Source organism: Flavobacterium foetidum, from assembly GCF_004634245.1.
GTDB lineage: Bacteria > Bacteroidota > Bacteroidia > Flavobacteriales > Flavobacteriaceae > Flavobacterium > Flavobacterium foetidum.
Genome location: NZ_SJTF01000008.1, coordinates 115,343 through 230,685, shown reverse-complemented (window position 1 = coordinate 230,685; position 115,343 = coordinate 115,343). Strand labels below are relative to the sequence as shown.

The following is a 115,343-nucleotide window of genomic DNA, read 5'->3' as shown; positions in this document are numbered from 1 at the left end:
GTGTTCATTTCCATAAAGTAGAAGTTTCTGTGTTTGTCAACCAAGAACTCTACAGTTCCAGCTCCTTCATATTTAATGAACTCAGCAGCTTTAACAGCAGCCTCACCCATTCTAGCACGAAGTTCATCTGTCATAAACGGAGAAGGAGTTTCTTCCGTTAATTTTTGGTGACGACGTTGAACAGAGCAATCTCTTTCAGAAAGGTGGCAAGCTTTACCATAGGCATCTCCCACAACCTGAATTTCGATGTGACGTGGTTCTTCAATAAGTTTCTCCATGTACATACCGTCATTTCCAAATGCTGCAGCGGCTTCCTGACGTGCGCTTTCCCAAGCTTTTAAAAGCTCATCTTCTTTCCAGATAGCACGCATTCCTTTTCCACCACCACCGGCAGTAGCTTTCATCATTACTGGGTAACCAATTTCTTTAGCTACTTTTTGTGCATGTTCGTAAGATTCTAATAATCCGTCTGAACCTGGCACACAAGGAACTCCTGCCGCTTTCATTGTAGCTTTTGCAGAAGCTTTATCTCCCATACGGTCGATCATTTCAGGAGCCGCACCAATAAATTTGATTCCGTGCTCTTGACAAATTTTAGAGAATTTAGCATTTTCAGAAAGAAATCCATAACCTGGATGAATTGCATCTGCATTTGTAATTTCTGCAGCTGCAATGATATTTGACATTTTCAAATACGATAAGTTACTCGGAGGAGGACCAATACAAACCGCTTCGTCAGCAAATTTAACGTGTAAACTTTCTGCATCGGCTGTAGAGTAAACTGCAACAGTTTTGATTCCCATTTCCTTACATGTACGAATTACACGTAGTGCAATTTCTCCTCTATTCGCAATTAATATTTTTTTAAACATCTTATTTAAATTAAAAATTACAAATTCCAATCTCCAAATTCCAACTCATTGGATTTTGTGACTTTTCTATTGGAATTTTTAAAAATTATGATGGATCTACTAAGAATAAAGGTTGGTCAAATTCAACTGGAGACATATCGTCTACAAGAATTTTCACAATTTTACCAGAAACTTCAGATTCGATTTCGTTGAATAACTTCATTGCTTCGATTACACAAAGAACATCACCTTTAGATACAGTGCTTCCTACTTCTGTGAAAACTGGTTTGTCTGGAGATGGTTTTCTATAGAATGTTCCAATGATTGGAGATTTTATAGTAACATATTTAGAATCGTTAGCCGCTGGTGCCTCTGGAGTTACATTTACAACTGTTGGAGCTGTAACTTGTGGAGCTGTAGCTTGTGGTAAAGCAGCCTGAGCTGGTAATTGCTGTACATAAGTTGCCTCAGTTACATTTGTTTCTAAAGTTGTTCTGATTGTGATTTTTACATCATCCATTTCTAACTTCACTTCTGCAACGCCCGAATTTGCAACAAATTTGATTAGGTTTTGAATTTCTTTTAAATCCATAATGATTCGTTTTTAGTTTTAATTTATTTCTTATCGTAAGCCCATTTCAAGTAAATAGATCCCCAAGTGAATCCACCACCAAAAGCGGCAAAAATAACATTATCTCCTTTTTTGAACTTATCTTCAAAGTCAGCCAATACTAACGGAAGTGTTCCTGAAGTTGTATTACCGTATCTTTCGATATTTACTAATACTTTAGAATCTTCAAGTTCTAATCTTCCTGCAGTAGCATCAATAATACGTTTGTTGGCCTGATGCGGCACTAACCAATCTACATCTTGATTTGTCAAATTATTTCTTTGCAAAATCAATTCGCTTGCATCGGCCATATTGGTAACAGCATATTTGAAAACAGTTTTACCGTCTTGCATAATATTGTGCTGTCTGTTTCTAACTGTTTCTTCAGTTGGCGGAATCAAGGATCCTCCGGCAGGAATTTTAAGGAAGTCGCGTCCTACACCGTCACTTCTTAAATATTCGTCCTGCAATCCCAAACCTTCATAATTTGGTTCAAAAAGAACTGCTCCTGCTCCATCACCAAAAATAATACAAGTCGCTCTGTCTTTATAATCAACGATAGAAGACATTTTATCTGCCCCAATCAAAAGTACTTTTTTGTAACGTCCTGACTGTACATAAGCCGCAGCAGTCGACATACCATACAAGAAACTTGAACAAGCTGCCTGCAAATCGTATGCAAATGCATTTACCGCTCCAATTTCTGTTGCAACATACACTCCTGTAGAAGCCACCATCATATCTGGTGTTGCAGTTGCCATTATTACCATATCAATCTCAAGGGGATCAATATTAGCTTTTTGGATTAAATCCTGTGCTGCTTTTATGGCAAGGTACGATGTTCCTTTATCAGCATCTTTAAGAATTCTTCTTTCTTTAATACCTGTTCGAGTAGTAATCCACTCGTCATTGGTATCGACCATTGTTTCTAAAACTTTGTTGGAAAGCACAAAGTCTGGAACGTAGCCTCCGACAGCGGTAATTGCGGCTGTGATTGTATTCATTATATTCTATTATTTCCTTTCAAATTATGATTAATTTGAAAAATTTTTAAAAGACTCGAAAATTACAAAAAAAATCGAAGCGAATTTGACTGTATTTTCTTAAAAAACAAAAATTATAACCAACAAAAAAAACTCCCACGATGTGAGAGTTCTAGTATAATTTAGAAAAACGTATTAAGCAACCGCTTCAGATTTATCGATCACAACTTGCCCTCTGTAATACATTTTACCTTCGTGCCAGTAAGCTCTGTGGTATAAATGTGCCTCACCAGTAATAGGACATGTAGCAATCTGAGCTACAGTAGCCTTATAGTGTGTTCTTCTCTTGTCTCTTCTTGTTTTCGAGGTCTTTCTCTTAGGATGTGCCATTTTACTATATTATTTATCCGTTAATAGTTTCTTTAATTTTTCCCAACGCGGGTCAATATCTTCTTCTTTATTCTCTACTTTTTCTTCTTTGACTTTTAGTTCATTAAGTTTATTTAAAGCTTCTGTCTGAAGACTTCCGTCTTTAACACCTGGATGAACTCTTTTTAGTGGCACCGAAAGGACAATCATTTCGTAAATGTACTGCGCAACATCTACCTCAAACTCTCCATGCGGTAAAATCAGCAATTCTTCGTTGTCGTTATTGAATTCTTCTCCAAAACGAACAATCAGTTTCATTTTGCCCTTAATCGGAAGATCAAAATCTTCGCCAGTCAAATCACAAGGCACATTTACGGTACCTTTGTGCTTAAAATCCAGCTCCAGCATATTGCTTTTCTTATCTAACACTAAATTTACTTTGATATCTGAATTTTGAAATTCTTTATAATCAAAGTTGTCAAAGAACGCATTATTTATCTGATACTCAAAATGGTGTTTTCCTAGTTTTAATCCTACGAAAGGAATTAAAAATTCTTTTGTTTTGCTCATTTCAACATCAATTTGAACAATTCAATTCTAAAAATAGACATCTGAATTGGGGTGCAAAGATATAAAATAATTATAAATCTAATAATCTTATGCACCTTTTTTTGTTTATAACTGTTTTTCTTTTATTTTAAGAGGTTTTTGGCTAATCTCCTCATACTGATTACGCGAGCGAAAAATATCAATCGCTAGATATACTGCTTCTTTAAATGAATTGTAATCTGCCATATCCTTTCCGGCAATATCGTAGGCTGTGCCATGATCCGGAGAAGTCCTTACCTTATTTAATCCTGCTGTATAGTTCACTCCTTTGCCAAAAGACAAGGTTTTAAACGGAATCAGTCCTTGATCATGATACATTGCTACAATAGCATCATATTTTTCATATTGGCCGCTTCCAAAAAATCCGTCTGCCGGAAAAGGTCCAAAAGCCATTGTCCCTGAGTCGAATATCTTCTTTAAAGTCGGCTTCAAAACCAAATCGTCTTCTTTTCCAATCACACCGCCATCACCTGCATGCGGATTTAATCCTAAAACTGCAATTTTAGGTTTTACTATGCTAAAATCTTCAACCAAAGATTTTCTGATTGTTTCGATTTTTTTGACGATAAGTTCTTCTGTTAAGTGAGCCGAAACCTCATTTAGCGGAACATGATCCGTAATCAACCCTACACGAAGATTATCCTGCACCATCATCATTAATGCATCGCCTTCCAGCTCCTGATTCAAATAATCGGTATGGCCCGGAAACTTAAAATCGTCTGATTGTATGTTGTACTTATTGATTGGAGCCGTTACCAAAACATCCACATCGCCTTCTTTTAATGCTTTTGTAGCCGCTACAAATGATTTTATGGCGTATGTTCCAATCTTTTCGTCATTTTTTCCAAAATTAATATCTACTCCTTCTCTCCAAAGATTGTATACGTTTACTTTGCCCGGCAAAACCTGATCCAGCTTATCTACTCCATGAAACTGAACTGTCGATGTAAAGCTTTTTCTAACAAATGAAAGTATTTTAGCATTTGCAAAAATAACCGGTGTACACAATTCTAACATTCGGCTGTCTTCAAATGTTTTCAATATTACTTCGCTTCCAATACCGTTTAAATCTCCTACTGAAATTCCAACAATTATATTTTCTGCTTTTTTATTCATGAGCTCAGCTTATTTATTACTAATTTTGATCTGCAAATTTAGTAAAATAAAACCACAATGTTTACAGGAATTATAGAAACCCTCGGAAGGATTCACGAAATACAAAAAGAAAAAAACAATCTTCACCTTACAATTGAAGCTTCTATTACAAACGAATTAAAGGTTGACCAAAGCGTTTCGCATAACGGAATCTGCCTTACCGTTGTAGCCATAAAAGATTCTTTCTACACTGTTACGGCAATTGACGAAACGATTTTAAAAACCAACATTGGAGACTGGAAAGTTAACGATATTGTCAATTTGGAAAGAGGAATGAAACTTGGCGATCGTCTGGACGGACACATCGTACAAGGCCATGTTGACCAGACTGGAATCTGCACCAAAATTGAAGAAGCAAACGGAAGCTGGAATTATACTTTTGAATACGATAAAAGCCTAAATAACATTACAATCGAAAAAGGTTCCATTACGGTTAACGGCGTAAGTTTGACAGTGGTGAATTCTAAAACCAACGAATTCAGCGTTTCAATCATTCCATATACTTATGAAAACACCAACTTCAAGAATTTTAAAGTCGGCACAAAAATCAATTTAGAATTTGATGTAGTGGGGAAATATATTTCGAGACTTTATGCCATAAATAAATAATTGCAGACTTATGACAATAAAAAAAGCTTCAGATTAAACTGAAGCTTTTTTTATTTTATTTTTATAATGAAACCAACCTCCTAATGCAATACCGCTAAGCAATAGGGCAACAATATTCTCATCAATTGGTGTACCTTCACCAACGGGAACACTGGTTGTAGATCTAGCAGTTTGTGGTGGAGGCGGATGAGTTTCATCAGCTATAACTACTGAAATATTCAAAACTATTAATGCAATAGATAATAAAGGGGCTTTTATTTTTTTCATAAATTCAGGGCTGTTAATAATGCTATATTATTAATAATTTCCTTGTTAGAAACTTCTCACAATCGTTAGTTGCGCTAGAAAAATCTTTGACAAAAGTATAAGATTTTTGAACAATTACAACTTTTAAATCAAAAAAGCTTATCTAAATTGGCTTCTTAAACACCCAAATACATCGTTTTGCCCTTAGAAAACGATATAGTTGGCAAATAACCAAATTCAAGACTTTTTTCGCAGCATCAGAATTTACTGATTTTAAACTTTATAGATTCCAAAACTTTTGCTAAAACCATCAATATCTGTTTGCTCCACAAACATCGAAATCAAAAACAGCGATTACAAGCAAACATCTTCTAACAGTCTTTTTGAATTAATATATTTGCATTGCATTAACGCAAACATTTAGACCAAAAACGCTATCAAAACAGAAAAATGAAGAATAATTTTACAGTAGGAAGTTTATATGCAGGTGTCGGCGGAATATGTTTAGGTTTTGAAAATGCCGGTTTTAAGCTCGAGTGGGCAAATGAATTTGACAAAAACGCTTGTATCACCTACAAAAAAAACTTCAAACATACTTTAATCGAAGGCGATGTAATGCAGCTAGACGTAAAGACTCTGCAAAAAATCGATATTCTTACTGCAGGCTTTCCGTGCCAGCCTTTTTCTGTTGCGGGTTATCGAAAAGGATTTGAAGACAGCCGCGGCAATCATTTTTTTAAAATACTGGATTTCATTGACGAAATGCGCCCAAAAGTCGTCTTTCTTGAAAATGTAAAAAATCTAAAAGGTCACGACAACGGCAATACCATGAAAGTGATCGAAAAAGAAATCAAAAAAAGAAATTACACTTTTGACCATGCGGTTTTAAACACCAAAAACTTTGGAAATATCCCACACAATAGAGAACGTATTTTTATTGTTGCCTTTGACAAAGATTTTGTCCAGAACAACAATTTCGAATTTATTTTCCCCGAAAAGGAAACTTTGTCCAAAACTATCAATGATTTAATTTTAAAGGAAAAAGTTGAGGACAAATTCTATTACAAAGAAGACAAATATATGTTTGGCATGCTCAAAGAAGCCGTAACAAACAAAGACAGAATTTATCAGTTTAGACGACAATATGTCCGCGAAAACAAATCAAATGTTTGCCCTACACTTACTGCCAATATGGGAACCGGCGGCCATAACGTACCGATTATCACCACCCCATTCGGATTCAGGAAACTGACTCCCAGGGAATGTTTTCGATTTCAAGGTTTTCCAGACGATTACAAACTTCCAGAAATTTCAAATTCGCATTTATACAAACAAGCCGGAAATTCGGTAAGTATGCCTGTAATTCAAAGATTGGCTTCAGAAATACTGAAGAATCTTGAAACTGCAGCTTCTAAAAAGAAGAGGAAAGAAAAGTCTAAGCAATTAAATGTTTCAGATTCAATAAAACAATAGAAGCAACAGTATGATAAGAAAAAGACTTTCAAACAGTTTAAACAGCAAACTTATTCTTCCATTTGGCGCCCTACTTTTATTTTTTGCTTCTAGCTGCAATCATTCTGTTGAAGAAAACAAATACAATGGAAAGTGGATTTTACAAGACCAAAACTATAATGAAGACATTATTTTCAAAAACGGAAATTACACTAAAAACTATAGCAGCGATGACCTTAGAGTCAACTCAAGCGGAAAATTCTATCTCAATAAAAACGATAATAGAACAGGAATTACAATATCATTAATTCCCAACAAAATAATCAGTGAGAAGGACACCATTTTTCAAGAATGCGAAAACTTAGACATTATCGAGATTAACGATAGCATTATTGTGACTCAAAAACCAACCCAATGGATTAAAGGGACAAACGATAAATATGTTAGGATGAATGAAACACTCATTTATAAGAGGTTTTAAAACAGATTCCCATAAAAAAAGCCTCTACATTTCTGTAAAGGCTTTCGGTTCTTAAAGTGTGGTCCCACCTGGGCTCGAACCAGGGACCACCTGATTATGAGTCAGGTGCTCTAACCAACTGAGCTATAGGACCGGTTTAGAGGATGCAATATTACTACTATTTTTCATTCACTCCAAATATTTTAAGACATCATTTAAATTTAATTTGATTTAAATGCGTTGTTTCAAAAAACAGAATTGATTTTCAACATCTTATTTAAATAAAAAAAACAAAATTTTTTTATCGTATTTCCTGGCAAAGCTCTACTAAAACGCCATTTGTGTTCTTCGGATGCAGAAAAACAACCCATTTATTGTCGGCTCCTTTCTTTGGGACTTCATTAATCAACACAAAACCCTCACTTTTCAGTCGTGAAATCTCAGCTTCAATATCGTCAACATCAAAAGCGATGTGGTGAATTCCTTCTCCTTTTTTTTCCAAAAATTTCGCAATCGGACTTTCTGGATCTGTTGCCACCAAAAGCTCGATCTTATTATTGCCGGTTTGAAAAAAAGAAGTCAAAACGCCTTCGCTTTCTACTGCTTCCATTTTATACGACGGAACGCCAAGCATTTTCTCAAACAAAATATTGGCATCGTCTATGTTTTTAACCGCAATTCCGATATGCTCTATCTTATTTACCATTTTTTTATTGGTTTATGTACGTATTAAAATAACCACATTCTGCTATTACATCTTGATAATATTTGGTGTCTGAATAGTCTTTTCGCAAGGCTTTGAAAGAATTCCATGCAATAAAATTGATTTTATCATCCTGAATTTCCCAATAGCTGTTAATCCCGCTGTACTTTTTATTGTAATAATCGTTTCGCTCACATTTTGAAATCAAATACAGACATTTTGCTTTTTGCTCTTTGTTCGAAGCTGCTTCAAAAGCTTTTTGGTAATACATTTTCGATACCGAGTTATTCGTAATCATTTCTTTCATCGAATTTCTGAACGAATACGGACTGGATCCATAACCTACAATACTTATTTCGTAGAAAGTTCGTCCGTTTCCAAAATGAGAAATATTATAAAATGCGTTTCCTAACAACAGACTGTTCGTGTAAACATCTTCTTTCTTCGCTAGTTTATCCTGCATTTCTTTAATTGTAGTTAAGAAATCCATATAAGTATATTTTCTCTTTTGATACGCCACATGATCACAGTCATGGCAATCTTTAATGCTTCCGTTAAACGGATTTCCTAAAAACTTATAATATTGAACAGAATCGGCTTGTTTCATAAATTCGATTGCTTCTGGAATTTTATTCTTGAATGTAGCTTGAATGGCCTGAAAATTATTGATGTCTTTTAATTTCAAATTATAAATTCCTGCACCAATTTTCTCGATTTCAGTTTTATTCGATTTCTCCATAAAACTTTTCATGGCTAGTAAATCTTTTTCGTTATCGTAAAATGCATTTCCGCTATTCCAATAACTAAAAGGCGATTCACTAAACAGTTCGGTCATTACGGGATTTGATTTTGATTTGTACAAAGCAGCCAAATAGTTTTTACTCCATTGAGACGCATTTTGATAACGGAATTCATTTCCTTTATACGTTTTTGGCAATTCGAAATACAACCAGTTCAAATCGGCTAAAACTGTTTTCACATTGTTATCATCCAATTTATCGATTTTGCTCATGTTATTCACAAAACGAAGCAATCTAATTTGATAATGCGCCAACTCGGTTTTCGGAAGCGTTTTTTCTGCTTTGTTATAACTTTTATCTGCATTTGCATAATCGCCTTTTAACGTTTGCAAATATCCCAATGAAATATCCCATAAATACGGTCTTTGTGTATTTCCTGCTGCCGAAATTTTAGCAATTAGATCAAAAGCACTGTTCTCAATTTTGGCTTTATTTTCGGTTTTATTTTCTGCAATGGTCTGCGGTCTTCGCGGCTGGTCCTGACTTCCATCTTGCTGAAACGAATTATTGATTTTTTGTTCTAGCGAATTCACTAATCTTGTCGCTAAATAATTCAAATGCTCGCTTTTCGGATCAATTTCGTAAATCTTTCCAATGGCTTGTTTTTCATCTTTGTAATAACCGTGAATAGCCCAAAGTGCCGCTTTTTCATTATTGTTTTTAGCCATAGCCAAAGCTTTGGTCCAATCTGATTCGTTTTTCGGGCGGAAACTATACGCCGTTACCACACGCAATTCTGGACATTTATCAAAAACCTGCGCGTACTGATAATTCGAAACAGCGTATTTTTTCTGTTTAAAATTGATTCCGGCAACATAAGCCAAAGCACGATAATACAAAGTATTTTTGGCAACAGAACTTTCCGTTTTATTAAAAAAGTCGATTGCTTTTTGTTTCTCGTTGCTATAAAAACGAGCTTTCATGGTTAAGAACCAATACCTGTTTTTTAAGAAAGGATCAGAAAGCGTATTGTAAACATTTTCGATTGACTGAATCATTTTGGCGTCCTTAAATGTTTTCTCTACAACCGGATCGTAACTCCAATAATCCTGACCGATAGAAACAGTTTCTATTTTTTGCGCTAAATACAAAAACTCGACAAAGTTTTTAATCTTCTCGTCTTTCAGATTGATTTTTTTCCCCCATTTTAGAGAGCTTTTATTGTCTTTTTTAGTCTTGTAGAAAACATGAAGATCCGTAATTTCTTCTTTGTTCTTAATCACATTTTTATCATCCGAATAATAATAGCTCGGACGTTCGTCTCCGATCAAGAAATAATTCACCGTGGTGGTATCGGCTTTTCCCTTAAGATATTCTGCCCAGTCTGATTTTATGTTTTTATTGAAGCGTGAATTGTGCTGGGTATCAAAACCTATTCCGTAAAAAATTCCGCCCGAAAGGAAAAGTGGCGAATACGATTTATCTGCAAAAGTCTCGGGCGTAAAATTAGAGTTAAAGCCAAAGAAATCCCAATCATCTCCTCCAGCACATGCGTAGATGATTCCGTATATCGAAAGTAAGGCAATACTAAAACTTAGAAATAACTTGTTCAAAAATATTCTTTTCATAGTGGTTTAAATTGAATTCGTCTAAATCGTAAAATATAATTTCGTTTGGTTTTTGGGGCAGATTTTCATCCAGATCTTCTGCCATTTCTTGTAAATCTTTTGGTGTGATTGCTTCTATTTTCAAAAAATCGTTTTCTTGATAAAAAACGCCGTTTTTGTAATTTGATTTTCTAACTCTGAAGAAAATCGGACTTGTTTTTTCAAAATTTGAATCTTTCTCCAATTCGTTACTATTTATTTTAGAACGAAGTCCGATTACTTTGTTATCTCTGATATGAATTCCCCAGGAATAAATCGGCAGAGCCAAATCTAAATGAAGCGGATATTTTTTTAAACTGCCAAGGTATTTTTTCGCGACTTTTTGATCGTAGATAGAATTTAGCGAATCCGGTGCAATCGAACCCATATTATAATACATCAAAACGCCCAAATCTGCATTTGGAATTTTGGTCTTCTTAAAATATTTAACCTGATGAAGCCTGATGGTAACCGATATTTTTTGCTTCGAAAGTTTTTTAAAAATCTCAATAAACTTCAGGTAATTGTCTTTGCTTTTAAGAGACCAATCGCAATCAATCTGGATTTCGCTGCAGCTGATTCTATTTTTGCTGTTTATTTCAGAAATCAGATGAAAAGTCTTTGCGGCCAAATCCTCGACATTCAAATTGGCTTGCAGCATTACCTTGTTCTGTATAAAAACAACAGGAACAATCTGAAAAGACTGCATATTTTCCTGAAAGTGAATCGGACTTATCGGAATCGGATTTTGGGTTTCAGGATGAAGTCCGATATCAAAATAACGGATATAAAGTCTTTTGACATCGTTATCTTGTAAAATCTCCTTTTCGGTTTTAGAGAATTTCACATTTGTTTTCCAAAAATAAAATGCGATTGCAGGCTGCTCTTTCTTACCGCAGGAAACAAGTAACAAAAGCATCAAAAACAAAAAAAATCTATTAAACAAAATGTGGCATTTTATATTGAAAATCAAAAGTAAGAAATTATACCGCAGCAAAGCTTCAAAAAAAGCAAAAACAATGGCAAAACTTAGAGATATGAAATCCTAATAAATGGCCAAAAAATTTCGATTAAAGCAAATATAATTGTTATTTTGTGCAATCAAATTTAAAAACCGCTATGTTCAAAAGCAAACTTAAATATATTTCATTTTTATTAGTCTTATTGATGATGAGCTGCGCCAAACGAGGCAGCATTACGGGGGGACTAAAAGACACCCTTGCTCCTGTTCTGGTTTCCAGCAATCCGAAAAATTTCACTACCGATTTTAAAGGAAATGAAATCACCCTGACTTTTGACGAATACATAAAGCTTAAAAACACCAATAAGCAGCTTATTATTTCGCCTCCGCTGAAATACGAACCGCTTATTACCCCTTCGACTGTAAGTAAGTTTATTAAAATTCAGATTCGTGACACCTTACAGCCTAATACGACTTACAGCATGAATTTTGGGCAAAGCATTACCGACAACAACGAAGGAAATGCTTTAAATCAGTTCAAATATATTTTTTCGACCGGATCGCATATTGATTCGCTTACATTGAACGGAAGAATTAAAGATGCCTACGAAAAACATGTCGACAATTTTGTCTCGGTAATGCTTTATGAAGTAAATAACAAATACAATGATTCTGTTATTTACAAAGAATTCCCTCGTTACATTACCAACACTTTAGACAGTATGCGTACTTTTAAATTTGAGAATTTAAAAGCGGGCAAATACTTGCTGCTGGCCTTAAAAGACAAAGGGAGCAACAATAAATTTAATCCGAAAGAAGATAAAATCGGATTTCTAAAAAGCTATGTTACCGTTCCAACCGATACGGTTTACGAACTGGAATTATTTAAAGAAACACTGCCTCTAAAAGTTTTCAAACCGGTTCAGGCTTCTGGCAATCGTTTATTGCTGCCGTATGACGGAAAACAAAATTTCAAAAACAATCTGCCGAAAATTGTCTTAAAAAACAACAATGAAATTCTTGAAACCATCGTTACGCAGTTTCCAAAAAAAGATTCGCTTCAGATCTGGCACAAACCGATAAAAACGGATTCTTTGTCGATTGAAATCGAAAAAGAAAAATATAAAAAACAGTTTACTTTTAAGTTCAAAGACCAGAAAAAAGACACGCTAAACATTACGGCGGTACAGAATGGCGTAATCAACTTCAGAGAAAGATTTACTTTAGAAACTGCTACTCCACTAGTCAAATTTGATAAAAGCAAAATCAGGCTTGTAAATAAGGATTCGACAGCTGTAGATTTTACGACAGAATATGATTCCTTTGACCAGAAACTGTATATCGATTTCAAAAAAGAGCCTTTAGAAAAGTATAATTTCACTTTTCTTCCAGGCGCTCTAACCGACTTTTTTGAAAAATCAAATGATACTTTATCGTATAAATTAACGACTAAGGAATTATCAGATTACGGAAACTTGATTTTAAACCTAAAGAATGTCAAACGCTATCCGATAATCGTCGAGATTACTAATAAAAAAGGCGACGTAGTTCTGGCGAGTGCTTATTCAGAATCAAGCCCGACTGTTGAATTTAATCTTGTACAGCCGGATGTTTTTACGGTTCGTGTTATTTATGACGACAATAAGAACAAAATGTACGATACCGGAAGTTTCCTAGAACATCGTTATTCTGAAGAAGTATTTTACAATCAGGAAGAATTTGATGTTCGTGCCAATTGGGATCGAAATGAAACTATAGACCTCAGCATTCCGTTCAGCCCTGAAGTGGAAAAGAAAATAGACGACAAAAAGAAAAAAGACGCTGAGAGGAAACGAAAAGCCTTTTAAATACTGATTTCAAAATCGTCTTTATCACTCAGGAAATCGAGTTTTTTTCTGGTTTCGAGCATTAGATTTTTATCGAGTTCGACCACAAAAACGCCTTCGGTTTCCTGAGGTTCTAAAAGATAATTTCCTAAAAAATCGATTACTTGCGAATGGCCGATATGTTCATAATCGTGAGCATCGTTTCCAATTCTGTTTACACCAACGGCATAACTCAAATTTTCTATCGCGCGCGCTTGCAGCAAGGCATCCCATGCATTGGTGCGTACTTTTGGCCAGTTGGCCACATAAAGCAGTAAATCATAGTTTTCAACATTTCGGGCAAAAACCGGAAATCTCAAATCGTAGCAAACCTGAAGACAGATTTTCCAATCTAAATAGTCGACAATAACTTTTTTGTTTCCAGCTGTATAAAACTTATCTTCTCCAGCCAGCGAAAACAAATGCCTTTTATCATAAAACTGAATTTCGCCTGACGGAAAAACAAACAGCATTCGGTTATAAAATTGATTGTTTTCGGCAATAATTAAACTGCCAGTTACGGCAGCATTTTTTTGTTTTGCTTTTGACCTCAGCCAAACGATTGTCTCTCCTTCCATGGTTTCGGCTACTGCAACGGGATTCATTGTAAAACCCGTCGAAAACATTTCTGGAAGCACAATCAAATCGACTTTTTCCTCGATTGAATCAATTTTCAAATCAAAGTTTTCACGATTTTTTTGTGGATTTTCCCAAAAGAGATCAGATTGTACTAAGGCAACTTTCATAGTAAAAGCTATTTTTGTCCTCTTTTTAATTTTAAGGCTTAAAAAGATGTTTTACGGATCTATAAATTTAAATAAGCACCAAATGAGAAGCCGATGTTTTATATGGCTCTAATTTGTCATTTTCAGGTTCTAATTCGGTAATGATATAATCGATTTCAGCAAGGCCTGCGATTTTCATTTTAAGCACCGTGTTGAGCTTTTCGGAGATAGTCAAAACAGCTGTTTTTTTGGCAGCCTGAACCATCGCTTTTTTTACTTGAACGGTTTCCCAATCAGAATCAGAATAACCGCCGACCACGTCTAGCGCATTGGTACCCAAAACCAAAAGGTCGGCTTTGATGTTGGCCAGCTGCTGAAAAACTTCTCCACTCACGCACATCTGGCTGTACGAAGAAATACTGCCTCCAATCATTATGGTCTTGATATTCGGTTTGTCTAAAAGCTGTACTGCCGAAAAAGCCGTAATTGTAAAAACGGTAAGATTGAGGTCGTTCGGAATCAAACGGATAAATTCTCTTATGGTAGTTCCTCCATCTACAATCAAAACCATACCATCGTGCAGCAAACTCACTGCTTTCTGCGCAATAACTTGCTTTGACTCGACTGCATACGTTTGGTTTGAAGAAGAATAATGGTATCCTTTTGTCATTGCCCCGCCTTTTACTTTTATCAAAAGTGAATCGGCATCCAATTCGTTAATATCACGACGCACCGTATCTTCTGAGACACCCAACTTGGCAGACAAAGTCTCAAAACTCACACGCGAGTGAAGGTTGATTTCTTTTAAAATGTGATTTTTTCGTTCTTCTTTACTGTAATTTAAAACTTCATTTTCAGTACTCATGCCGATTGTTTTTTCTAATTACAAAAATAAACATTTCAGCAACAATTCATCGAAACTAAAAGCCGGATTAGCAATAAAAATCATTCAAAAATCCAACTTTAAAAGCTTTTATCTATCTTTAAAACACCATTTTACTAAAATTTAAAGTTTTTCTCTTATGAAAAAATTCCTTTTTTTACTTTTTGTTTTTTCTTTTTTAAGTGGAAATGCCCAAAATTCACAGCAGAACATTTCTATAATTCCCGCTCCAAACTTTTATAAATTGGCAGGAGATAGTATTCGCATAAATGGAAAAGTTCAGGTGAATTTTATAAATAAAAATTTCAGCGAAAAGGAATCCAACTCGGCAAAAATTTTAGAATTGGCATTAAATGCTCCCGCTTCTTCAAAGAAATCAAATCTGAAAATCGAATTTAATTCAGATGTAAATTTCAACTCCAAAGAAGGGTATAAAATTGAAATTACTTCAAACAAAATTTCAGTTTCAGGAAAAGAAGAAGGACTTTTTTACGCTGTCCAAACTTTATTACAGCTACTTCCCAACAAAATTTCAAACGAAATAAAACTGCCATGTGTAATTATCGAAGATCAACCTCGATATTCTTACCGAGGCTTGCATTTAGACGTCTGCCGTCATTTCTTTACAATTGATGTTATAAAAGATTTTATTAGACAAATGTCTAGTTATAAGTTAAACAACTTTCATTGGCACTTAACAGACGATCAAGGATGGAGAATTGAGATCAAAAAATATCCAAAATTGACGGAAGTGGGTTCTAAAAGAGCACAGACTTTAGTTGGAAATAAATTTGAAAGATCGCCTTTCTTTTTTGACGGAAATCCGTACGGAGGATTTTACACTCAGGAAGAAATTAAGGACGTCGTAAAATTTGCCGAAGCACATTATGTAAATGTAATTCCAGAAATTGAAATGCCGGGTCATGCTTCTGCAGCTGTAACGGCTTATCCAAATCTAGCTTGTTTTCCGGATCGAAATTACAAAGTGGTAGAATCCTGGGGAGTTTTTGAAGATGTTTTCTGCGCCGGAAAAGACGAAACCTTTACTTTTTTGGAAGATGTTTTAACAGAAGTGATGGCTCTATTCCCAAGTAAAAATATTCATATTGGCGGAGACGAATGTCCGAAAACGAGATGGAAAGTTTGTCCAAACTGTCAAAAACGAATCAAAGATTTAGGTTTAAAAGATGAGCATGAATTGCAGAGTTATTTCATCAAAAGAATTGAAAAATTTCTGAATGCTAACGGAAGACAGGTTTTTGGCTGGGATGAAATTCTTGAAGGCGGTCTTGCTCCAAATGCGGCTGTAATGTCATGGCGTGGAGAATCTGGCGGCATTCACGCAGCAAAATTAAAACACCCAGTTGTAATGACTCCTGAAAGCACCGTTTATTTTGATTATAATCAGGGATATTCGCCAAACGAACCGCTTACAGTTGGCAGATTAAGCACATTAGAAAAAGTGTATCATTACAATCCAACTCCTGTGGATAGCTTAACCGTTGAAGAACAAAAATATATTATAGGAGTTCAGGCCAACTTATGGTCAGAATATTTAACAAGTCCGGCAAAATTGAATTATATGCTTTATCCGAGATTTTTCGCTTTGGCTGAAATTGGCTGGACAGAAACTCCGAATAAAAATTACGGTCATTTTATCCAAAATCAATTATCCTATCATTTAGAAAAATTAGAAGCCGAAAAAAGAGTTTACAAAGTCCCAACGCCTTTTGGTGCAGATGAAACAGCCTTAATTGCATCGAAGTATATTTTAGATCTAAAGCCAACCATAAAAAACGGAAAAATCTTTTACACAATTGACGGCTATAATCCTGATGAAACAGCAAATTTGTATCAAAATCCTGTAACGATAAATATTCCGAAAGGAGAATATCGAATCATCAAAACCATTCAAATCAGCGAAAGCGGTAAAAGAAGTTCTATTAATAAAATCATTGTCCGTAATCCAGATTTAAAACCTGCTTTGGCAATTCAACCCAAGAAAAACGGATTAAAATTCGAATATTTCACAGGGACATTTAAACAGACACAAGATTTAGAACTTGCAAAAGCTGTTTCTTCTGGAATTTTAAAAGGCAAAATCAGCGTAGAAAAATGGAAAACGAAATTAGAGCGTTATATCGGTTTAAAACTGAACGGATATATCTTTATTCCAGAAACAGGAAATTATACTTTTTCAACGCTTTCAGACGACGGATCGAAGCTTTTTATAGACGATCAATTAATTGTAGACAATGATGGCATTCATTGGATGAATGAAGCTTATGGTGCAGTTAAACTGGAAAAAGGATTTCACAAACTCAACATTAGCTATTTTGACCTGACTGGTGGCACGATTTTAAGCTGTTTTATTCAGAAAGAAGGCCAGAAGAAAGAAGAAATAAATGCTTCACAGCTTTACTACGAATAGAAAACAAAAATCCAGCGGGACGGCTTATATTGTTGTAGAAAAAAATATGTCGCTCCTCCAGAGCTTTAAATCGTAAACGCTTATTTCTTTGCTATAAATATTGCGCTTCTCTGAAGCTTAAAAAAGACTGCACGAAAAGCATAGCTTTTTTGATAAATTATTTCATCAATATTGATCTGAAGCTAAAAGCCTCAGCGGGGTAAAATATTTATAGAATATCAATAAAACAAATCAAAAAAGCTTATTCCTTTGCTATAAATATTCTGTTTCTCAAAAGCTTATAAAAAAATAGCTGTCTCAAAAAGACAGCTATTTTTTATTTTATATAAAAGATAAATTAACCTTTTAAACTTGCTGCTAAATACTCACGGTTCATACGTGCGATATTTTCAAGAGAAATTCCTTTAGGGCATTCTACTTCACAAGCTCCAGTATTGGTACAGTTTCCAAAACCTTCTAAATCCATTTGGTGAACCATGTTCAATACACGATCAGTCGCTTCTACTTTACCTTGTGGCAATAATGCATATTGAGAAACTTTTGCGGCAACGAATAACATTGCTGAAGAGTTTTTACAAGTTGCAACACAAGCTCCACAACCAATACAAGCTGCAGCATCAAATGATTTGTCTGCATCATCTTTTGGAATCGGAATAGTATTCGCATCGATTGTATTTCCTGAAGTGTTTACAGAGATAAATCCTCCAGCGTGCTGGATTCTGTCAAAAGAACTTCTGTCAACCACTAAATCTTTAATTACCGGGAAAGCTTTTGCTCTAAATGGCTCGATAAAAATCGTGTCACCATCTTTAAACATACGCATGTGCAACTGACAAGTTGTAACCCCTCTGTCTGGTCCGTGCGCTTCACCGTTGATGAATAAAGAACACATTCCGCAGATTCCTTCACGACAATCGTGGTCAAATGCTACAGGCTCTTCTCCTTTGTTGATCAGATCTTCGTTAAGAACGTCTAACATTTCAAGGAAAGACATGTCTGGTTCGATTCCATCGATAGGATATTCTACAATCCCTCCTTTATCTTGGGCGTTTTTTTGACGCCATATTTTTAATGTAAGTTTCATATTTATGTTATGTGTTATAAGTTAAGAGTTAAACGTCATAGGGTTACTACTCCATTTTCGTCTTAGCTAAATAATTTATGTATCCATTTAATATTGCTTTGGTTCTTTCGAACCTTTCTCTAAATTGTTGCAACAAATCTTCTTCAATATAATTCTCATCTAAAGCAGTAATTACCTGATTTAAAGCTTCTGTTAAAGAACCTCTTGCAATTCTGCAGAATTGAATATTTTCTTGATAATGATATCTGCCAAACCCTTCGGCAATATTATCACTAACAGACCTTGAAGATCGTTTTAGCTGACTAGTTAAGGCATATTTTTCGTCAATTGGAAATTTCGGAAGAATATTTCGAGAGACAAAGATTCTCAATTCTCTTGCTGCTTTCCAGCACTCCAAATCTTCGAACGACTTTAAACTCATAACCCTTAACTCTTAACTAGTTTTATTTATAACTACGCTGTACTAATTTAATGTTTTCGTAATTAAGCGGTTCTTTGTGTAACACTGCATCACTTGGTTTTCCTTTGTATTCCCAAGCTGCAACGTATGCAAAGTTTTCATCGTCACGAAGTGCTTCTCCTTCTTCTGTTTGGTACTCCTCACGGAAGTGACCTCCACAAGATTCGTTACGGTGTAAAGCATCTTTTGCGAACAATTCTCCTAATTCTAAGAAATCGGCAACACGAGTCGCTTTTTCTAATTCCTGATTAAATTCGTAAGCGCTTCCAGGAACTTTTACATCTCTATAAAACTCTTCACGTAAAGCAGCAATTTCTTCGATAGCCTCAGTCAAACCTTTAGCGTTACGAGCCATACCTACCTTATTCCACATAATTTTACCAAGTTTTTTGTGGAAATAATCTACAGAATGTTTACCGTTGTTGTTTATGAATTTATTGATTTGATCTACAACTGCTTTCTCCGCTTCAACGAATTCTGGCAAGTCTGTAGAAATTGGTCCCATTTTAATATCTGGAGCTAAGTAATCACCGATAGTGTATGGCAATACGAAATATCCATCAGCTAAACCTTGCATTAAAGCAGAAGCTCCAAGTCTGTTTGCTCCGTGGTCAGAGAAGTTAGATTCTCCAATTGAGAAACATCCCGGAATTGTAGTCATTAAGTTATAATCAACCCAAGTTCCTCCCATTGTGTAGTGAACCGCTGGGTAAATCATCATTGGTGTTACATAAGGATCTTCGTCAACAATCTTCAAGTACATTTGGAATAAGTTTCCGTATTTACTTTTCACGATGTCAGTTCCTAATTTAGTAACTAAAGCTTTGTCATTTTCATTCAATCCTTTTACGTGAGCAGCTTCTTTTCCGTAACGTTCGATAGCAGCCGCAAAATCAAGATAAACAGCTTCTCCTGTTTTGTTAACTCCAAAACCAGCATCACATCTTTCTTTAGCCGCACGAGATGCAACGTCACGAGGAACTAAGTTACCAAAAGCTGGATATCTTCTTTCTAAGAAATAATCTCTTTCGTCTTCAGATAAATCAATTGCTTTTTTCTTTCCTTCACGGATTGCCTGAGCATCTTCTAATTTTTTAGGTACCCAAATACGACCGTCATTACGTAAAGATTCAGACATCAAAGTCAATTTAGACTGATGATCTCCAGAAACTGGAATACAGGTTGGGTGAATTTGAGTGTAACAAGGATTTGCGAAAAACGCTCCTTTTTTATGAATTTTCCAAGCTGCTGTAGCGTTACTTCCCATAGCATTTGTAGAAAGGAAAAATACGTTTCCGTATCCTCCAGAACCAATTACTACCGCGTGAGCAGAATGTCTTTCGATTTCTCCTGTGATTAAGTTACGAGCAATAATACCTCTCGCTTTTCCGTTCACGATTACAATGTCAAGCATTTCGTGACGGTTGTACATTTTGATTTTTCCACGACCAATCTGACGGTTCATTGCAGAATAAGCTCCTAACAATAATTGCTGTCCAGTTTGTCCTTGTGCGTAGAATGTACGAGATACCAAAGTTCCTCCAAAAGAACGGTTATCTAAAAGTCCGCCGTATTCGCGAGCCAATGGCACCCCTTGAGCCACACATTGGTCAATAATATTTGCAGAAACTTCAGCCAAACGGTGAACGTTTGCCTCACGTGCACGGTAGTCACCTCCTTTTACAGTATCGTAGAACAATCTGTAAACCGAGTCACCGTCACCTTTATAGTTTTTTGCCGCATTGATACCTCCCTGTGCCGCAATAGAGTGCGCACGACGTGGAGAATCTTGGAAGCAGAATGCTTTTACGTTATATCCTAACTCAGCCAAAGTAGCCGCAGCCGAACCTCCAGCCAAACCTGTACCCACTACGATAATATCTAGATTACGTTTGTTAGCCGGGTTTACTAAATTAATATGATCTTTATAATTTGTCCATTTGTCCGCTATAGGACCATTTGGAATTTTTGAATCTAATGCCATTATAATTGATATTAATTATTGTTTGAAATGATGAAATAAAGCGATAATTACAAAAGCTGCCGGAACAACAACTGCGAACCAGTATCCTACTTTTGCCAAAAATCTAGAGTATTTGTTGTGCATTCCCATTGATTGAAGAGAAGATGCAAACCCATGCCATAAGTGAAATCCTAAAAGGATAAAAGAAATACAGTACAATCCTGTACGAACTGGGCTGTGAAATTTGTGAACTAACTCACCATAATATCTTGTAGCATCTGGCGCTGTACCTGCTATATATTTATAGCTAACCTCAGGAAACCAGAAATCATAGAAGTGCAATCCTAAGAAAGCCAAAATAACCAATCCAGAAATAATCATATTTCTAGAACTCCAAGAAGCGTTTGCAGCTCCGTTGTATTTAGCGTATGCAATTGGTCGTGCCGCGCTGTTTTGTGCCGTAAGTACAAATCCCATTACGAAGTGGAAAATTACCCCGAAGGCCAAAACTGGTTGCATTACATACTGAATCAGCGGATTGTATCCCATAAAGTGAGAAGCTTCATTGAAAACGTCTTCACTAAGAACAGAAATAAAATTTAAGGAAACATGCAGCGCTAAAAACGTGATTAAGAATATTCCCGAAAGAGCCATAGCCACTTTCTTTAAGATGGAAGCATTCAATAGTGCAGATTGTGCCATAAGTGTTTAAGTAGTTTGTTTTAAAAAATTAGACAAAAATAATTCAATTACAAAAGAACTACAACCATTTCGCTGTTATTTATAATGATTTTAAAATAGCTTTGTTCTACGTATTTTTACGTACAAAATACGGGCTGCTAAAAAATAATTCATTATAGAAAAATTCAAAAACCTTCATTCTAGGCCTTAAAGCAAAATTGCGTTCTAAGTAGATCTCGAAAAAATTTATGATATTATTATTTTATTTTAAGTTTTGATTTATTTTCTTCAAAAGTGCTATACGACAGCAATTTTATCAAACTAAAAAATTGTCATTCCACAACATAGTTTTACCTTTAGCGGCTTAAAATTTAATAATGAAAACAGGAATTGACGCTATATCTTTCGACGTAGCCAACATACATTTACCCATAAAAACTTTGGCAATCGCCAGAAATATTGAACCCGAAAAACTAGAAAAAGGTCTTGGCTTATTAAAAATGACTTTTCCAGACGTTCACCAGGACGCGGTTGTTTTTGGAGCAAATGCTTTAACCAAGCTTATCATTGATCATAAAATTGACTTAAAAAAAATCAGCCGAATCTATGTTGGTACCGAAAGCGGTGTTGACAGTTCAAAACCAATTGCTTCTTATCTAATTAGTCTAATGGAGCAAAAATTTGGCGAAAATTCATTAGCAGAATGCGATGTTGTTGACTTTACATTTGCTTGTATCGGTGGAGTTGACGCCATGCAAAACTGTCTGGATTTTGTAAAATTGAACCCGACAAAAAAAGCAATTGTTGTTACTTCTGATTTTGCAAAATACGATTTGAATTCAGGTGGAGAATATACGCAAGGCGCTGGAGCTGTTGCGATGCTGATTACTGCAAACCCAAAAATTATTGCTTTTGATGATAATTGGGCAACAAGCACAAAAGGGGTTTTCGATTTCTTTAAACCGTACAGAACTATTTCTAAAGAAGAAATTACTCAAAACGCCAACAACGATTCTTGGTTTGACAATTTAGAAGCTGAAATCGAAATCCACAAAGATCAGCCAGTTTTTGACGGACAATATTCCAACCAATGTTATATGGATCGTACGCGGAATGCCTACTTTTCATTCAAAAAATTGAAAAATACAACCGAAACTTTATACAACACTTGGCATAGCATCGTAATGCACTTACCCTATTCTTTCCAAGGAAGAAGAATGTTGTCTGAAATTTACGCTTTAGACAGTGCCGAAAAAATTATTGCCGATGATATTGCGCCTGCAGATTATCAGACCAAAATTAAAGAAGTGGCAAAATCTGAGGATTACAGAAGTTTTGTTTCTGAGAAATTACAACCTGCGGAATTGGCTTCTTCTTTAATCGGAAACCTTTATACAGGTTCAATTTTCATGGGATTGCTATCGACTTTGGCTCATTTTTATGATACAAATAAAGAAGTTGCCGGAACTAAATTCGGTTTCTTAGCTTACGGAAGCGGATCTAAATCGAAAGTTTTTGAAGGAACGATTCAGCCAGAATGGAAATCGGCTTTAGAGAATGTAAAACTTTTTGAAAATTTAGCAGAAAGCGTAGAAATTGATTTTAATACTTACGAAAGCCTTCATAAAAAAGAACAAAAACAGAGCGTAAGAACGCCAAAAAACGAATGGGTTTTAGACCGAATCGAAAAGGAAATCCCTGTTTTGATTGGGGCAAGATATTATAAATGGGTGGATTAAAAAATTAAATTCCAATTTTTGAAATTCCAAATTCCAATAGAAAACCGAAGCGATTTGCTTCGGTTTTTTATTTATATCCACACAGTTTGTCATTTCGACGAAGGAGACCCGAGCGATAGCGAATAGGCGAAGCAAATCACACTAGAAACTCTACAAAGATTGGCGATTTTGCATGTCGAATTACTAGTGTGATTTCTCCTTCGTCGAAATGACAAGATTGAGTAGAAAGAATTCTCCAATTATCAAATTGACATATTTTCTAATTAAAAAGCCTTTAATTATTCTATAAACGAAACCATTGCATCTAAAGTCTCTTTCTGCTGTTGTTCTCTGCTGATTTCTGCTTTATCATCTCCTAACTGAAATCCGTAATAACCAAACTGGCAATGGTTTGCTCCTTCTATTCTTATAAATTTTGTTGTTTCAGGCAGTTTCGATTTGTTTTTCATAATAGAGCCTTCATCTGCAACTCCGTCTTTTGAACCGTAAATTTTCAAAACTGGAATTGAAATATTTGCAAGCGAAATATCTCTAGGATGCGAAGTGCCAATCAAGATCAATTTATCTATTAATTTAGGGTTTTCATATACAAATTGCGCTGCCATTTTTCCGCCTTGCGAATGTCCTGCCAGAACGTAGTTTTTAGAATCATCAGCAAAAAAATGCAGTTGTATAGGTTTATTATATCCTTTTGAAGCAAGCCTCCAAGGCATTTTAACCAAATAGACTTTTATGTTTTGATCAGCCAGCTTTCGGCAAAGAGGCACATAAGCCTTGGTTTCTACCATTGCTCCTGGATAAAAGATAAGAACATTGCTGTATTGTTTTTTAGGCGTAAACAAATAATAGTCTTCATCATCTTGTACTTTAACCTCATCATTACTTTGCAAAAAAGATTCGTCTACGCCATCTGATTGATACGAATAAAACAGCCAGATTGTAAACAACAATCCTGCTGAAATCCAGGTTGCTTTTAAAATTCTTTTCAGCTTTCCTTTTTTTGTTTCCATATCTAATTGATTCTGTTAAGTTAAGATTTCAAAAACCTAAATATTCAAATTTAGTATTTCTACAGATATTTCTGAAAATTAATTAATTGGATCTGTTATACTCCAATATTTGATCCCGATAGCTATCGGGATCAAATTCCAATAAAAAACCGAAGCAAATGCTTCGGCTTTTTTTGTTTTACTCACAAAGTTTTGTCATTTCGAGGTACGAGAAATCACACTAGTAATTCGACATGCAAAATCGCCAATCTTTGTCGAGTCACTAGTGTGATTTGCTTCGCCTATTCGCTATCGCTCGGGTCTCCTTCGGTCGAAATGACAAACCAGACCGATAATTCTTTGCTTACCTATAAATCGTGAACTTATTATGACTCAAAGTAAAACCCAGATTTTCATAAATCGACACATTTTCTATTCGTTTTTTATGTATGGTTACTTCGATGCTTTTTAAATTTGACATTTGATTTCACATCCTAATTTACAAATTACCATAAACAACAATATAATCAGCATAATTCAACTTGTCGTTGAGCCAGTTTTTTAGTTCTCCCAGAAAATTTTCTTCGTTTTCGTCTCTTGTTTGAACCTTATTTATTTCTTCGATAATCTGTCTACAAGTTTCTTTATCAAAATAATTATGTCCCAAAACATCAAACTCATTTTCCATTTGATTATTCCAAGGATTCTTCATCGGAAAAACGGCTTGAAATTCTTTTAGAACAATGTCAAAATCCTCAGTCTGAATAAAAACATCATTCCTTTTTTCTGTTTTGTAAAATTCTCCTTCTGCATTTTCCGGCCATAAAATAAAACCGATTTTCGAAACAGGATTATTCCCTGTTGTGATAACAACTGGCTTTTGATTGATTCTTTCAATCGTTTTTATTACATCGCCATTACAAATCTGATACTCTTTTCTTGCTGCTGCCGCTTTACAATCCGTTTTTTCACAAATCTGCCTAATGTTTTCATCGTGAAAATCTTGTTCAGAAAGCAGAATATCACCCTTATTTTTCTTTAAAAGCCGAATTGCTTCGCTTAAAGGAATTGCTATTTTGCTTCTTAATATTTTTATGCTTTCCGTATTCATTCGTTTCAAAAAACTTTGTTACTTCAAGATTACACAAATCTAAATTCAAAACCTATTCATTAGTCAGAAAAATTGTATTTTATAATTTGATAAAAAAAACATTAGCGTTCTTTGCAGTTAAAAAACTTTGCGTTGATTCTATGACTTCGCTCAGGAAGACAATACCAGATAAATACTTTGTGCCCTTGTGCCTTAGCGGCAAAAAACAACAAATAAGAAAACTTTAATAAATCAATTTCATGCTATTTCCGCAAAAAACGTAATTTTGAAATTCGAAGTTCAAAACACAAGTTATTATGAAATATCATCAAATAAACAGCGCTCTTTTTGTAAAAAACCGCAGAAAGTTCATGGCTGAAATGAAACCTAATTCTGTTGCAGTATTCAACTCAAACGACATTTATCCAATTAGTGCCGACAGCACTTTACCGTTTGCACAGCATAGAGACATTTTTTACCTGAGCGGAGTAGATCAGGAAGAAAGCGTTTTACTTTTGTTTCCAGATGCGCCTTATGAGCACCAAAGAGAAATGCTTTTCTTAAGAGAAACCAACGACCATATCGCAGTTTGGGAAGGCGAAAAACTGACCAAAGAACGTGCTTTTCAAGTTTCGGGAATCAGAACTGTTTATTGGTTGCAAGATTTTCATAAAGTTTTGAACGAAATGATGACGTACGCTGACACAATGTACATCAATACCAACGAACATTACCGTGCTTCTGTGGAAACAGAAACCCGCGAAGCTCGTTTTGTAAAATGGTGGAAAGAGCGTTATCCAGCTCACAATGTGGCAAAAAGCAACCCAATTTTACAAAGATTACGCTCGGTAAAAGAAAGCGAAGAAATCGATTTAATCCAGCATGCCTGTGATATTACAGAAAAAGGTTTCCGCAGATTATTAGGATTCGTAAAACCAAATGTTACCGAATATGAAGTTGAAGCCGAATTGGCGCACGAATTCATTCGTAACCGCTCTAAAGGTTTTGCTTATACGCCAATCATCGCTTCTGGAAATAATGCGAATGTTCTACATTATATCGAAAACAATCAGCAATGTAAAGAAGGAGATTTATTATTATTGGACGTTGCGGCAGAATATGCCAACTATTCTAGCGATATGACGAGAACAATTCCGGTTTCGGGACGTTTTACAGAACGCCAAAAAGCGGTTTACAATGCGGTTTTGAGAGTTAAAAACGAAGCTACAAAGATGCTTACGCCAGGAACACTTTGGAAACAATACCATATTGAAGTAGGCAAAATCATGACTTCTGAGTTATTAGGTTTAGGTTTATTAGACAAAGCCGATGTTCAGAACGAAAATCCGGAATGGCCAGCGTACAAAAAATATTTCATGCACGGAACATCTCACCACATGGGATTGGACACGCACGATTACGGATTGCTACACGAACCAATGAAACCCAACATGGTTTTTACGGTTGAACCGGGAATCTATATTCCAGCAGAAAAATTCGGAATTCGCTTAGAAGACAATGTCGTAGTTCAGGAAAAAGGAGCACCTTTTAACTTGATGAGAAATATTCCGGTTGAAGCTGAGGAGATTGAAAGTTTAATGAATGAATAAACCATTTATGTTTTTAAAGTCCAACAAGGTTGTAAACTAAGTTATAACCGCAAATTGCACAAATTTTCGCAAATTAATTTGTGTAATTTGCGTAATTTGTGGTTTTCAGAAACTGAAAGCTAAATGCACTAAATGTATAGGTTTAAACTATTTTTGAAATCAATAAAAAACAAAGGCTGTCCACTAATTTTTGGACAGCTTTTTTTATTCGAGTGTTTCTTTTTTAGGCCCCAGCGGGGCAAAATATTTATAGAAAGTCAATTATGCGGATACAAAAGAGCTCCAGCGGAGCAAAATATAGCATTGCTAAAAAATATGCCGCTCCTCTGGAGCTTTTATCGGTTTTAATAAATAAATTTTCTATAAATATCTGGCTTCTCCGAAGCCTAACCCTATTAAAAGCTGATGAATGAATAGACATAAAAAAAAGCCCTTAATAATTTTAAATCATTAAGGGCTTTTTAAATTTTATAAATCGTTATTTATCCGATTTTAGAAATCTGAACGTCTAATTCAAATTTGCCTGTTGCTTCATTTTCGTTGATCAAATCAAAAAGCTCTAAAGCTCTTCTGGCATTTTTCTCTTCTTCTCTTTGCTCAGCTACGTACCACATCATAAAATCTTCTGTAGCGTAGTCGTTTTCGGCTCTACATTTTGCAATTACTTTATTGATTGCTTGAGTAACTGCAATTTCGTTTTGCAAAGCAATTTCAAATACTTCTCTAAACGAAGCAAATTCTTGTTGCACTTCAGGAACCGATGGCGTAACTGCAATCCCTCCCATATCTGTAATGAATTTGAAAATTTTTAGAAAGTGCTCTCTTTCTTCTTCGGCTTGCTTGTATAAATACGATGCCGTATTGGCGTAACCATTTCTATCCAACCATGCTGCCATAGCTAAATATTTGTTAGAAGCATCACTTTCTAATTTTGCCTGTAAATTCAATATATTTTCTACGCCTTCAGTTAATGACGTGCTTGTTCTTAGTAAATCTTTCATAACCATTAATTTTTATACGTGTAAAATTACAAAAATTAAGGGAGACAACCGTAAATGCCTGAAAATTTGGATTTAATCTAAGTAAGAATCTAAATAAGTTCTACATTTACCATGCTGCAAAGCATAGAATGCAGACTCAGGGTAAATTTAGTTCCATTTAGTAAATCTCTTAGCTGCACTATTTCGCAGATGGTTAGATTTCGAGAGAAATTTCTTTTGGTAGTTTCGATCAACTGGGCATCCGACTGGTCAGATAAGTCGTAAAGCATGTTTAAAATGTCAACGCTATTGACCTTTCTTTGAAAAATCAAAAAATCCTGAATCTTATAACTTGACACAGTATCAACAAAATTGATTACTATACTATTGGTCAAATCACATTGATAACTGTATCCTTTTTCGGTTTCAAATAATACTTTGGTGGTCAAATCACTAACTAACATTCTGATAAAATATGATAACGGTGCAAAAATATATAATTTAAAGTAATTAAACACATAATTAAGACTAATTTAAAATAACAAAATTTGTTAATCTATTTAAAAATAGCCGAAGTATACTAAAAACTGTAACATTCTCAACCGCCGTGAGTCTAATTCTAAAAACAAATAACTAAGAAATTATGCAAGTGCACGAAATAGATTATCAGATTTTTGGAGAAGAAATGCAGTATGTGGAGATCGAATTGGACCCGAAAGAAATTGTAATTGCCGAAGCTGGCAGTTTTATGATGATGGAAAACAATATCCAGATGGAAACCATATTTGGAGATGGTTCTCAACAACAAGGTTCAGGTTTATTTGGCAAAATTTTAAGCGCAGGAAAAAGAGTCCTTACAGGCGAAAACTTATTTATGACGGCTTTTTTAAACCAAGGCAATACTAAACGCAAAGTTTCATTTGCCTCGCCTTATCCAGGAAAAATCCTTCCGATTGATTTAAAACAATTTCAAGGCAAATTTATCTGCCAGAAAAGCTCCTTTTTATGTGCTGCGAAAGGTGTTTCGGTCGGAATAGAATTTTCTCAGAAACTAGGACGCGGCTTATTTGGCGGTGAAGGCTTTATTATGCAGAAAATTGAAGGAGACGGTATGGCATTCGTACATTCTGGAGGAACAATGTCCAAAAAAGTATTAGGTCATGGCGAAGTCTTAAAAGTAGATACCGGATGTATTATTGGTTTTACCAAAGATGTAGATTATGATATCGAATTTATTGGTGGCATCAAGAATTCTATTTTTGGTGGTGAAGGATTATTTTACGCTACTTTAAAAGGCCCAGGAACGGTCTACATACAATCACTGCCTTTCTCTAGATTGGCTGAAAGAATTATTGCATCGGCACCTAGATCTGGCGGAAACAGTCGTGATGAAGGAAGTCTTCTTGGCGGATTGGGGAATCTTTTGGATGGCGATAATCGATTTTAAACACAAAAAACGGCTTTCATTCCTGAAAGCCGTTTTTCATTAAAAAAGTTAAAAGCAGACCATACGGCCTGCTCCTAACCTAACTAAATAACCACATTTAGCATTAATATCCGTTAGTTCCAAAATCCTTAGCATTTGAAATGGCATCCAAAAATGATCTCGGAATTGGTCTAACAATATGTTTTTCGTTGACGAAATTTGCACCAGCAATCGGATTGGTTTGATCTAAATACGTTTTATTTAATCTTCCAGTACGCTTGAGGTCAATCCATCTTGTATGCTCGCCAGACAACTCTCTTGCTCTTTCTTTCAAAATAAAATCAATATTCATTTGTCCGCTTGTCACTAGCATTTCATTTTCTCTTGAACTTATGGCGGCTCTTTTTCTTAAAGTGTTTACATAAACCAATGCTTTGGTTGGGTTATCACTTAAAATAGCCGCTTCTGCCGCAATCAGATAAACTTCCCCCAAACGAATGATCGGAATATCACCCAACCAGTACTGATTGCTTTGGCAATACAATGCCGCAGAAAATTTTCGCATGGCCGGAAAAATATTGATTAAATTCGGATCGTTCGGATACATTGCCGGATCTTTATATTTATTGGTTCCCGGCTCGAAAATATCACTAGGATCGGCAACCAAAACAGGCATTTTGCTTTTAACAGCTGGATCTATATTCCAATTAGGTGTAAAAACAGACAAACCTTCATCGTTATTCATATTGATTTGTTCCTCAATTTTTTGAGAATAAAAATTAACCGATGGCAACGCCTGAGCCAAAGTATTTTTAATCGTATAACCTAATACCGAAGGATCTTTTTTGTAAGCAGTAACCATTGTCTGCGTAATCGTTTTATTGGCTGCAGCATAAAACTTATAGGTAAATGTTTCTGCAAAACGAGTATCTGCCGGCGACGGTACTGGCGAAAACACCTCTGTCAATAAATATTTACTTGGTTTTAACATACGGCTATTGGCTCTTCCGTAGAGAATACTCGTTGCTCCAGCTCCCCACTCAGCTCCTCTTGTTGCCAAATCAGGAAGGTAATACTGTCTTGTTCTTCCTCTGTTGAAACCTTCAGGATTTAGTCCGCCTGGATCAATTCCCTGTGTAAACAAAAATTCTGTGTTTTTCTTGTTATTATTGCCGTCCCAAAGTTTACTGAAGCCTGATTTTGTATTGTCACTTAAATACAAAGCTGCATTATATTTTCCTGCGTTATTGATTAATTCTTCCGCAGTTTCCAAGGCTAGTTTAGAATACTCTGCAACATCTCCTAATCTCGTTCTCTGCAGATAAACCTTAGCCAACAAACCATAAGCGGCCTTCTTAGCTGCTCTTCCTTGTAATGTCTGTTGTACAGGAAGATGTGCGCAGGCAAATTTTAAATCTTCAATAATTAAATCGTAAAATTCTCTTTCAGAACTACGAACAGGTGCATTATCTGCTCCTTCAATAATAGACGATTTTGTTCTTAAAACCACGCCTCCAAATTGCTCTACTAATATGAAATTACTAAAAGCTCTTAGAAAATAGGCTTCAGCTAATTTTGAATTCATTTCCTCTGTAGAAGAATACCCTTTTACATCTTTTGCATAATAAATTGCCGTATTGCAAAGATTGATCGTTGTGTACGCTGTCCCCCAGATTACCTTAATGTTTCCATCGTCTGGATTTAACTGACTGGCATATTGCGCATAACCAATTCCGCTAGTACTTACATTTTCCCAAGAATCAGTTCCGGCTTCAGTCGGTGCTATATAATCTACTTTTCCGTGAAGGAAATATAGATTCTCATAACAGCTGTTAATTAATCCTTCAAACCCTGGCCTTTCACTATAGGATTTATCCAAAGAAACAGTGGTAAGATTTTTTTCGTCCAGACTACATGATTGTAAACCAACCATCAAGGACATTACAACAATTACTGATTTTATGTTTATATATTTTTTCATAATACTATAATGATAAATTAAGACCAAAAACAACCTGTTTAAATAATGGGAATGAATCTGAGCCTCCACTTTCTGGATCTACATCTTTCAATAAATGACTACGGCTAAAAACAAAAGGATTATAAGACGTTGCATAAAGTCTCAGCGAACTTATTCCTGTTCTTTTTAAGAAATCTTGCGGCATAGAATATCCAAGTGTAATATTCTTGATTTTTATATAAGAGGCATCTACAAGCTCTAATGAAGATTGAAACTGTGTATTAAAACTACCACCTGGTCTCGGGAAATCGTTTGTTGGATTGTCCTGTGTCCAGTAACTATACGTTTCTGGCTGTGCTTCTTTGTTCCAATAACCCAAAACCTGAGCACGCATCATACCGCCATATCTTCCGTTTACAAATACAGTACAATCAAAGTTCTTATACTTAAATGTATTTTGGAAACCAAAGAAATAATCTGGAACATTGTTTCCTACAATCATTCTGTCTTTTGTAGAATAAACGTGTACTCCATTATCTGATACTCCGTTGGCATCAACCTGTGGCACTGTCTGCAGTTTTATATCTCCTGGTTTAGCGCCATACAAAGCCGCTTCTGTCTCCTGTCCTAATTGCCAGATTCCGATTTTTTTATAATCGTAAAATACTCCTCCTGAAGCAGGCGTCTGACCGATGAAAAGTCCTTCTGAAATTAATTCGGCAACCGATAAATTTCCTAAATCTATATTGGTCAGCTTTTCTGTAGCGTGTGTATAGGTAAACGAAGTATTCCATTTGAAATTTTCTGTTTCAATATTTCTGGTATTGATAGAAAGTTCAAAACCTCTGTTTTCAGAAGATGCAATATTAGATGTCTTTTTATAAGGTGTTTTCGCATCGTAACCTCCTGAACTGGTTGGGAGACGACGATCCCATAAAATACCATCAGTATTTGTCCAATAATATTCGGCTACTACGTCAATTCTATTTTTCAATACAGATATATCTAAACCTAAGTTTGTATTTGTTGAGCGCTCCCAAGTTAAATCCGGATTTGAAATATGCTCAGTAGGAACATACATTGGTAAAGCTGTACCACCACCAAGAGAAAGACTGCTTGTTTTTGTAGAAGTACGGGTCAAACTAGAATACGGATCAATATTTGCCGATCCTGAAACACCATAACCTAATCTTAGTTTCAGATTATTCAACCAAGAACTTGTTCCCTGCATAAAACCTTCATCGCTAATGCGCCAAGCCAAGGATGCAGACGGGAAAGAAGACCATTTGTTTCCATCTGCTAATTGAGAAACCCCGTCCCAACGATTAGTTAACTGAAATAAGTACTTTCCTTTAAAACTATAATTAAAACGACCAGCAAATGACATTCTGTTAGACTGACTGTAAGCATTCATTCGGGTAGTTAGGTTTTTTACCGATCCCATATTATAAAACTGGAAATCATCGTAATCTATACCGTTACCTCCTAAATAAGCCCCTTCAGATCTGCTGTCTGCCCAAGAAGTAATTCCTGTTAAACCAAAATCATGATTTTTACCCAATTTAAAATTATAGTTCAAAATATTCTCCCAGATGTAACTATAAGCCAGCTCGTTATTATAAGTTGCTTCGCTTGCAGTTCTGCCTTCCGTTAGCAGATTGTACGAGTTTTTGTTCTGAAAAGTACCTGCTCTGCTTCCAGAAAATCGTGTTCCCAAATTAGATCTTAACTTCAAATTTTTAGCAAATTCAAACTCCATGTAGGGATTAAATTGTACATTATAACTTAATGACTCATTAGCAAAAGCCCCAGGATAATTGTTGGCCAAAATACTAATGTTGTTAGGATCTCCTTCTATTGGATAAAGATTTACCACTCCATTTTCATCAAATGGCACTCCTAGCGGATAAACACTGTAGGCTTTATTAATTCTACTGTTTGTTGTGCTGCTCTTACGATAGTTTAAAATCAATTGGAAACCAGTTTTAAATTTATCACTGAATTTAAGATCAACTCCTCCTCTTGAATTGTAACTGTTTACTTTATCATTTTGATAGATTCCTTCTTCTCCAACATATCCTAAAGAAAGATACCCCTGCACTTTTTCAGATCCGCCCCTCATAAAAAGATTATGGTTTTGCTGTGTTCCTACCTGTAAAGTTTCATCAATCCAGTTTACATATTGTCCTTTTTCAATTGCAGCAATTGCTGATGCATTTAATCCTAAATCTGTTAAACTAGTTGCTTGGTAACCATTGTCTAAATAAAATCGGTCGCGTTTGTAGCTCAACCATTTATCACCTGTAAGCGGCGCCGGAAAAGAAGAGAAACCATTTAATCCGAAATAGCTGTTAACGTCGATTTGTGTTTTTCCTGCTTTTGCTTTTTTAGTGGTAACAATAATAACTCCATTCGCTCCAGAAGAACCATATATTGCAGTAGAGGAAGCATCTTTTAAAACATCAATAGACTCAATATCATTTGGATTTAAATTGTTAATGCTTGACGGAATTCCATCCACAATATACAATGGATCTTGGCTCGCTGTCAAAGATCTGTTTCCTCTCAATAAAACTTTTGGAGAAGATCCGGCTTTTCCGGATCCTCGTTGAATATCCAAACCAGAAACCCTTCCCTGAAGCGCTTCCATTGGACTCAGAACAGGACTCAGAACAATATCCGATGATTTCACTGTTGCTACCGCACCTGTCAAATCCTTTTTCTTGACCGCGCCATAACCCACAATTACCACTTCATTTAATGCAGAATTCTGTTCGTTTAAAACTACATTCAAAGAGATATTTTGCCCTACTGTTACATCTTTGCTCTCAAATCCGATAAAGGAAAAAACCAAAATGCTATTAGGACCGCTTACGCGAATTGTAAACTTTCCGTCCAAATCAGTTGACACCCCATTATTAGTTCCCTTTTCAATAACATTTGCTCCTGGTATCGGCATATTTCTGGAGTCTGTTACTACTCCCGTAATTTCGACACCTTGTGCAACTACAACTTTCTGAACAGTATTTTTTTCTAACAGGTTTGCCTTTTGTTTCTTTTTAACCAATAGAATTTGGCGGTCATTTATACTGTAAGAAATATCAGTGTTTTTAAACACTTCATCTAATATTTCGGTTATTGCCTGTTTTTTAGCATTAATGGTCACCTTTCTGCTCAGGTCAATTACGCTACTTTCAAAAAGAAAGCGGTATTCCGAAATAGATTCCACTTTATTAAACAGCTTTTCAATTGGAGCATTGTTTATGTTTAAGGTCAACTTTGTATTCTGCGAATAAACGCCTGCTTGAATCCTCATCAAAGAAAGCATCAGTAATAATGTCGTCAATTTCATTCTTAGACTAATTTTAGGCAAATAAGGACTAAGCCAATTCCTCGTAATTATTTTTTTCATAATTTTGGATTGATTTTAAATGATTTAATTTCGATACGTCGTTTGAAACACTTAAATCGGGAAATACTGGTACTATTTTCCGATTTTGCTTCTTTTCTTAAAAATTACATCCTCTTCATAAATTATTAGTTTTTTGGTTGGTTAATAAATAGTTAGTTTATTTTTATAAGCCTTCCTTCTTTTGTATAAGTAAAGCCCTGAATTTTGCTCATTGTTTCTAACACCTTGTCAATGCTTTCAATGTTTTTATTGAAGCTGGCATTAAATTTTTTATCTAAAATATCCTCTCTATTATTTTCAATCGTAACATTGTAAGCTCGTTCTAGTTTGATAATAATGTCTCTAAATGCTGTTTTTCTAAAAACAATCTCTCCGTTTATCCATTCTGTGTAAAAACGCGTATCTACTTGTTCTACAGCAATATCCTTTTTTTGGCTGCTCCAAGATCCTTTTTCTCCCGGAACCAACATTACTTTTTGATCCGAATTGGCAGCTTCAGACAAACTAACAGAACCTTCCATCAATACTGTATTAATATCCATATCTTCTCTATAGGAACTCACATTAAATTTTGTTCCTAAAACTTTTACATTTACACCTCTTGTTTTCACTATAAACGGGTGCACCTTATCTTTTGCAACATCAAAAAAAGCTTCACCTTCTAGAACTACTTCTCTCTTATATCCTTTAATAAACTGCACAGGATATTTTAAAGATGAACCTGCATTTAGATTTACCGACGTTCCGTCCGACAACTGTATTTTAAATGTTTTTCCGTACGGAATTTTAATTTCATTGTAAGCCAATTTATTAATTGCCTTACCCGAATGGTAATTGATTTGGTTATCTTTTTGAGAAGCAATCACCTCTCCGTTTTTCTTTATAATTTGCTGTTTTCCGCTTGGGCTCAAAATCTGTACATCTCCATTTTCTAACACTAGCTGTATGGCATCAGACGGAATCTCTGACTTGGTTTGTTTTCCATTTTTGAACTGAAAAAGATAACCTAGGCTTATTACACAAAAGAAAACCGCTGCATACTGAAAAATTGTTTTCCAATTGATGGCAAACGACTTTTCGCCAACATTTATCTTTTCTTTTAATTCTTTCCAATTTTCATCGGTATCTATCGATTCTGCATACAATAAAGCTTCTTCAAGCAGACCGTTATTTTTAAGATCTTTTAGCAGTTCTTGTTCTTCATTAGAAAGTGTTGGTATTTTCGAGGCATCAAAGTCTCCTTCGGACCTTATTTTCCGTAGGGCATTAATTAATTTTGATTTTGGAGTCATTTGTTTTTTATATAGTGTTTTTTATATGTTAGGAAAAAAGTTTTTTAGGGTGACAACAAATCAATATTTTTTGATTTTTTTTACACATTACAAAAAAAAACTAACTTTTTATTTTACATTTGGCTATGTAATCCATTACAAAACGATAAATGATATTGGAAGATGCTGAACCATAAAGATTTTAAAATATTTGAAGACTTATACAAAGAGCATTTTGTCTTTTTTTCTTTGGTGTCTTTTAACATTGTAAAGGATAGAGATGTCGCAAAAGATATTGTCCAAGATTTTTTTACTTATCTCTGGGAAAAAGAGGAAGCCCTAACTTTCACCATTTCATTTAAGGCTTACGGAACAAAAGCAGTCAAGAATTTAAGCCTGCAATACCTAGAAAAAAACAAAACCATAAGCTTACAAACCCAAAAAATAGTTCATCCAAAATCTGAAGAACAAACTATTTTTGAAAATTCAGAAGAGAACAAAAAGCCGAGAATTCAGACCTTGGTTGAAAAAATTCCTCAGGCCCGAAGAGAAATTTTCATCTCGCACGTTGTTGAAGGACTGAGTTACGCAGAAATTGCCGAAAACCAAAACATCTCGATAAACACGGTAAAAACACAAATGAAAAGAGCGTACGCCTCTTTGAGAGCATCGCAAAACACCGCTTTAAATTTTATTTTATATTTCATATGGCTAATAAAATAGCGTATTTTTGTTATATAAATTATCCATTTTGAATCAGACTTTTTACAAAAACACAAAAATATCCTATTCCGATACCGGAAAAGGAAAGACCATTGTTTTACTTCACGGCTTTCTTGAAAACAAAAAGATGTGGACAGAATACGTTACTCTATTTTCAGAAAAATATCGTGTTGTAACAATCGATTTACTGGGGCATGGCGAATCTGAATGTTTAGGATATGTACATGAAATGGAAGAAAATGCCAATGCTGTCAATCAAGTTTTAGAACATCTAAAAATCGAGAAAGCAATAATTCTCGGACATTCCATGGGAGGCTACGTAGCTCTGGCTTTCGCCGAATTGCATCCAGAAAAAATCCAAAAGATAGTTTTACTAAACTCCACCTCGAAAGAAGACAGCGAAGAAAAAAAGCTAAACCGAACTCGCGCGATAAAAGCAGTAAAACAAAACTACGCTAGTTTTGTAAGCTTGGCTGTAGCGAATCTTTTTAGCGAAAACAACAGAACACGTTTGGCTGAAGAAATCGAAAAAACAAAATCCGAAGCTCTTAAGACGCCACTTCAAGGAATTGTCGCTTCATTAGAAGGCATGAAAATCAGAAAAGACAGAGAAGAACTGGTTCGCAGAAATTTGTTTCCGATTCTGTTGATTTTAGGGAAAAAAGACCCAGTCTTAAACTACGATGAAACTATTGGGCAAATAAAAGACACAACCGCCGAATTGGTTTCTTTTGATGACGGACACATGAGCCATATCGAAAACAAGGAAGAACTTAAGTCGGTCTTATCAAGATTCTTTGAATAAACGAAAGTATTAAAATCGAAAAAGGCCATTTCAAATAATCCTGAAACAGCCTTTTTCTCATTCTTGGGGGCAAATATTGTTATAACTTCGAAGTAATATCTTTTTTGTATTTAGACAAAGTAGCTCTTGTCAACCCTAAATTCGCTTTTGTAGCATCTACCGCTAAGTAGATAAAATATCTGCCATCATCAGACACATCAATAATATGCAACTGATCGCTTAATGAAATTAAAATATCGTTGATTTTTTGATTCAATCCTAAAGCCTTAATCGCATTCATTTTAGCTTTTACAACTTCTAAGTTGTAAGCAGAAGCCAATTCCGGGTCAAAATCCGGATCAACAGTCAAAGAGCAATAAGCCATTCCTGTTTCAACTTCTGTAACCGAAACAGCAATAAATCCGTTAATATTTTCTTTTAGATCGTTTTGAAAGTTTTGTAAAAAATCTGACATGTAAAAATTTGGTTTAAATTAATTATTGAAAACGGTATCCATTCTGCGAAGCAAAAGGCCCATTTTACTAGTATCTTTAGAAAGTAGCGCAATGCAATTATCGTCTTGATCTTTATTTGCCACCACAATTCCGTCATTATTTTTTATCATAACTTGTCTAAGATCGCCATTATTTACATCTTCCGACATTTCAAGACACATCTTCAAAATCATTCCAATCATAGCAGCCACATTCCCATCATATTCTAGATTGACAGATTCTAATAAAATACCGTCAATATTAAAACTTAATCCAGATTCTGCTCCCGTCTCCTCTACCAACGTGTTTAAATCAATCATAACCTTCTTTTAACATTTTTAAGTTGGTCAAAGTTATTTTAATAAAAACAATTGTCCGATAAACACTTGTTAAAAAAACGGCGCTCTGCAATCACTTGACATACTTTTATTTAGAGCACAAATAAAGCTCTTCTTTAAAATAAAATCTGCAAAAAAAATTAACAGAAAAAACAAATATTATCAAAATCATAACAAATAGATTCATAAAATTCAATTCTAAAATTAACATTCAGGTTTCGTTTCATTTCAAGAAAGATTTTCTCTAATTTTGCAAAAAAATTTCCAAATGAAAACAGTAGATGAATTGCGTTTTGACTTAAATGTCAAGCTGATGAAGTTTAGAAGATTTAGAATTGAGAACGGAATTATCAACAATTCCAATCCAGAAGCGGCTCCAAAAAAGGGTTTCTTTAAAAAAATATTCAGCTAAAAAAGGTATAAAAAAAGCCGATATTCATTAAGATTATCGGCTTTTTTATTGATTTTCAAATACTTAAAAAACAAACTTACAACAAGTTATTCCATTTGTGAGGCCATCAAAAGTTCGTAGAGCCGATCCAATCTGTAACCGCAAAGCCATTCAAACTTTGTTTATTTTAATTTTAATTGCTGTGCCATCCGTTTTTGAGTTCAAATAATTATATTTTCATAGCTCAGAATCACCTAATCTATTTTTTTTATCAAAAAATCAGATAATTCTTAAAGCGAAAAATTATACCTCAAATTTTGCAGTATCGCATTTAAACAGCTTTTGTAAATAAAATCTCCATTTTGTTTATCGGCCGTTTTAAAAAAATGTCTTGAAATCAAAATTAAAGTCAAACTCACTGACATTGAAACCAATAACTTTTTAATTTGATTGAAATTCGCTTAACTAAATATTTGGTTTTGTTTAAATTTTCTCTTCAAACGGAATGTCGATATCGAAAATCTCACTTAATAAAGATGCTATTTCATCTAGGTAATAATCTAACATTTCTGAAGTCACGACCATATTCAATTCTTTTTCAGGCTTAAATCCAAAAGGAAGGAAACCTGATTTCAGATTTTTAAAAGAAACAATCCCAACTTCTATCGGCAAATTTCCAGCATGTTTTTCATACATAAACGCATAGGCAAGAACTTGAATTATTTTGTCATTTTTAAGCTCTTGAGTCAATCCGTTCCATGATTTTAGCACTACGTTTGTTTTCTCAACTTTTCCTGTCTTATAATCTATAATTCGTATTTTTCCGTTACGTTCCTCAATTCGATCGACATTTCCTTTAATCAAAACCGGAAAAGGCAGTTTTGGGTGACTAAACCAGCGTTCAAAAGTTTGTTCCAAAGCAATAATTTTTATCGCATCGTCGTTTTTCAAAGATTCCATTTCCATTTTAAGAAAATTAGAAACGTTTCTTTTTGCCACCTCGAAAGCCAAAAGATTTCGCCCTTTCTTAATTTCGCCTTCCCTATAAACGAGTTTGAATTGTTTTAAGACTTCACTATCCAAAAGCTTAAAACAGTTTGAAAGATCCTCCACAGAAATAAATTTTCCGACAAAAGGTGTATAAAGCTCTTTTAAGGTCTCATGAATTATGGTTCCCAAAGTGTTTAACGCTATATTTTCCTCAACCTCTTCAACTTCTCGAATTCGCAATATTTTCTGAAAATAAAACTCAATCGGATTTCGTATATAGCTTGTCATCGCCGATGGAGAAAATCCTGTATTTGCAATCTCTTTCAAGCGTTCAATTACCAATTCAGACTTCGGAACAACCATCGGACGGTAAGCATCTGCAGGCACAACAGGATTATACACATCAAAAGTCAGATTATGTGCTCGTTGTTTTTCAACTTCCAGCTGCGTAATAAAACGACTGCGCTCACCGGCGTCTAATCCTTCATTTTCTGTATTATAAATCAAATAAATATTTTTTGCACGCTGCAGCAAATGATAAAAATGGTAAGTGTAAATAGCGTCTTTTTCTTTATAAGTCGGCAACTCAAGTTCTTTTTTAACATCATAAGGAATAAAAGAATTCTGCGATTTCCCAGCAGGAAACTTTCCTTCATTCACAGAAGTGACAATCACCGTTTCAAAATCCAACACACGGCTTTCTAAAACCCCCATAATCTGAAGCCCTCTTAAAGGCTCTCCTTCAAAAGAAACTTCTGCCAGGTCTATAATCTGCTTGTAAACTGCATGAAGCGTATTGATGTTGTCTATATGATGATGCTTAGAATAATAATTTATGAGCTGATTTACGACTTTGTAAACGCCGTACACAAACGTTTTTGCTATTTTTTCTTCTTCATTATCATTGTTAAAATTCTCCTTAATTTTAACCAGAAGCTCAGAAATGCCCTCCAATACAGCAAGCGAGCCACAGTCCCATTTTTTAAACAACAAATTAAACAAAACAGAGTGATGCGGGTTTAATTCTAAAACCTTATTATGCGTAATAAACGTGTAATTGTTTTCCTTAATAATACGAACCAAGCCAGTGGCTCCGCAATAAGGCTCAACTAAAGGATGCGTCAGAACATCCAAAACATCTTTATAATAAAAAACGTAGCTGTCTCCTTTTCTGGAAAGCGCATTAGTATGCATTTTAAAAAGCTTGGAAACAAGAATTTGAGACGGATTATTTTTCCCAGAGTAACCCATTGTAATATTAAGCGGCCCTACAGAAGCAGGAAGCGAATACAGAATAGGAACCAAGAGATTTTCTTCTCCTAAAACAACCGCCACCTTATCGAGTGATGTATCGGGATGTTCCCTAATTATTTTTTCGATTATACTGCCAGCAATCTTAGCCTGCCCAATTGTTTTGGGCGTTCCAATAACACTAATATTCTTCTCTTTCGAAAAGTCATCAACAATCCATTCAAACGGATTTGCTTTATAATGCTTCCATGAAGCCTTAAAACGCCTTAAAAAAAGCCCCGCATCGTGATACGGATCATTTAAAAATGTTTGGTCTGCATCCCAATAAATTCTAGCTTGTTCAAGCGCAAGCAGGTGTTGCACAATTTTTTCCTCGGCGGCATTTAAGGCATTAAACCCCGCAAATACAAAATGACGATTCCCAATGGTGTTAGAAAAATGATTCAGATTGTTGACTGCCTGTCGATAAATCAAACCTTGATATCCGATAGACTTATTCAACAAATGATTATAAAGAGACTCATAGTACAACGGAACTATTTTCCAAAAATCAAAATAACTATCTACCAGTTTGGTTTTATTTTCTGGTTCAAGATTCCATCTTTTAAGCACCTCAATAGCATCAAGATAAGAGAACACATGAGAAGAGTCTAAAAGGTAGCGATCGATTTCATTAAAATCCTGCAACAAGGTTTTGGCCCAATTGGCAAACAGTTCAAAAGACTGCTGATTTTGCTTATCCGTAACAGACAAATACACTTCATAAAATTCAAACAAAAGCTCGATAGAATCTACCGCACGAATTCCGGCAACATCCTGAACGAAATCCTCAATACTAATAATTTCAGGAGAAAGAATTGTCTTTTCGGTTTCCTTTTTCAAAGCCTCAATCAAAAAAACCTTCGCTCTTTTGTTTGGCAGAATTATAGTTGTTTCCGGCAGTTTTTCTGCATAATCGCGAATTACAACAGTTGCTATTTTTTCTATGAAAGAAGTATTTACCATAGGATAAAAATAAAAAAAGCCATTCAATTAAGAATGGCTTTTAGTATTTATTTAGAAAGTAAATTAAAGTTTACCTTGGTATTTAGAACCAATGTGTCTAATTTCTGTTCTTCTGTTTTGTGCTTTACCTGCAGCAGTTTTGTTGCTAGCAACTGGTTGAGAAGATCCAAATCCTTTAGACTCTAAGTTTTCTGGACTAACACCTCTTTCAACTAAAGCATTTAATACAGCAGCAGCTCTATCTTCAGAAAGTTTTTGGTTTACTTTAGCAGAACCAGTACTATCTGTGTGTCCTTCGATAGAGAATTTCGCGTTTGGATAGTTTTTAAGGATTTCTTTAATAGCATCTAATCTAGCTGGAGTTTCTTTGTCACCAGTTTTGAAAGTAGCTTTACCTGAGTTAAAGTAGATAGCTCTAGCTTGAACTTTAAGATCTTCTAATGCTTGAGTACTTACTTCAGGACAACCTCTGTTGCTTGCAGGACCTGGAACTGTAGGACAGTCATCATCTTTATCAGCAACACCATCTTTATCAGCGTCTAATACTGGACATCCACCGTTTTCTCTAGGACCAGCAACTGTAGGACATTTGTCATCTTTGTCAGCGATTCCGTCACCGTCAGTATCAGGACAACCTTTTAAAGCAGCTAAACCAGCAACATCTGGACAAGCGTCATCTTTATCAGCAATTCCATCACCGTCTGTATCAGGACATCCGTTTAATGCAGCTAAACCAAATACATCTGGACAAGCGTCAGAAGCATCAACGATTCCGTCACCGTCAGTATCAGGACATCCGTTGAATTGTTTTAAACCAGCAACATCTGGACAAGCATCATCTTTGTCATAGATTCCGTCTCCGTCAGTATCTTTACCTCCGAATTTGAAAACTAAACCTGCAGTGTGTTGGAAAACTGATCTGTCAAGAGGTTTGTCCTCGTTAGCAGCTACAGCCCATTTGTATCTTGTAGCTAACTCAAGACCGATAGCGTCTGTAAACCAGAAAGTGATACCAGCACCTGGGTTAACAGTTCCGAAACTGTTATCTCCAAAGAAAGTGTAACCACCACCAACAGATAACGAAGGATCAATCACTTTAGATTTGATTAATTCTTGGAAGCTGTATTTGATAGTAGCATCAATTCCGTAGTACATCAAGTCACCAGGATTAGTAACAACGTTACCTCTTGCATCGTGACCTGGAGCAGATGGGTTGAAAGTAACTAATTTATCAATTTTGTTTACAGAACCTTGCAAACCAACAGAAAATCCGCTACCAACATATCTAGACACTCCAATGTAAGATAAAGAAGGAAGAATATTCCAGTTGTCTTTTACAGCGAATGGCTGCGAAAAGTGTTGATCAAAGAATCCGCTTCCTGAACCTGAACTGGTTCTTGTATCCACGGCATTAACTCCAAAAGAGATAGCCCATGGATTGTTACTGTCTTGCGCGTGAGAGCTTAAACCCATCGCCATCATTACAGCAACTAAAAGTTTGTTAAGATGTTTCATACTTAATTTTTTTAATTACAATTTAGTTAATTACAAGCAAAAGTAACACCAAATTTTTTAAATACAAAATGAAATGTTAAAAAAAACCTACAAAAATTTGACCAATGTGGTAATTATATAACTTTTAACATTTTACCGACAACTGTAAAAGCGTCTATTGCCTTGTCCAAGTGTTCTTTGGTATGAGCTGCAGATAATTGCACTCTTATTCGAGCTTTTTCCTTAGGAACAACAGGAAAGAAGAAACCGATTACATAAATGCCTTTTTTGAGAAGTTCGTCTGCCATAACCTGTGATAGTTTGGCATCATAGAGCATAACAGGCACTATTGCTGAGTCCCCGTCAATGATATCGAAGCCCGCCTTTTTCATACCCTCTTTAAAATAGTTCGTATTCCATTCTAAGGTATCTCGCAATGAGGTATCTTTTTCCAACAATTCAAAAACCTTAATAGAAGCCCCAACAATTGCCGGCGCTAATGAATTTGAAAACAAATATGGTCTTGATCGCTGGCGTAAAACCTCGATTACTTCTTTTTTTGCAGTAGTATAGCCACCCATTGCGCCACCCAAAGCCTTGCCTAGAGTTCCGGTAATAATATCAACACGACCCATGACATTTTTAGCCTCCAAAGTTCCTTTTCCACTCGCCCCGATAAATCCGGCAGCGTGGCATTCGTCAACCATCACCATGGCATCATATTTATCTGCTAGGTCGCATATTTTGTCAAGAGGAGCCACCAATCCGTCCATCGAGAAAACGCCATCGGTTACGATAAGCTTAAAACGAGTTCCTGCTTCGTTTGCTTTTATAAGTTGCTGCTCCAAATCTTCCATATTGTTATTTTCATAACGATAACGAGCCGCTTTACACAAACGAACTCCGTCAATAATAGAAGCATGATTTAAGCTGTCTGAAATGATTGCATCATTCTCTCCAAGCAAAGGCTCAAAAACACCACCGTTTGCATCAAAAGCCGCTGCATACAGAATAGTATCTTCTGTACCATAGAAATCTGCAATCTTCTTTTCTAATGTTTTATGAATATCCTGCGTTCCGCAAATAAAACGAACAGACGACATTCCGAATCCATGCGAATCTAAAGCATCTTTTGCGGCCTGAATTACTTCAGGATGCGAGGACAATCCTAAATAATTATTAGCGCAAAAATTCAAAACCGTTTCTCCTGTTGAAATTTTTATTTCTGCACCTTGTGGCGAAGTAATAATTCGTTCTTTTTTAAAAATTCCATTTTCTTCTATAGCCTGCAACTCGCTTTGCAGATGCTCTTTAATTTTTCCGTACATTTTTATCCATTTAAAACGTTAAATATTAACAGCTTAACCATAAAAAAGCTTCGTTATTTCTTTAACTTCTGATTAATTTTTTCACAAATTTACCACATCAATATCGGTACCTATATACACCAAAGCCCTTTTTAACACTTTATATCCTAAATCCTCAATGGCATCTTGATATTCCTGAATTTGCTGTTTGTATTTTGGATTTACGGCACCAGTTTTATAATCGATCAAAAAAGCTTCCTTGTTTTGATTTAAGACAATTCGATCAGGTTTTAAAATTTTACCCGCCTTTTGTACAATCGTCTGTTCATTCAAAACTTTAAGATTTCCGTTAAAGCAATCTATCAACTCTGGATGATTTACAATTTCAAGCAACGTTTGATTTACTTTTTGAACTTGGTCAAAAGTTATGAGCCCGTTTTCCATGGCTTTGGCAATCGCCAAATCGACATCTGACTTGTCTTTTACAAAAGCCAGAATCTCATGAACAATATTACCATACGAAATGGCTTCCTGCTGATGCGTCCCCCACATTAAAGCTTCTCGTTGCGCAATTTTAATATTCTTTGGATCCAAAACTTCCTCAACGGCTTCGATGGTTTTTATAGTATCGACAACTTTTTCTGGTTGCGAAAGCCTAGTATTGCTTCCAAATTCATATTCTAATTTTTCGGTTTCAAATATCTTTTCGTGCATTAGGTATTTAATAAAAAAAGACGCCATATTATTGGGCAACTCACCGTCTTTTCTTTCTTTCATCGCCTGCGAAATCACATACAGCTGCTCTTCTGCCCGTGTAAGGGCAACATACAGCACATTAATATTATCGAGCAGCTCTTCCTGTTTCTTAAGATTGAAAATCGCCGAAGCGCTTTCTCCAAAATTTTCCACCGCACTACTGTTGTCTATCAAGGCTTTTGGAATCCCCAAAGATTCTTCTTCCGCATCAAGCCATAATTTATCTTTTGGTTTTCTAGAATAATCCTCTTCTGCAAACGGCATTATGACAACCGGAAACTCTAATCCCTTTGACTTATGTATGGTCATAATCTGAACTGCATTGTTCCCTTCTGGCGACGGAATGCTGAACTTATGAGAATTCTTTTCCCAGTAATTCAGAAAATCAGCAATTCCGGCCTGATTTTTAATATCACGTTCCAAAACAATATCCATAAAAAACTGCACGTACGCATTTCTTTCCGAAACGTTTAAAAATCTTGAAATAATCAATTCTACTGCTTCGTACAATGATTTTTTCCTAACATCCGAGAAACAAAAAGAAACATCACAGCTTAAAAGCCATTGCTCAAAATCGGCTTCGCTTTTATAAGCCATTCCGTGAGCAATAAAATCATGAACTGGCATTTCAACCTCCTTATTAAAAGCGAGGAAATGAAGAAAATAGGCTTTAGATTCCAAATCGGCATTATTGTTTAAATAACGCAGCAGATAGACAATCAAACGAACTTCGGCCGCATTCTGAATCATTAAAGTTTCTGAAGATATAATTGGAATGTTTTGTTCTGTCAAATAATTTGCAACCAAGACTCCTTGATCTCTTTTACGTGTCAGGATCACAATGTCTCGATACTCAAAACCTTGTTTTACAACTTTTTGAATTGTATTTAAAACCGCCAGAACATACAAATCCGATTTTTCAATTGCATCTTCCTCATCAACGCCATCTTCTTTTTCTATTATTGGAAGAAAACTCAAATTGACATATCCGCCTTTTTTTGAATTTGAATTCTGAAAACTATGATTTTCGTATAAATCCTTATAATCAAGATTTTCAAATTCAGACGAAATCAATTTAAAGAAAGCATTATTAAAATCAATCACCTGACTATAACTTCGGTAGTTTGTATCTAAATGCCTCAATTCTTTTTCATGGTGAAAAAATTCAAAATCTTCTTTCCCTAATTCTATAAACTGCTCAGCTTTTCCGCCACGCCATCTGTAAATAGATTGTTTCGGATCTCCAACAATCATTAACGTTCCTTTATTTCCTGCATCGTCTTGACCTGAAAGCGAATTATGGATCAGCGGAATCAAATTGTTCCACTGCATTTCTGAAGTATCCTGAAATTCATCAATAAAAAAATGACGATAACGCTCTCCAAGACGTTCATAAATAAAAGGCGCAGGCTGCTCTTGAATTTCGCGATGAATGATTGCATTAAATTCTGAAATCGAAAGAATATTTTGTTCCGATTGAATTTTTGCCAACTCATTGCTCACAGTATTGAGAAGCGAAAGTGGTGTTATATTTTTAAGGAAGGCCTTATAGAAATCACGTTTTTCAAAATTCTTATAAACTCCTTCAAGAATTTTCAGCAAATCGGGAATAATGTTTTCAATCAATGCTCGATCTTTTGCCGTTTTATTGATTGCAATATCATCAAACTCGTGAAACATTTTATTCTTTGGATTGAATTTACCATCTCTGATGCTTTCCAGATGATTCGGAAAAGTTCCTCTTGAAAACGATTTCAAATCAATCCCGTTCTTTTCAATTAACGAAAGCGCTTCACAAGCAGATTCACTGTTTTGAGATTCTAGTTCTTTGCAGAGCTGCAGCATTTTTGCTTTGATTTCTATAAACTCCGAAATGCTCTTGTCTTGAAAATGCAGAATTTCGTTTCGATTGTTTTCATTCAAAACCAAGCGTCCGGTTTCGAGAATTTCGCGAGAAACATCCCAGCTTTTGTCATCATCGGTTTTTTCCATTGTAAAATCGATGAGCAGCTTGGTCAAGGTCTCGTCTTCGCCTGCTTGTGCGATAATCGCATCAACGGCTTCTACGAGTAGATTCTCCGTATCGAGTGTTACCTCGAAAGTCATTGGAAGATTAAGGTCATGCGCAAAAGCACGAATAACCCTATGGGTAAATTTATCAATAGTAGAAATATCAAAAGCAGCATAATTGTGAATTAGATGCTTTATGATTTCTTGTGATTTAGTTTTTAATTGAATTAAAGAAAGATTCGTTTCTCTCGCAAGATCCTCCATTAACTGAACCGCTTTAGGTGATGGGTCATCTTTAGCAAATTCGGAAAGACTACCGACAATACGGCTTTTCATTTCGTGAACCGCTTTATTGGTAAAAGTAATGGCTAAGATATTTCTATAAGCATCCTTTTGCTTAGAAGAAAGAATAATCCTGAGATATTCTTTAACCAAAGTGTACGTCTTTCCTGAACCGGCAGAGGCATCGTAAATAGAAAAAGACGGACTTTGCATAATTCTGATTTTTTTTGTATTGTAAAAATAATACAAAATATTCATCCCTCAATAATGAAAAATTCCAAATCCCAATATCTTTTTGCTGCGAATGCTACAAATATTGGGATTTGGAATTTTGAAAATTTTGGAATTTTTAAATTTATTCGTGTTTGGGAAAAGCTTTTTTATTGAAAACCAACAATATTCCGACTCCTGTAGAAATTGCTACGTCTGCAACATTAAATATGGCATTGAAAAACCTAAAATCATTTCCGCCAAAATAGGGAATCCATTCCGGAAGTCTACCGTGCCAAATCGGAAAGTAAAACATATCGACCACCAAACCATGAAACCATGTTCCGTAAGGTTCTGGCGAAAAAATGGTTGCTAGCGTATGATCGGTACTTGCATCAAAAATAACTCCATAAAAAACAGAATCAATAATGTTTCCTGTAGCTCCAGCAAAAATCAAGGCAATAGCGGTAATCAAATAATTAGATTGTCTTTTTTTAACTGCATCGGCAAGCCACCATCCGATTCCGAATACGGCAAAAATCCTGAAAACAGTCAAAATCAATTTTCCGTACTCGCCAGGAATCTTAGTTCCCCAAGCCATTCCTTCGTTTTCTATAAAATGAATTCGAAACCAATCAAAAACCTTAACCTCTCCAAGTTCACCTAAGACGAAATTGGTTTTCACATAAATCTTTGAGAGCTGATCGACAATTAAAACTAGAAATATAAGGAGGTACGCTTTTCGTAATGACATTTTATCTTTTTTTGATGGGCAAAAATAACAATTAAATCAAAAAAAACGCTCCTAAAGGAGCGTTAATTGTTTCTGAGCAAAACTAAGCAAATTAATCTGCTAGTTCAGAACTGCCAAATTATTTTTTTATTGCCGCACTTGCAGGTGTTTTTGGACTGTCGGAGAAAAAATCAGAAATAGATCTAAAAATCCCTTTGCTTTCTTTTCCGGCCGCCGCCTTTTTGGCTTCACCTTTTTTTACATCAGCTTTAAATTTAATTCGCAGTTTTTCGAATTCTTTCATTCTTTTCTCTACATCAGAGTTCACATCCTTGAATTTCAATACTTTAGCCATAGTGTAAGTTTTTTATAGTAAATAATTAAAATTATTAATGATTTGGCGTTACAATGATACATAATTTAATTTATATTTGTTAATAAAAATTAACACTTGTTTAGGAAGAATAGCAATAATTTTCAAAATACCATACCAAAATGAATTAATTCTAACAACACTCCCACAAATCCTACAAATCATGAATGAAATTACAACTACCTTAAACAATTTTTTAGTCGACACAAAAGCAACCGCCGCTTTGATTCTAAACGGAAAAGGAAAACTCATCACTTCTCTTCATCTCGATTACGGAGACAGCATTGCGGCAATGAGCGCCGCAATTTTATCAATGAGCGAAAAATTCTTAACCGACTTAGAGAAAGGCTCCTTGAAACAGCTTTACCTTAAAAGCTCCGAAGGAGTAGTGGTCGGAAACAAAATAAGTGATTCGAACTTTATTGTCGCATTTTCTAGAGAAGGAAGCAATCTGGCTTTGTTAATGCGATCAACCGAAGAAGTTTCTGCCGAATTAAGCAAAAATTCCCTACTGAAATAACATATCTATTAACAAACAAACCCAAGAACTATGACTAACGACTTTTTAAACGTGTTTTTAAATGAAATGAAAACCAACGTAAACGGCTTTATTGCTGTTGCTGTAACAGAGATAGAATCAGGATTGAGCTTTGGCAACCTTACTATCGACCCGAGTTTTGACCCCGAACTCGCTGCTGCTTATAATTTGGAAGTTGTAAAAGCTAAACTGAATGCCGTAAAAGCCCTAGGCTTGAATCAAGATATTGAAGATATTTTGATTACGCTTTCTAATCAAATTCACATTATCGATATTTCGCCAAACAAAAAATTCATGATTTATCTGGCTGCAGATGCTTCAAAAGCTAATTTAGGAATGACTAGAGCGATTTTAAGAAAACACAAATCTGAGGTCGAAAAGAACCTAGCGTAAATAAATTCACCCTAAAAAAGCCGCCACTAACCAAGGCGGTTTTTTTACATCTATACTGAAAATTCTTAGGTAATCTTACCTGCGTTATTCCTACAAAAAAATCAGTCTTTAAGTTTGGTTTATTTTGACTAATTATAAATAATTTCTTTCAATCAACTACAATAACCAACTAATTCAGGAACTTAAAAGATTAAACAAAAAACGCTCCCAAAATGGAAGCGTTTTTGTTTGAATTATATAGTAATTTATAATTTATCGTTGCAAGTTTTTAGCTTCGATACTCATCGTTGCGTGAGGAACGATTTTAAGCCTTTCTTTGCTGATTAATTTACCTGTTACTTTACAAATACCGTATGTTTTGTTTTCAACACGGAATAAGGCATTTTTTAAGTCACGAATGAATTTCTCTTGTCTGATAGCCAACTGAGAGTTTGCTTCTTTTGACATGGTCTCGCTTCCTTCTTCAAAAGCTTTAAAAGTTGGAGAAGTATCGTCGGTTCCGTTATTCAAATCGTTCATATAGGCACTTTTGATCAAATCAAGATCTTCTTGCGCTTTTTTAATTTTTGCCTGGATTATTTCTTTGAACTCCGCTAAGTCAGCGTCTGAGTATCTTGTAATTTCATCTATCATGGTATTATACTTATTTTGAAATTAATATCATTGTTCTAATATCATCAAACTCAATTTCTGTGCCGTTTTCTAAAGCGTCCACAAAAACCAGCTTGTCTGTTAATGTTTCTGACTTTATATAGTCTTCATTCTTTGAAACCGCATCTTCTAATATGCCGTCTCTTTTTATTTGTACATTAATTTTATCCGTAACCTCAAATCCTGAATCTTTACGAATGTTTTGTATTCTGTTAACTAATTCTCTCGCGATACCTTCATTTTTTAATTCTTCGGAGATTGTAATGTCAAGCGCAACTGTAATTCCGTTTGAATTTGCAACCAGCCAACCTTCGATATCTTGCGATGTTATTTCGACGTCTTCTAATGATAAAGTTACACTATTTCCTGCAATTACAATATCTATCGTACCTTGCTTGTCCAATTGATTGATTTGTTCTGCAGAAAAACCTTGTATCTCCTTAGAAATCAATCCCATATCTTTACCAAAACGAGGTCCAAGAGCTTTAAAATTAGGCTTAATTTGTTTTACCAAAATACCTGACGCATCGTCTAAAAGTTCGATTTCTTTCACGTTTACCTCTGCTTTTACCAGGTCAGAAATCGCTTCGATTTCAGCACGCTGTTTCTCGTCAAGTACTGGAATCATTACCTTTTGCAGAGGTTGACGAACTTTTATCATCTCTTTTTTACGCAGTGATAAAACCAAAGATGAGATGGTTTGCGCCTTCTGCATTTTGCTTTCCAACGTTTTATTAACAAAGTTTTCGACAAATTTTGGGAATTCTGCCAAGTGAACACTAGCAAAATCCTCGGTTCCCGTAGATGATGTCAAATCTCTGTACAATTTATCCATAAAAAATGGAGCCACTGGAGCGCTTAATTTACTGACTGTAAGCAAACAAGTATAAAGCGTTTGGTAAGCCGCAATTTTATCTTTTGCATATTCCCCTTTCCAGAAACGACGACGGCATAAACGAACATACCAGTTACTTAGGTTTTCCTGAACGAAATCAGAAATGGCTCTTGTCGCTTTTGTTGGCTCGTAATCTTCGTAGCATTCGTCAACAAATTTGATTAACGTATGCAATTCAGAAATAATCCATTGATCGATTTCTGGTCTTTCGTTTAACGGAATTTCAGCTTCCGCATATTTAAATCCATCGATATTTGCATATAACGAAAAGAACGAATAGGTATTGTAAAGCGTTCCGAAGAATTTACGACGAACCTCAGCAATTCCTTCGATATCAAATTTCAGGTTATCCCAAGGATTTGCGTTTGAAATCATGTACCAACGCGTTGCATCCGGACCGTATTCTGCAATTGTTTCAAAAGGATCTGTTGCATTTCCTAAACGTTTCGACATTTTTTGTCCGTTTTTATCCAAAACCAAACCATTCGAAACTACATTTTTGTACGCTACTTTATCAAAAACCAAAGTTCCGATAGCGTGCAAGGTGTAAAACCACCCACGAGTCTGATCTACACCTTCTGCAATGAAATTTGCTGGAAAATCTTTGTTTCCGTCAATCTTGTCTTTGTTTTCAAAAGGATAGTGCCATTGTGCATAAGGCATTGCTCCAGAATCGAACCAAACGTCGATTAGATCACTTTCGCGCTTCATTGGTTTTCCAGAAGCCGAAACTAAAGTAATGGCATCAACAACATTCTTGTGCAAATCGATTAAATCGTAATTAGCCTCAGACATATTTCCGATTTCAAAACCTTTAAACGGATTTTCTTTTTGGAAACCTGCTTCGATTGATTTTTCGATTGCATTGTACAATTCTTCAACAGAACCGATAATAACTTCTTCTGTTTTATCTTCTGTTCTCCAAATTGGCAACGGAATTCCCCAATATCTAGAACGAGATAAGTTCCAATCGTTGGCATTTTTAAGCCAATTTCCAAAACGTCCTTCACCAGTAGATTTAGGTTTCCAGTTGATAGTTTCGTTCAGGTCGAACATTCTATCTTTTACATCGGTTACTTTGATGAACCATGAATCTAGAGGATAGTATAATAACGGCTCATCTGTTCTCCAGCTGTGTGGATAACTGTGCACGTATTTTTCAACTTTAAAAGCTTTATTCTCTTCTTTAAGACGAATAGCGATTTCAACATCAACAGATTTCTCTGGAGCTTGTCCTGCATCGTAATATTCGTTTTTAACGTATTTACCAGCCAAATCACCCACATGAGAAGTGAATTTCCCTTGCAGGTCAACTAAAGGAACAGCAGTTCCGTTTTCGTCTAAAACCAACATTGGTGGCACTTCTGGTTTTGCTTCTTTTGCTACTTTAGCATCATCTGCACCAAAAGTCGGAGCTGTATGCACAATTCCGGTTCCGTCTTCTGTTGTAACGAAGTCTCCAGAAATTACTCTAAATGCATTTTCAGCATTTTGATATGGTAACACATAAGGCAATAATTGCTCGTAACGGATTTCTACTAAATCTGCTCCTTTTGCTTCAGTTAAGATTTTGTATGGCAATTTTTTGTCGCCATTTTTTACATTGTCAAAATCAGCTTCATCTTCGCTTAAGAAATATCCTTTCCCGAATTGTTTTCCAACTAAGTTTTTAGCCAAAATCACATTGATTGGCTCAAAAGTATATTGATTAAAAGTTTTTACTAAAACATAGTCGATTTTTGGACCAACTGTCAAAGCTGTATTTGACGGAAGTGTCCAAGGAGTTGTCGTCCAAGCTAAAATGTGAATATCTCCAAAACCTTGTAAAAAGCTTGGCAATGTTTCTGGCAAAGTTTTGAATTGTGCTACAATTGTAGTATCCGTAACATCACGATAAGCTCCAGGCTGATTTACCTCGTGAGAAGATAATCCAGTTCCTGCTTTTGGAGAGTATGGCTGAATTGTATATCCTTTGTACAACAAACCTTTATCGTAGATTTGCTTCAAAAGCCACCAAACAGACTCCATATATTTTGGCTTGTAAGTTACATATGGATCATCCATATCAACCCAATAACCCATTTTTTCGGTCAAATCGTTCCATACATCTGTATAACGCATAACGGTTTTTTTACACGCCTCGTTATATTCTTCGATAGAAATGGTCTTGCCAATATCTTCTTTTGTGATTCCTAATTCTTTTTCGGTACCCAATTCAACAGGCAGACCGTGAGTATCCCATCCGGCTTTTCTTTTTACCTGAAAACCTTTCTGAGTTTTATATCTACAAAAAATATCTTTAATCGCACGTGCCATCACGTGGTGAATTCCAGGTAATCCGTTTGCTGAAGGCGGACCTTCAAAAAATACGAAAGGTTCTGCACCTTCGCGAGTGGTTACACTCTTTTCAAATATATTTTCTTTCTTCCAAAAATCAAGAACTTCAGACGCTACAGTTGGTAAGTCAAGTCCTTTGTATTCAGTAAATTTTGTACTCATTTTATCCTTTTCTTAAACGAGGTGCGAAAGTAAGGAATTTTGAGTAAAATAGAGAAAATATGACGGAAAAAAGAGCGATTTCGGGAAATTCCAAACAGATTCTGCAACAAATATTGCGCTTTTGGCGTATTTAAGAGAAAACTTCCTTTAAAATCTCGAGAGATTTAGGTTTTTTGAATCCTTCTAAATGCAGACTGTAATAATCAATTAGAATTTTGAGCAAGAGCTGCCTTTCTAAAACATGAAAGACTTTTTGATTGTTGTCGAATCTTAATTCCAATAGTTTTTTAAACAAATTGGTTTCGTGTTCAGACAATACATTTCCATTATGAAAAAGCGTAAAAACGCCTTCATTCATTTCAAAAAAAGGAAGATTTACATCTGAGACATCAGGATAAAAACCGAGATACTTAGTAATTTCTAACAGCAGAATTAAGTGAAAATTTGAAATTTCGTCATGATGATCGAGCCAAGTCAAGGCAGTTTCTAAAAAGAGAAAAAGCTGTTCGTTTTTTTCTTCTTCTTGAATGGAATAATGAAGCATTTCAGACAGAAACATTACCATCGTACTTTTAACAATATCAGTATGAATAGTCTGAAACGGAACCGCAGTTTTGATCTCTTTAAAATTTTCCAAAGTGCCTTTGTTTTTATGAACCGCTTCAATGTCTAAAATCGAAAACGGCTGAAAATAAGCAATCTTCTGACTTGCTTTTCGGCTCGAAAAAGCATCCCGCACAAAATAAGATTTCAGTCCGCTGGAAAGGGTGAAGCATTTTACAATCAAGCTTTTTTCCTGAAATTTTAAAGAAGAGATTACTATGGCTTTGGTTTTGACAAGCAAAATTTTTGTTTTTTTTGTTTAAGGTTTAAAGTTTCAAGTTCGACCAATAAAGAGAAAACTGAACACTAAAAAACTGAACACTGAATACTTACTATTATCGAATAATCATTACTTTTTTTACTTTGGTTTCTCCTCCGTCTTGAGCGGAAATAAAAACCATGTAAACGCCTGATGCTACTTTATATCTGCCGAAAGCTGTTGTATCCCACTCGATGGTTCCTCCTTCTGATGTGGTTTCGTAAACTAAATTCCCTTCAATATCTGTAATTTTAACATTGGCTTTATCAATTAAGCCAGCCACTTTTACAGTACCAGTATACGTTGGCCTTACAGGATTCGGATACACATACACATTGCTTAAATCATCATTGGCGCTAGTTGCAATTCCGCCAAAAGAAATCATTCCCTTGCTGGTTGCAATAAACACTTCTCCGGTTTTGCTGTTTATCTTGATATCATTGATAACATTGCTCGGAAGAGGTGAATTATTAATCGTAAAATGATATTTGGTTTCTTGACCGTTTGGCGAAACCATAAAAACGCCAGAATCTGCTGTTCCGATCCATTTGTTGTTGGCACCGTCGACTACTATCGAGGTGATAAACTGTTCATACAATAATTCCTGAGCTAGATTATCATCCATTATAATAATCGAATTCGCTTTAAGCTGTCCATCATTCTGAAAACTTCCAATATTTGACAAGACTCTTAAGCCTTTTCCTGTCCCTATCCACAACTGGTCTTTTGCATCAATCGCTACAACTCTCACATTCTCTGTAGGGAGATTTCCAGTATCGGTTCCCGACGTAATTTTTTTGTATGTATTATTGCTTTCATTAAAAGCAATCACGCCATTATTACTTGTAGCAATCCACTTCGTATTATTTTTATCAATTACAATGTTGCCGAAATTTGTAGATTCAGGACTGTTTAAAATCGTGCTTGTGGCATAACTTTGCCATTGCCCATTTGGCTTTAGAACCTTCAAGCCATTTTTAACCCTGCTGTTGGTTACCCAGAGATTACCTGTTTTGTCAAAAGCAGTTCCGTTGACGCGAATGTCAATATAATTAGGATCTGTAGTTACGAGACTTTCTAAACCGCTATTTTTTTCGTTAAACAAAAAATTCGGAACATCGTTCTCGATTCTTAGCAAGCCCGAAAAAAAGGAACTTGCATAAACCTTATTTTCATTGGACGGATTCACCAAAATCTTAACGATTGACTTGGCATCATAAACTTCACTGTACGGAATAGCAAGCCAGCCTGAAGCATCATATTTACTCACTCCATAACTGTCTAAAGGATATGGATTGTAAAAAGTATCATAATCGCCATAAACCGCCCAAAGCACATTTGAAGTGACATCAAGCGAAAAAATATTGTTGCGCGATGGTCCGCTTGGTGTATTGTTTTCAAAAACTGCATTTCCGGTAAGCAAAGAAGAGAATAGTCCTTTTTCTTTAGTTCCAATAAAAATCTGATTTCCAACACTTGTTGCGCAGGTAAAATTCAAACTATTATCCAAAACCTGAAGATTCGTAATCTGCCGATTTTGAATCATTTGACTATTGTAGACATAAACCGCTTGTGGAGTGGTAACAAACAAATTACGATTTACAGCACGTATATCTACGACAGCCTGTGGTAACTGCGAAAAACCGACAAAAGTATTGGAATTATATCGATGTATATAACCTGACGTATTGACCGCAACAAGTTCTGTATCTAAACTTTCTACTCCTGACCAATTTCCTGAGTTGATTAAAATCCATCTGTTAAAATCAATCAAATTTGGATTGGCGATAGCTGCACGTTTTATTCCGTTTGAAGTTGCGGCGAAAATAAAGCCATTAAAATAAGCCGTTTGCCTAACACTGACCTCTACCCCGTTATCTCCAATAAAATAAGTATCTCCAAACTGCATTGTGTTCAGATTAAACTGTACAATTCCGAAATCGCATGAAACATACACAAATCCGTTATATTCCATAAAATGATTGATTTTCTTTAAGTCCGAAGGAAGCTGTTTATTGATAATATCTACTTTTTTAAGAATGCTACCGTCTTCATTAATTACAATCATTAATCCGTTTTCGTAACCTATAAGCGTTTTTTTAAAGGCTTCGCTGTAATAAATCGCTGCAATAGTCTGTCCCGACAGTCCGTCGATAGTAGTAATTGTTTTTTGAACATTTGAAGCTGTATTTTTAGAAAACAGTGCATTCTCTGAACCCGCAAAAACGGTATTTGAAGACTGCGAAATGTCTTTGATTTCATTAAATGAGAAATAGCCTTGCCATGACAATTTATTTTGTGTCCAGCAAAACTGAAACAGAATTGAAAACAAAACACAGAAAATTCTTCTCTTCATCATTTATTATATTCGAATAGACAAATATACTACAAACGGTATTTATTTAGTTTTTGTTCTGCTGTAAATAAAAAAATGCCTTCGAATTATCTTTTAGATAACTGAAGACATTTCATCATTGTAATTAAATTTTAAACTACACCCTGAGCGAGCATAGCATCGGCCACTTTTACGAATCCGGCAATGTTTGCGCCTTTTACGTAATTTACATAACCGTCTTCTTCGGCACCGTATTTTTTACATTGATTATGAATTCCGACCATGATCTCTTTCAATCTCAAATCTACTTCCTCGCTAGTCCAGTTAAGACGAATAGAGTTTTGAGTCATTTCTAATCCAGATGCGGCAACACCACCTGCATTGGCAGCTTTACCAGGAGCAAACAATACTTTATTGTCTAAGAAAAGCTTGATAGCATCTAATGTCGAAGGCATATTTGCAGCCTCTGTCACACATAGAACACCGTTTTCAATCAGTTTTTTAGCATCTTCACCGTTCAACTCGTTTTGAGTCGCACAAGGAATTGCGATATCTACTTTTACTTCCCACGGACTTTTTCCTTTGTGGAAAACAGCGTTAGGATATTTCTCTAAGTATCTTTCTGCTCTGTTATCGCCGCTGGCTCTCATTTCGAGCATATAGTCGATTTTTTCTCCAGAAATTCCTTCTTCATCATATATATAGCCATCAGGTCCAGAAATGGTAACAACTTTTCCGCCAAGCTCATTTACTTTTAGCGCAACACCCCAAGCAACGTTTCCGAATCCTGAGATTGCAACTACCTTACCTTTTATGTCTTGTCCGATAGTACGCAGCATCTGATCTGTAAAATACACCACTCCATAACCTGTAGCTTCTGGTCTAATCAATGAACCTCCGTAAGCTAAACCTTTTCCAGTTAAAACTCCTGTAAATTCATTTCTGATTCTTTTGTATTGTCCAAACAAGTAACCGATTTCTCTAGCTCCCACTCCGATATCTCCAGCAGGAACGTCAAGATCTGGCCCAATATGACGGCATAATTCGGTCATGAAAGACTGACAAAAACGCATGATTTCTCCATCTGATTTTCCTTCTGGATCAAAATCAGAACCTCCTTTTCCGCCACCCATTGGAAGTGTAGTCAAACTGTTTTTGAAAACCTGTTCAAAAGCAAGGAATTTTAAAACAGATAAATTTACGGTATGATGAAATCTGATGCCGCCTTTATAAGGTCCGATTGCAGAATTCATCTGAATTCTAAAACCTCTGTTTACGATAATTTCTCCTTTATCATCAACCCAAGGAACTCTAAAAATCACAGATCTCTCTGGTTCGGCAATTCTCAAAAGAAGATTTTTACCATCGTATTTTTTTCGCTCTGCGATAAATGGAATTACAGTTTCTGCAAATTCTCTAACAGCTTGAAGAAATTCCGGTTCGTTTGGATTTTTTGACTCAACAAGAGCCATAAATTCATTTATTTTCTGTTCCATTTTGAAATAAATTATTCGACTGATTAAGTTTAAATTCTATCCAAATTAATTAAAAATTTGAATTAAGAAAACGTTTTCGTTTTAACGCACAAAGATAGCGCAAAATACAATTAGTTGTTATATTTTTTCGTTTTTGCCTCCGATTTGTGTTATTTTCAAGCATTCCAAAAAAATACATTTTACATGTAGGTCTTTACAGGCAAAAACCGTCTTAAAAATTAGTAAATTAAGTAATTTGATACTTATTTTCTAATAGAACGATTTAATATTTTGATTCGAATATGTTTTTTATATATTTGCCAAGATTTGTAAGCCCTAAAAAATGCCTAAGCACCTATTTATCACATTATTTGCCTTATTTGGTATATCGACCGCGGCAACTGCCCAATCTGACCTAGCCTATGAGATAGGAATATATGCAGGACCAGTAACTCTTCAATCTGATTTTGGACAACGACATGATGTCGACACCAACGTAGGAAACTCTGGTTTTGGGATTGGAATTATGCACTTCATCAACTTTTCTGCTGCAAATAACCGCGAAAGTTTTTTTACAGAACATTTTAAGGTAAGATCTGATCTTTCTTTCAGCAGAACAAATCTCAAACATTATGGAGACTGGGTAGACAGAAAACCTGACGGTTTATTTGCTCAGCAGCTAAAAGCGGTACGAGCAACCTCAACTGTAGTAGGTCTCGGAGCTCAGTTAGAATTTTCTCCTTTTATGAAAATTCACGATTTCGAAAATACAATCGGTGGTTTCAGCCCTTATTTTGCAGCAGGTTTTCAGGTAAATTATTACTCTGCGAAAATTTCCTCTCACTTAGGAAATTTATCACTTCCTACTGTAACTCCTGTCAAGTTTTTAACTCCATCTGATGGTCGTGCTCATGGTTTTTCTTCTGAAAATGGCGTAGCTTTATCTGCAACTGGTGCAGTTGGATTTCATTATAAAATCACAACAATGAGCGACTTGATGTTTGAAACCCGCTTTCAGATGTTCAGCTCAGACTGGATTGACGGATTAAACCCAAACAAAGACATCTACAAAGAAAACAAATCAAACGACTGGCAGGTTTGGTTTAACTTCGGATATATTTACTACTTAGAATTCTAAAATTATCTAAATTTCAAAATATAAAAAATCCCAAATTCCAATCGTAATTTTTAGGAATTTGGGATTTTTTTATTGGAATTTCCTTTTTTTAAGAAAGTGCTTGTTCTAAATCGGCAATTAAATCGTCTGCATCTTCAATACCTACACTTAAGCGAACCAAATCATCATTAATACCAACTTCTGCCCTTTTATCTGCAGGAATAGAAGCATGAGTCATCAATGCAGGATGATTGGCAAGTGATTCTACACCTCCAAGAGATTCAGCCAAGGTAAATACTTTCAGTTTCTCTAAAAACGCAATCGAATCTTCTTTTTTACCCGATTTAAAATCAAAAGAAACCATTCCGCCAAAAGCTTTCATTTGTTTTTTAGCGATTTCGTGAAAAGGATGAGTTTTTAATCCAGGGTAATAAACCGTTTTTATTTTAGGATGATTACTTAAGTATTCGACTACTTTTTCACCATTTTCGCAATGTCTCTGCACACGTAAAGCCAACGTTTTGATCCCTCTCAAAACCAAAAAACTATCCATTGGTCCAAGTGTCGCTCCTGTTGCAAATTGTTGAAAATGCAATTGATCTCCTAATGCGGCATCTTTTACAATTAGCGCCCCAGCAATCACATCAGAATGGCCTCCTAAATATTTTGTCGCAGAATGCATCACGATGTCGGCACCCAAATCAAGTGGTTTCTGTAGATATGGTGTCGCAAAAGTATTGTCAACAGCCAAAAGAATATTCTTCTCTTTGGTAATTTTAGCAACCTCTGCAATGTCTGCCAATTTCATCAATGGATTTGTGGGTGTTTCCACCCAGATCAATTTGGTGTTTTCATTAATCAAGGCTTTCAATTTGTCGATATTGGTCATATCTACGAAATGAAATTTAATTCCAGAATCTTTATATATTCTTGAGAACATTCTGTAAGTTCCACCATATAAATCATCCATGGCAATGATTTCGTCACCGGCTTTAAAAGATCTTAAAACGCAGTCTGTTGCAGCAAGACCAGAAGAAAAAGCCAATCCGCGTGTTCCGTTTTCTATACTTGCCAGTGCGTCTTCTAGAGCAGTTCTAGTAGGATTTGAAGCACGGCTGTACTCGTAATCTGCCAAAGGTTTTCCAGGACTTGTCTGTACAAATGTAGATGTCTGATAAACGGGTGGCATAACCGCGCCAGTAGACGGGTCGTGATGCTGTCCTCCGTGTATCACTTTTGTATTGAATTTCATATAAATAAAATTTATTTATTAAAGTTTGTTCTCAGCAAATTTGTAGATATTCGCAGTTTTTTTGATTTATGTTTTAAAAATCGTAATTTTAAAATACAAATTTACCTTTTAATTTAATTTGTTTTAGCTCCTCTTCTTTTTCTTTTTATATAATTAACATTTCGTGACATGAAACAATATCCACTTTTTATCTTTTTGCTGCTGTTGTTTACAGGCTGTAATAAAGAGCTTTCATTTGAAAACGAGACATTTGAAGAGAAGTCCACTATTCCGTGCGAAAAAGACTGCCCGATAATCTCAATGGAAATTCCGATTGCAAAAAATAAGAAAATTATTTCGGACAGCATCAATAAAAGAATCTATAATGTCATAAAAGAGATTGTATATTTTGAAGAAGATTCAATCAAAACAAGTGATTACAAATTGCTGGCAGCTTCTTTTATAAAATCTTACGAAGAAATGCATAAAAAATTTCCAACTGAAACTTTCGGTTGGGAAGCAAAAATAAAAGGGAATGTAGAATTTGAATCTGAACAGATTCTAAACATTCGCATAGACCACTACACTTTTACAGGTGGCGCCCATGGTTATCAAGGATATCGTTCTCTATTGTTTAACCCAAAAACCGGAAAAGCTATCGCTAATGATCAGCTTTTTAAAAATGAAAAAGAATTTAAGGCTTTCGCCGAAAAAGCTTTCCGAACAAAATATCAAATACCAGAAAAGGCCAACATCAATGCCACAGGCCTGATGTTTGAAAATGATAAATTTCAGTTGCCACAAAATATTTTTTACACCAGCGAAGGTCTGCTTTTATATTACAACTCTTATGAGGCCGCTTCGTACGCAGATGGCCCTAAAGATATTTTATTTCCGTATGATGAAGTAGGGAAATATTTGAAATTTAAATAAAACCGCAATGGGTAAACAAAATTCAATTGAATAAAAAATATTAAAATTCTTACATATTTTTGTATAATTTTGAATTCTTTTTTAACCATTTTGAATATGCTAACATTTAACAATTCAGGCCTATTAGTTCCTGATTATAAAATTGCCTCAACCATTCTAGAGTTTGAAAATGAATTTGTAAAAAAAATACCTTCCATTCGAAGAAAGGAGATATTTGAAGCTTATGTTAAATATAATGACGATTTCAAAAAAGTATGTAATTTAGATGTTTTACATCAATGGATAAATGGGTCATTTGTTTCCAAAAAAATAAATCCTGGAGATATCGATTTAGTAACATTTCTTGATTACAGTATTGTTTTAGAATTAGGGTCAAGATTAGATGATTTCATATTTCCACATTCAGAAGAAATTTATGGCGTTGATGCCTATATCATTGAAGTCTATCCAGAAAATCATGCTAACAACTTCAGATATATAAGTGACAAGGCATATTGGCTTGATCGATTTACAAAAACCAGAAGAATAAGAGGAAACAGATTGTCAAAAGGTTTTTTAGAGATTAAATTTTAATTCATATTACAATGAAGGACAACAAATTGTATCATATACTAGACTTGATTGAAGAAATTGACAAGGTTGACAAAATGATTTCTTTACATGAAGATTCGGATTCGAATTTAATGTCAAATCAATATAAAAATCAAAAATTAAAATTAAGCAATTACCTTGTTAAAGAACTTTTGACCAGTAGTGAAAACAGAAGTGAGGTCATGTACATTATTAAGCTATTTATAGAAAAGTTTTATGTTAACGAAATCAATCATTTAAAGTTTGGCGAAAATGACAATCTAAAAAAAATCGAAGATGTTTTTATTGAAAATTATACCTAAACAAAATCCTTAGCACCTCAGAACCTCTTTCTCACTGAATATCATACTTCATTTTCCTTAAAACTCTCAACGCTTCCTTAAACGAAGTATAAACATGACTGTAAGGCTTAAGCAATAATTTAGCGTCAATCAGTTTTTGTCTTGCATCTTCAAAACCATTGAGGTAACAAATCATAAAAGTTGAGGGAAGATTTTCTAAATCTTTCATTTCGCGTTCTGATAATACAATCTCCTTCTGTAGTTTGTTTAGCAGTGCTGTATTCGAATTGTAAATATGATACAACATTTTTCGGTTGAACTCTGGAGGCTGAAAAAGCATCTGACGGTCGATTTTGTAATAACCGTTATCGAAAAAATGAATCGTTTGCTCTTCTAACGGATAATAACTCGTTTTATCATTAAGACCCAGCGGAACATATTCTGTAATGGTAAAAGTATCGTCATTATATTCGATTGTAACTACATCTTGTGCAGAATAAAAAAGCTTGATTTGTTCGTTTATCAATTCAATATCAACACGAGATAAATACGTTTTATCTCGAAGTTTTTTAGGAACTCCCGCCCAGCAGATTACAAACAATTCTTTAAAAACACGATATTTCGGAGACATATCCTTATGCCTGAAATTCATAAAGTCAATAACGCCGTCTAAAGTATACTGAATGCTGTTTCGAGAACTGTTTTCGATTCCGATTACCGTTTCTGTATTCTGATTGTTTTTTTCAATTTCTTCGTGTTCTTCTAAAGGTATAGAATTACTGCCCCGCCTTACAAAAATACTGTTGGCGAGAATGGTATGAATTCCTTTTTTAAAATAGGAGATTTTACTTTTGGGTTTTATCGTAACCAAACCGACTACTTTGTCTTTTGGAAGATTCGGAAAAGGGACATTTTCGTATTGAATTTTTGGCGGATTTTCTAAAAAGGCATTCACTAGATTTTGAATTCGGCTGTCATCGAAAAAGTCATCGCCCACAATCTCATTATCCTGATCTTCAACTCCAACCACGATATAAGAATTGTTATTCGGATTGGAATTGGAAAGCGCGCAAATGTGTTTCAAAAATTTGCCTTTTCCTTCTCTGGAATGTAGATTCAATTGCCTTTTTTTATCATAAAAACTGCTTTCGTCATTATGAGCTAGAAGATTTTTAATTAAAAGGCGTTTATTAATCATGTCGATTTTATTTTGCCACGAATTGCACTAATTCGCACTAATTTAATTTATTAAAACTTAAAATTAAAAAAAAGACGCACTACTGTGCGTCTCTACAATAAATATTATAAATTATTTTTCTTCACTATAGTCGAAGATGCCTGTGCTGTACTCATAACAACCAAATCGGCAATATTTACATGATAAGGTCTTGAAATCACAAAGTGAATGATGTCTGCAATATCTTCTGCCTTCAAAGGGTCAAATCCTTTGTAAACGTTTGCTGCTCTTTCTATATCTCCTTTAAAACGGACTTCGCTGAATTCTGTAGCCACCATTCCAGGATGAATTCCGCCGACTCTAATGCCGAATGGATTTAAGTCGATTCGCATTCCGGCTGTAATAGCATCAACGGCATGTTTAGAACCGCAATAAACATTCCCGTTTGGATAAACTTCCTTGGCGGCTGTAGAACCAATATTGATAATATGTCCCGATTTCCTTTCGACCATTTGCGGAATTATTGCTTTGGAAACATATAAAAGTCCTTTTACATTAATATCCATCATAGCATCCCAATCGTCTAAATCTCCGTTTTGAATGGGATCTAAACCATGGGCATTTCCGGCATTATTGATTAAAACATCAATTGTCGAAAAGTCGTTTGGCAAAGAACCTATTTTTTCCAGAACCTCTTTTTTATCGCGAACATCAAAAGCCAAAGAATGTACTTCTGTAAAAGCAGAAAGTTCTATTTCGAGTTCCTCTAAACGGTCTTTACGTCTTCCGCAAAGAATCACTTTGTAATTGTTTTTTGCCAAAATCTGCGCAGTTGCTTTTCCAATTCCGCTAGTGGCACCAGTAATTAAAACTGTTTTTTTCATTTTAAATATTTTGTTTTTAACACATAGAAACATAGATTTACTTTGCTTAAAAAGGCATTTCATTTGCATAAATTCACATAACTATGTGTAAGTAAAACGCTAAATTCATCTTTTAAAAACATAAAAAATCTATGTTTCTATGTGTTTATATTTTTGCATTCTAACTGAACACTAAAAACTGTAAACTGAACACTAAAAATTAAGGCACATCGTCGCCCATACTTTCTGTCCAGATTGCGAACCAGTCTTCTGTATCCATATCCAGTTCAATTGCTTTTGACAAAGATTGAATTCTAGCAATATTCACAGTTCCAGCAATTGGAATCACTTTAGCGGGATGTTTTAAAATCCATGATAATAAAAGGGTATCTGCTCCTAAATGATATTTCTCTAATAAGGTAGAAAACAGTTTTTTCAAACGACGAGTTTGTTTTGTATCTTCTCTGAAAACAGTTCCAAGCGGATTCCATGACAACGGACGAATTCCGTGTGTCTGCATATAATCCAAACTTCCGTTCAACATTGGCTCATAATGTGTTGCAGAAAACTGCACCTGATTATAACTCACTTCTGTTTTCTGGCGAATTAATTCTGTTTGTGAACTTGTAAAATTTGAAAGACCAAAATCAATGATTTTACCTTCTCCTTTTAATTTCTCCACTGCTTCAGCAATTTCATCAGCCTGCATTAAAGGACTTGGTCTATGAAGCAAGAAAACATCTACATAATCTGTTTTCAAATTTTTTAAAGAACCTTCAACAGATTTAATGATGTAATCTTTAGAATAATCATAATGTTTAATTTTATTTTGAGGACGTTTTTCGGCAATCATTTGGATGCCGCATTTGGTAATTAATTGTAATTTTTCACGGTCAATTTTACTAGCATGAAAAGCCTTTCCAAAATCGGCTTCGGTGGTGTAAGATCCGTAGATATCGGCGTGGTCAAAAGTAGTAATTTTGTTTTCGATACTTACCTGTATCAAGTTTTCCATTTCTTTGGTTGTAAGGTTTTTATCCCAAACTCCCCAATTCATAGTGCCTGAAATAATAGGCGATAAGACTGTTTTGCTCATAATAGTTATGCGTTATTTTTGGTAATAATTATGCTTTAATAAAACATAATCATCAAAGTTCTTAAAAATATAAAAATAGATTCACAATTAGTCCTTAAAATTAGGTCATTGGTCGAAGTTTTAACCATTCTTTAACATCTTACTTCTCAAAAAATAGTCAATTTGCACTCTCAAAAATTAGGCGTTAAAATCAAGGTTTTAAAAATATTTATATGGAAGAAAATACAACGACTTTAGACATTAGAGCGATAAATGAAAAAATTGAAAGAGAAAGTGCTTTTATAGACCTTCTTACAATGGAAATGAACAAAGTTATTGTGGGTCAGAAACATATGGTCGAGCGTCTATTAATCGGGTTACTTGGACAAGGACATATTTTACTAGAAGGAGTTCCGGGTCTGGCAAAAACTTTGGCTATTAATACGCTTTCTCAGGCAGTTCAAGGTTCTTTCAGCCGTATCCAGTTTACGCCAGATTTATTACCTGCCGATGTTATCGGAACCATGATTTACAACATTAAAGCAAACGAATTCTCAATTAAAAAAGGACCGATTTTCGCCAATTTCGTTCTTGCCGATGAGATCAACCGTGCTCCTGCAAAAGTACAGTCTGCGCTATTAGAGGCGATGCAGGAAAAACAAGTTACCATTGGTGATTCTACCTTCAAATTAGACCGTCCGTTTTTAGTATTAGCGACGCAAAACCCTGTTGAGCAAGAAGGTACTTATGCACTTCCTGAAGCACAGGTTGACCGTTTTATGCTAAAAACTGTTATCGATTATCCAAAAATTGATGAAGAGCGTTTTGTAATTCGTCAGAACTTAAAAGGTACTTTCGAAAAAGTAAATCCAGTAGTTTCTGTTGACCAGATTTTACGTGCGCAAGAAGCGGTTCGTGAAGTTTATATGGACGAAAAAATTGAGAAATACATCTTAGATATTATTTTCGCAACACGTTACCCAGAAAAATACAAATTAGCCGATTTAAAACCGCTTATCAGTTTTGGAGCTTCTCCTCGTGGAAGTATCAACTTGGCTAATGCTGCTAAATGTTATGCTTTCATCAAACGTCGTGGTTACGTAATCCCAGAAGACGTTCGTGCAGTTGTTCACGATGTCTTACGCCACAGAGTTGGAATCACTTACGAAGCAGAAGCAGAAAACATTACTTCTGTAGACATTATCAACAAAATCGTTAACGAGATTGAGGTACCTTAAAAAAAGTGCTCAGTGTTCAGATTTTTAGTATTCAGTAAAAACTGTTAACTGAATCTCTGAACACTAATAAAGACAGAAAGACCTTTTAGAATTTGAACTTACTGAACACTTTCTAACTGATCACTGAACACTAAAAAAAATGGATACAAAAGAGCTTTTAAAAAAAGTACGGAAAATAGAAATCAAAACGAAGAGACTGAGCAATCATATCTTTTCGGGAGAATACCACTCTTCATTTAAAGGACGAGGAATGACGTTTAGCGAGGTGCGTCAATACCAATACGGAGATGATATTCGTAACATCGATTGGAATGTGACCGCACGCTATAACGAAGCTCACGTTAAAGTATTTGAAGAAGAGCGCGAATTGACTATGGTTTTGATGGTCGATATTTCGGGCTCTGAATCTTTTGGTTCTAAAAATCAATTTAAGAAAGACATCGTAACCGAAATTGCGGCGACGATGGCTTTTTCGGCTACACAAAACAATGACAAAATTGGTCTAATCTTATTTTCTGATACCGTAGAACTATACATTCCGCCAAAAAAAGGGCGTTCGCACGTACTTCGCATCATTCGAGAATTGATTGAATTTGAGCCGAAAAGTCATAAAACCGATATTGCTCAAGCTTTGAAGTTTTTATCTGGAACTCAAAAGAAAAAAGCCATTATTTTCATGATTTCCGATTTTATGTCTGATGCTTACGAGCATACTTTGAAAATTGCTTCAAAAAAACATGATATTACAGGAGTTCGTGTGTATGACATTCGCGAAGAAAGAATTCCAAATCTAGGTATGGTGCCCATGCTAGACGCCGAAACTGGCACTATACAATTGGTCGATACGGGTTCAAAAGCGGTTCGTCTTAATTATGAGAAACATTATCAAGAAAAACTGAACTACTTTAAAGACACTTTCCGTAAATCGGGAGCAGGAATCGTAAATACCAGAGTAGACGAAAATTATGTTACAAAACTATTAGGCTATTTCAAATCACGATAAAATAATTTTAGATAGCAGATTTTAGACTTTAGATTGTTTCAAAAAGATAAATTCTGCAAAAATTAAAAAAAACAAACTAGCTTAAATCTGCATCATTCAATTCATTTTTAAGCTTTCATTTTAGACTAAAATCTGAAATCCAAATCAAATGAAATTTAAACTTTATATATTTTTATTTCTCTTTTCTACTATGATTTTTGCGCAGCAGAAACCTGTAGAAACAAGCATTGATACCACAAAAAATAAAATTGGTGCCGAGTTTAAGCTAACACTTAAAACTGTTGTAAGCTCAAAATCAAAAGTTGTTTTTCCGAAACTTAAAAATATCGGTGCTTTAGAAGTAATTCAGTCTTATCCGATTGATACGGTTAAGAAAAACGACACTTACGAATTAATAAAAAAATACGGTTTAACACAGTTTGACTCTGGAAAATACGTAATCCCTAGTGTAAAGATCCTGATTGACAAAAAACCATTCTTTTCTGATTCTATCAAAGTTGAAGTTGCCAACGTAAAGGTGGATACTTTACAGCAAAAAATGTACGACATCAAAGACATTGCTTCTGTTGATGAGGAAATGGGAACTTGGTGGATTTACGTCTTAATTGCATTAGTGATTATCGGAATCGGCGCTTTCGTTTATTGGTACGTTAAAAAACGTCAGCTGAAAAAGATTGAAGAAGAAGTTTATAAAACGCCTATCGAAAAAGCGACCAGTTTATTGAACAATCTAGAGAAAAAAGAACTGGTTCAAAAAGGTGAAATCAAAGAATATTATAGCGAATTAACAGATATCGCCAGAAATTATATAGAAGAAGCGATTCAGATTCCAGCGATGGAAAGCACGACTTCAGAATTAATTGAAGGAATCAGAACAGCTTCAACTAAGAAAAAAATGGTACTGACAGCAGAAACGGTCGAAAATCTTGAACGCGTTTTACGTCAAGCCGATTTGGTAAAATTTGCGAAATCAAAACCGCTTGAATTCGAAATCACCGAAGATAGAAACAAAATCCAGAAAGTAATTTTAACCTTGGACAATGCTATTCCAACGGAAGCTCCTGAAGATATTGAAGATCAATTATTGAATGAAGCGCAGAGACAAAAACAAATTAAGGCACAGCTTCTTAAAAAACGAAATGCACGAATTGGGTATTCTGTTGCTGCGGTAATTTTATTGTTGTTTGTAACTACCACTTATTTTGTAGTTACAAAAGGCTTCAACTACGTGAAGGATAATCTGATTGGTCATCCGTCTAAAGAATTATTAGAAGGAGAATGGGTAAAAAGCGAATACGGAAATCCAGGTATTCTAATTGAAACTCCGAAAGTTTTGAAACGAACGGATACCGAAAAAGCACTTCCTAAAGAAGCAATGGCACTTATCAAAGAAATGCAGCTGTTCACATACGGAAGCATGATTGATAACTTTTACATTGCCGTTTCAACCAGTACATTCAAACAGCCAACAGAGATTGATTTGTCTAAAGCACTAGAAGGTTCTCTAAAAATAGTAGAACTTCAAGGTGGGCAAAATATCATTGTCAAACAGGAAGATTTTCAGACTAACGAAGGCATTCAGGGAATAAAGGGATACGGAACGATGTCTATCCTGAATCCGGCTACTAAAACCAGCATAAAAGCGTATTATGAAATCCTTCTTTTCAAACAAGATCAAGGATTGCAGCAGATAATAATTTTGCATGAAGAAGGCGATACGTATGCAAACGACATTACAACGCGAATTCTAAATTCTGTTGAACTTAAAAAAGCGAATAACTAATGGATAAACTAACCTTTTTAAATCCAGAATTCTTTTGGTTGTTTCTTTTGATTCCAGTTGCAGGAGGATGGTTTTTCTGGAAAAGAAACCAACAGTCGGCAACGCTGAAAATGAGTTCTACGGCAGGATTTTCGGCCAGTCCTTCTCTACTCGCCAAGCTAAAACCTGCTTTGTATGTTTTTAGGATTCTAGCATTAAGTTCATTAATTATAGCACTGACAAGACCGAGAACGGTGGACATCAGCAATCAGACTAAAACCACAAAAGGGATTGATATTGTAATGGCAATTGACGTTTCTGGAAGTATGCTGGCACGAGATTTAAAGCCAAACCGAATGGAGGCTCTAAAAAGAGTGGCGGCAGATTTTGTTGGCGAAAGACCAAACGACCGAATCGGACTCGTTTTATATGCTTCTGAAGCCTATACCAAAACTCCGGTAACCAGCGACAAAGCCATAATTCTTGAAGCAATAAAAGAAATTAAGTACGACAACGTATTGCAGGACGGAACCGGAATCGGAATGGGACTTGCAACAGCGGTGAATCGCTTAAAAGACAGTAAAGCAAAAAGCCGCGTTATTATATTATTGACAGATGGTGTAAACAATGCTGGTTTTATAGAACCTGAAACCGCTGCGGATATTGCCAAACAATACGGAATAAAAGTGTATACGATTGGGCTGGGAACAAACGGAATGGCTTCATCTCCATACGCATACGCTCCAAACGGAAGCTTATTGTTTAAAATGCAAAAAGTAGAAATTGACGAAAAATTAATGAAGAGCATCGCCCGCAAAACCGATGGGACTTATTTTAGAGCAACGAGCAACGATAAATTAGCCGAAATATATAACGCAATCAATAAACTAGAAACAACCGAAATCCAAGAATTAAAATTCTACGATTACGACGAGAAATTCAGATTTTTTGTGGTGTTTGCCTTGATTTTAATCGTGCTTGAAGTCGGACTAAGAAATACAGTTTACAGAAGCTTTATTTAATTTTTCAAAAATAAAAACTTCCAAATTTTAAATTCCAAATTCTAAGTTGAATTAGAATCTAAAATTGGAAAGCAAAAATTAAAGTTTGAAAAGTTGAAATTTAAGTAAATACAAGTTTGGAATTTCAATATTGGAATTTAAAAAATTATATGGAATTAGACGAAAAAAAATATTTATACTTATTGTTTTTGCTCCCAATCGTGGCAGGTATTTTTATTTTCAATATGTATTGGAAAAGAAAAAAACAACGCGAATTCGGTGATTTGGAAATGGTAAAAAAGCTAAGTCCCGAAAAATCTGTTTTTAAACCTGTTTTAAAAATAACGGTACTTCTTCTTGCAATTCTATGTTTGATAATCGGACTAGTAAATCCGAAGATTGGAACGAAAATGGAAACCGTAAAAAGAGAAGGTATTGACATTGTTTTTGCAGTCGATGTTTCAAAAAGTATGCTAGCCGAAGATGTGGCGCCAAGCCGTCTGCAGAAAAGCAAGCAATTGGTTTCGCAAATCATCAATAATCTCGGAAGCGACCGAATTGGTATTGTGGCGTATGCCGGAAGCGCTTTTCCTGTACTGCCTATTACATCAGATTACGGGGTTGCCAAAATGTACTTGCAGAGCATGAGTCCAGATATGGTTTCGTCTCAGGGAACTTCGCTAGACGAGGCTATTCGTTTATCAGCGAAATATTTTGATGAAAAGAGCAAAACCAGCAAATTGCTAATTCTGATTTCTGACGGAGAAGATCATTCAGAAGGAGCATTAGCAGCTGCCGAAGAAGCCAATAAACTGGGAATGAAAATCATCACTATTGGTGTTGGTACAGAAAAAGGAGGCACTATTCCTTTGCGAGAAAATGGCGTTATCAGAAACTATCAAAAAGATCAAAATGGAGAAACTGTAATAACCAAACTTAATCAGGAAGGATTAAAAACAATTGCAAAAGGAGATTACGTTTATGGCGGCAGCACTAAAGAGGTTTTGGAATACATCAAAAATGCTTTAAATAAAATACAAAAAACCGAATTTGAAGCTACGCAGATGGCTGAATTCCAATCGCAGTTCCAATGGTTTATAGGATTTGCCTTTTTATTATTATTTGCAGATGTTTTCCTATTAGAAAGAAAAACAAATTGGATAAAAGAGTTGAATTTATTTAACGAAAAAAAATAAAAAAGTTAGCCACTAATTGCTCGAATTTACACAAAAACCAAATTGTTAAATTTGTGAAATTCAAAAAGAAATAAAAAATTAGTGTCAATTAGCGACCCGAACGATAGTCAACAGGCGAAGCAAATTCGTGGCTAAAAAAAACAAAATTTAGAATGAAAAATTTACTTCTTTATATTTTACTAACGGTTTCTTTTGCGGTTTCTGCACAAAAGAAAGACAAATCATTGCCTGCTGCCAATGAAGAATATAAGCAAAATAAATTTGTTGATGCTGAGGCCAACTATAGAATTTCGGAATCAAAATTTCCTAATCGCTCTGTGGCGCCTTATAATTTGGGGAATACTATCTACAGACAAAATCAGATTTCTGAAGCCAAATACGCTTACGCGAAAGCGATAAAAAATGCCAAAACAAGACCAGAAAAACACAAAGCCTTTCATAATCTTGGAAATGTGCTGATGAAAGAGAAAAACTATTCTCAAGCCGTAGAAGCCTACAAAGAAGCATTGCGCAACGATCCTACCGACGAAGAAACACGTTACAATTATGCTTACGCAAAACAGAAATTAAAAGAAAACCCACCGAAAAACGACCAAAACAAAGACAAAAATAAAGATAAGGATAAGGATCAAAATAAAGATAAAAACAAAGACAAGGATAAAAACAAAGGTCAGGACAAAGACAAAAAAGACGACCAGGGCGACAAAGACAAGGATAAAAAAGATGGCAAAAATGATCCTAAAAAAGATGACAAGTCTGACAACAAAGGAGAACCAAAACCACAGCCTGGCGGAATTTCAAAAGAACGTGTTCAGAATTTACTGGACGCTGTAAACAATGAGGAAAAGAAAATCCAAGACAAGGTAAACGCTCAAAAAGTAAAAGGCAGTCCGAAGAAAGCTGAAAAAGACTGGTAAAATAAGCAACACCTTTTAAACGTTAAATTATTATTTTAGCTCACTTTTTGAAACTAAATCACACATAACAGTTAAACAAAACTGCATAAAACAAGTAATGAAAAGATACTTAATTCTATTACTATTCGCTTTTCAGGGACTTATGGCTCAAGTACAATTTGAAGCCAAAGTCAGCAAAAACACGCTTGGAGTAAACGAAAGACTTCGAATCGATTTTATCATGAATGTCGATGGAGATAATTTCGACCAGCCGAATTTTGAAGGCTTCCACATTGTGGCAGGTCCTAGTCAGCAAATCAGCCAGTCGTGGATAAACGGAAGAAGTTCATTTCAAAAAATATATTCTTATATTTTACAGCCCGACAGAAAAGGTTCTCTAACAATCAAACAGGCTGCAATAGAATACAACGGACAGGTTTATAAAACCGCTCCAATTAAAGTTACTGTTACGAATGCCGTCGCACAGGAAAGAGATCCAAACGACAGGCCTCAAGGTAGCGGAAGCGAATTGCTGCAATTGGTCGCTGAGACTTCTAAAACAAATCCGTACGTAAACGAACCAATGACGGTGGTTTACAAATTGTACTTTAACGGAATCAATGTTACGGGTTTTAAAGAACTTGCAAAGCCTAAATACAACGATTTTTGGAATCAGAATATCGACATCAAACAATTATCACTTGAAGAAGGAACTTTTCAAGGACAAAGATGTTATTATGTAGTGCTTAAAAAGACGATACTATATCCTCAGAAATCAGGCAGACTGACTTTAGAACCGCTTTCGCTTGATATTGGCGTTCAAATGCCGACAAATCGCCGCGATATGTTTGGCCAGATGATTCTTGCAGAAGACAACAGAGTAGTTTCGGCAGGAGCAAAAACCATAAATGTAAGACCACTTCCGGAAAGTGGCAAACCAGAAGGATTTACTGGTGCAGTCGGTAAATTTAATTTTGTGGTAACTCCGTCTAAGACTACTTTAAAAAATGGAGAAAGCCTAGATTTAATCGTAAGTGCTCAGGGAACCGGAAATATGAAATTGTTTACGCTTCCAAAACCTGTTGTTCCAAATGCACTCGAAATGTATGATCCTGTACACGATGAGCAGGTGACTACTTCTCTTGCAGGAATGTCTGGAAGAATTTCAGACAAATACACTATAATTCCGCAATACAAAGGAAAATATGCAATCAAGCCAATGCAGTTTTCATACTTTGATTTAAGTTCTGGCACCTATAAAACCATCACTTCTAAAGAAATTATGATTGATGTTCTTGATGGGCCAACTTTAGCAGAAGCCAATCCATCAACAGCATCTAAAAATGTTGTAGCAAAAACCGAACAGTTTAAATACATCAAAACTAAAACTACGTTAGTTAGTATTGACAAAAATGACTTTTACGATTCAGATTTGTATTTAGGTTTAATCTTCGCTCCTTTTATAATTATTCCGCTTATAATTCTAGCGAAGAAGAAAAAAGAAGCTATAGACAGCGATGTAACTGGAAACAGAATTAGAATGAATAATAAACTGGCGAAAAAATACTTGTCTCAGGCCAAAAAGCACTTGAACAACAAAGAGCCGTTTTACATTGCGCTGGAAAAAGCAATGCACAATTTCTTAAAAGCAAAACTGCATATCGAGACTTCTGAAATGAGTAAAGATAATATCAGAGAACTGCTTTTATCAAGAAATGCCGCTCCAGAGACCGTTCAGAATTTTATCAATTTAACAGAAAACTGCGAATTTGCAAGATATGCTCCAGCATCGAGCGCTTCGATTCAGCAAGATTATGACAAGGCAGTTTTGATTATTTCTGAATTAGAAAAACAGATTGTTTAGTTTTTTAACCGCAAAGTTCGCTAAGAAAATTGATTTAGATTGTGTTGAATTTAAGTTCGCAAAGTTGAAAATCTCATTACAATATTTAAAAATGAAAAATATACTATATGTTTTTTTATTAATTTCCCAAGTTTTCTTTGCGCAAGGGCGCTTTGAATCTGCTAATGCATTATATCAAAAGGGAAAATATGAGGAAGCTGTTCAGGTCTATGAAAATATCATCAAGGAAGACAAATTAGAATCTGCCGAATTGTATTTTAATTTGGCCAACAGTTATTATAAACTCAATAAAGTTGCTCCTTCGATTTACAATTACGAAAAAGCTTTGGTTCTAAAGCCAAACGACCCCGAGACTTTGAACAATCTGAAATTCGCCAAAAAGCTTACCATTGACGAAATTAAGGAAGTTCCAAAAGTGGGGTTTGCAAAACTTATTCAGAACTTTACTTCTATCTACGATTATAATACTTGGGCAAAGATTTCGGTCGGAATTGCTTTTGCTTTTTTACTGGCTTTTATAGGTTATTACTTTTCTCAGTTAGCACTTGTAAAAAGGATTTATTTTGTCGGAATGTTTATTCTTCTAATTGCTTTGGCTATCAGTGTTTCTGCCGGAATGTCTGAAAAAAGTCATTTTGATAACGATCGTCCTGCAATTGTATTTTCTGAAATGAGCGAAGTGAGAAGCGAGCCGCAAAAAGCGGGATCGGCCGTCATATTATTACACGAAGGAGCAAAAGTCTATGTTAAGGAAACAATGGGCTCTTGGAAAAAAGTAGAATTAACAGACGGAACCGAGGGTTGGATCGATTCATCAACCATCAAGGAAGTAAAATAAGTTTTAAAACATTCAAATTTAAAAGTCCCAAATTCCAATCGCAGTTTTGGAATTGGCAGATGCGCTGGAATGATTATTTTCTTGCCACAGATTAAAATGATTAAATGGATTTAATCTTTTGAAATCCTTTTAATCTGTGGCAACTATATTTTGTAATTAAAAATGGTAAATTTTCTCAGGCGTCACACAAAAATCCAATTTAATATCCGATTCGAAGACATCATCAATTGCAGCAACCGATTCAAAAAATGAAAGACCAATTTTAATGGTTTCGGGTTTGCACTCAGCAAGGAATTTATCATAAAAACCTTTTCCGTAACCAATTCGGTTTCCAGAATCATCAAAAGCCAAAAGTGGCACAAAGACTACTTCGATTTTAGAAGACGGCACTTCGATTCCGTCAACAGGTTCAGGAATATTGTATTCATTCTTTTTGATTTTGGTATTATCCGTTAAAAGAAAATGAGTCATTTTTCTGGTTTGGAAATCACTTTTTGAAATAAGGATTTCTTTGTCTTTCCCGGAAAGCAAATGCAAAATATATTCGGTATTAATTTCTTTCTGTTCTTCAATAGGAAGAAAAACATGGTAATAAGTTTTGCTCCAAATCGGCATTTGAATCAGTTGGTTGGCAATAGCCAAACTTTTTTCTTCTATTTCGTCAGTAGAAAGTGCTTTGCGTAAATTTTTATATTCTATACGAAGTTCTTTTTTATTCGTCGGCATCGTCTGGGCTTTTAGATAAATGGTAAATCGCATCACCCTCATAAACAATTGGAGAATGATTGGCGTTGATTACATATCCGTCATGTGGCGCTTTGACTTTCTGTTCAAATTTCCCGAACGGATCGGTTATAATTGCTAAGATAGTGCCTTTGGTTACAAATTTCCCAATAAGATTAAAATCATGCAGTAAGCCTGAACATTTGGCACGAAGCCAAACTGAATGTTTAATATAAATCGAAGGTGTTAGAGGATATTCTACAATTTGGTTTGAATCCAGCATTTCCAAATAATGAAGCAAACGTTTGGTTCCTAAGACACCTTGGTTTGCAATTTCATTATTGATGTCTAATGATTTTCCTCCCTCAAAAAGAAGCATTTTTACATTTGCACTTTCAGAAGTTTTTCTAAAAGAACCATTTATATTTCTGGAATACAATGTAAAGGGCGCATTAAAAACATCGGCCAAAATCTTCAACTCCGGATTATTTTCTGTGATTCGAATTTGAGGCGCATTGAAACGGCTTGCGCCACCCGCATGAAAATCGACTGCATAATCTAAAATAGGCAGAATTTCTTCGACAATATGGTAAGCAAATCGGCTGGCAAGCGAACCTTTTTTGCTTCCTGGAAAAACACGGTTTAGGTCACGTCCGTCTGGAAACTCTCTTGATTTGTTTACAAAACCGTACATATTGATTACCGGAATACAGATAATCGTGCCGCGCGCAGGCCTGTTAATTTTTTTGCTGATAATCTGACGAACAATTTCGACACCGTTGATTTCGTCACCGTGAATTCCGGCAGAAAACAAGACAGTCGGCCCTTCGTGCTTCGAGCGGCGTACAATTACAGGAATATTGAGTTTGGTCGTAGTATGCAGACGGGCAATTTCGACATTAATGGTTCTATGTTCTCCCGGCAAAATCGATTCGCCAAAAATAACCAATGGAGCATTATTTTTCATGTAGAATTATAAAATCTAAATATAGAAATTATTCTTTTGATTTCGTAAATTTGAAACTAATTCAATGTTAAGCTTCATTTATAAATCAGAATGGTTTTAAAAAAAGCTTTTCGGGTATCTTCAGACATAAAAAAGAATGCAAAAACCAGCCTTAGATCTTCAAATTTTAACCTTGCCAGACAATCCCGGCGTTTATCAATATTATGATAAAGACGGGAAAATCTTGTATGTCGGCAAAGCCAAAAATTTAAAAAAAAGGGTTTCCTCCTATTTCAATAAAATTCACGATACGGCCAAAACCAATGTTCTGGTAAAAAAAATCGTGACCATAAAACACATCGTAGTCCCAACAGAAACCGATGCCCTTTTATTAGAAAACAACCTGATCAAAACTTTGCAACCACGCTACAATGTTTTGTTGCGCGACGATAAAACCTATCCGTGGATTTGTATCAAAAAAGAACCATTTTCGAGAATCTTTCTAACCCGAAGAATGGTCAAAGACGGCTCTGAATATTTTGGTCCGTACACCAATTTCAAAATGGTACACACTATTCTGGATTTGATTAAAGAATTGTATCCGCTCAGAACCTGCAACTATGATTTGAGCGAATCTAATATCAATTCCGGAAAATTTAAAGTCTGTTTAGAATATCATATTGGCAATTGCAAAGGGCCATGCGAAGGTCTTGAACCTTTAGAAGAATACCAACGCCAAGTCAATGCGATTCGGGAAATTCTGAAAGGGAACTTCAAAGAAAGTTTGAAAGATTTTAAAAAATTGATGAACACTTACGCTCAGAATCTTCAGTTTGAAGAGGCTCAGAAAATCAAAGAAAAAATTGATATTCTGGAAAGTTATCAGTCCAAATCGACAATCATCAATCCGAAAATCACCAATGTGGATGTTTTCTCGATTGTTTCTGACGAAAGTGCCGCTTATGTTAACTTCCTACAGATTTCTCACGGATCTATTATTCGTTCTCACACTTTAGACATAAAGAAAAAATTGGACGAAAGCGACGAAGAATTGCTAGAACTGGCGATTGTAGAATTGCGGGAACGTTTTCAGTTGTTATCAAAAGAAATCATTGTTCCTTTCGAATTGGATTTGGGCGAAAACATCAAGGTAACTGTTCCGCAGCTTGGAGATAAAAAACAAATTTTAGATTTATCGATTCGAAATGCCAAATTCTATCGCATTGAACAATTGAAACAATTGCAAATCGTTGACCCAGATCGCCATGTAAATAGAATAATGGCGCAAATGCAGAAAGATTTGCGTCTTCCGGTCGAGCCTCGACATATTGAATGTTTTGATAACTCGAATATTCAAGGAACCAACCCGGTTGCGGCCTGCGTGGTTTTTAAAGACGGAAAACCAAGCAAAAAAGATTACCGCCATTTTAATGTAAAAACGGTTGAAGGTCCGAACGACTTTGCTTCGATGACCGAAATTGTATATCGTCGCTACAAAAGATTATTAGACGAAAACGAACCTTTACCACAATTGATCATTATCGACGGTGGAAAAGGCCAGCTATCGGCAGCGCTAAAAAGCATAGACGATTTAGGATTGCGCGGAAAAATCGCCATTATCGGAATTGCAAAACGTCTGGAAGAATTGTTCTATCCGGGAGATTCGATTCCGTTGTATTTAGACAAAAAATCAGAAACTTTAAAAGTAATCCAGCATTTGCGAAACGAGGCACATCGATTCGGAATCACCTTTCATCGTGACAAACGAAGCAAATCGGCACTCAATTCGTCTGTAGAAAGCATCCCCGGAATCGGAGAAAAAACAATGCTTTCTCTGATCCAGCATTTTAAAAGCGTGAAAAGATTAAAATTAGCAACCGAAAAAGAAATCTCAGAAGTTGTTGGAGTTTCAAAAGCAAAAAAAATCGTAAACTTTTACCATAACAAGCCGCAAGAATGAGAATAGAAGTATTTTGTATCCTTATTTTGTTTTCGCTAAATTGTTTCAGTCAAGCGAATGTTGAATTTTATCAAAAAGACAAGACTAAAATAAATCTGAAACTGCCCACTGATTCTGAAAAATTAGAGGTCTACATTTCCAAAAACAACAAAACACAGGTTTTGCACAACATAGAAATTTCAGGTTCGATAACAGATAAACGAACAAATATTGTTGTAGAAGATTATAATTTTGATGGCTACAAAGATTTTTCGGTTTACCATACAGATGATGGAATGGGAGTTTATACCGTTCACCAAATTTTTATTTACAATCCAGCAAATGGTTTATTTAAAGAAGCAAAAATGCCATCGGACGCTGGTGCTCAATGCGGTGAATTTTGTGATGTAACAATAAACAAAAGAAATAAAACATTTGAATCTACTTGTAGAGGAGGCGCAAAATGGCACACTGACAGATGGACATTTGATAAAAACAACAAGTTGGTATTATTGAAAAACTAAATGTTATTTAATACAAAAATTGAAATGTAAGTTCAATAATATTTACGACTTTTACAAAAACCAATTAAAGTATTTATGCGCCAATTCCAGCTGTCCATTTCAAATACTCGGTCAAAAGGATTTTTTTCCAATTCCAAAAAAGGAGCTTCTTGGGTCGCTCTTTTTTGGCAGGAAAAAATATCCTTTTGTCTCTCGCAGTTTTCCATTTCCATCTGGGGCGTATCGACACTGGCATTCATTACAACCTTTTTATTTACACAGCAAGCATCTTCGCAAGAAATAAAAAAAGACAGTATCAAAAGACCAAAAATCGGATTAGTTTTAAGCGGTGGAGGCGCCAAAGGTTTTGCTCATATCGGAGTTCTGAAAGTTCTTGAAGAAGCCGGAATCAAAATCGATTATATTGGCGGAACCAGCATGGGTTCTATAATAGGCGGACTTTATGCGTCTGGCTACAATGCTTCACAAATTGACTCTATTTTTAAAAAGACCAACTTTGACGAATTGATAAACGATTATATTCCGCGTTCGTCTAAAAACTTTTATGGCAAAAAGAACGATGAATTGTATGCCATTGTATTACCTTTCAGCAATTTACGTGTCGGAATTCCCGAAGCGCTTTCTAAAGGAATGTATAACTACAATTTGCTGAGCAGCCTAACACGCAATGTTCGCCATGTTCGTGATTTTAATAAACTCCCAACTCCTTTTTTGTGCATCGGAACCAATATTGAAACTGGAGAAGAAGTTTTGCTCAACAAAGGAAATCTCGTTCAGGCCATGATGGCAAGCGCCGCTTTCCCTTCCCTATTCACTCCTGTAGAAATAGACGGCAATTTATTGGTCGATGGTGGCGTTGTAAACAACTATCCGATAAAGGAAGTCCGAAATCTGGGTGCCGATATTATTATTGGCGTTGATGTTCAGGATGATTTGATGAAACGAAAAAACCTTAAAAATGCCACTAGGATTTTGGTTCAGATTACCAATCTGCAGTCGATTGATAAAATGAAAAACAAAATCAAAGATACTGATGTTTATATCAAACCAGACATTCGTGATTATGGCGTTATCTCATTTGACAAAGGTGAAGAAATCATCCGAAAAGGAGAAGAAGCCGCTTTTGCTGTGTACGAAAAAATAAAAGCTCTTGTTCCCGAAACTGAGTTTTACAAAAAGCCAAAACTCAAACTGGTTACAGATACTTTAGAAATTAAAAAAATAAACACCGATCCGCTCGATAATTATACCAGAGAATACATTCGAGGAAAACTGCGATTTAAGCCCGGAAGCACCATTACATACGACGATTTAAAAACCGGAATCAATAATCTGAATGCAACGCAGAATTTTAGTGCGATTTCCTACTGCCTTCAACCCAATGGAGAGCAGGACGATTTGGATTTGGTTTTAAAGGAAAACCCTACACAAACTTATTTAAAACTTGGACTTCATTATGACGGACTTTATAAAAGCGCTGTCTTACTGAATCTTACTCATAAAAAGACATTCTTAAAAAACGATGTCACTTCACTTGATATTATTTTAGGAGATAATTTCAGGTACGATTTTAATTATTATGTCGAAAACGGATTCAATATCAGTTTTGGTTTCCGATCTAGATTAAATCAGTTCAACAGAAATGTAACAACGAGCTTAAGCAATATCGTTTCACAAAATCCGAATGTTGGTCTTATCAATGTCGATTTTATGGATTTGAGCAATCAGGCTTATTTTCAGACCATTTTTGTACAAAAGTTTTTAATGGGCGGCGGCCTCGAATACAAATATTTGAAAATAAATTCGCCAACATTGATTAACGAAGAAAACATAATAGACAAAAGCAGTTATTTGAGTGCTTTTGGTTATCTCAAATACGACTCTTTTGACGATAAATATTTTCCTAGTTCCGGCTTGTATTTTTCTACAGACCTGCAGACCTACTTGGCTTCTTCAGATTATACCAAAAAATTCCAACCCTTTTCTATTGCCAAAGCAGAACTCGGTTTTGTGAGGACCTTGTTCAGAAAAGCAACTGTAAAAATTGGCGCAGATGCCGGTTTTAACATAGGAAGCGACAGCGTGCCGTATTTCGACTTTATATTTGGAGGTTATGGATACAATAAAATCAACAACTTCAACTATTTTTACGGTTATGACTTTTTAAGTATTTCTGGAAATAGTTTTATCAAAACAGATATCACGCTGGATTATGAAATTTTCAAAAAGAATCATATTAATTTTTCTGCCAATTTTGCCAATTTAGGAGATGATATTTTCACCTCAGTAGATTGGATTTCGATGCCAAAATATACAGGATATGCTTTGGGTTACGGATTGGAAACCATTATTGGACCAATCGAAATTAAGCAATCCTGGTCACCAGAAATGTCAAAAAGCTTTACATGGTTCAGTATCGGATTTTTATTTTAGCCCTAAACATTTTTCTTATATATTTGGCAGAATAAAGAAGCATCTAGAATTAATTTAATGCTAAAAAAATACAATTTGCATTTTTAATTAATAAAAATTACGATATTTGTTGTGATGAAAACTAAATGGACAGGTTTATTAGAGTATCTTCAATTCCTAATCAAGAGAAATCCTGAATAATGGCTCTATCGAATTGAGATAAATTAGTCAATTGAAAAATAGAATTGGCTAGTGACTCTGCAATTCAAAATTTTCGATTTATCTAATTTACAAATTATCTAATTGAAAAAGCCATGCCACTATATCACAAACTTGGGGACTTCCCTCAAAAAAGACACACCCAATTCGAAAAACCAAACGGCGGATTTTACTACGAACAGTTATTTGGAACAGAAGGTTTCCATGGACATTCGTCATTGTCTTATCATGTTCACCGACCAACTCAGGTTAAGGAAATTTTAAATTCTTATTCGGTTGAACCCAAAATTGCAATCGGAAAAAATATAAAATCATTACTTTTTAAAGGTTTTGAATTGAAACCTGAAAACGATTTTCTGGACAGCCGAAAGGCCATGTTAGTCAACAAAGACTGTATTATTGGTTTGGCTGCGCCGAAAGAATCGCTTCGAAATTATTTCTACAAAAATGCCGATGCCGATGAAATGCTTTTCATTCACAGAGGAAAAGGAAAATTAAGAACCATGTTAGGCAATATTCCGTTTGAATATGGCGATTATTTGATTATTCCGCGCGGTATTATTTACCAAATCGATTTTGAAACAGAAGACAATCGACTATTTTATGTAGAATCGTATGCTCCATTTTATACTCCAAAACGATACAAAAATCAATCCGGTCAGCATTTGGAACATTCGCCATTTTGCGAACGCGATTTTATTTTGCCAAACGAGTTGGAAACGCATGACGAAAAAGGCGATTTTTTAATTAAAATCAAAAAAGAAGGCATGATGCATGAAGTAGTTTACGCCACGCATCCTTTTGACGTTGTAGGCTGGGACGGCTACAATTTCCCATACGGATTCTCGATTCACAATTTTGAACCTATAACTGGACGTGTTCATCAACCGCCTCCGGTACACCAAACTTTTGAAACAGCCACATTTGTCGTTTGTTCATTCTGCCCAAGACTTTACGACTATCATCCAAAAGCTATTCCGGCACCATACAACCACAGCAATATAGATTCTGACGAAGTACTCTATTATGTTGATGGCGATTTTATGAGCCGTAATAATATTGAGCAAGGTCATATCACTTTACACCCAAAAGGGATTCCGCACGGTCCGGCGCCAGGTGCGATGGAACGCAGTATTGGTCACAAAGAAACTTTAGAATTAGCCGTTATGGTGGATACTTTCCGCCCTTTAATGGTTACGGAGGAAGCTATGGGACTTGACGATGGACAATATTATAAATCCTGGACGGAATAGTTAACCTACTTAACCGCAAAGTTCGCAAAGATTTTACGCAAAGAGCGCTATGATTACTTTGCGAACCTTGCGTAAAATCTTTGCGAACTTTGCGGTTAGAAAAAATCTTAAACACAACATTTCGGAAAAATCAATTAAACGATTAACCGATTAAACAAATAAACATCATGTCAAAAGAAGTAAAATCAGTAGAATACGGATTAGAGAAAATATTTGAAGGAGCACAAGATTTCCTTCCATTATTAGGAACAGACTATGTAGAATTTTATGTAGGAAATGCAAAACAAGCAGCACATTATTACAAATCTGCATTCGGTTATCAGTCATTGGCTTATGCGGGATTAGAAACTGGAGTAAAAGACAGAGCCTCTTATGTTATCAAACAAGATAAAATCAGAATTGTTTTGACTACGCCTTTAACCGCAGATTCTCCAATCAACGAGCATTTGAAAAAACACGGTGACGGAGTAAAAGTGGCAGCGCTTTGGGTTGAAGATGCTACAAAATCTTACGAAGAAACTATGAAACGCGGTGCACGTTCTTTCATGGAACCAACTGTCGAAGAAGATGAATTTGGGCAAGTAGTTCGTTCCGGAATTTACACTTACGGAGAAACGGTTCACATTTTTGTAGAAAGAAAAAACTACAATGGTGTTTTCTTGCCAGGTTACAGAGAATGGAAATCTGACTTTAATCCAGAACCAACGGGATTAAAATATATTGACCACATGGTTGGAAATGTGGGTTGGAACGAAATGAATACTTGGGTAAAATTCTACGAGGAAGTTATGGGATTTGTAAACTTCTTATCTTTTGACGACAAACAAATTACCACAGAATATTCTGCTTTGATGAGTAAAGTAATGTCTAACGGAAATGGAAGAATTAAATTCCCGATCAACGAACCGGCTGAAGGAAAGAAAAAATCACAAATCGAAGAATATTTAGATTTCTACGGCGGACCTGGAATTCAGCATATTGCCATTGCAACAGACGATATTATCAAAACAGTATCACAACTAAGAGCACGTGGTGTTGAATTTTTATCAGCTCCACCGCATACGTATTACGAAGCAATCCCAGAAAGATTAGGTGTTCATATGGATATGATGAAAGAAGATTTAAACGAAATCGAAAAATTGGCTATTATGGTCGATGCAGACGAAGACGGTTATCTTTTACAGATTTTCACAAAGCCAGTTCAAGACAGACCGACGCTTTTCTTCGAAATTATACAAAGAATGGGTGCAAAAGGATTCGGTGCAGGCAACTTCAAGGCCCTTTTTGAATCAATTGAGAGAGAGCAAGAATTGCGAGGAACGCTATAAAACGTCAATTTTCATATACAAAACCATATAATTCACCAAAAAACGATGCTTTTTTTGCAAATGTTATGTTAAACTTGACTTTGCCTATTTTATTTTTGAACTTTCTATCTATCTTTGCACCGCAAAACAAGAAGGGGTGGTTTCCTTCTTAATTGATATAAATTTCATAATTTATAGTTTTTTGGTTAGTTAATAGCATAAAAACTCAGTCAGCACTTGACTGAGTTTTTTTGTTTTGGTAAATTTGGAATAGAATTTGCCTTTAATACAAATAAACAGACAAATATAATTATGAAAAAACTCATTCTCACTATATTAATTCTCACGACATTTAGTTTCGATTCTCAAAAAGAAGATGCTTTTGACACAGGTGAATACTTCAAATTCCGAATTCATTACGGAATCGTAAATGCCGGTTACGCTACTCTCGAAGTTAAAGATGCCACCATTAGCAATAAAAAAGTTTATCATGCCGTGGGTAAAGGTTACACAACTGGTATGTCTAAATTCTTTTTTAAGGTTGAAGATTTGTACGAAAGTTATTTTGACAAAGAAACCGGCAGTCCATATCGTTTTGTCCGAAAAATAGACGAAGGCGGTTATACCAAAAACCAGGAAGGTTTTTTTAACCAAACTGATAACAGAGTTTTGGTTAAAGACTACAAACGAAAATCAGAAAAAACAATCGTAGTCACCGAAAATGTACAAGACATTGTATCTTCTTTTTACTATCTAAGAAATCATCCGAATATAGACAAACTCAGATCGGGCGAGGCCATTACGATTGATATGTTTTTTGATGATGAAATCACAAAATTTAAGTTAAAGTTTGTAGGCCGTCAAGATATTACGACTAAATTTGGAACCGTTTCTGCAATGGTTTTCAAACCATCGGTTCAGACCGGAAGGGTTTTCAAAGAAAAAGAAAGCTTAACACTCTGGATTACAGACGACAAAAACAAAGTTCCTATTCGAATAAAAGCAGATTTAGCTGTTGGTTCCCTGAAAGCTGACCTTGACGAATATAAAGGATTACAAAGTCCACTTAAAGTAAAAAAATAATGAATACTACAGATCGTTCTGAAGAGATCTTAAAAGAAATTGATTTAAAATATCAAGCCATAAATCAAAAAACTGATGTGCAATTAGAAGGATTGCTTTGGTCAAAACCTATCACTTACTGGGACTACATTCAAACCGATGCACTTTTAAATCTGCAGATCCAACGCACGACTCTTCCTGACGAAATGGTTTTTATTATGTACCATCAGGTAAACGAGTTGATCTTTAAAATGATTTTATGGGAAATCGACCAAATTGCCGACCAAGAAAATATTCAGGTTGACTTTTTCAGCGAAAGATTATCAAGAATTACCAGATACTTTGATATGCTGACGAATTCGTTCAGCATTATGGAGAACGGAATGGAAGTGGATCAATATATGAAATTCAGAAATACGCTTACTCCTGCAAGCGGTTTTCAGAGCGCTCAATACAGAATGATTGAATTTGCTTCTACAGACGTAATCAATCTAACCGACAGGAGATACAAAGCTGGTTTTGACGAAAACACCGATCTCGAAACCACTTTTGAACATTTGTACTGGCAAGCTGCCGGAAAAGATTATCATACTGGCGAAAAATCATATCTGCTTCAAGAATTTGAAAACAAATACAAAGTTCAGTTTTTAAGGCAAATGTCTATTTTTAAGACAAAAAACATCTGGCAGAAATTTTCTCAGCTTCCAGAAAGCGATCAGCAAAATCCTGACTTAATCGCCGCAATGCGTCATTACGATAAAACCGTGAATATCACTTGGGTTATGCAACATCTAAACACGGCTAGAAAGTACATTCTGGAAAGCGGAAAAGGAACAGGAGAAGCTACAGGAGGAAGCGACTGGCAAAAATATATGCATCCAAAATACCAAAGACGCATCTTTTTTCCTAAATTGTGGACCGAAGAAGAATTGTCCAATTGGGGAAATGAAACCGACGTTTAATTTCTCCGCATAAAATCCAAATAGTTTGAAAAAAGCAGTCGTAATTTTAATTGTCTTGTTTTCGATTTTCTCCTGCAACAAAAAAGAAGAAACCATAGTCGAGAACAAAATTACCAAACCCAAAACCAAAAAAGTAGAATTCGGTTTTAATTACGCTGATTTTAATGTTGTAAACGACACCATCTCAAAAGGAGAATCTTTTGGCTCTATCTTGCAGAGCCAGAATATTGGAGACAAAAAAGTTCATAATATTGTAGAGCAGGTTAAAGATTCTTTTAATGTGCGTTCTATTCGTTACAACAAACCTTTTACATTGCTAAGAGCAAAAAACAAAACCAACAACCTACAGGTTTTTATTTATCAGCCAGATGCCTTAACTTATTATGTTATCGATTTGCGCGACAGTATCGCAAAAGCGTACAAAAAAATAAAGCCTGTTACGCTGAAGCGAAAAATAATTGGCGGAGTCTTAAAAAGCTCTTTATCTGAAACCTTAGGAAACGAAAGCGTCGAAACGGCTCTTGCGAGCAGAATCACAAAAGTATTTTCTTGGTCTATCGACTTCTTCAAACTCAAAAAAGGCGACCGTTACGGATTAATTTTCACCGAAAGGTTTATCAACAACAAAACCTATGACGGAGTTGAAGATTTGGAAGCTGCTTTTTTTGAATACAAAGGAAAAATCGTTTATGCATTTCCTTTTCAAAAAGATACGATTTCTGGAAAAGTCGAATATTATGACGACGAAGGAAAGACTTTGAAAAACTTTTTCTTAAAAACACCGATCAAATTCAGCCGAATCACTTCACGATTTACCATGAACCGTTTTCATCCAGTGCAGCATACTTGGAAAGCACACAAAGGAACCGACTACGCCGCTCCAACCGGAACTCCGATTTCGACCACAGCATCGGGAGTTGTAGAAACAACAGGATATACAGCAGGAAACGGAAACTTTGTTAAAGTAAAACACAACGGAACCTACTCTACTCAATATTTGCACATGTCAAAAATCTTGGTTCGTCGCGGACAGCGTGTAACACAAGGACAAACTATAGGACTAGTTGGAAGTACCGGTTTGGCTTCGGGACCACACGTTTGTTACCGTTTCTGGAAAAACGGGGTTCAGGTAGATGCACTTCGTTTGAATCTTCCAACTGGAGAATCTCTTACCGGAAATGACAGAACACGTTTCATGCAACAAATTGAACCTCTGAAAAGAGAATTGGACAGTATTGGGAATTTGTAGCATAATCAAAAATCTCAATTCTAAATGAACATGAAAAATTCGCGTCTTAAAACCATTTATCATGAAACTTTTTCAGGTTTAAAATTATTTTATCGAGATACCAATCTTGCTGAAAATCTAATTTCAAATTATAAAGTTGGACAAATTATTCAGGAAAAAGGTTTTACTGACATGAGTTCGATTGGCGGCGGACTTTCTGGAAATTTGAGGTATTTAATTGCTAGTGCTCATGCAAAAGACTTATCAAAATTTAATCCCGACTCTGCTAAAATTGGCCATTATCTTTTAGACACTATTGCTTATTTTAAAGTTTTGGATGTTCAGAAAATTGGCGACAAAACCCAGGTTTTTCTTTTGAGCATACCCGATAATTCATTGACACTTTTCAAGAATTCAACTTCGAACTTAGAAGAAGAAATCATCGAAAAAGCCAGAAAAAAATTTGATGCTAAAAAAGACAGCCCGTTAATTCCTGAATTACAAACAGAAAGCTGGAAAGAAAGAACCAGACTTCCGATAGGGATGGATGAAAATGGATTATTGTTTTTTGATGATTCAAAAATCAAGACTGAAACGTTTAAAAAAATTGAAGTTGATATCGCTAAGAAAATTATCCATGTCAATAAAAAACCTTGGTGGAAGATTTGGTAAACAAAATGAAAATGAAGAAATTAATCCTTTTCATTTACTGCTTAAATTTTAATTACATTTATTCCCTCAAAACCAAATCATAAATGACTGAAAATTTTATCACTTTTAGAAAATTACCAACTCTGTCTCAGGCAAAAGAACTCGAATTACTTTTAAATCTGAATTACATCAAAACTGTATTAGGAGACAATATTCCCCCAGTTGATATTACTTTTTCAGGAAGCACAGTTCAAAATCAGTATGAAGTAAAAATAGACCCTTCAGATTTTAAAAAGGCAGAAGCCATTCTGGAGAAAGAGACCGAAAAACTTCTAAGTGAGGTAGACAGTGATTATTATTTACTGAGTTTTACAAATGAAGAATTGTATGAAGTTCTTCTAAAAGCAGATGAGTGGAATGTTTTTGATTACAAACTCGCCCAGAAAATCCTGACCGAAAGAGGCAAAAACATTGACCCTGAAATGCTGCAATCTTTAAAAAACGAACGTTTAAAGATTTTGGCAAAACCAGAAGAAAACCAAAAACCATGGATTATCGCCGGATATTTATTTTCGCTTTTGGGCGGTGGTATCGGAATCATAATTGGTTATTCTCTTTGGACTTCTAAAAAGACACTTCCAAACGGAGAACGAATCTATTCTTACAGTGAAAAAGACAGAAATCACGGCAAAACCATATTTTTGATTGGCTGCATCGTTTTTCCGTTTGCAATTTTGCTTAAGATTTTATTTAATACTAGTGATGAACTTTACAACTTACATCTATAAAAAAATAGCTTGCAACAAATTACAAAAGTAAGTTTCAATTTATAAAATTCCATAAAACGTTTTCGTAACTAATTGTTATATAATCGCGAACCTGTAAGCTTTTAAAAGTTATTTCAGTATTTTTGTTTTTTCAAAAAACAAACTCAATTATATATAAAATGGCTTTAAACACAACCAACCCAACGGGGACTGAAGCGTGGAAAAATCTGCAAAACCATTACAACGCAATTCACAAAACCACAATACAAGAATTGTTTCAACAAGATAATGACCGTGCAGCAAAATTCAACCTGCAGTGGAATGACTTTTTGGTAGATTATTCTAAAAACAATATCAGTCAGGAAACTATTTCTCTTTTACTGGAACTAGCAAATTCAATTGGACTAAAAGATGCCGTTGACGCTTATTTTGGAGGAGATTTGATTAACCAGACCGAAAATCGCGCTGTTTTACACACCGCTTTGCGTGCGCCTGAAACAGCCGTTATAAAAGTTGACGGAGAAAATGTGATTCCGGAAGTTTATGAAGTAAAAAAGAAAATCAAAAACTTTACAGAAGAAGTAATTTCCGGGCAAAGAAAAGGTTTTACTGGAAAAGCTTTTACAGACATTGTTAATATCGGAATCGGTGGTTCTGACCTTGGTCCGGTGATGGCAGTTGAAGCGTTGCAATTTTACAAAAATCACCTAAATACCCATTTTGTTTCGAATGTTGACGGAGATCATGTAAATGAAGTGATCAAAAAATTAAATCCTGAAACCACGCTTTTTGTAATCGTTTCAAAAACCTTTACCACTCAGGAAACTTTGACCAATTCTGAGACTATCAAAGAATGGTTTCTAAAATCAGGAAAACAGGAAGATATCGCAAAACATTTCGCTGCGGTTTCTACAAATATTCAGAAAGTAACAGAATTCGGAATTAATCCAGACAACGTTTTCCCGATGTGGGACTGGGTTGGAGGAAGATTTTCGCTATGGAGCGCTGTCGGATTGAGTATTGCCTTGGCAATTGGTTTTGACAATTACAATGATTTGTTAAAAGGCGCCAACGAAATGGACGAACATTTCAAATCAGCAACATTCGACAAAAACATTCCGGTAATTTTGGCATTATTAAGCGTTTGGTACAATAATTTTTACGGAGCCGAAAGCGAAGCTTTAATTCCGTACACGCAATATTTATCCAAGCTGGCTCCTTACCTGCAACAAGCCACAATGGAAAGCAACGGAAAAAGCGTTGGTCGTGATGGAAAACCAGTAAATTACCAAACAGGAACTATTATCTGGGGTGAGCCAGGAACCAATTCGCAGCATGCATTTTTCCAGCTTATTCACCAAGGAACAAAAATAATTCCGACTGACTTTATCGGTTTCATCAAACCTTTGTACGGAAATGATAATCACCACGATAAATTAATGTCGAACTTTTTTGCTCAAACAGAAGCTCTAATGAACGGAAAAACCGAAGCTCAAGTTCAGGCAGAATTTGACAAACAGGGACTTGATGCTGAAAAAGCTTCCTACCTAAAACCTTTCAAAGTATTTACAGGGAACAAACCAACGAACACTATTCTGATTCAGAAACTGACACCAAAAAGCCTAGGTTCTCTGATTGCTTTATACGAACATAAAATTTTTGTTCAAGGAGTTATTTGGAACATTTTTAGTTTTGATCAATGGGGAGTTGAATTAGGAAAACAATTAGCCAATTCTATCTTGGATGAAATCAATTCTAAGACTGTTAAAAGTCATGATAGTTCAACTTCATTTTTGTTGAATCATTTCTTACAAAATAAATAAAACTAGAAATTCAGAAATTTCATAACATTTTGAAACGCCTTAATTTAACCTGAATTAAGGCGTTTTTCGCATAAAATACCGACAAAAAACATAAAAATCACGTCCATCTACAAGTTTTAGCTTACAACACAATTCAAATGATTACACATTTAACAAAAAACGCAGACTAAAATTCAATAAAACAATATTTTTTTTATTGAAAAAAGAAGAAATCATTTTAATACGCAGCATAAAAGACAAAACTTACTTTTCTTAACATTTCGATAACATTAACTGATTAATTTGTTATAATTTTGCCAAAAACAATAAACGAAAAAACAAATGATCAAAATGAAAAATTGGTTACTGACTGGACTATTCTTTATGATAGTTTCGACCGTATTTTCTCAGGGAAAAATCACAGGTACAATTACAGATGGGACAAACTCATTACCAGGTGCAAATGCAGCTGTAAAAGGAAGCTCAGATGCTGCTACAAGTGATTTTGACGGTAAATTTACAATTACCACTTCGGCAACAGCAGGAGAAATTGTAATTTCTTACTTAGGTTATCAAACAAAAACAGTTTCTTTTGCCGTTTCAAATGGCGGGACAGTTAATCTTGGAACAATTATTTTAAGTTCAGATGACAACCAGCTAGAAGAAATTGTAGTTATGGGTAAGGGAATCATCGACTTAGCAAAAGACAGAAAGACTCCTATCGCGGTTTCTACAATTAAAGCTGCCGACATTCAAGCAAAAGTTGGTACCGCAGACGTTACTCAGACAATGGTAAATACACCTTCTGTATATGTTGCAGGACAAGCTGGAGGATATGGAGATTCTAGAATCACAGTTCGTGGTTTTGCTCAGGACAATACAGCTTTCTTATTAAATGGTCAGCCAATTAATGGAATGGAAGACGGTAAAATGTACTGGTCTAACTGGTCTGGTATGTCTGACATTGCAAACGCCATTCAAATTCAAAGAGGTCTTGGTTCATCTAAATTAGCCATCTCTTCTGTGGGAGGTACAGTTAACTTTATTACAAAAGCTACTGACAAACAAGAAGGAGGTTTTGTATCTTTAGGTGTTGCAAATGACAACTACTTTAAAACCACTGCAGCCTACAATACAGGTATGAGCAAAAGCGGATGGGGAACAAGCGTAATGTTATCTCACTGGCAAGGTGATGGATACAATGACGGAACAAAAGGAGAAGGTCAGACTTACTTTATCTCTGTTGGTTATAAAGCTAATGAAAAACACAGCTTCAACTTTTTGTTAACAGGTGCTCCACAATGGCACGATCAAAACTTTACAAAATCTGTTGACAGTTATTTGAAATACGGAAGAAAATACAATAACAACTGGGGATACTTAGACGGAAAATATAAGTCTGAGAGAACTAACTACTACCACAAACCAGTTGCTAACTTAAACTGGGATTTCGATATCAGCGATAAAACACAGCTTTCTACCGTATTATACGGATCTTGGGGTAGAGGTGGTGGAACCGGAAATTACGGTACTAAACCAGCAACTCCAGCAGGAGGACAAATCAACTTTGACGGAATCTATGCAAGCAACGAAGCTATAATTAACGGAACAGGTAATGCTGACGGAAGAAGTACAAACGGTGCATACGTAATTAGAGCAAGTGTTAACAATCACGCTTGGTACGGATTAGTATCTAACTTAAAAAATCAGTTAACAGACAACTTAGCTTTAAACATTGGTCTTGATTTAAGAACTTACAAAGGAACGCACTTTAGACAAGTTGCAGACTTCATGGGACTATCAAGCTGGACAGACACAAGAGTTCTTAAAAACGGAAATAGCGAACCAAGCGGTATCTCAAAAAGTAATTACGTTACTGAAATTGGAAGAGCATTACCTTGGCCTGCAACTTTCAAAACTATAGGAGAAGACCAAAGAATTGATTACGATTACGGAGAGACTATTTCTTATGGAGGTGTATTTGGTCAATTAGAATATTCTAATGATAGCTTCTCTGCTTTCTTCCAAGGATCTCTTTCTAACCAGTCACACCAAAGAGTTGACAGATTTGATTACTTACCAGAAAATCAAGATTCTAAAAAAGTAAACAATGTAGGATACAACGTAAAAGGAGGGACAAGCTATAAATTTGCTGAAAATCATAGTATTTATGCAAATGCAGGTTACTACAATCGTCAACCTTACCACGATAACATCTACTTAAACTTTACAAATGCTGTTAACCCTTTAACAGAGAATGAAAAAATATTCGGTCTTGAGGCAGGTTATACTTTCACATCAAAAGTGATTACTGCAAGTGTAAATGCTTATAGAACATCTTGGAAAGACAGAGTTACAACAACATCTACTACTGCTCTTGCTGCTGATGTTGCTAAATATCCTTCTCTTCAATTAGGAGATTTAATCTATAAAACAAACGAAGGTACAGAACAAGTACATACTGGTGTTGAGTTAGATTTTGCTGCTAAACCAATTAAAGACCTTAGTTTAACAGGTTTTGTATCTATCGGAGACTGGCAATATCAAGGTAATGTAGTTACCACTACAAGAGACGAAAGTTTAGCTACTCTAGACAAGGTAGAACAAGATGTTGACGGTGGAAAAGTTGGAGATGGTGCTCAAGTTAGCTATGGTCTAGGATTTAGATATGAAATCGTTAAAAATCTATCTATCGATTCAGACTGGAGATACTATGACAAATTATACTCTAATGTTGGAGCTGTAAAAAACAACTTAGAATTACCAAGCTACGATTTAGTTGATGCAGGTATTTCATACAAATTGTTCATCGGAAAAGGAAAACACGATTCTATAGGATTCAGAGTTAACGTTAACAACGTATTTGATGAAGTTTATTTATCTGAATTGACTACAGCTACTGCTGTAACGCCAACTTCAGTTAACTACAAAGGAATCAACGTTGCTAATACTGGATTCTTTGGTTTAGGAAGAACTTGGAACTTCAGTTTACGTTACAATTTCTAAGAATTTAGAATCTAAATAAATAATAAAAACGGCATTGACTTTTAAGGTTAATGCCGTTTTTTTATGGTCATTTTTGCTATATTTGTTTGAAACAAAAAACAGAGTTTATGTATAATTTTTTAAAACACCTCCATTCGGGATGGGCATATCTTGCATTATTGCTTTTGCTTATCGCAGTGGTAAATTCAGTAATTGGCTTAACTTCAAGAAAGGATTTTTTTGCGAAAGACCGTAAAATTGCCTTATTTGCCCTTATCGGTGCACACACACAATTTTTGATTGGAATTATAACCTATTTTGTGTCGCCTAGAGGGTTTAATCTTTTAGGAAACATGGAAAAAAATGCTCGCTTAACTTCTCTGGAGCATCCTTTAATCAATCTAATTGCGATTGCCCTTATTACTATCGGGTGGTCTAAACATAAAAAACTAATCAACAGCGAAGCTAAATTTAAAACCTTTGCTATATTTTACGGATTAGGATTATTGCTTATTTTAAGCAGAATTCCGTGGAACCTTTGGTTCTAGAAAATACCAATTAAAAGCCCTAATACAGGGCTTTTTTTATCTCGGCATATTATTTGTACAAACTCCCCCAAGTCTGAAAAAAAATAACCTATGAGAAATAAAAAAAACATTTTATTCGCCACAATTGCATTAATTTTCATTAGCAGCCTTACCTACAGCCAGACAAAACCTGCTGTTGAATCAAAAAATAACCAGGACACTGCAAAAATTATTAGACCCAATATACTTGCCATTCCGACCGATTCTGTTTTTACCGACAAAGGCCTTGTCTTAAAACCGTATAAAAAAAACGCTCATGCTTCCTATTATTCCGATAAATTCAACGGAAGAAGAACTGCAAACGGAAGCAGGTTCAACAACAACAAATACACTGCCGCACATAAAAAACTTCCTTTCGGAACCCGCGTAAAAGTCACTAATGAAGCCAACGGAAAATTTGTAATCGTAAAAATCACAGACCGTGGCCCGTTCGTAAAAACCCGAGAAATCGACCTTTCAAAACGAGCTTTTATGGAAATCACTAAAAACAAGGGCGCAGGCGCAATGAAAGTAACAATCGAAACTATTATAGAATAAAAAATCCCGCTCTGGCGGGATTTTGCTTTTAAACAAGCTTTCTCAAACTCATTGCAATTCCGGTATGAACGCCTTCATGATAATTATTAAAATCTAGCGCTCCTTGAACATTTTTAAGCGTATAGCCTAAACTTGTAGTATATTCATGATAATCTACAAAAAGTCCGCTTTCAAAATCATTCTTTGTTTTTTCGAGTGTTGTCGAAAGCAATGTTCTGATTTCATCAACTTCGGCTTGAGAAACATCTCCCTCCGGCTTTGTTCCTTTTTTGTATTTCGCAATAAATTCCTCTGAAACCATTGTTGGAAGACCAGACAATTTATAAACCAATACTTGTTGTGACGAAATACAATGCCCGATATTCCAAATAAGATTATTACTAAACCCGTCCGGAATTTTGTTTAATTGCTCTAACGAATGACTGTCTAAGATTTTTAAAAGAATTTCTCTGATTGTTTTCTGTACATCAAAAACTGAACTCATAATTTCATTTTTTTTCTAAAATTAGTCATTTTTAAGTTTTAAATGGATTTTCTTTGCATTCTAACAAATTAATAAAATCATGAACAAAATATATTATTTAGCTTCGTGCGACACCTGCCGTAAAATCATCAAAAGTTTACCAGAAAACAATTTGGTTTTTCAGGATATCAGACAAGAGCCAATTACCGACGAGCAATTGGAAGAAATGCATCAGCTTGCTGGAAGTTACGAAGCTTTATTTAGCAGAAAAGCTCAATTATACAAATCGATGGATTTAAAAAACAAGGACTTGAAGGAAGCCGATTTTAAAAAATATATTTTAGAACATTACACTTTTTTAAGCCGTCCGGTTTTTATTATTGACGGAAAAATTTACATCGGCAATAGCCAGAAGAATGTAGCCGAAGTCATTAAAGCTTTAACAAACTAATAGTAACAGGTTCTATAACGTTCTGTCACGTTAGGGATGGAAGTGGATTTTTTCTGGAGCTTTTTCTGCTCCAAAAAGATTGCAACAGACAGCCCGACCGCAGGGAACACCCAAATCCTTCTTAAAAACTCCGCTCTAAGCAACTAGAAAGTCTGACTGTAAACTTTTTTAGTATCTTTGCGCCTTTATACTCAATTATATGATACAATCTATGACAGGGTTTGGCAAAGCATCTCTGCAATTGCCTGCAAAAAAAATTACCGTTGAAGTAAAATCTCTAAACAGCAAAGGTTTAGACTTAAACGTAAGAATGCCTTCGGTTTACCGCGAAATGGAATTAGGTTTGCGAACCCAAATCTCGACCAAACTTGAAAGAGGGAAAATTGATTTTGCTATTTACGTGGAAAGTACTGCCGAACAGACTTCAACTAAAGTTAATGTACCTGTTGTAAAAGCTTATATTGCGCAATTGAGAGAGGTTTATCCGGATGCAGATGAAACCGAATTAATGAAAATGGCCGTTCGTATGCCCGATACTTTAAAAACGGAACGCGAAGAGATTGACGAAAATGACTGGGAACAAATTCAAGTCATTATTGATGAAGCATTGCTAAATATTATTGCTTTTAGAAAGGATGAAGGCGTTTCGCTCGAAAAGGAATTCAACCTCCGAATAGGAAATATACGCCAGTACATGAATGATGCACTAGCATTGGATCCTGAGCGAGTTGAGGCAATAAAGGAACGTTTACAGACCGCTATTTCCGAACTACAGGTGAATGTTGACGAAAACCGTTTTGAGCAGGAACTGATTTATTATCTGGAAAAATTAGATATTACTGAAGAAAAAGTACGCTTAAACAATCACTTGGATTATTTTCTTGAAACTTTGAACGGAAATGAAGCAAATGGCCGAAAACTGGGCTTTATCACTCAGGAAATGGGTCGCGAAATCAATACAATGGGGTCAAAATCAAATCATGCTCAAATGCAGAAATTGGTTGTGATGATGAAGGATGAATTGGAGAAAATTAAGGAACAGGTTTTGAATGTTTTGTAAAAAACGCCTACTAGGTCACCCAAAATTTACAGCTTGAAGCATATGGCTAAAGCTAAAGCATAACAAAAATGAACAAAGGAAAACTAATTGTTTTTTCAGCACCATCAGGATCGGGAAAAACAACTATCGTAAAACATTTATTAGGACAAGAAGATTTAAATCTTGAATTTTCAATCTCAGCTGCCTCACGTGACCCACGCGGAGAAGAAGTTCACGGAAAAGATTATTATTTTATTTCGTTAGAAGAATTCAAAAAACACATTAAAGCTGAAGATTTCTTGGAATGGGAAGAAGTCTATCGTGATAACTTTTATGGTACTTTGAAATCGGAAATAGAACGTATTTGGGCTTTAGGAAAAAATGTCATTTTTGACATTGATGTTGCAGGCGGATTGCGTATCAAACATAAATTTCCAGAACAGACTTTGGCTGTCTTTGTAAAACCACCAAGTGTAGACGAACTGAAAAGAAGATTGAAAGAACGCTCTACAGAAAGCGATGACAAAATTAATATGCGTATTGCAAAAGCTTCTGTAGAATTGGCAACGGCTCCGCAATTTGATGTGATTATTAAAAACTATGATTTGCCAACAGCTTTAGAGGAGGCGCATCAATTGGTTAAGGATTTTGTAAGTAAATAATTTTTATTCCGCAGAGATACACAAAGAAAAAACACAGAGATTCGCAAAGCTATTTTAAAACTTTGCGAATCTTTGTGCTATCTTAGCGAATCTCTGTGAAAATATAAAAAATGAAAATAGGCCTTTATTTCGGAACATACAACCCTATTCATGTTGGTCATTTGATCATTGCCAACCACATGGCAGAATATGCAGATTTGGATCAGATTTGGATGGTTGTTACGCCACATAATCCGTTGAAGAAAAAGGCGACTTTATTAGACGATCAACAACGCCTTCAAATGGTTTTTCTGGCAACAGAAGATTATCCAAAGATAAAACCCTCGGATATTGAGTTTAAATTACCTCAGCCGAGTTATACGGTAATTACTCTCGAACATTTAAAAGAGAAATACCCAAATCATGAATTTTCTTTGATTATGGGCGAAGACAATCTGAAAACGCTTCATAAGTGGAGAAACTATGAAGTCATTCTGGAAAATCATCACATTTATGTTTACCCAAGACTCGAGGCCAAAGGACGAACAGGCGAAGCAATTTCAGACGAACCCGAAAATGTGGAATTAAAATCGCATCCAAAAATTCACGTTATTGATGCGCCGATTGTAGAGATTTCTTCGACTTTCATTAGAAATAATATTAAAGAAGGTAAAAATATTCAGCCTTTGCTTCCGCCGAAAGTTTGGGAATATATTGATCATAATAATTTTTATAAGAAATAAACACAATCTTGTCATTTCGACCGAAGGGAGAAATCACACTAGAAACTCGACAAAGATTGGCGAATTTCTTTATGGAAATACTTGTGTGATTTCTCCTTCGGTCGAAATGACAAACAGAAAGCAAAAAACTTAATCACAATAAGAAAAGCCTGAACTTACATTCAGGCTTTCGTTTATTTTATAATGAAGCTTCGATACTCACTTCACTTTTTACTCTGCTTCTAATTTCACTCAGCGATTGATCAACCAAAAGTTTTCCATCTCTAAAAACCTCTTTCAATTCGCCTTGTTTTTCTTCTTCCCAAGAAACATTGTCGCTTAACTGGTACTTTCCGTCAATCAAGTCGATTTTCATCAATCCTTTGGCCGATTTTTTAGTTCCGTCGTCTGTAATTGGATCTTTGAAGATGGCTCTCCCCTCTCCGTTTACTTCTCCGTAAGTGGCTTTCATAGCAAAACCAAAAGTATCTCTTGTGTTGTACTGATAGGTAAAAGATCCAATTCCTAAAACCACATTGGTAGAAGCGAATCCTTTTTCTTTTAATCTTTCGCAGATTTGAGTGGCTCTAGCTACGGTGATACTGTCTCCATAAATAGCTCCGATTTGAGGAACTAATTCTTTGAAACCTTTGGTATTTGTTGTTCCGCCAAAGACATCCCAAAGCAATTCGATAACTCCTTTCTTTTCCTGTTCTGTTTTTCCGTTTGGATTTCCGCAGATAATATCAACCGGATCACCACTGTCAGGACGAATTACCACTTTTCCTTCTCTTGAAACAATAGTTTCTTTTAACCTTGGAAGATAATCGGTTAAAACTTTCCATAAATCCCAAGTGTCCGAAACGATAGAAACAATTCCTTTTGGATATACTTCTGTAATCAATCTTTTAAAAGTTTCGTACTCGCCTTCTGTAGTTCCCATACACATTACAGAATGTTCTGTAGCGGCCACTGAGCCTGCAACCAATTCTTGATCTGAGTTGGCATTATAGTATTCCTCGAAGAAATCGACAGCTGGAATCGTGTCAGAACCTGTAAAACTTAATAAATGTCCAGCAGCAGAAGTTAAAGAAGCTTCGATGCCGCCCATTCCTCTCATAGAGAAATCATGTGCCTGCCAGTCTACAAATTCTGGAACAGAAGAAGTTTCTGCAGCATATTTGTCCAATACTTTTCTGTATTCTTTTGCAATTGTTGCTGAGTTGCAAGGCAGCCAGATTACGGCAGAAAGCAAAGTTTCAAAATAATTCGTCAGCCAGAAAAACTCCGGAATCGTATTGTACATCGTAAACATTGGCACTCTTAACGGAACGCTTGCTCCTTCTGGCAATGCTTTAAAAACCATCGGAATATATCCTAAATCGTGTAAATCTTCGATATGTTTGGTACCAACCTGATTTTCGCCTAAATAATTATTGATTCTTCGGGCGTATTTTTTCACCACTTCTTCTTTTGATTTTTTAAAGAAATACTCTTCAAAATCGTGAATGATATATTTTTTGATGAAATACTGCAATCCAAAAAAGATTACTTCATCAACCCCTTCAATTCTTGATTTACGAGGTGTCCAGTTAGAATAAACTAAAGTGGTATTATCTGGATATTGTCTTCTGTGGTCAACTTTGTAACCGTCGGTTAATAGTAGTGGGTTCATATAGGATTATTTATATTTTATTTCAAATCGTTGTGCCAAATCTTTTATATCATTTGTTCTAGCCAAATTGTCAATCCATTTCTGCGGAATAGCTTCAATTCCGTAATAGATACCTGCTAATCCTCCTGCAATCGCTCCGGTTGTGTCTGTATCTTCTCCTAAATTGACCGCTTTTAAAACCGTTTCCTCATACGAATCCGAATTTAAAAAACACCAAAAACTGGCTTCTAAACTGTGAAGCACGTAGCCCGATGAGTGAATTTCATTTTCCTGATATTTTGAAATATCATTTTTCAGAATCCTATCAAACAAATGAGTCTCTGCAGGATTAAAGCTTTTACTTTTCAGAAATTCAAAAACAGTTTCTTGCGTGTTTTTATAAGCTTCGAATTTATCTTTATCTTTTAAAATCTCCAAACAATATACAACATAAATAAAACAAGCAAACACCGAACGGAAATGAGCGTGTGTAATTGATGAAACTTCTTTTACTTTTTTATAGATAATTTCAATATCATTTTCTTTTTGAAGATAAAAAACCAAAGGCAAAATACGCATTAAAGAGCCATTGCCGTTATCGCTTTCAGAAAAACCGCCGCATAAATCAGGTTGATGTCCTTTTGCTATATTAAGAATGGCATGACGAGTTGCTATTCCAATATCAAAAACTTGTCCGTGCGGTGTCCATAAATCACCTCTATACCATTTTATAAAATTCTTTGCAATATCATTTAAATCATAGCCCGAGCATAAGCTTTCGGCCAGACAAAAGGCAAGCGAACTATCGTCGCTCCAAGTTCCGATTGGCTGATGATGCGTTCCAAAACCAAACATTTCAGTAACTGGATTTTGCTTTAAATAAACTCTGGATTGAAACTCAACCGGAACTCCTAAAGCATCGCCAATCGCCAAACCAAACAAACCAGATTCTATTGTATTTTTCATTTTTAAAACTCAATATATTTTGCAGGAACTTCATCTGTCAGCCAAACATTGTTTTCGGACAAATAAAATTTGAATCCGTCTCTAAACATGGCGCCGCTTCTAACGGTTAAAATTTGCGGCACTCCTCTTCTGCTTCCTACTTTTGTTGCCGTTTCTTTGTCTTTGGAAAGATGTACATGCTGACGGCTCATTTTTTTCAAACCTTCATTTCTGATGTTTTCCATAAACTTTCCAACCGTTCCGTGATATAAATATTCTGAAGGTTCTGTTTCTGCCAGATTTAATTCAACTGAAATCGAATGTCCCTGACTTGCTCTAATTTTCGTTTTATCTTCGTTATAAGCAAAACGTTTTTTATCGTTATTTTCTACAACATAATCTAAAAGTTCAGCATCCATACGATTCCCTTTTTTATTACATTTTGCTATTAATTCCTCGACATCTGCCCAGCCGTTTTCGTCTAATTTCAATCCGATTTTTTCTGGTGAATGTCTGAGCACCAGACTTAAAAACTTGCTGCCGCTCTTTGCTATATTTTCATTCATTTTAATATTTTTTTTCTCCCAATGAAATGTTCCGACGGAACATCTACAAAAGGCTTTTATAAATTTTGTAATTTTCATCATCGAAACAGACAAATATTACCTTTTCTATTTTTTCTGATTTATCGAAATTTTTTATCGTGTTTACTGCAATTTCTGCTGCTTTATCTTTTGGAAAATGATAAATTCCAGTACTAATATTCGGAAAAGCAATAGATTTTATTCTATTTTGAATAGCTAGGTTCAAACTATTTTTGTAACAGTTCGCTAATAATTTAGATTTTTCTTCTTTATCGCCATTCCAAACTGGGCCAACTGTATGAATAACATATTTTGATGGTAAATTTCCTGCCGTTGTGATAACCGCTTCTCCTGTTTTGCATCCACCTTGCTTATTTCGAATTTGAACACATTCCTCTAAAATAGCTTTCCCTCCTTTTCTGTGAATAGCTCCATCAACTCCGCCTCCGCCCATTAAAGACGTGTTTGCCGCATTGACAATGGCATCAACCTCAATTTCTGTTATATCTGCTTTTAGAAGTTCTATTTTCATTTTTACACAATTATCTCAATTCATCCCTAACCTCCATCAAAGCAAAACCTAACAAATTCAAACCTTTCCATTTTTCAGGAATCAAAGCATCTTTGTGATCGCTTGCCATTCCAATTCCCCAGATTGGGTCGACCGGACTTGCTTCTACAATTACTCGGTCGTTAGTGTTTATAAGAAACGTTTTCAAATCAGGGTTTTGACTGAATTTATGAAAGTTTCCTTCTTTTACAATTTCAAATCGGTTTTCTAACCAGATTTTATCATCGTAATTTCTAACTTTGCGGCCTAATTTCTTGGCTTCGGCTGGAGAATTGCATTTTATGATTTTCTCTAAGATTTCTTGATCGTTAAATAATTCGGCTTTTTTCGCCATCATCCAGTGCTCAGCGGTTTTATAATTCACACCATTAACTTCGAATGAACTCAACCACCATTGGCTGAAGCAGGTTTTCGTAATCGTTCCGTCTTGACTTGGCTGATGTCCCCAGAAAAGTAAAAATTTACTTTCTGGAGCTATATTTTCTATAGTGTATTTCATTTTTTCTATTTATTGATACAAAGAAGTTATGTTTTTAAAATCTTTAGAATCGGGTGAAAATGATCCGTAAATCGTATTGAAATCTGTTGTCAGCTTTTCAAATTCATACTCTTTTTCCAACTGATCCATACACGTCACGACCAAATTTCTTTTTGCATTCGGACTGTAAGCTGCGTCTAATTGTAAAGCGTAATTCAACAAATCGTAATCCAAATCCCCAAATCTGAGCTGTTTTTGATATTCGTTGAAAACACACGTTTCTTCTTCGTTGTTTTTTAATTGTATTTCTCTTTCATTTGGCATCCAGCCGTGACCATGCCTTGTGGTGTAACTTCTGGTTGCGTAATAAATCTCCACCTCTTCAATCTTCAGTTTATTGCAAATTTCAATTGCATTTTTTGAAGTAGTATTGGCATACGTCACATTCGGAAAAACACCGTGATCCATATCTAAGAGAATTCCTTGGCTGCCCTCAAAAATCAGATTATCATATTTTGAAAGGAAAGTATAATCGACAATCTTCCATTTTATGTTATCAATTGCATCCAGATACGCCTGAACTTCTTCGTCAATTTCGCTTTCATTCAAAAAACCATAATAATAAGCGATTTGGTTTAGTTTTTCTAACAGCATTTCTCGAGGCGCAATCAAATCGATGGCAAATAATTTATACGGACCTTCGTTTCTTTTCATGGTTGAACCAATGCCTTTTCCGCAGGTTCCATGGTCAATATTTCTGGCGTTTCCTCTGTTGTGCCAAACATCAAACGGAGTTGTGACTTTGGCTAATGGATGAATGTATAAATCCAGATTAGCGTTTTTTTCTTTTAATTCCTCTCTTTCATTGTATAAAAAGAGCGGGTGAATTGTACAGTGTTCGCTGTAATAAGATGGGAGTCCGCGTAACGCACCGCTGGCAAAGCTAGAATGAACGTGTTTTTGATTCCCAATCATAACCGTATGCGCCGCCTGTTGTCCTCCCGAAAACCGAATAACTATAGATTCAGGATTTTGTTTTGCCAGAAAATCTGTTGTTATTCCTTTTCCTTCATCACCAAATCCTAAACCTATAACTATTTGTGCTGTTTTCATTTTTTTAAACTGTTGTGCAATTATTTAAACACATAGAATCATAGGCTTTCGAAACTTAAAAAAGGCGTTTCACTTGCATTAATTCACATAGCAACTATGTGTTGGAAACTAGTTTCTTTTTTTACCATTAAGACATTAAGAAAATTAAGCTAAACTTTATGAACTTAATCCTAAATGATAAAAAGAAAATTAAGACTTAGCTTTACGAACTTAATGTATTGATGGTAAATAATATAAAACTTCCGATGTTTCTATGTGTTTAAAAACTTAAAGCATTTGTATATTATCTAAACTGCTACCACTTGTATCAGAAACTGGCATTGTTCCTAAACCAGAACTTTTATGTTTATCGCAGATGATTTTCTTGATTACATTCGGGATTTCTCTGTGGTCTTCGATAGACAAACAATTTTGTCCCAGTAATTCTTTCCATTCTACATCGGCATTAATCGCTTGTCCAGAATGCAGTACACTAATGTGATATACATCGTATCTTTTTTGGGCTTCTGCCAATAGCTCAAGATGCGTATACGTCTGTTGTCCCTGCCCCATTATTTCTTTGATTGCAGAAGCCGGAAGTGTTTTTAAACCTGGTTCATCACCTACTGTAAACAACAATCCTTTTTGTCCTCTTTTTTCGAAAGCATCGGTTTTGGTATGAAAAGCTGCGAAATACCACGCTAAAAGATAACTTTCGCCAGCGTTTCCTCCTCCTCCACCTTCGATATAAGTTCTTGTTAACCACATATCTAATTCCTCATCTCCAGATTCAAATTGTCCTACTTGCAAAGGATATCTGTCACATTCATGATCTCCGATTCCTAAGAATAAAAGTGCCGGATCTGGAACGCCTCCCTGAATAATTCCGCCCATTAATTTTGGAAGTCCTTCTTTAATCAGTTCGTGGGGAATATGTCCCATACTTCCTGTTACGTCCAGTCCTAAAATGATTGGAACTGTGTTTGGATGAACGTCTGAATCTCTTGCTTCTCTAAAAATCACTCCATTTGGATTCATCGATTCATGCGCCATTCTTAATGCATTCTGTGTAAAAATCTCGCTAGCTGATTTACTAGCATACCCTACTTTTTTTGCTCTGCTTTCGCGAGCTCCGAAATCATATCTTGTACCTCCCATGACTAATATTTTTTACCAAATAAATACTCAAATCTCTTTTTTGTTACTTCAAACTGGATATTCAAATTTCTGATGGTCAGCGAAAGCTCCATATCTTTTTGTACAAAAGCTTCTGGCTGAAAATCGGCAAAGGTTAAACTGTTTTTATCCAGCGGACTAATATCAATTAATCCTTCTTGTTCTCTTTCGAGTCTTTTTATTTTTAATTCGATGTCTTCGACTCTTCGTCTGTATATTAATTCTGAATCCTCACCAATTACTTTGGCTCTGTCTTCTCTAATCTGATCATTGTTTCTTTTTAGAGACTCAATGAATCTTGGTTTTAAATCATCACTCATAATAACTTTGGTTGTTTTTGTTTCAGGTTTTTCTTGTTTCAAGTTGTGCACTGAGCTTAAAATTTGGGTTTTAAACCTAAAACGGTTAATAGTATTTTTTTGTTTCATGTTCCATGTTTAAAGTTTCACTTTCCTAAAAACAACTTGAAACTGACACTTGAAACTTTTTAAACTAATTTATCCAATCCAATTACCTCAACCGTTTCACCGTCAAAGTCTTTAAAAGAGTTCGTTGTAAAAATGCCGTCAAAGCAGTTTAAAACTTCGAAACCTTTATTGAAAATTCCGTGGCTTACTGCCAAGTACAGTTTTCCTGCATTTTTCTTTTTCAATTCTTCGGCTAAACCAACAAAGGTTCCGCCACCGTCGCAGATATCATCTACAATTAAACAATCCGTTCCCTGTAAATCCTCTTCATAAACTTTAAATCCAGACAGTTTTCCTGTTTTTACATCTCGGCTTTTACTGCATTCTACTACCTCAACTCCTCCTAGAAATTCAGAAACTTTATAGATTTTCTTCAAAGCGCCTCCGTCTGGAGAAATCAGTTTTACGTTTTGGCCTATTTTATTTAAAACCTCTTTGATAAAAGTATAGTTCGGAATTACGGTACTGTTATTCAACAAAGCCGGAGTTACTTCTGAGTGTGCATCAAAAACAAACACTTTATTCAACTGCATGGCATTGATAATGTCTGCGTATACTTTTACAGATAACGGTTCTCCTGGAATCATAACACGGTCTTGTCTCGCAGCTGGGAAGTACGGAATAAAAAGATCGATGATCTTAACGTCCATTCTGCGTAACGCATCTACTGTGATACACAACAAGCCTAAATCGTTGAATGAATTCAATCGGTGTGTAATCGTTACTTTTCTGTTGGTATCAAAATCCGGAACAATTTTGATATGAGGTTCGCCGCCAGAAAATGTAAAACTTTGAAATTTGATTTCTTCCTGATTTTGAATCGGAGCGAATTTTGGATCGAGATTTAGTATCATAGTTTTTGAGTTTGCGTTAATTATACGCAAATGTAGAATTAAATTTTGAATAAACAATTTATTTTGTGTAAAAATTACGCAAACTTTATTTCGAAGTGAAAGCCGTTTTCAGTCAATTCATTGTATTTCAATTTATTGAACTTAAAAAGTTTTGCCGGACGACCTGTTTTTATGGGTGAAAATTTTTCGGTCTCTTCTAAAATTCCGTAACTCAATATTTTTTTTCTGAAGTTTCTGCGGTCGATTTCTTTTTCTAAAATCGTGCAATAAAGGTTTTCCAAATCGGAAAAAAGGAATTCCTCCGGTAGCAAATCAAAGCCAATTGGTTCATAAGTGAGCTTTGATTTAAGTCTCGAAATCGCTTTTTGAAGTATTATATTATGGTCAAATGCCAAAGACGGAATCTCATCAATCTTAAACCATTGCACTCTTTCGGCATCGGTATCGGCTTTAATCTCCAAATTGGATGCATCGACTAAAGCATAATAAGCAACCGAAATGACACGATTTCTAGAATCACGGTGAATATCATCTCCAAAAGTGTATAATTGTTCCATAAAAGTCAACTGTACATTGGTTTCTTCGTGCAATTCCCGAATAACGGCATCACTCAGCGATTCTTCATTCTGTACCAAACCTCCCGGCAATGCCCAGTATTTATCTGCCGAACCAAACTTTTGTTCAATCAATAATACATATAAACCATTATTTTTATAGCCAAATACAATCGCATCGACCGCTATTCTAATATTTTGTAATTTTTCCATAATCCTAAATCATATCAAACAAATATAACGAATGAGAGCCAATTTTATAATCTAATGCAAAAGCAATAAATTATAAAATTGACTCTCTATATCTAAAACAATACAGACTTAAAATCTGCAAGGTTGGAAGCTAAAATCAACCACAAATTGCACAAATTTTCACAAATTAATTGCGAGAATTTGTGCGATACAATTTTAACTCTAGTTTACCGTAACACTTCGCTTTGGGCTCGAAGTACATTCTGAACCATCTTTTTTAACGGTTACTTCTGCTGTCGCTTCATAAGTTCCGGCTGCCGTATAAGTATGAGTAACTACAGCGCCTGTCGCAGATGTTCCGTCTCCAAAGTTCCATTTTACAGAACTTAAAGTTCCCGTTCCGCTGTACTCTACAGAGTAATTCATCAATTTTGGATTAGTTGCATCGGTAGAGTTATGCAATTTAATAAAAATTGATTCTCCAAGACAATCTACAATAGATTCTTCTGTTTTACTGCAAGAAAAAGCAACGAGGATTACCGCTGTAACTACTAAAATTTTTGATAATCTTTTCATAATTGGAAGTTTTAGTGGTTCATATCAAAAATAGACCTTTGTAAACTAAAGGCAAAGAAAAAACAGAAGAATTTTCATATATTTTATTTGGCTCAAACTACAGCCTATTCCCGAAGAACAGCTTTAATTCCTTCTCAATACTATCAAAAAACGATTTTACGTTATTATTCTTCGGTGCCAGCAAATACACAAACTCTTCCGGAACGTGAAAACTATTCCATACCAACTGTAATTTATTTTCTTTGATATAACTTCTAGCATTGCAATTCCATGTTACGGCCACTCCTTCATTTTTAGATAGCAATCTAAGCATTTCAGATTCTGACGGAATAATATAGTTCGGCACCATTGATGGTCTTTTTTTATTGAAAGCGTGAAGCCAGAACAATTTTATATGCGGAATTCTCGCATCATGGCTATACCACTTTTGCGCATTGAGCCACTGTTCAATTTCAGTAAAATTATCCGATTTTAGTTTTTGGCGGAATTCGGTTATATCTAAGGATGTTGGCGCGACTAATATCAATTTGATTTTCCCGACAATTTCATAAGTGGTATCAAAAGTGTCGAATCGTTTTGTAGTAATGGCAAAATCGAGTTTTTTAGCATCAACTAAGGCAAACAGTTCATCGTTTTCTGCGAAAGTGAAATCAATCAAATCAAACTTTGAAATCAATAGATTTCCGATACAGTCAAAAAGATGTTTAGAGATTCCGACAGAAATTAATCGGGTAGCATCTTCTGCTTTTGCCCTAAAACCTGTCTCAACGCTTTCGAGACGATCAAGCGCGTCTATAATCAAATTATTCAGTAACTTAGCGTATTCTGTTGGTTCAACGCCTTTTGATTTTCGGTTGAATAATTTATTACCAACATGCGCTTCTAACATAGAAATTTGCTGACTAACCGCAGGCTGACTCATAAAAAGCTCTTTGGCAGCGACCGAAAAATTACCATTTTTATACACTGCCTTAAATGTTCTGTACCATTCTAGATTTACCATGATATAAATTTGTTTATAACAAACATAGTTTATTTTATTTTTACTGATATCACATAAGCCGTAAATTTGTTCAAAATTTAATCTTATGAAGAAAATAGCATTACTCGCAATAATTGCATTTACAGCTGCAAGCACCTCTGCTTTGGCTCAAAAATCAAATAAAAAAAAGATGAAAAAAGTATTATTTGTTGTTACCAGCAACGATAAGCTGGGCAATACAGGAGAAAAAACCGGATTCTGGTCAGAAGAATTTGCTGCACCGTATTATGAATTATTAGATCAGGGTGTCGAAATTTCGATTGCTTCCCCTCTTGGAGGACAACCGCCAATTGACCCCAAAAGTGCTGATCCGGCATCGGCAACAGAAGACACCAAACGTTTTGACGCTGATAAGGTTTTACAGGAAAAACTAAAAAACACTTTAAAGCTGTCAACGATCAACCAAAAAGATTATGACGCTGTTTTTTATCCAGGAGGTCACGGTCCGCTTTGGGATTTGGTTCAAGATCAAAACTCTATCGCTTTAATCGAATCTTTCTATACGCACAACAAACCAGTAGCTTTTGTTTGCCACGCTCCCGCTGTTTTGAAAAACGTAAAAGTAAAAGGCGAATATTTAGTAAAAGGTAAAAAAATAACCGGATTTACCAACGAAGAAGAAGAAGCGGTTGGTTTGACTAAAGTGGTTCCGTTTTTATTGGAAGATGCTTTAGCCTCAAACGGAGGTATTTTTTCTAAAGGACCAAACTGGCAACCTTATGCTGTAGAAGATGGACTTTTAATTACAGGTCAAAACCCAGCATCGTCTAAACTGGTAGCTGGAAAATTGATACAGAAATTGAATTAAAAAAAGGTGCTAAGGGACTGAGATACTAAGGTTCTAAGGTTTTTCTTAGTTGCTTAAAAACTTAATCCCTTATTTCTTTACTATTAAAAAATTAAACAAATAACAATTGCTAGGTTGCAGATGAGTTCAAAGAAAAAAACTTAGAACCTCAGAACCTTAGCATCTTAGAAACTCTAAAAAAAACATGCTTAACTTTGAATTATACAATCCGACGAATTTGGTTTTCGGGAAAGGACAAATTGAAAAACTTTCGACTTTAGTTCCAAAAAATGCTAAAATTCTTTTGGCTTACGGCGGAGGAAGTATTTTTAAAAACGGAATTTACGACCAAGTAATTGCGAATTTAAAAGGTTTTGAAATCGTAGAATTTGGCGGAATCGAACCCAACCCAAGATTCGAAACTTTAATGAAAGCGGTTGATGTCATCAAATCAGAAAAAATCGATTTTATTCTGGCTGTCGGAGGCGGATCTGTTATTGATGGTGTAAAATTTATTTCGGCAGCTGTTCATTTCGAAGGAAATCCAATTGATATTCTTCAAAAAAGAATCTTGATTAAAGAAAATGCAATGCCATTTGGAACAGTTCTAACGCTTCCAGCAACAGGAAGCGAAATGAATTCAGGTTATGTCGTAACGATTGAAGCAACTCAAGAGAAATTATCTTCCGGCGGAAGCGCTTTGTTCCCGCAATTCTCTATCTGTGACCCAACCGTAATTGCTTCTTTGCCAAAAAGACAACTTGAAAATGGTGTTGTAGATGCTTTCACACACGTTATGGAGCAATATTTAACGTATCCAACTGATGCCTTTCTACAAGACAGAATTGCCGAAGGAATTTTACAGACTTTAATTGAAGTTGGTCCTGGAGTAGTTAAAAACCCAACCGATTATACTTTGGCATCCAACTTTATGTGGAGCTGTACCATGGCTTTAAACGGATTAATCCAAAAAGGAGTTCCAAGCGATTGGGCTACACATATGATTGGTCATGAATTAACAGCATTATATGAAATTGATCACGCCAGAACTTTGGCGATTATAGGTCCAAGTTTGTATACTGTAATGTTCGAAACCAAAAAAGGAAAACTGGCGCAATACGGAAGACGTATTTTTAATCTTTCTGGTTCTGATGAAGAAGTGGCAAAAGAAGCCATCAACAAAACCGTTGAATTTTTCCATACTATGGGAATGGACACCAAACTTTCGCAATACACAGAAGATTATTCTAAAACAGCAGATTTTATCGTAAACCGTTTCGACGAAAGAGGCTGGAAAGGTCTTGGCGAAAAACAATTGGTCACTTTAGATAAAGTGAAATCTATTGTGGAACTTAGTTATTAAAAAGTAATCAGTATTCAGCTTTTTAGTGCTCAGTGCATGATGTATTCTCAAAGTGTCATTACTGAACACTAAAAAAACTGAACACTGCCAACTTAAAAAAAGGCGTTCTTACAAGCTCACGAACGCCTTTTACAATACTAAAACAAAACTAACTAACTCAAATTTTGTGAAATTCATAAAATTTAAATTTATAAAGTCTTATAACGAAAGGCCTTAAATCTTTATTGTGTTTGTTTTAAAATATTTTTAATGTTATTTTAATGTTGGAAGGTTTTCTATTTAAACGGAAAGATAACTTAGCACAGTTTTTAACAAAATTTCTTAAAAGAGAACTATATGTTATTACTACTTTATTAAGTACTTTTGTTTCAAATTAATAAAATAATGAGCGAAAAGTTAAAATTTGCAGTAATTGGAGGAGGAAGCTGGGCAACAGCAATTGCCAAAATGTTATGTGTGAACCTTTCAGAAATTGCATGGTATATGCGTAATGATTCTGCGATAGAACATATTCAGAAATACAAACACAATCCGAATTACTTAAGTTCTGTTGAATTTGATACCAACAAACTCAAATTAACTAACAATATAAACGAAGCCATAGAATATGCAGATTATATCATTTTTGCTATTCCGTCTGCCTTCTTAGACGCCGAGTTGAAAAACATGACGGTTTCTTTATCGAATAAAATTATCTTTTCGGCAATCAAAGGAATTGTTCCCGAAACCAGTTTGATAGTAGGGGAGCATTTTCATATTCAATACGATATTCCGTATTACAATATCGGCGTAATTACTGGTCCGTGCCACGCTGAAGAGGTTGCGTTGGAAAGGCTTTCTTATCTAACCATTGCCTGTGGCGATCCTGACAAAGCCAAAACAGTTGCCAAATCACTTTCTGGAAATTACATTAAAGCCAAAATTTCAGACGACATTATCGGTACTGAGTATGCAGCGATGCTGAAAAACATCTACTCGATTGCGGCCGGAATTGCACATGGTTTGGGTTATGGCGATAACTTCCAATCGGTTTTAATGAGTAATGCGATTCGTGAGATGAAGAAATTCATTCGTAAAGTCCATAAAATGAAACGTAATATTAATGATTCGGCTTATCTGGGCGATTTATTGGTTACGGGATATTCGGTTTTCTCAAGAAACAGAATGTTCGGAAATATGATTGGTAAAGGTTACACTGTAAAAAGTGCCATGATGGAAATGAGTATGGTTGCAGAAGGTTATTATGCTACAAAAAGTGCTTATAAACTAAATCAGGGTTATGGAGCTAAAACACCAATTATCGATGCCGTTTATGCTGTTTTATACGAAGGAAAAGATGCTAAATCTGTCTTTAGAAAATTGACTGAATCTTTGGATTAAATCTTTTTTTAGAGAATAGAAAATAGAATAAAGAGAATAGATAAAAGAGCTGGAAGATTAATCTTTCGGCTCTTTTTTTATTGTATAAATCTAAAAAAACTAGAACCAAGTTAAAAGAATCAGTCTCAATTAACAGGAAATAACTTTACTCACAATACATCAAACCTACATCGTCTCTAAAAAATATTCACATCCTCTTCTTACAAAAATATAAAAACACTACTTAGCTGTTTATCAAACACATAAATTTAGAATTTAAAAACTCTTTTCTTGCTAATTTCTCACAAATCGGATAATGCACAATTTTACAATTCCCTTATTTTTTATTGCTTCACAAAGAAATATCGATAGATTTGCATTATTATTTTTATTTGTTCTAATTAAGCATAGATGCGATTCATTGCCATTCTTTTACTGTTCAGTCAAGTTATTTTTTCACAGAAGACAATTTCTGGTCAAGTTTTTTCTAAAGAAACTTCGACCGCTTTAGCAGGTGTTTTTGTTCGTGATACCAAAACCGAAAACTGGACGATTTCTGATAAAGATGGAAAATTCAGCATGATCATTCCGTATTTTCAGGATATTGAATTGAATTTCTCCATTCTTGGAAAAAAAGATATTAATCAGATTTTAAAAAACGGGCAAAATTCAATTACGGTTTATTTGGAAGATAACACGCTTCATCTGAAAGAAGTAATGGTTACAGCCAATAAAGAACGTAAATACTCTGAGTTGACTCTTGGTACAAATGCTATAAACAATGTTCAGGCTTTTACGCTTGACGATGTATTAGAACAGCTTCCTGGACAAACTACTTCCTCTTTTAATCTGAATTCTTATAAAAACATTGTTTTCAGAACAGCGACTGAAGTAGGTTCTTTTAAAAGCAATAAAGCTTTTGGAACTGCATTTATGATCAATGATATTCCGATTTCCAACAACGAAAACATGCAGGCTCTAAGTCCAAATACACCTTCTTTGGCGGGCAATGATTATGGCGTTAATACAACACCTTTCAATAATCCGAATGTTGGTGTTGATCTTAGGGAAATTTCAACAAATAATATCGAAGAAATAAAAATCATTCAGGGAATTCCGTCAGCAAAATATGGCGATTTGACTTCCGGACTGGTTTTAATCACTACTAAAGTGGGAAATAGTCCTTACAGAGTTTCTGCTTCCCTTAGAGATGGTACAAGCGAATTGAACTTGACAAAAGGAATTCAATTAAACTCCAATAATTCCATGAATTTTGGAATTAACTTTCTGGATTCTAATTCCGATCCAAGAAACAATTTATTGAGTTATCAGCGTGTCAGTGGGAGTTTAGCATGGAAAACTACCGATAAACATTCTAAAGTAAAAAATACTGTAAACCTTTCGATAAGATCAACACTTGATGATGCCAAACGTGATCCGGATAAAATTGCGGCAGATATCATAAAAAACGAAAAGCAAGGATTTTCTATCTCTAATAATTTCATGTGGAAACCTTCTAATTTATGGTTAGACGGTATCAACGTAAACAGTGGTTTCTCTTACGACAGGCAGTTTTCTAGAAAAGAAAGATGGATAAATCGAGCTTTAACGGCTGCAACAGATTCTAAAGAAGAAGGCATTCATGATGCTTTTGTTCTTCCGTCGCAATATACCAGTATCAGTACGGTTGAAGGTATTCCGATTTCAACTTTCGTAAATCTTGAAACCACAAAAACGATTACCAATAAAGGGAATTGGATTCACAGCTTATCATTTGGACTATCAGGAAGATCCAGTTCCAACAAAGGAGACGGAAGAAAAAGCAGTGCAATTGGCTTAATCAATTATTATGTCTTGGATGACGGAGGCGACACCAGACTAGGTTATAGAGATTATGACTTTAACAGAACCCGAACAGAAACTCAGTTTTCTGCTTATTTGGAAGACAGAGTCTATAAAAAATTTGAAGCAGATAAAACCCTAAATATTGATTACGGTGTGCGATATGAAAATCAGTCTGGAAATGTATCGCTGCAGCCGCGTATTAATTCATCGTATTCTTTAAATAAAACCTTCAGAATTCGAGGCGGATTTGGATTATCGTCCAAAGCGCCTTCGTTGAATCAATTGTACACTGGAGAGCGTTACATAGACCGTTTACTAGGCAACGGAATTTATGTAAATCCAGGAGTGTATCAAAAAGCATGGATTTTGACTGTAGTAAGTTCTGGAGATAATTTGAATTTAAAACCTTCAAAATCGTACAAAACAGAGGGCGGATTAGATGTTAATCTTCCTTTTGCCAATATTAATTTAACAGGATATTACAACAAACTTAAGAATGGTTTTACGGGACAGCAGGTTCCTATCTCAAAAGAAATTCCAAGAGTAAATGTAACTACAAACGGAACAGAAATGCCAACGTATGAAGTTGTGGGAACAGATAAGTTGTATTATCTAACAAACAGCATTCAAAACAATGCCAATTCGGAAGATATGGGTATTGAAACCATAATCAATTTTCGAAAAATCAAGGCACTGAATCTTGATGTAAGCATGAATGCATCTTATGTGAGATCTAAAGATTTAAGTGAATCGATTACCTATTATG

The 115,343-nt window shown here is 35.3% G+C and carries 102 protein-coding genes and 1 tRNA gene (2 of these 103 running past the window's edge); 47 read left to right on the top strand and 56 right to left on the bottom strand.

Translation table 11 applies throughout. From position 1 onward, the window contains the following. From accC to pdxA, 6 genes are all read right to left on the bottom strand, one after another. On the bottom strand, positions 1-872 hold the 5' portion of the coding sequence (gene accC / locus E0W73_RS12085; protein WP_135222337.1) for an acetyl-CoA carboxylase biotin carboxylase subunit. 475 nt of this gene lie to the left of the window's left edge; 872 of the gene's 1,347 nt are visible here — the first part of the coding sequence; it begins with the start codon at positions 870-872; its stop codon lies off the left edge, out of view. 85 nt (positions 873-957) lie between these two features. Continuing rightward, positions 958-1,443 carry an acetyl-CoA carboxylase biotin carboxyl carrier protein gene (gene accB / locus E0W73_RS12080; RefSeq protein WP_135222336.1) on the bottom strand — a complete coding sequence of 162 codons (486 nt, stop codon included), beginning with the start codon at positions 1,441-1,443 and terminating at the stop codon, positions 958-960. Between the two features lie 23 nt (positions 1,444-1,466). Beyond that, positions 1,467-2,465, bottom strand: coding sequence for a beta-ketoacyl-ACP synthase III (locus tag E0W73_RS12075; protein WP_135222335.1), 999 nt, complete (start codon positions 2,463-2,465; stop codon positions 1,467-1,469). 174 nt (positions 2,466-2,639) lie between these two features. Further along, on the bottom strand, positions 2,640-2,834 hold the full coding sequence (rpmF, locus tag E0W73_RS12070; RefSeq protein ID WP_008465217.1) for a 50S ribosomal protein L32: 195 nt from the start codon (positions 2,832-2,834) through the stop codon (positions 2,640-2,642). 9 nt (positions 2,835-2,843) lie between these two features. Next, positions 2,844-3,383: a YceD family protein gene (locus E0W73_RS12065; protein WP_135222334.1), complete on the bottom strand. Its 540-nt coding sequence runs from the start codon at positions 3,381-3,383 to the stop codon at positions 2,844-2,846. Positions 3,384-3,488: 105 nt separating this feature from the next. Beyond that, positions 3,489-4,538, bottom strand: coding sequence for a 4-hydroxythreonine-4-phosphate dehydrogenase PdxA (gene pdxA, locus E0W73_RS12060; RefSeq protein ID WP_135222333.1), 1,050 nt, complete (start codon positions 4,536-4,538; stop codon positions 3,489-3,491). A gap of 57 nt (positions 4,539-4,595) precedes the next feature. Between pdxA and E0W73_RS12055 the strand changes: the two genes are divergently transcribed. Beyond that, positions 4,596-5,186 (top strand): riboflavin synthase, encoded by a 591-nt coding sequence (locus tag E0W73_RS12055; protein ID WP_135222332.1) that lies wholly within the window; start codon positions 4,596-4,598, stop codon positions 5,184-5,186. Between the two features lie 33 nt (positions 5,187-5,219). On the opposite strand, the gene E0W73_RS12050 is transcribed toward E0W73_RS12055, so the two are convergent. Then, positions 5,220-5,453, bottom strand: a complete 234-nt coding sequence (locus tag E0W73_RS12050; RefSeq protein ID WP_135222331.1) for a hypothetical protein — start codon at positions 5,451-5,453, stop codon at positions 5,220-5,222. A 429-nt stretch (positions 5,454-5,882) separates the two neighbouring features. Between E0W73_RS12050 and dcm the strand changes: the two genes are divergently transcribed. After that, positions 5,883-6,905, top strand: coding sequence for a DNA (cytosine-5-)-methyltransferase (dcm, locus tag E0W73_RS12045; RefSeq protein WP_135222330.1), 1,023 nt, complete (start codon positions 5,883-5,885; stop codon positions 6,903-6,905). Positions 6,906-6,915: 10 nt separating this feature from the next. After that, positions 6,916-7,365 carry a hypothetical protein gene (locus E0W73_RS12040; protein WP_135222329.1) on the top strand — a complete coding sequence of 150 codons (450 nt, stop codon included), beginning with the start codon at positions 6,916-6,918 and terminating at the stop codon, positions 7,363-7,365. A 59-nt stretch (positions 7,366-7,424) separates the two neighbouring features. Here E0W73_RS12040 and E0W73_RS12035 read toward each other — a convergent pair. From E0W73_RS12035 to E0W73_RS12020, 4 genes are all read right to left on the bottom strand, one after another. Further along, positions 7,425-7,498 (bottom strand) — tRNA-Ile (locus E0W73_RS12035). A 147-nt stretch (positions 7,499-7,645) separates the two neighbouring features. After that, positions 7,646-8,050 carry a methylmalonyl-CoA epimerase gene (gene mce, locus E0W73_RS12030; protein WP_135222328.1) on the bottom strand — a complete coding sequence of 135 codons (405 nt, stop codon included), beginning with the start codon at positions 8,048-8,050 and terminating at the stop codon, positions 7,646-7,648. Positions 8,051-8,054: 4 nt separating this feature from the next. Beyond that, entirely contained in the window at positions 8,055-10,415 is a 2,361-nt protein-coding gene (locus E0W73_RS12025; RefSeq protein WP_135222327.1) for a hypothetical protein, read from the bottom strand. Continuing rightward, positions 10,375-11,352, bottom strand: coding sequence for a hypothetical protein (locus E0W73_RS12020; RefSeq protein ID WP_244248479.1), 978 nt, complete (start codon positions 11,350-11,352; stop codon positions 10,375-10,377). The genes E0W73_RS12025 and E0W73_RS12020 overlap by 41 nt, the downstream gene beginning before the upstream one ends. A gap of 200 nt (positions 11,353-11,552) precedes the next feature. On the opposite strand from E0W73_RS12020, the gene E0W73_RS12015 reads away from it, so the two are divergent. Beyond that, positions 11,553-13,241: an Ig-like domain-containing protein gene (locus E0W73_RS12015; protein WP_135222325.1), complete on the top strand. Its 1,689-nt coding sequence runs from the start codon at positions 11,553-11,555 to the stop codon at positions 13,239-13,241. On the opposite strand, the gene E0W73_RS12010 is transcribed toward E0W73_RS12015, so the two are convergent. Continuing rightward, on the bottom strand, positions 13,238-14,005 hold the full coding sequence (locus E0W73_RS12010) for a nitrilase family protein (protein WP_135222324.1): 768 nt from the start codon (positions 14,003-14,005) through the stop codon (positions 13,238-13,240). The two genes, E0W73_RS12015 and E0W73_RS12010, sit on opposite strands and share 4 nt — an antisense overlap. Before the next feature lie 67 nt (positions 14,006-14,072). Beyond that, positions 14,073-14,849 (bottom strand): DeoR/GlpR family DNA-binding transcription regulator, encoded by a 777-nt coding sequence (locus E0W73_RS12005; protein WP_135222323.1) that lies wholly within the window; start codon positions 14,847-14,849, stop codon positions 14,073-14,075. Between the two features lie 157 nt (positions 14,850-15,006). Here E0W73_RS12005 and E0W73_RS12000 point away from each other — a divergent pair, with 157 nt between their 5' ends. Further along, positions 15,007-17,298 (top strand): family 20 glycosylhydrolase, encoded by a 2,292-nt coding sequence (locus E0W73_RS12000; protein WP_135222322.1) that lies wholly within the window; start codon positions 15,007-15,009, stop codon positions 17,296-17,298. A 337-nt stretch (positions 17,299-17,635) separates the two neighbouring features. Here E0W73_RS12000 and E0W73_RS11995 read toward each other — a convergent pair whose 3' ends face one another. Genes E0W73_RS11995 through E0W73_RS11980 form a run of 4 tightly spaced genes read right to left on the bottom strand, consistent with a single transcriptional unit; the run spans position 17,636 to position 21,507 of the window. Then, entirely contained in the window at positions 17,636-18,382 is a 747-nt protein-coding gene (locus E0W73_RS11995) for a succinate dehydrogenase/fumarate reductase iron-sulfur subunit (protein ID WP_135222321.1), read from the bottom strand. 46 nt (positions 18,383-18,428) lie between these two features. Then, complete coding sequence (locus E0W73_RS11990) at positions 18,429-18,803, bottom strand: four helix bundle protein (RefSeq protein ID WP_135222320.1); 375 nt, start codon at positions 18,801-18,803, stop codon at positions 18,429-18,431. Between the two features lie 22 nt (positions 18,804-18,825). After that, positions 18,826-20,826 (bottom strand): fumarate reductase/succinate dehydrogenase flavoprotein subunit, encoded by a 2,001-nt coding sequence (locus E0W73_RS11985; RefSeq protein WP_135222319.1) that lies wholly within the window; start codon positions 20,824-20,826, stop codon positions 18,826-18,828. A 15-nt stretch (positions 20,827-20,841) separates the two neighbouring features. Continuing rightward, positions 20,842-21,507, bottom strand: a complete 666-nt coding sequence (locus E0W73_RS11980) for a succinate dehydrogenase cytochrome b subunit (protein ID WP_135222318.1) — start codon at positions 21,505-21,507, stop codon at positions 20,842-20,844. Between the two features lie 356 nt (positions 21,508-21,863). On the opposite strand from E0W73_RS11980, the gene E0W73_RS11975 reads away from it, so the two are divergent. Beyond that, complete coding sequence (locus E0W73_RS11975; RefSeq protein WP_135222317.1) at positions 21,864-23,225, top strand: hydroxymethylglutaryl-CoA synthase family protein; 1,362 nt, start codon at positions 21,864-21,866, stop codon at positions 23,223-23,225. Positions 23,226-23,503: 278 nt separating this feature from the next. On the opposite strand, the gene E0W73_RS11970 is transcribed toward E0W73_RS11975, so the two are convergent. Together E0W73_RS11970 and E0W73_RS11960 are read right to left on the bottom strand one after the other, a co-directional pair. Continuing rightward, positions 23,504-24,235, bottom strand: a complete 732-nt coding sequence (locus tag E0W73_RS11970; protein ID WP_135222316.1) for an alpha/beta hydrolase — start codon at positions 24,233-24,235, stop codon at positions 23,504-23,506. Positions 24,236-24,713: 478 nt separating this feature from the next. After that, on the bottom strand, positions 24,714-25,325 hold the full coding sequence (locus E0W73_RS11960) for a hypothetical protein (protein WP_135222315.1): 612 nt from the start codon (positions 25,323-25,325) through the stop codon (positions 24,714-24,716). Between the two features lie 296 nt (positions 25,326-25,621). Between E0W73_RS11960 and E0W73_RS11955 the strand changes: the two genes are divergently transcribed. Beyond that, the gene (locus E0W73_RS11955; RefSeq protein ID WP_135222314.1) at positions 25,622-26,914 is read left to right on the top strand and encodes an aminopeptidase P family protein; all 1,293 of its coding nucleotides are present in this window, start codon (positions 25,622-25,624) and stop codon (positions 26,912-26,914) included. A gap of 482 nt (positions 26,915-27,396) precedes the next feature. Here E0W73_RS11955 and E0W73_RS11950 read toward each other — a convergent pair whose 3' ends face one another. After that, positions 27,397-27,915 (bottom strand): ferritin, encoded by a 519-nt coding sequence (locus E0W73_RS11950; RefSeq protein ID WP_135222313.1) that lies wholly within the window; start codon positions 27,913-27,915, stop codon positions 27,397-27,399. An 89-nt stretch (positions 27,916-28,004) separates the two neighbouring features. Then, positions 28,005-28,358 (bottom strand): hypothetical protein, encoded by a 354-nt coding sequence (locus E0W73_RS11945; RefSeq protein ID WP_135222312.1) that lies wholly within the window; start codon positions 28,356-28,358, stop codon positions 28,005-28,007. Positions 28,359-28,537: 179 nt separating this feature from the next. Between E0W73_RS11945 and E0W73_RS11940 the strand changes: the two genes are divergently transcribed. Next, a complete protein-coding gene (locus tag E0W73_RS11940) occupies positions 28,538-29,341 on the top strand; it encodes a TIGR00266 family protein (protein WP_135222311.1) in 804 nt (267 codons plus the stop codon). 103 nt (positions 29,342-29,444) lie between these two features. Here E0W73_RS11940 and E0W73_RS11935 read toward each other — a convergent pair whose 3' ends face one another. From E0W73_RS11935 to E0W73_RS11925, 3 genes are all read right to left on the bottom strand, one after another. Then, a complete protein-coding gene (locus tag E0W73_RS11935) occupies positions 29,445-31,301 on the bottom strand; it encodes a RagB/SusD family nutrient uptake outer membrane protein (protein ID WP_135222310.1) in 1,857 nt (618 codons plus the stop codon). 4 nt (positions 31,302-31,305) lie between these two features. Continuing rightward, a complete protein-coding gene (locus tag E0W73_RS11930; RefSeq protein ID WP_208730538.1) occupies positions 31,306-34,632 on the bottom strand; it encodes a TonB-dependent receptor in 3,327 nt (1,108 codons plus the stop codon). Positions 34,633-34,844: 212 nt separating this feature from the next. After that, entirely contained in the window at positions 34,845-35,984 is a 1,140-nt protein-coding gene (locus E0W73_RS11925; protein WP_135222308.1) for a FecR family protein, read from the bottom strand. Between the two features lie 162 nt (positions 35,985-36,146). Here E0W73_RS11925 and E0W73_RS11920 point away from each other — a divergent pair, with 162 nt between their 5' ends. Continuing rightward, complete coding sequence (locus E0W73_RS11920; RefSeq protein WP_135222307.1) at positions 36,147-36,686, top strand: sigma-70 family RNA polymerase sigma factor; 540 nt, start codon at positions 36,147-36,149, stop codon at positions 36,684-36,686. Positions 36,687-36,693: 7 nt separating this feature from the next. Further along, positions 36,694-37,491, top strand: a complete 798-nt coding sequence (locus E0W73_RS11915; RefSeq protein WP_244248478.1) for an alpha/beta fold hydrolase — start codon at positions 36,694-36,696, stop codon at positions 37,489-37,491. A 79-nt stretch (positions 37,492-37,570) separates the two neighbouring features. Here the strand turns inward: E0W73_RS11915 and E0W73_RS11910 are convergent, their stop codons facing one another. Both E0W73_RS11910 and E0W73_RS11905 read right to left on the bottom strand, forming a co-directional pair. Further along, positions 37,571-37,945 carry a hypothetical protein gene (locus E0W73_RS11910; protein WP_135222305.1) on the bottom strand — a complete coding sequence of 125 codons (375 nt, stop codon included), beginning with the start codon at positions 37,943-37,945 and terminating at the stop codon, positions 37,571-37,573. Between the two features lie 18 nt (positions 37,946-37,963). Further along, complete coding sequence (locus E0W73_RS11905) at positions 37,964-38,284, bottom strand: roadblock/LC7 domain-containing protein (RefSeq protein ID WP_135222304.1); 321 nt, start codon at positions 38,282-38,284, stop codon at positions 37,964-37,966. 286 nt (positions 38,285-38,570) lie between these two features. On the opposite strand from E0W73_RS11905, the gene E0W73_RS21425 reads away from it, so the two are divergent. Further along, positions 38,571-38,714 carry a hypothetical protein gene (locus E0W73_RS21425; RefSeq protein WP_162847700.1) on the top strand — a complete coding sequence of 48 codons (144 nt, stop codon included), beginning with the start codon at positions 38,571-38,573 and terminating at the stop codon, positions 38,712-38,714. 462 nt (positions 38,715-39,176) lie between these two features. On the opposite strand, the gene E0W73_RS11900 is transcribed toward E0W73_RS21425, so the two are convergent. From E0W73_RS11900 to E0W73_RS11875, 6 genes are all read right to left on the bottom strand, one after another. Next, positions 39,177-41,939 (bottom strand): PD-(D/E)XK nuclease family protein, encoded by a 2,763-nt coding sequence (locus E0W73_RS11900; RefSeq protein WP_135222303.1) that lies wholly within the window; start codon positions 41,937-41,939, stop codon positions 39,177-39,179. Between the two features lie 63 nt (positions 41,940-42,002). Then, positions 42,003-43,454: an OmpA family protein gene (locus E0W73_RS11895; protein ID WP_135222302.1), complete on the bottom strand. Its 1,452-nt coding sequence runs from the start codon at positions 43,452-43,454 to the stop codon at positions 42,003-42,005. A 113-nt stretch (positions 43,455-43,567) separates the two neighbouring features. Continuing rightward, entirely contained in the window at positions 43,568-44,761 is a 1,194-nt protein-coding gene (gene kbl, locus E0W73_RS11890; protein ID WP_135222301.1) for a glycine C-acetyltransferase, read from the bottom strand. An 81-nt stretch (positions 44,762-44,842) separates the two neighbouring features. Further along, positions 44,843-48,001, bottom strand: coding sequence for a UvrD-helicase domain-containing protein (locus tag E0W73_RS11885; RefSeq protein ID WP_135222300.1), 3,159 nt, complete (start codon positions 47,999-48,001; stop codon positions 44,843-44,845). 142 nt (positions 48,002-48,143) lie between these two features. Continuing rightward, positions 48,144-48,752: a lipoprotein signal peptidase gene (locus tag E0W73_RS11880; protein WP_135222299.1), complete on the bottom strand. Its 609-nt coding sequence runs from the start codon at positions 48,750-48,752 to the stop codon at positions 48,144-48,146. A gap of 118 nt (positions 48,753-48,870) precedes the next feature. Next, the gene (locus tag E0W73_RS11875; RefSeq protein ID WP_135222298.1) at positions 48,871-49,086 is read right to left on the bottom strand and encodes a hypothetical protein; all 216 of its coding nucleotides are present in this window, start codon (positions 49,084-49,086) and stop codon (positions 48,871-48,873) included. A 181-nt stretch (positions 49,087-49,267) separates the two neighbouring features. Here E0W73_RS11875 and E0W73_RS11870 point away from each other — a divergent pair, with 181 nt between their 5' ends. Next, positions 49,268-49,624, top strand: coding sequence for a roadblock/LC7 domain-containing protein (locus E0W73_RS11870; protein WP_135222297.1), 357 nt, complete (start codon positions 49,268-49,270; stop codon positions 49,622-49,624). A gap of 30 nt (positions 49,625-49,654) precedes the next feature. Further along, on the top strand, positions 49,655-50,035 hold the full coding sequence (locus E0W73_RS11865; RefSeq protein ID WP_135222296.1) for a hypothetical protein: 381 nt from the start codon (positions 49,655-49,657) through the stop codon (positions 50,033-50,035). A gap of 252 nt (positions 50,036-50,287) precedes the next feature. On the opposite strand, the gene E0W73_RS11860 is transcribed toward E0W73_RS11865, so the two are convergent. The 5 genes from E0W73_RS11860 to gdhA form a co-directional block, all read right to left on the bottom strand. Beyond that, positions 50,288-50,668, bottom strand: coding sequence for a TraR/DksA family transcriptional regulator (locus tag E0W73_RS11860; RefSeq protein ID WP_012022792.1), 381 nt, complete (start codon positions 50,666-50,668; stop codon positions 50,288-50,290). A gap of 10 nt (positions 50,669-50,678) precedes the next feature. Then, positions 50,679-54,080 (bottom strand): isoleucine--tRNA ligase, encoded by a 3,402-nt coding sequence (gene ileS, locus E0W73_RS11855; RefSeq protein ID WP_135222295.1) that lies wholly within the window; start codon positions 54,078-54,080, stop codon positions 50,679-50,681. Positions 54,081-54,210: 130 nt separating this feature from the next. Continuing rightward, a complete protein-coding gene (gene recO / locus E0W73_RS11850) occupies positions 54,211-54,924 on the bottom strand; it encodes a DNA repair protein RecO (protein WP_135222294.1) in 714 nt (237 codons plus the stop codon). Positions 54,925-55,018: 94 nt separating this feature from the next. Continuing rightward, on the bottom strand, positions 55,019-57,298 hold the full coding sequence (porZ, locus tag E0W73_RS11845; RefSeq protein WP_135222358.1) for a type IX secretion system anionic LPS delivery protein PorZ: 2,280 nt from the start codon (positions 57,296-57,298) through the stop codon (positions 55,019-55,021). A 131-nt stretch (positions 57,299-57,429) separates the two neighbouring features. Beyond that, positions 57,430-58,773: an NADP-specific glutamate dehydrogenase gene (gene gdhA / locus E0W73_RS11840; protein ID WP_135222293.1), complete on the bottom strand. Its 1,344-nt coding sequence runs from the start codon at positions 58,771-58,773 to the stop codon at positions 57,430-57,432. Positions 58,774-59,095: 322 nt separating this feature from the next. Here gdhA and E0W73_RS11835 point away from each other — a divergent pair, with 322 nt between their 5' ends. Continuing rightward, a complete protein-coding gene (locus E0W73_RS11835; RefSeq protein ID WP_135222292.1) occupies positions 59,096-59,890 on the top strand; it encodes a THC0290_0291 family protein in 795 nt (264 codons plus the stop codon). An 88-nt stretch (positions 59,891-59,978) separates the two neighbouring features. Here E0W73_RS11835 and E0W73_RS11830 read toward each other — a convergent pair whose 3' ends face one another. Beyond that, a complete protein-coding gene (locus tag E0W73_RS11830) occupies positions 59,979-61,121 on the bottom strand; it encodes a cystathionine gamma-synthase (RefSeq protein ID WP_135222291.1) in 1,143 nt (380 codons plus the stop codon). A 168-nt stretch (positions 61,122-61,289) separates the two neighbouring features. On the opposite strand from E0W73_RS11830, the gene E0W73_RS11825 reads away from it, so the two are divergent. The 3 genes from E0W73_RS11825 (at position 61,290) to E0W73_RS11815 (ending at position 62,926) form a co-directional block, all read left to right on the top strand. Beyond that, positions 61,290-62,033, top strand: a complete 744-nt coding sequence (locus tag E0W73_RS11825; protein WP_135222290.1) for a DUF3298 and DUF4163 domain-containing protein — start codon at positions 61,290-61,292, stop codon at positions 62,031-62,033. 96 nt (positions 62,034-62,129) lie between these two features. Then, on the top strand, positions 62,130-62,606 hold the full coding sequence (locus E0W73_RS11820; RefSeq protein ID WP_135222289.1) for a DUF6932 family protein: 477 nt from the start codon (positions 62,130-62,132) through the stop codon (positions 62,604-62,606). A gap of 11 nt (positions 62,607-62,617) precedes the next feature. Next, the gene (locus E0W73_RS11815; RefSeq protein WP_135222288.1) at positions 62,618-62,926 is read left to right on the top strand and encodes a hypothetical protein; all 309 of its coding nucleotides are present in this window, start codon (positions 62,618-62,620) and stop codon (positions 62,924-62,926) included. Positions 62,927-62,957: 31 nt separating this feature from the next. Here E0W73_RS11815 and E0W73_RS11810 read toward each other — a convergent pair whose 3' ends face one another. The 3 genes from E0W73_RS11810 to E0W73_RS11800 all read right to left on the bottom strand — a co-directional run bounded on the left by E0W73_RS11810 (position 62,958) and on the right by E0W73_RS11800 (position 66,041). Continuing rightward, positions 62,958-64,103 (bottom strand): ATP-binding protein, encoded by a 1,146-nt coding sequence (locus E0W73_RS11810; RefSeq protein WP_135222287.1) that lies wholly within the window; start codon positions 64,101-64,103, stop codon positions 62,958-62,960. Positions 64,104-64,207: 104 nt separating this feature from the next. After that, the gene (locus tag E0W73_RS11805) at positions 64,208-64,966 is read right to left on the bottom strand and encodes an SDR family NAD(P)-dependent oxidoreductase (protein WP_135222286.1); all 759 of its coding nucleotides are present in this window, start codon (positions 64,964-64,966) and stop codon (positions 64,208-64,210) included. Positions 64,967-65,165: 199 nt separating this feature from the next. Further along, entirely contained in the window at positions 65,166-66,041 is an 876-nt protein-coding gene (locus tag E0W73_RS11800; RefSeq protein WP_135222285.1) for an aldo/keto reductase, read from the bottom strand. A gap of 212 nt (positions 66,042-66,253) precedes the next feature. On the opposite strand from E0W73_RS11800, the gene E0W73_RS11795 reads away from it, so the two are divergent. The 8 genes from E0W73_RS11795 (at position 66,254) to E0W73_RS11760 (ending at position 75,818) form a co-directional block, all read left to right on the top strand. After that, a complete protein-coding gene (locus E0W73_RS11795) occupies positions 66,254-67,258 on the top strand; it encodes an AAA family ATPase (protein ID WP_111425207.1) in 1,005 nt (334 codons plus the stop codon). 139 nt (positions 67,259-67,397) lie between these two features. Then, on the top strand, positions 67,398-68,261 hold the full coding sequence (locus tag E0W73_RS11790; RefSeq protein ID WP_135222284.1) for a DUF58 domain-containing protein: 864 nt from the start codon (positions 67,398-67,400) through the stop codon (positions 68,259-68,261). Between the two features lie 148 nt (positions 68,262-68,409). Continuing rightward, positions 68,410-70,044, top strand: a complete 1,635-nt coding sequence (locus tag E0W73_RS11785; RefSeq protein ID WP_135222283.1) for a hypothetical protein — start codon at positions 68,410-68,412, stop codon at positions 70,042-70,044. Beyond that, positions 70,044-71,045, top strand: a complete 1,002-nt coding sequence (locus E0W73_RS11780) for a vWA domain-containing protein (protein WP_135222282.1) — start codon at positions 70,044-70,046, stop codon at positions 71,043-71,045. Before E0W73_RS11785 ends, E0W73_RS11780 begins: the two co-directional genes overlap by 1 nt. Positions 71,046-71,194: 149 nt before the next feature. Then, positions 71,195-72,220, top strand: a complete 1,026-nt coding sequence (locus E0W73_RS11775; RefSeq protein WP_135222281.1) for a VWA domain-containing protein — start codon at positions 71,195-71,197, stop codon at positions 72,218-72,220. Positions 72,221-72,372: 152 nt separating this feature from the next. After that, entirely contained in the window at positions 72,373-73,137 is a 765-nt protein-coding gene (locus tag E0W73_RS11770; protein WP_135222280.1) for a tetratricopeptide repeat protein, read from the top strand. Positions 73,138-73,234: 97 nt separating this feature from the next. After that, the gene (locus E0W73_RS11765; protein ID WP_135222279.1) at positions 73,235-74,980 is read left to right on the top strand and encodes a BatD family protein; all 1,746 of its coding nucleotides are present in this window, start codon (positions 73,235-73,237) and stop codon (positions 74,978-74,980) included. 91 nt (positions 74,981-75,071) lie between these two features. Beyond that, positions 75,072-75,818 carry a tetratricopeptide repeat protein gene (locus E0W73_RS11760; protein WP_135222278.1) on the top strand — a complete coding sequence of 249 codons (747 nt, stop codon included), beginning with the start codon at positions 75,072-75,074 and terminating at the stop codon, positions 75,816-75,818. 156 nt (positions 75,819-75,974) lie between these two features. Here the strand turns inward: E0W73_RS11760 and E0W73_RS11755 are convergent, their stop codons facing one another. Next, positions 75,975-76,544, bottom strand: coding sequence for a 5-formyltetrahydrofolate cyclo-ligase (locus tag E0W73_RS11755; RefSeq protein ID WP_135222277.1), 570 nt, complete (start codon positions 76,542-76,544; stop codon positions 75,975-75,977). Further along, positions 76,531-77,508, bottom strand: a complete 978-nt coding sequence (locus E0W73_RS11750; protein WP_135222276.1) for a succinylglutamate desuccinylase/aspartoacylase family protein — start codon at positions 77,506-77,508, stop codon at positions 76,531-76,533. The genes E0W73_RS11755 and E0W73_RS11750 overlap by 14 nt, the downstream gene beginning before the upstream one ends. A 136-nt stretch (positions 77,509-77,644) precedes the next feature. On the opposite strand from E0W73_RS11750, the gene uvrC reads away from it, so the two are divergent. The 14 genes from uvrC to E0W73_RS11680 all read left to right on the top strand — a co-directional run bounded on the left by uvrC (position 77,645) and on the right by E0W73_RS11680 (position 95,722). Beyond that, the gene (gene uvrC / locus E0W73_RS11745) at positions 77,645-79,447 is read left to right on the top strand and encodes an excinuclease ABC subunit UvrC (protein ID WP_135222275.1); all 1,803 of its coding nucleotides are present in this window, start codon (positions 77,645-77,647) and stop codon (positions 79,445-79,447) included. Beyond that, positions 79,444-79,950, top strand: a complete 507-nt coding sequence (locus E0W73_RS11740; RefSeq protein ID WP_135222274.1) for an XAC2610-related protein — start codon at positions 79,444-79,446, stop codon at positions 79,948-79,950. Before uvrC ends, E0W73_RS11740 begins: the two co-directional genes overlap by 4 nt. 75 nt (positions 79,951-80,025) lie before the next feature. Next, positions 80,026-82,383: a patatin-like phospholipase family protein gene (locus E0W73_RS11735; protein WP_135222273.1), complete on the top strand. Its 2,358-nt coding sequence runs from the start codon at positions 80,026-80,028 to the stop codon at positions 82,381-82,383. Positions 82,384-82,676: 293 nt separating this feature from the next. Further along, positions 82,677-83,834 (top strand): homogentisate 1,2-dioxygenase, encoded by a 1,158-nt coding sequence (locus tag E0W73_RS11730; RefSeq protein ID WP_135222272.1) that lies wholly within the window; start codon positions 82,677-82,679, stop codon positions 83,832-83,834. Between the two features lie 167 nt (positions 83,835-84,001). Beyond that, positions 84,002-85,162 (top strand): 4-hydroxyphenylpyruvate dioxygenase, encoded by a 1,161-nt coding sequence (hppD, locus tag E0W73_RS11725; protein WP_135222271.1) that lies wholly within the window; start codon positions 84,002-84,004, stop codon positions 85,160-85,162. Positions 85,163-85,453: 291 nt separating this feature from the next. Beyond that, positions 85,454-86,224 carry a DUF3108 domain-containing protein gene (locus tag E0W73_RS11720; protein WP_135222270.1) on the top strand — a complete coding sequence of 257 codons (771 nt, stop codon included), beginning with the start codon at positions 85,454-85,456 and terminating at the stop codon, positions 86,222-86,224. Then, positions 86,224-87,165 carry a tryptophan 2,3-dioxygenase family protein gene (locus E0W73_RS11715; RefSeq protein WP_135222269.1) on the top strand — a complete coding sequence of 314 codons (942 nt, stop codon included), beginning with the start codon at positions 86,224-86,226 and terminating at the stop codon, positions 87,163-87,165. The genes E0W73_RS11720 and E0W73_RS11715 overlap by 1 nt, the downstream gene beginning before the upstream one ends. Before the next feature lie 25 nt (positions 87,166-87,190). Further along, positions 87,191-88,414, top strand: coding sequence for a M23 family metallopeptidase (locus E0W73_RS11710; RefSeq protein ID WP_135222268.1), 1,224 nt, complete (start codon positions 87,191-87,193; stop codon positions 88,412-88,414). 30 nt (positions 88,415-88,444) lie between these two features. After that, positions 88,445-89,065, top strand: coding sequence for a hypothetical protein (locus tag E0W73_RS11705; RefSeq protein WP_135222267.1), 621 nt, complete (start codon positions 88,445-88,447; stop codon positions 89,063-89,065). An 83-nt stretch (positions 89,066-89,148) separates the two neighbouring features. After that, positions 89,149-89,832, top strand: coding sequence for a hypothetical protein (locus E0W73_RS11700; protein WP_135222266.1), 684 nt, complete (start codon positions 89,149-89,151; stop codon positions 89,830-89,832). A 158-nt stretch (positions 89,833-89,990) separates the two neighbouring features. Next, entirely contained in the window at positions 89,991-91,634 is a 1,644-nt protein-coding gene (gene pgi, locus E0W73_RS11695; protein WP_135222265.1) for a glucose-6-phosphate isomerase, read from the top strand. Positions 91,635-91,964: 330 nt separating this feature from the next. Next, the gene (locus E0W73_RS11690; RefSeq protein WP_317129326.1) at positions 91,965-94,619 is read left to right on the top strand and encodes a TonB-dependent receptor; all 2,655 of its coding nucleotides are present in this window, start codon (positions 91,965-91,967) and stop codon (positions 94,617-94,619) included. Positions 94,620-94,726: 107 nt separating this feature from the next. Continuing rightward, entirely contained in the window at positions 94,727-95,146 is a 420-nt protein-coding gene (locus E0W73_RS11685) for a hypothetical protein (RefSeq protein ID WP_135222263.1), read from the top strand. A gap of 90 nt (positions 95,147-95,236) precedes the next feature. Beyond that, entirely contained in the window at positions 95,237-95,722 is a 486-nt protein-coding gene (locus E0W73_RS11680) for a septal ring lytic transglycosylase RlpA family protein (protein WP_135222262.1), read from the top strand. A 28-nt stretch (positions 95,723-95,750) separates the two neighbouring features. Here E0W73_RS11680 and E0W73_RS11675 read toward each other — a convergent pair whose 3' ends face one another. Next, positions 95,751-96,206: a DinB family protein gene (locus E0W73_RS11675; protein WP_135222261.1), complete on the bottom strand. Its 456-nt coding sequence runs from the start codon at positions 96,204-96,206 to the stop codon at positions 95,751-95,753. Between the two features lie 79 nt (positions 96,207-96,285). Between E0W73_RS11675 and E0W73_RS11670 the strand changes: the two genes are divergently transcribed. The 4 genes from E0W73_RS11670 to nadD all read left to right on the top strand — a co-directional run bounded on the left by E0W73_RS11670 (position 96,286) and on the right by nadD (position 99,059). Further along, positions 96,286-96,636, top strand: coding sequence for an arsenate reductase family protein (locus tag E0W73_RS11670; protein ID WP_135222260.1), 351 nt, complete (start codon positions 96,286-96,288; stop codon positions 96,634-96,636). Between the two features lie 199 nt (positions 96,637-96,835). Next, the gene (locus E0W73_RS11665; RefSeq protein WP_135222259.1) at positions 96,836-97,696 is read left to right on the top strand and encodes a YicC/YloC family endoribonuclease; all 861 of its coding nucleotides are present in this window, start codon (positions 96,836-96,838) and stop codon (positions 97,694-97,696) included. A 68-nt stretch (positions 97,697-97,764) separates the two neighbouring features. Continuing rightward, positions 97,765-98,337 (top strand): guanylate kinase, encoded by a 573-nt coding sequence (gmk, locus tag E0W73_RS11660; protein ID WP_135222258.1) that lies wholly within the window; start codon positions 97,765-97,767, stop codon positions 98,335-98,337. A gap of 110 nt (positions 98,338-98,447) precedes the next feature. Further along, entirely contained in the window at positions 98,448-99,059 is a 612-nt protein-coding gene (nadD, locus tag E0W73_RS11655) for a nicotinate (nicotinamide) nucleotide adenylyltransferase (RefSeq protein ID WP_135222257.1), read from the top strand. Positions 99,060-99,237: 178 nt separating this feature from the next. Here the strand turns inward: nadD and E0W73_RS11650 are convergent, their stop codons facing one another. The 12 genes from E0W73_RS11650 to E0W73_RS11595 all read right to left on the bottom strand — a co-directional run bounded on the left by E0W73_RS11650 (position 99,238) and on the right by E0W73_RS11595 (position 109,184). Continuing rightward, complete coding sequence (locus tag E0W73_RS11650; RefSeq protein WP_135222256.1) at positions 99,238-100,713, bottom strand: nicotinate phosphoribosyltransferase; 1,476 nt, start codon at positions 100,711-100,713, stop codon at positions 99,238-99,240. Positions 100,714-100,719: 6 nt separating this feature from the next. After that, positions 100,720-101,658, bottom strand: coding sequence for an ADP-ribosylglycohydrolase family protein (locus E0W73_RS11645; RefSeq protein ID WP_135222255.1), 939 nt, complete (start codon positions 101,656-101,658; stop codon positions 100,720-100,722). A 2-nt stretch (positions 101,659-101,660) separates the two neighbouring features. Beyond that, on the bottom strand, positions 101,661-102,203 hold the full coding sequence (locus E0W73_RS11640) for an RNA 2'-phosphotransferase (protein WP_135222254.1): 543 nt from the start codon (positions 102,201-102,203) through the stop codon (positions 101,661-101,663). Between the two features lie 43 nt (positions 102,204-102,246). Further along, the gene (locus tag E0W73_RS11635; protein ID WP_135222253.1) at positions 102,247-102,753 is read right to left on the bottom strand and encodes an O-acetyl-ADP-ribose deacetylase; all 507 of its coding nucleotides are present in this window, start codon (positions 102,751-102,753) and stop codon (positions 102,247-102,249) included. Between the two features lie 10 nt (positions 102,754-102,763). Further along, complete coding sequence (locus E0W73_RS11630; protein WP_135222252.1) at positions 102,764-103,291, bottom strand: NADAR family protein; 528 nt, start codon at positions 103,289-103,291, stop codon at positions 102,764-102,766. A 9-nt stretch (positions 103,292-103,300) separates the two neighbouring features. Then, positions 103,301-104,383 (bottom strand): adenylosuccinate synthetase, encoded by a 1,083-nt coding sequence (locus E0W73_RS11625; protein ID WP_135222251.1) that lies wholly within the window; start codon positions 104,381-104,383, stop codon positions 103,301-103,303. 267 nt (positions 104,384-104,650) lie between these two features. Then, positions 104,651-105,520 (bottom strand): hypothetical protein, encoded by an 870-nt coding sequence (locus E0W73_RS11620; protein ID WP_135222250.1) that lies wholly within the window; start codon positions 105,518-105,520, stop codon positions 104,651-104,653. Positions 105,521-105,522: 2 nt separating this feature from the next. Continuing rightward, positions 105,523-105,966 carry a hypothetical protein gene (locus E0W73_RS11615; RefSeq protein WP_244248477.1) on the bottom strand — a complete coding sequence of 148 codons (444 nt, stop codon included), beginning with the start codon at positions 105,964-105,966 and terminating at the stop codon, positions 105,523-105,525. A gap of 59 nt (positions 105,967-106,025) precedes the next feature. Continuing rightward, on the bottom strand, positions 106,026-106,859 hold the full coding sequence (gene prs, locus E0W73_RS11610) for a ribose-phosphate diphosphokinase (RefSeq protein ID WP_135222249.1): 834 nt from the start codon (positions 106,857-106,859) through the stop codon (positions 106,026-106,028). A gap of 74 nt (positions 106,860-106,933) precedes the next feature. Beyond that, complete coding sequence (locus E0W73_RS11605) at positions 106,934-107,626, bottom strand: NUDIX hydrolase (RefSeq protein WP_135222248.1); 693 nt, start codon at positions 107,624-107,626, stop codon at positions 106,934-106,936. A gap of 201 nt (positions 107,627-107,827) precedes the next feature. Beyond that, entirely contained in the window at positions 107,828-108,181 is a 354-nt protein-coding gene (locus E0W73_RS11600; RefSeq protein ID WP_135222247.1) for a PKD domain-containing protein, read from the bottom strand. 97 nt (positions 108,182-108,278) lie between these two features. Further along, a complete protein-coding gene (locus tag E0W73_RS11595; protein WP_135222246.1) occupies positions 108,279-109,184 on the bottom strand; it encodes a LysR family transcriptional regulator in 906 nt (301 codons plus the stop codon). A gap of 85 nt (positions 109,185-109,269) precedes the next feature. On the opposite strand from E0W73_RS11595, the gene E0W73_RS11590 reads away from it, so the two are divergent. The 4 genes from E0W73_RS11590 to E0W73_RS11575 all read left to right on the top strand — a co-directional run. Next, positions 109,270-110,031: a type 1 glutamine amidotransferase domain-containing protein gene (locus E0W73_RS11590; protein ID WP_162847699.1), complete on the top strand. Its 762-nt coding sequence runs from the start codon at positions 109,270-109,272 to the stop codon at positions 110,029-110,031. A gap of 184 nt (positions 110,032-110,215) precedes the next feature. Next, positions 110,216-111,373 carry an iron-containing alcohol dehydrogenase gene (locus E0W73_RS11585; RefSeq protein ID WP_135222245.1) on the top strand — a complete coding sequence of 386 codons (1,158 nt, stop codon included), beginning with the start codon at positions 110,216-110,218 and terminating at the stop codon, positions 111,371-111,373. A gap of 384 nt (positions 111,374-111,757) precedes the next feature. Beyond that, positions 111,758-112,753 carry an NAD(P)H-dependent glycerol-3-phosphate dehydrogenase gene (locus E0W73_RS11580; RefSeq protein WP_135222244.1) on the top strand — a complete coding sequence of 332 codons (996 nt, stop codon included), beginning with the start codon at positions 111,758-111,760 and terminating at the stop codon, positions 112,751-112,753. A gap of 390 nt (positions 112,754-113,143) precedes the next feature. Then, positions 113,144-115,343, top strand: the 5' portion of a protein-coding gene (locus E0W73_RS11575; protein WP_135222243.1) for a TonB-dependent receptor. It continues 482 nt past the right edge of the window; 2,200 of the gene's 2,682 nt are visible here — the first part of the coding sequence; its start codon is at positions 113,144-113,146; its stop codon lies off the right edge, out of view.

Excerpts from the sequence above, each read along its gene's own strand:
- accB (WP_135222336.1), bottom strand. The coding sequence starts at position 1,443 with ATGGATTTAAAAGAAATTCAAAACCTAATCAAATTTGTTGCAAATTCG.
- E0W73_RS12075 (WP_135222335.1), bottom strand. The coding sequence starts at position 2,465 with ATGAATACAATCACAGCCGCAATTACCGCTGTCGGAGGCTACGTTCCA.
- rpmF (WP_008465217.1), bottom strand. The coding sequence starts at position 2,834 with ATGGCACATCCTAAGAGAAAGACCTCGAAAACAAGAAGAGACAAGAGA.
- E0W73_RS12065 (WP_135222334.1), bottom strand. The coding sequence starts at position 3,383 with ATGAGCAAAACAAAAGAATTTTTAATTCCTTTCGTAGGATTAAAACTA.
- pdxA (WP_135222333.1), bottom strand. The coding sequence starts at position 4,538 with ATGAATAAAAAAGCAGAAAATATAATTGTTGGAATTTCAGTAGGAGAT.
- E0W73_RS12055 (WP_135222332.1), top strand. The coding sequence starts at position 4,596 with ATGTTTACAGGAATTATAGAAACCCTCGGAAGGATTCACGAAATACAA.
- E0W73_RS12050 (WP_135222331.1), bottom strand. The coding sequence starts at position 5,453 with ATGAAAAAAATAAAAGCCCCTTTATTATCTATTGCATTAATAGTTTTG.
- dcm (WP_135222330.1), top strand. The coding sequence starts at position 5,883 with ATGAAGAATAATTTTACAGTAGGAAGTTTATATGCAGGTGTCGGCGGA.
- E0W73_RS12040 (WP_135222329.1), top strand. The coding sequence starts at position 6,916 with ATGATAAGAAAAAGACTTTCAAACAGTTTAAACAGCAAACTTATTCTT.
- mce (WP_135222328.1), bottom strand. The coding sequence starts at position 8,050 with ATGGTAAATAAGATAGAGCATATCGGAATTGCGGTTAAAAACATAGAC.
- E0W73_RS12025 (WP_135222327.1), bottom strand. The coding sequence starts at position 10,415 with ATGAAAAGAATATTTTTGAACAAGTTATTTCTAAGTTTTAGTATTGCC.
- E0W73_RS12020 (WP_244248479.1), bottom strand. The coding sequence starts at position 11,352 with ATGCTTTTGTTACTTGTTTCCTGCGGTAAGAAAGAGCAGCCTGCAATC.
- E0W73_RS12015 (WP_135222325.1), top strand. The coding sequence starts at position 11,553 with ATGTTCAAAAGCAAACTTAAATATATTTCATTTTTATTAGTCTTATTG.
- E0W73_RS12010 (WP_135222324.1), bottom strand. The coding sequence starts at position 14,005 with ATGAAAGTTGCCTTAGTACAATCTGATCTCTTTTGGGAAAATCCACAA.
- E0W73_RS12005 (WP_135222323.1), bottom strand. The coding sequence starts at position 14,849 with ATGAGTACTGAAAATGAAGTTTTAAATTACAGTAAAGAAGAACGAAAA.
- E0W73_RS12000 (WP_135222322.1), top strand. The coding sequence starts at position 15,007 with ATGAAAAAATTCCTTTTTTTACTTTTTGTTTTTTCTTTTTTAAGTGGA.
- E0W73_RS11995 (WP_135222321.1), bottom strand. The coding sequence starts at position 18,382 with ATGAAACTTACATTAAAAATATGGCGTCAAAAAAACGCCCAAGATAAA.
- E0W73_RS11990 (WP_135222320.1), bottom strand. The coding sequence starts at position 18,803 with ATGAGTTTAAAGTCGTTCGAAGATTTGGAGTGCTGGAAAGCAGCAAGA.
- E0W73_RS11985 (WP_135222319.1), bottom strand. The coding sequence starts at position 20,826 with ATGGCATTAGATTCAAAAATTCCAAATGGTCCTATAGCGGACAAATGG.
- E0W73_RS11980 (WP_135222318.1), bottom strand. The coding sequence starts at position 21,507 with ATGGCACAATCTGCACTATTGAATGCTTCCATCTTAAAGAAAGTGGCT.
- E0W73_RS11975 (WP_135222317.1), top strand. The coding sequence starts at position 21,864 with ATGAAAACAGGAATTGACGCTATATCTTTCGACGTAGCCAACATACAT.
- E0W73_RS11970 (WP_135222316.1), bottom strand. The coding sequence starts at position 24,235 with ATGGAAACAAAAAAAGGAAAGCTGAAAAGAATTTTAAAAGCAACCTGG.
- E0W73_RS11960 (WP_135222315.1), bottom strand. The coding sequence starts at position 25,325 with ATGAATACGGAAAGCATAAAAATATTAAGAAGCAAAATAGCAATTCCT.
- E0W73_RS11955 (WP_135222314.1), top strand. The coding sequence starts at position 25,622 with ATGAAATATCATCAAATAAACAGCGCTCTTTTTGTAAAAAACCGCAGA.
- E0W73_RS11950 (WP_135222313.1), bottom strand. The coding sequence starts at position 27,915 with ATGAAAGATTTACTAAGAACAAGCACGTCATTAACTGAAGGCGTAGAA.
- E0W73_RS11945 (WP_135222312.1), bottom strand. The coding sequence starts at position 28,358 with ATGTTAGTTAGTGATTTGACCACCAAAGTATTATTTGAAACCGAAAAA.
- E0W73_RS11940 (WP_135222311.1), top strand. The coding sequence starts at position 28,538 with ATGCAAGTGCACGAAATAGATTATCAGATTTTTGGAGAAGAAATGCAG.
- E0W73_RS11935 (WP_135222310.1), bottom strand. The coding sequence starts at position 31,301 with ATGAAAAAATATATAAACATAAAATCAGTAATTGTTGTAATGTCCTTG.
- E0W73_RS11930 (WP_208730538.1), bottom strand. The coding sequence starts at position 34,632 with ATGAAATTGACGACATTATTACTGATGCTTTCTTTGATGAGGATTCAA.
- E0W73_RS11925 (WP_135222308.1), bottom strand. The coding sequence starts at position 35,984 with ATGACTCCAAAATCAAAATTAATTAATGCCCTACGGAAAATAAGGTCC.
- E0W73_RS11920 (WP_135222307.1), top strand. The coding sequence starts at position 36,147 with ATGCTGAACCATAAAGATTTTAAAATATTTGAAGACTTATACAAAGAG.
- E0W73_RS11910 (WP_135222305.1), bottom strand. The coding sequence starts at position 37,945 with ATGTCAGATTTTTTACAAAACTTTCAAAACGATCTAAAAGAAAATATT.
- E0W73_RS11905 (WP_135222304.1), bottom strand. The coding sequence starts at position 38,284 with ATGATTGATTTAAACACGTTGGTAGAGGAGACGGGAGCAGAATCTGGA.
- E0W73_RS21425 (WP_162847700.1), top strand. The coding sequence starts at position 38,571 with ATGAAAACAGTAGATGAATTGCGTTTTGACTTAAATGTCAAGCTGATG.
- E0W73_RS11900 (WP_135222303.1), bottom strand. The coding sequence starts at position 41,939 with ATGGTAAATACTTCTTTCATAGAAAAAATAGCAACTGTTGTAATTCGC.
- E0W73_RS11895 (WP_135222302.1), bottom strand. The coding sequence starts at position 43,454 with ATGAAACATCTTAACAAACTTTTAGTTGCTGTAATGATGGCGATGGGT.
- kbl (WP_135222301.1), bottom strand. The coding sequence starts at position 44,761 with ATGTACGGAAAAATTAAAGAGCATCTGCAAAGCGAGTTGCAGGCTATA.
- E0W73_RS11885 (WP_135222300.1), bottom strand. The coding sequence starts at position 48,001 with ATGCAAAGTCCGTCTTTTTCTATTTACGATGCCTCTGCCGGTTCAGGA.
- E0W73_RS11880 (WP_135222299.1), bottom strand. The coding sequence starts at position 48,752 with ATGTCATTACGAAAAGCGTACCTCCTTATATTTCTAGTTTTAATTGTC.
- E0W73_RS11875 (WP_135222298.1), bottom strand. The coding sequence starts at position 49,086 with ATGGCTAAAGTATTGAAATTCAAGGATGTGAACTCTGATGTAGAGAAA.
- E0W73_RS11870 (WP_135222297.1), top strand. The coding sequence starts at position 49,268 with ATGAATGAAATTACAACTACCTTAAACAATTTTTTAGTCGACACAAAA.
- E0W73_RS11865 (WP_135222296.1), top strand. The coding sequence starts at position 49,655 with ATGACTAACGACTTTTTAAACGTGTTTTTAAATGAAATGAAAACCAAC.
- E0W73_RS11860 (WP_012022792.1), bottom strand. The coding sequence starts at position 50,668 with ATGATAGATGAAATTACAAGATACTCAGACGCTGACTTAGCGGAGTTC.
- ileS (WP_135222295.1), bottom strand. The coding sequence starts at position 54,080 with ATGAGTACAAAATTTACTGAATACAAAGGACTTGACTTACCAACTGTA.
- porZ (WP_135222358.1), bottom strand. The coding sequence starts at position 57,298 with ATGAAGAGAAGAATTTTCTGTGTTTTGTTTTCAATTCTGTTTCAGTTT.
- gdhA (WP_135222293.1), bottom strand. The coding sequence starts at position 58,773 with ATGGAACAGAAAATAAATGAATTTATGGCTCTTGTTGAGTCAAAAAAT.
- E0W73_RS11835 (WP_135222292.1), top strand. The coding sequence starts at position 59,096 with ATGCCTAAGCACCTATTTATCACATTATTTGCCTTATTTGGTATATCG.
- E0W73_RS11830 (WP_135222291.1), bottom strand. The coding sequence starts at position 61,121 with ATGAAATTCAATACAAAAGTGATACACGGAGGACAGCATCACGACCCG.
- E0W73_RS11825 (WP_135222290.1), top strand. The coding sequence starts at position 61,290 with ATGAAACAATATCCACTTTTTATCTTTTTGCTGCTGTTGTTTACAGGC.
- E0W73_RS11820 (WP_135222289.1), top strand. The coding sequence starts at position 62,130 with ATGCTAACATTTAACAATTCAGGCCTATTAGTTCCTGATTATAAAATT.
- E0W73_RS11815 (WP_135222288.1), top strand. The coding sequence starts at position 62,618 with ATGAAGGACAACAAATTGTATCATATACTAGACTTGATTGAAGAAATT.
- E0W73_RS11810 (WP_135222287.1), bottom strand. The coding sequence starts at position 64,103 with ATGATTAATAAACGCCTTTTAATTAAAAATCTTCTAGCTCATAATGAC.
- E0W73_RS11805 (WP_135222286.1), bottom strand. The coding sequence starts at position 64,966 with ATGAAAAAAACAGTTTTAATTACTGGTGCCACTAGCGGAATTGGAAAA.
- E0W73_RS11800 (WP_135222285.1), bottom strand. The coding sequence starts at position 66,041 with ATGAGCAAAACAGTCTTATCGCCTATTATTTCAGGCACTATGAATTGG.
- E0W73_RS11795 (WP_111425207.1), top strand. The coding sequence starts at position 66,254 with ATGGAAGAAAATACAACGACTTTAGACATTAGAGCGATAAATGAAAAA.
- E0W73_RS11790 (WP_135222284.1), top strand. The coding sequence starts at position 67,398 with ATGGATACAAAAGAGCTTTTAAAAAAAGTACGGAAAATAGAAATCAAA.
- E0W73_RS11785 (WP_135222283.1), top strand. The coding sequence starts at position 68,410 with ATGAAATTTAAACTTTATATATTTTTATTTCTCTTTTCTACTATGATT.
- E0W73_RS11780 (WP_135222282.1), top strand. The coding sequence starts at position 70,044 with ATGGATAAACTAACCTTTTTAAATCCAGAATTCTTTTGGTTGTTTCTT.
- E0W73_RS11775 (WP_135222281.1), top strand. The coding sequence starts at position 71,195 with ATGGAATTAGACGAAAAAAAATATTTATACTTATTGTTTTTGCTCCCA.
- E0W73_RS11770 (WP_135222280.1), top strand. The coding sequence starts at position 72,373 with ATGAAAAATTTACTTCTTTATATTTTACTAACGGTTTCTTTTGCGGTT.
- E0W73_RS11765 (WP_135222279.1), top strand. The coding sequence starts at position 73,235 with ATGAAAAGATACTTAATTCTATTACTATTCGCTTTTCAGGGACTTATG.
- E0W73_RS11760 (WP_135222278.1), top strand. The coding sequence starts at position 75,072 with ATGAAAAATATACTATATGTTTTTTTATTAATTTCCCAAGTTTTCTTT.
- E0W73_RS11755 (WP_135222277.1), bottom strand. The coding sequence starts at position 76,544 with ATGCCGACGAATAAAAAAGAACTTCGTATAGAATATAAAAATTTACGC.
- E0W73_RS11750 (WP_135222276.1), bottom strand. The coding sequence starts at position 77,508 with ATGAAAAATAATGCTCCATTGGTTATTTTTGGCGAATCGATTTTGCCG.
- uvrC (WP_135222275.1), top strand. The coding sequence starts at position 77,645 with ATGCAAAAACCAGCCTTAGATCTTCAAATTTTAACCTTGCCAGACAAT.
- E0W73_RS11740 (WP_135222274.1), top strand. The coding sequence starts at position 79,444 with ATGAGAATAGAAGTATTTTGTATCCTTATTTTGTTTTCGCTAAATTGT.
- E0W73_RS11735 (WP_135222273.1), top strand. The coding sequence starts at position 80,026 with ATGCGCCAATTCCAGCTGTCCATTTCAAATACTCGGTCAAAAGGATTT.
- E0W73_RS11730 (WP_135222272.1), top strand. The coding sequence starts at position 82,677 with ATGCCACTATATCACAAACTTGGGGACTTCCCTCAAAAAAGACACACC.
- hppD (WP_135222271.1), top strand. The coding sequence starts at position 84,002 with ATGTCAAAAGAAGTAAAATCAGTAGAATACGGATTAGAGAAAATATTT.
- E0W73_RS11720 (WP_135222270.1), top strand. The coding sequence starts at position 85,454 with ATGAAAAAACTCATTCTCACTATATTAATTCTCACGACATTTAGTTTC.
- E0W73_RS11715 (WP_135222269.1), top strand. The coding sequence starts at position 86,224 with ATGAATACTACAGATCGTTCTGAAGAGATCTTAAAAGAAATTGATTTA.
- E0W73_RS11705 (WP_135222267.1), top strand. The coding sequence starts at position 88,445 with ATGAAAAATTCGCGTCTTAAAACCATTTATCATGAAACTTTTTCAGGT.
- E0W73_RS11700 (WP_135222266.1), top strand. The coding sequence starts at position 89,149 with ATGACTGAAAATTTTATCACTTTTAGAAAATTACCAACTCTGTCTCAG.
- pgi (WP_135222265.1), top strand. The coding sequence starts at position 89,991 with ATGGCTTTAAACACAACCAACCCAACGGGGACTGAAGCGTGGAAAAAT.
- E0W73_RS11690 (WP_317129326.1), top strand. The coding sequence starts at position 91,965 with ATGAAAAATTGGTTACTGACTGGACTATTCTTTATGATAGTTTCGACC.
- E0W73_RS11685 (WP_135222263.1), top strand. The coding sequence starts at position 94,727 with ATGTATAATTTTTTAAAACACCTCCATTCGGGATGGGCATATCTTGCA.
- E0W73_RS11680 (WP_135222262.1), top strand. The coding sequence starts at position 95,237 with ATGAGAAATAAAAAAAACATTTTATTCGCCACAATTGCATTAATTTTC.
- E0W73_RS11675 (WP_135222261.1), bottom strand. The coding sequence starts at position 96,206 with ATGAGTTCAGTTTTTGATGTACAGAAAACAATCAGAGAAATTCTTTTA.
- E0W73_RS11670 (WP_135222260.1), top strand. The coding sequence starts at position 96,286 with ATGAACAAAATATATTATTTAGCTTCGTGCGACACCTGCCGTAAAATC.
- E0W73_RS11665 (WP_135222259.1), top strand. The coding sequence starts at position 96,836 with ATGATACAATCTATGACAGGGTTTGGCAAAGCATCTCTGCAATTGCCT.
- gmk (WP_135222258.1), top strand. The coding sequence starts at position 97,765 with ATGAACAAAGGAAAACTAATTGTTTTTTCAGCACCATCAGGATCGGGA.
- nadD (WP_135222257.1), top strand. The coding sequence starts at position 98,448 with ATGAAAATAGGCCTTTATTTCGGAACATACAACCCTATTCATGTTGGT.
- E0W73_RS11650 (WP_135222256.1), bottom strand. The coding sequence starts at position 100,713 with ATGAACCCACTACTATTAACCGACGGTTACAAAGTTGACCACAGAAGA.
- E0W73_RS11645 (WP_135222255.1), bottom strand. The coding sequence starts at position 101,658 with ATGAAAAATACAATAGAATCTGGTTTGTTTGGTTTGGCGATTGGCGAT.
- E0W73_RS11640 (WP_135222254.1), bottom strand. The coding sequence starts at position 102,203 with ATGAATGAAAATATAGCAAAGAGCGGCAGCAAGTTTTTAAGTCTGGTG.
- E0W73_RS11635 (WP_135222253.1), bottom strand. The coding sequence starts at position 102,753 with ATGAAAATAGAACTTCTAAAAGCAGATATAACAGAAATTGAGGTTGAT.
- E0W73_RS11630 (WP_135222252.1), bottom strand. The coding sequence starts at position 103,291 with ATGAAATACACTATAGAAAATATAGCTCCAGAAAGTAAATTTTTACTT.
- E0W73_RS11625 (WP_135222251.1), bottom strand. The coding sequence starts at position 104,383 with ATGAAAACAGCACAAATAGTTATAGGTTTAGGATTTGGTGATGAAGGA.
- E0W73_RS11620 (WP_135222250.1), bottom strand. The coding sequence starts at position 105,520 with ATGGGAGGTACAAGATATGATTTCGGAGCTCGCGAAAGCAGAGCAAAA.
- E0W73_RS11615 (WP_244248477.1), bottom strand. The coding sequence starts at position 105,966 with ATGAAACAAAAAAATACTATTAACCGTTTTAGGTTTAAAACCCAAATT.
- prs (WP_135222249.1), bottom strand. The coding sequence starts at position 106,859 with ATGATACTAAATCTCGATCCAAAATTCGCTCCGATTCAAAATCAGGAA.
- E0W73_RS11605 (WP_135222248.1), bottom strand. The coding sequence starts at position 107,626 with ATGGAAAAATTACAAAATATTAGAATAGCGGTCGATGCGATTGTATTT.
- E0W73_RS11600 (WP_135222247.1), bottom strand. The coding sequence starts at position 108,181 with ATGAAAAGATTATCAAAAATTTTAGTAGTTACAGCGGTAATCCTCGTT.
- E0W73_RS11595 (WP_135222246.1), bottom strand. The coding sequence starts at position 109,184 with ATGGTAAATCTAGAATGGTACAGAACATTTAAGGCAGTGTATAAAAAT.
- E0W73_RS11590 (WP_162847699.1), top strand. The coding sequence starts at position 109,270 with ATGAAGAAAATAGCATTACTCGCAATAATTGCATTTACAGCTGCAAGC.
- E0W73_RS11585 (WP_135222245.1), top strand. The coding sequence starts at position 110,216 with ATGCTTAACTTTGAATTATACAATCCGACGAATTTGGTTTTCGGGAAA.
- E0W73_RS11580 (WP_135222244.1), top strand. The coding sequence starts at position 111,758 with ATGAGCGAAAAGTTAAAATTTGCAGTAATTGGAGGAGGAAGCTGGGCA.